The following is a 113,221-nucleotide window of genomic DNA, read 5'->3' as shown; positions in this document are numbered from 1 at the left end:
GCTGCGGACCGTCACCGGCGGGGCCGGTGCGGCCCGGGATCGGACGGCAAAATGAGCGGCACCCGCGCGCCGTACCTGCGCTGGGCAGCCATCGGGCTGGTCTTCGTTGGCGGCGGAGCCGGCGCAGCAAGCCGCGAGGGCCTGTCGCTCGTCATCCCGAACCTCGGCGAAGTCCCGATCGCGATCCCGATCATCAACGTGATCGGCGCCTTCCTGCTCGGCTACCTCTACGAAGCCGTTACGCGCCTGGACAAGGCGCGGCCCACCGGCGCGAACCTCAAGCTCCTGCTGGGCACCGGGTTCTGCGGCGGCTTCACCACCTACAGCTCGCTGGCCACCGACACCGCCGTGCTTTTCCGCGACGGGCTCCCGGGATCCGCGGTGGTTTACGCGCTGGCCACGGTGATTGTGGGTGCCTGCGCCACCTGGGCGGGCATCGCGATTGCGACCGCCGTCAACAACCGTGCCCCTGGCCCGCGCAGGGATGAACAGGAGGATGCGACATGACCCCCGGAATCTTCCTGTTGCTGGCCCTGGCCGGCGGCGTGGGCGCCACTGTGCGGTTTATGCTGGACGGATTCATCCGTGCCCACTCCAAGACGCAGTTTGCCTGGGCGACGACGATCATCAACGTCTCCGGTTCCCTCGTGCTTGGTTTTCTCACCGGCCTCACCGTCGAGCATTTTGTACCCACCGACGTCAGCATCGTCATCGGTACCGGATTCCTTGGCGGTTATACGACCTTCAGCACGGCGAGCTACGAGACCGTGCAGCTCATCAAAAAGGGCCGCTACGGGGCTTCGTTCATCAGCGGCGTCGTGATGCTGCTGCTCTCAGTGGTAGCAGCGGTCCTTGGGCTGTGGATCGGCGCTTCCATCTAGCTCTTCCCTGTCCGGACGACCCGCTGCTAGGGACGCTTCGCTGCGGGAATGTAGTGGGCGATTATCAGGAACACCCAGGTGGTGAGGATGTACGGCCATGTGTAGGTGGGCGCGGCGATCTCATGCATCAGCAGGGTCACCACCGCTGTCACCGCCGTTCCAATGGTTGCAAGCACCCATGAGATCGTGCTGCTGCGGAGGAACACGACGGCCAGTGCGATGGCGGTCAGCACGCCGGAGTAACCGGCCAGGCCGTTGGCCGTCTCGGTCAGTGCTTCACCGAGCGCCAGTGCGCACAGGCTGCCAACCACACTGCCGAGCAGGCCGGCCAGGCCAACCTTCCAGCTCGCCACGAACAGGCCCAGCAGAATCAGCGCGCCGGACCATTCGTTGTTGATGAGGACTACCTCGGACACATTCGTCAGCAGTGAGCGGACGAAGGCCAACGGCGCCGAATCGATGGTGGCCGACGTCGGCGCGCTTACATGCAGCGCCTCGGTACTGAACAGGATGATCGTGGCCACGATGCAGAACGGCGCTGTGGTCGAGGGCAGTCCGTAGATCCTCAGCGGGGTCTTCGTGAAGAGCGCGTTCACCAGCCAGATCACGGGAGCGCAGAGAGCACCGCCGATCAGGGCGATCGGGTAGGCCGCCCACTGGCCTCCGATGGCCGCAAAGGTTGCCGCTCCGACCAGGGCCCCGCAGAAACCCTGCATGCCCGCCGTGACCGAGGAGGAGTCAGCTCCGATCAGCCGTCCGGTCACCGTGTTGCCTGCAGCGCCAATGAGGACCAGCAACGCCATGCGCCAGTCCGCGACGGCAAAGGCGGCCAGTATCAGCAGCGCTGTGAAGACGTTGCTCTGGAAGAAGATCTGTGAGAGCCCCTGGCACCAGCCTTTGAGCCAGCCTGCGGCTGGGATGGCAGGATGCGGGGCGGTTGCGCCTACGCTGCTCATATCCTGTCCTCTCCCGCGGGTGTGTTCGGCGGCCGGCCCTGCCCGGGTGTTTTTCCGGGTCTGGCTGCCGGTGATGCACCCTCACCGGGCACGGCGCCCCCGGGCCCGGGGCCCGGCAGGGCCCACCGCTCCTCCACCCTCCCAAACTTCCAGTAGGCGGTGGAGATTAGCCAGACCAGGACCAGGGTGCCCACGATGATGTACCCCACGTTCTCCAGGTCGATGCCGGCCACCCACCCGGTGAGGGGATCCTGGAGGCCAAGCTTCTCGTTCAGCAGGCCTACGAGCTCAATGCCGCCGATGATGACCGCAATCATCACGGAGAGCCCGGTGATGGTCAGGTTGTAGTAAACCTTGCGGATCGCGTTGACGCTGGCCCAGCCGTAGGCACGGACCATCACGGCCGAGTCGAGTGTGTCGAACAGGCTCATGCCGGCCGCGAAGATGAGCGGCAGGCAGAGGATGGCGTACCAGGGCAGCCCGGTCGCGGCTCCGGTTCCGGCGAGCACCAGCAGTGCAATCTCACTGGCGGTGTCAAAACCCAGCCCGAATAGGAACCCGACCGCGTACATCTTGCCCGGCCGGTCGATCGTCTTCAGCAGCGGCCGCAGGATCCGGGTGATGAACCCGCGACCCTGAAGGTGGCGTTCCAGCTCCACCTGGTCCAGCTCTCCGTTGCGTGAAGCCCGCCAGACCTTCAGGATTCCGAGAAAGGCGACGGCGTTGATGAGCCCGATCAGCAGCAGGAAGACTCCGGACACGAGCGTGCCGAAAACGCCCAGGCCATTGCGGACCTCGTTGCCGTCATCGCTCAGGCCCACCGCCCAGCTCACTCCGAGTGCCAGCAGTGCCGCCATGAGAAAGACGATCGTGGAGTGCCCCAGTGAAAAGAACAGGCCGACGCCGGCGGCGGGCCGGCGCAGGTCAACGAGCTTGCGGGTCGTGTTGTCAATGGCGGCAATGTGGTCGGCGTCGAAGGCGTGCCTCACGCCAAGCACATAGGCCACCACGGCAATGCCGACACCAAAGACGGAGGATCCAAGCTGCAGGTGCAGCGGTTCCACCAGGAAGAAGAACAGTCCGAACCCCGCGACGTGCAGGAGCACGACGGGTATGAAGGCGAGAACTACCTGCGCCCGGTAGGAGTGCTGCGGCCTTGCCGTCGCCGTCTGCGTAACGCTTTGTCCACGCACGGTCAGACCCCTTCCTAGTTCTTCCGAATAAGGGGAGCCTGCTTCCCGGTCAGCAGCTCATGCATGGCGGATGCAGCTGCTGTGTTCGCGGCCGCCACGGCCACAGTGTCGTTGCCAAGCAGCCGCATCCACACGCCGGTATCGCCGGGCAGGGTGCTCACCCCGAAGATCAGGTCACCCCCGCTTTCGCGAACTGCCCGGGACAGCGAGTCTGCCAGTTGCGCCGGGGGAACGAGGGGAGTGAAGACGTAGAGCATAGCGAGCACATCGTGGCCCGCCAGCACACCCAATCCGTTTACGCCGCGGCCGTCTTCCCCGTCCCCGGGACAGAGCCGCACCCTGTCCAGGGCTACCAGCCGGCCGTCGGGACGACGTACCTCAAAGTCTGAGGCATATACGTCATAGGCGTGCCGCTCACCCCGCGCCAGCCGGCCGGCGTAGACGGTCTCGCCCAGCAGCAGCGTCGCGGACTCGTCCAGCACCACCGACGTCTGCTGGTAGAAACGCGAATCCGCGAAGGGCACAACCGGGTCCGGCAGGTACTCCACATAGGCATCTTCTTCAGCCGCGATGTTGACGACGGCGGTCGCGTACCCATAGTCCATGCGGTAGATCCGGGTATGGGCCTGGGTGGTCACGTGCGCCGACGTTCCGGCACTGAACCGCAGGTCGGTGCGCTGCCGGTCTCCCTGCAGGATGCCTCCGCCGGACGACATCAGGTAGGTGTAGGGCATGTCGGGGCGCAGCAGATTGAAGTACAGCGGATGCATGATCTGCAGCGGGGACTTCTGGTAATGCTCCACCAGTTCGGTCCGGCCGCGGTTGCGGTCGAAGCCAAGCTGCAGCACGCCGACCTTGCCCGGGCTGCCGACGGGCAGGCTGCGCGGTGAGCCCGCGTGGCGCAGCACTTCCTCCGGCACCCGGACCGCTTCGTAGTACGCCGGTTCGAGCCGGTAACCGCCCGTGCTCGGGGGCCGGCCTCCGGCCTGGGGAGCCGGCTTCTGAGGGGCCGGACTCAGCCGGGGGCCAGCGGTGCTTTCCGGTTCCGCGGCTTTGACCGTCATCCGATGAGCTCGGTTCTGGCACCGTTCCACTGCGTCATGATCTGCTGGTACAGCTCATCGACCCCCTGCCCGGTCAGTGAGTTGGTCAGCACCACCGGCCTGTCTTCGCGTACCCGGTGCGCATCGGCCTCCATGACGCCCAGGTCCGTGCGTACGTACTGCGCTATATCGATCTTGTTGATCACCAGGATGTCGCTGTCCGTAATGCCCGGTCCGCGTTTGCGGGGCATTTTCTCGCCCTCGGCAGTGTCCAGCACGAACACGAACACATCTGCCAGGGCCGGGGAAAAGGTCAGGGTCAGGTTGTCGCCGCCCGATTCGTAGATGAGGGTATCGATGTCCGGGAACCGTTCCAGCATCTCGGCGCCGACGGCCAGGTTCATGGTCGGATCATCCCGCACGGCCGTATGCGGGCAGGAACCGGTCTCGACCCCCATGACACGCTCAGGGTCCAGGATGCCGTCCAGCTCCCGGCGGACATGGTGGGCGTCCTCCTGGGTGTAGATATCGTTAGTGATGACGCCCGGGGTTCGGCCGGCCGCGATGAGCCGGGGGACGAGGGCCTCCGTCAGCGCAGTCTTGCCGCTGCCTACCGGTCCGCCGATACCGATCCTCAACACGTTCTCGCTCATAACTTCCTCATTTCCGGTGTTCTGCATCTTTGGGTCTGTACACCTTCCGGTGCCGTCCCGAACTTCCTTCGTTTGCCCGCGTCAGCTGGCGAAGAGCCGTGCCTCCGCTTTTTCGTGCTGCGCGGACATAACATCGGCCAGCGGCACGCAGCCGCCAAGGTCAGCGAGGCCGCGTTCAAGCGCGGCATCTGTGGCCTGCTCCATCACTCCAGCCGTCTCCAGCAGGACGGCCTGGGCATGCCGGTGGTCAGTCAGCCGCAGGCGGAGTGCGGCACCAACGAAGCTTGCCGAAAAGGCGAACAGGTCCGAGGCCACGGCCTGCCGGGTCTGCACGCCGTTGGCCGCATAAATCACGGCCGAGGCGACCGGCTGGCAACCGGGGGTGGCCCGGCTCCGTACCCGGGCGCCGTATTCAGCGAGCAGTGGCTGCTCAATCAGCTCGGCACCGAGATCGATCAGCTGGTGACCGCTGCGCACGGAGGTCGTGCGCATTTCCGCGTTCAGCTTGGAAGCGAAGAGAAGCTGGTCGATTTCCTGAACGAGTTCGATGTCGCCGTCGGACGCCGCGCGGTGTGCCGCGGCGAGTGCCGTTGCATCCCCGGGTCCAACGGAGTGCAGCAGCAGATCCGCCAGCAGGGGCTGCACATCCCCGCGCGAGACGAGGCGGGCCTGGCTGTAGCCCTCGAGTCCGTGTGACATTGTGTAGAACCCGCTGGGAAAGGCCGAGTCCGCGAACTGCAGGCTGGTGAGCAGCTGCCTTACGTCCGACATCCTGTGTTCCTACGCCAGGAAGAACAGCTGGGTCAGCGGCAGGGACTGCGCCGGGGGTATCTTCGCCAGCGTGCCGTTATAGGTCACGTCATAGGTCTCCGGATCCACCGTGATATCCGGCGTGGCATTGTTGCGGACCATATGTTCCTTCCCGATGCCGCGGCAGCGGTGCACCGGCAGGACCTGGCTCTCCAGGCCAAGCGTTTCCGGCACGCCCTTGTCAATGGCTGCCTTGGACATAAAGGTCGCCCTGGTGCTCTGCAGCGCCTTGCCCTGGGCACCGAACATAGGCCGGTAGAACACCGGCTGCGGGGTGGGCAGCGAAGCGTTCGGGTCTCCCATCAGCGCCCAGTTGATCAGGCCGCCCTTAACGATCAGCCTCGGCTTGGCGGCGAAGGACTGAATCGGCCAGAGCACGATGTCGGCCATTTTGCCCTCTTCCAGTGACCCGATGTAATCGGAGACACCCTGGGTGATGGCCGGGTTGATGGTGATCTTGGCAAGGAACCGCAGCACGCGGAAGTTGTCATTGTCCGCGCTGTCTTCCGGCAGCTTGCCGCGCTGGTCCTTGCAGTGGTGCGCAATTTGGAAGGTGCGCATAAAGGATTCACCGATGCGCCCCATGGCCTGGGAATCGGAGGACACCATCGAGATGATGCCCTCGTCGTGGAAAACGGTCTCCGCCGAGATCGTTTCGGCGCGGACGCGCGAGTCCGCAAAGGCGACGTCCTCGGGGATGTCGTGGGAGAGGTGGTGGCAGACCATCACCATGTCCAGCAGCTCATCCACGGAGTTGGCCGTGTAAGGCAATGTGGGGTTCGTTGACGACGGAAGCACGTTGGGGTAGCCGGCCACCTTGATGATGTCCGGGGCGTGCCCGCCGCCGGCGCCCTCGGTGTGGAAGGTGTGGATGGTGCGGCCGTCGATGGCGTCCAGCGTGTTCTCTACATATCCGGCCTCGTTGAGGCTGTCTGTGTGCACCGAGATCTGGACGTCGTAATCGTCCGCAACGGAGAGCGCCCTGCTTAGTGCCGCCGGGGTGGCACCGTAGTCTTCATGGACCTTGAGTCCCGCCGCTCCGCCCTCGATCTGCTCGATCAATGCATCCGGCAGTGATCCGTTGCCCTTTCCAAGAATGCCCATGTTGACCGGCATCGCCTCGATGGACCTAAGCATCGTGGCTATATTCCAGACGCCTGGGGTGGTTGTAACGCCGTTAGTACCGTCCGTCGGCCCCGTGCCGCCCCCAAAAAGCGTGGTGATGCCGTTTGAAAGCGCTGCCAGGGCCTGCTCGGGGGAGATGTAGTGCACGTGGGAGTCGATGCCTCCGGCTGTGGCGATGAAGTGTTCACCGGCGAGGAGTTCGGTGCCTGGGCCAACGATCAGGCGCGGGTCGACTCCGCTCTGGGTGTGCGGGTTCCCGGATTTGCCGACCCCGGCTATCTTTCCGTCGCGAATGCCGATGTCGCCTTTAACGACTCCGAGAATCGGGTCCAGGATGATGGCGTTCGTTATGACCAGGTCCAGGACTCCCTCAGCGGAAGTCGCCTGGGGATCTGCGGCCATGCCGTCGCGGGCTGTCTTGCCGCCGCCGTAGACAACTTCATCGCCGTAATGGCCTTCGTTGAAGTCCTTCTCGATCTCGATTACCAGATTGGTGTCCGCCAGGCGCACCCGGTCGCCGGTAGTCGGGCCAAAGAGGTCGGTGTACTGTTTGCGCGGGATCCTTGCCATCACTTCTTCCCCTCTTTTGCGGCGCCGGTTTTGCCTGCGCCGCCCTTATTACCGGCAGTTGGTTTGGTGGTGGGCTTCCCGTCCTGGAACCCGAGTTCCCGCATCCGTTCCATGGCGCGGATTTTGGTGTCCGCTGCGTCGAGTCCGCCGTCAACGAGATTGTTGAAGCCGATCACGCGCCGGTTTCCGGCGTAGGCGGTGAGGGTTACCTCCCTGGTATCACCCGCCTCGATCCGGACGCCGGTGCCTGCGGGAAGATCCAGATGCATTCCGTAGGCGCGTTCACGTTCGAACAGCAGGGCCTTGTTGGTTTCGAAGAAGTGGAAGTGCGAGCCTATTTGCACCGCGCGGTCTCCGGTGTTGCTTACCAGCAGGGTGACACTTGGCCGGCCGGCGTTTATCTCAATGTCCTCTTGCTTATGGTCATAACTTGGGGTGCCCAGCATGATCTGTCCTTCCCTAGCGGTGCAGGGTCGCTGCATGTGGTGTTTGGTGGGGGACCCGGTCAATTCCTGCCGATCGGGGCGGGGTGGCTGTGCGGATGGCTTGCGCCCGTGCCGTGACTGTGCGGATGGGAGTGGCCGACGGACTCCTCAAATGCGTGGGAATGGGCGTAGCCGTGGCCGTGGTCAGCCTGCAGCCCTGCTTCTACGCCGGTACGGCCGTGGCTGAGGGCGTGAAGGGCGTCGCGGACACGCTCGCCGATGACCCGCAGCACAGCCCTCTCACTGAGCAGTCCGCCGTAGAACTCAGTGTCGGAGAAATCGCCTGAGCCGTACGGCACCAGTTCTGAGGAAACGACCGGAGTACGGCGAAAGCCCGCCGGAACGACGATTGTGTGTTTGCTTCCAAGCAGACGGAGCCGCCGGACCGCTTCCAGGAGCCCGGCCGCGCTGCCCGCAGCTGCCGTCTCGACGGGGACGCCTGCTCCGTGCGTCCGCACCAGGTGGGTGATGCGGTAGAGTTCGGCGTCGTCGAACGGGTTCGCGGCGTCGGCAGTAATCAGCATTGCCGCTTCCGCTGACCGCCTGCGCACTTCGACGGCTGCTGTCCTTAGCCAGGCTGTGAGGTGGTCGCCCGTTCCAAAGGCATCGGCCAGCGCCAGCGGTGCTGCGGCATCTCCGTTGCTGTCCCCGGTGCCGAGCCATCGAAGCGTCTTGGCTGTGTCGGCAACAAGAGTGGGATTGCGCCCGAAAGTCATCGGAAGCACCACTACCGGCTGTGGAACTGAGCCGTCGGCATCCCTGCTGCGGCCAAGCAGCCGCGTGAGCAGATTGTGAAGGGGGCGACCGGCGGGGGTGACAAGGGACCCGGGCAGGAAATCCGGCACGAAACACAGATCCTCGCCGTTTCCGCTCTCGTGTCCTCCGACCAGCACTACCGTCGCATCCGGCTCCGTGGGCCGGGTCAAGTCACACCCCGATCGGATCGTGGCAGGAGACCAGCTTGCTGCCGTCGACGAACGTTGCTTCGACCTGCAGCAGGGGCAGCCGCTCGCGGACGCCGTCCATGCACTGGCTCTCGGAAACGATGTGCTTTCCAAGCTCCATCACTTCAGCGACCGTTTTGCCGTCCCTAGCGCCTTCCAGGATTGCCTCGCAGATCAGGGCGATGGCTTCGCTGACGTTGAGTTTGGTTCCCCGGTCCCGCCGCCTGCGGGCCAGCTCGGCCACTTGGTAGACATAGAGTTTGTCGATTTCTTTTGGCGTGAGGTTCATATCTTCACCTTCAGACGCAGTTGCGGTCGTTTCGAAACCGCTCCCTTGGCCCCCGGGCCAAGCTCGCTTGTAAGGGAGAGTACGCGCCCGCATTGGCGGGCAATACCCCAAAGGACCTCTCCCGGCGGGGGAGAGGTCCTTTTTGTCCTGGCGGCGTGGGGAACCTAGGTTTCCAGCGTCGCATCCATGGTGATGGTGATACCGGATAGTGCCTGGGATACCGGACAGCCGGTCTTCGCGGACTCGGCAATATCGGTAAATTCCTCGGCGGTCAGATCCGGCACCACGGCGTTGACCCGCAAATGGCTGCCGGTGATTCCGGTGCCGGGAACGAAGGAGACCTCGGCGGCAGTTTCGATGCGTTCTGCCGTCTTTCCTGCCTCCGCGAGGGCATTGCTGAAGGCCATGGAGAAGCAGGCCGAGTGTGCTGCAGCGATCAGTTCCTCCGGGCTGGTCCGCCCTTCGGCTTCTTCCGCGCGTGCCTTCCATGTGACATCGAATGTGCCGAGGTCGGAGGAGTCCAGGGTGACTTCACCCTTGCCGTGGAACAGGTCCCCGTTCCAGACGGTGTGTGCTGAACGGACAGTAGCCATGGAAGCTCTCCTTATTCACAGGTGGCGCCGGGGCGGCTGCCCGGGCTGCTGACGCAATCCTTGCAGGCCCGGAGCCCTGCTGCCAGACCTGCTGCGTTCCGGTGGCTCCCTGGGCAGAGGCACAAAAAAGTTCCTCCCCTCCGAAACGAAGGGGAGGAACCGGGCGGCTGAACCGCTTGCCGCTCTTAGGGGTTGGTTACCACATGGTGGCCAGGGCCACATTCACCACGGTAAGGATGCCCACGCCGTTTGCCAGGACACCGGAAACAGGCTGGTCCTTCTTGTACTTGCGCTGGCCGATGAAGGCCATGACGGCGATGACCAGTGCGATGGCGAGCTTGACCGCAATCTTGATGTGGTTGACATCGCCGTCGCCCATCTCGTTGACGCCCACCAGCAGGATGCCGGTCACCAGCTGCAGCAGTGCGGCGTGGAACTGGCCGGGCATCACGGTGGGGTTCTTGATCTTGGCAACCCAGATGCCGACGATGATGCCGGCTCCGAGGATGTGGAGGAAGACAAGGAAGCTGTGAAGGAAGTCCATGCTTTCGATCTTACCGACACTATGTCAGGGTGCGTAATTATTCCGGTAACTATTCTACAACGGGTAGAAATTCCCATGCCGGGGGCCACATAATGCGAAGGCGGACGCCCCCTGAGGGGACGCCCGCCTGTCCGCGTGCTTTAGCGCTTAGAGGCCCAGATCGGCTTCGAAGCTGCCTTCTTCCAGTCGTGCCTTCAGGGTCTGAAGGAAACGGCCGGCATCGGCGCCGTCCACCAGGCGGTGGTCGTACGTCAGCGAGAGGTACATCATGGACCGGATGGCAATGGTGTCATTGCCGTCCTCATCCGTACGGACCACGGGGCGCTTCACGATCGCACCGGTGCCCAGGATTCCAACCTGGGGCTGGTTGATGATCGGGGTGTCGAAGAGTGCTCCGACGCTGCCGATGTTCGTGATCGTGAAGGTGCCGCCGGAGAGCTCATCCGGACCGATCTTGCCGCTGCGGGTACGTGCTCCGACATCGGCAATGCGCTTGGCCAGACCGGCGAGGTTAAGGTCGCCGGCGTCGTTGATGACCGGAACGAGCAGGCCCTTTTCAGTATCAACGGCGATCGCCAGGTGCTCGGCGTCGTGGTAAGTGATCTCCTGCGATTCGCTGTCGTAGGAGGCGTTCAGCTTCGGGTGCGCCTTGAGTGCCTCAACCACTGCCTTGGCGATGAAGGGCAGGAACGTCAGGTTTGCACCGTTCTGCTCCTTGAAGCCTGCCTTGGCCTTCTGCCGCATCGTGGCGATGCGGGTCATGTCCACTTCCTGGACCTGCGTCAGCTGTGCCGAGGTGTCCAGGGACTCCTTCATGCGGCGGGCAATGGTCTGGCGGATCCGCGGTGCCTTGACCGTGGTGCCGCGCAGCTTGGCGCTTTCCTCGCTGATCTTGGCCGGAGCAGCCTTGTCAGACGACGACGGCGCTGCTGCTGCCGGTTCCTCTGCCTTGGCCGATTCGGCTGCTGCCAGGACGTCCTGCTTGCGGATGCGTCCGGCAACTCCGGTGCCCTTGACCGTGGAGAGGTCCACGCCGTGCTCGTTGGCCAGCTTGCGGACCAGCGGAGTGACGTAAGTGCCGGAGCCGGACTCTTCCTTGTCGGCTTCCTGCTTGGGGGCTTCCTGCTTCGGAGCCTCTTCCTTCGGAGCCTCTTCCTTCGGAGCCTCCTGCTTGGGCTCGGCTACGGGCTCTTCACGCTCGGTCGACGGCGCGGCAGCGACAGGCTCGGCTTCCTTCGGTTCTGCCTTTGAGGGGGCAGCGGAGCCGGAACCGATGACGGCCAGGACGGATCCGACCTCTGCGGTCTCGTCTTCGTTGACCTTGATCTCCAGGAGCTTGCCGGCCACGGGGGACGGGATCTCAGTGTCTACCTTGTCAGTGGAGACCTCAAGCAGGGGCTCGTCAACGGCTACGTCGTCGCCCACGGACTTCAGCCAGCGGGTGACGGTGCCTTCGGTGACGCTTTCGCCCAGTGCCGGAAGTGTGACCTCGGTGCTGTCACCGGAATCGCCGGAGCCGGAGTCCTCAGCGGGGGCTTCCTCGGCAGCGGGTGCTTCCTCCTTGGCTTCGGGTTCCGGAGCTTCTTCGGCGGCTGCTTCTTCCTGCGCCGGTTCCGGGGAATCGGAATCGGAGGAGGAACCGGAGCCGTCGCCGATGCGCACCAGCGCTTCGCCAACTTCAGCGGTCTCATCTTCAGCTACGAGGATTTCCTCGATGACGCCGGCTACCGGCGAAGGAATTTCAGTGTCGACCTTGTCGGTGGACACTTCGAGCAGGGGCTCGTCAACGGCGACGGTATCGCCTACCTGCTTCAGCCAGCGGGTAACGGTGCCTTCGGTGACGCTCTCACCAAGGGCGGGTAAGTTCACGGTTTCAGACATATTGTCCCCGTTTCTCCTTGTTAGTTCTCTGACCAGCCGTACCGCTGGTGCTGGTTGGTTTGAAGCCTAGTGCACCCGGCAGCTATGGCGCCGGGTGCACCAGGGAAAAACTGTTGCTGTGGGCCTCTTAGCCGTGCAGCGGCTTGCCGGCCAGGGCCATGGCAGCCTCGCCGAGGGCTTCGTTCTGCGTGGGGTGCGCGTGCAGCAGGCCGGCCAGGTCTTCGGGGTAGGCCTCCCAGTTGACGATCAGCTGTGCTTCACCGATCTGCTCGCCGATGCGGCCGCCGATCATGTGGACGCCAATGATGGGGCCGTCCTTCTCACGCACCATCTTGATCAGGCCGGAGCTGCCCAGGATGGAGGTCTTGCCGTTGCCGGCAAGGTTGTATTCCTGGACCTGGACGTTCTCTGCGCCGAGCTTTTCCTTGGCCTTGGCCTCGGTCAGGCCAACGGAGGCGATCTCAGGTTCGCAGTAGGTGACCTTCGGGATGTTGACGTCCTCGACGACAACGGGCTTCAGGCCGGCGATTTCCTCGGCGACGAAGATGCCCTGCTGGAAGCCGCGGTGGGCCAGCTGCAGGCCGGGAACAATGTCGCCGACGGCGTAAACGTTGCCGACGCCGGTGTGCAGGCGCTCATTGGTGATGACGAAGCCGCGGTCCATGGTCAGGCCCGCTTCCTCGTAGCCGAGGTTCGCCGTGACCGGTCCGCGGCCGACTGCTACGAGCAGCAGTTCAGCTTCGAAGGTCTTGCCGTCAGCGAGGGTGACAACAACGCCGTCGTCATTCTGTTCCACCTTCTCGAAGAAGATGCCGGTGCTGAACTTGATGCCGCGCTTCTTGTAGGCGCGTTCCAGGTTCTTGATGATGGAAGCGTCTTCGTTGGGAACCAGCGAGGGCAGGCCCTCCACGATCGTGACGTCCACGCCAAAGGAGTTCCACACGGATGCGAACTCGACGCCGATCACGCCGCCGCCGAGGATCACGGCGCTCTTGGGAACGTAGTCCAGGGTCAGCGCCTGGTCGGAGGTGATGACGCGTCCGCCGATTTCCAGGCCCGGGAGTGACCGGGAGTAGGAGCCGGTGGCCAGGATGATGTTGGATCCGGTGTACGTGCGGCCGTTGACCTCAATGGTCTTCTCGCTGGTCAGCCGGCCTTCGCCCTCGATCACGGTGATGCCCTTGGACTTGATCAGGCCCTGGAGGCCGCGGAACTTGCCCGCAATGATGTTGTCCTTGTAGGAGTTGACCGCGTTCATGTCCACGGAGTCGAAGGTGGCCTTGATGCCGTACTTCTCCGCCGTCTTGGCGTTTTCGGCGATTTCAGCCGAGTGCAGCAGTGCCTTGGTGGGGATGCAGCCGTTGTGCAGGCAGGTGCCGCCCAGCTTCCCCTTTTCGATCAGCCCAACGGAAAAGCCCAGTTCCACGGAGCGGAGTGCTGCGGCGTAGCCGCCGCTTCCTCCACCGAGGATCAGGATGTCGAACTCTTGCGCAGTTGCCTCTTCGGCCACGTGGACGCTCCCTCGCGTAATCTGTTGACGCACTGATGGCGCGTCGGTTAGTGATTCGGGCGGTTGTGAATAGGTTTCACACTATCGCCCAGTTTCCCCGGCATCCACTCGGTGAAGTGGGCCGGAAGGCGAATGTAACCAGAAACACGCGCAACAATTGCCCTTCTAAGTTGCACGCGAAACATGAGGCGGTGCTATACCGCCCGGGCGAGGACGTCCTCGGCGTAGGAGACCAGGGTCCGCACTGCGACGCCCGTTCCTTCCTTGGGCGTGTAGCCGTACGGGGCGCCTTCGTTGAATGCGGGCCCGGCGATGTCCAGGTGGGCCCACGGGATCTTCACGCCGTCGACCTCTCCAACGAACTCGCGCAGGAACACCGCTGCGGTCATCATGCCGCCGAAGCGCTCACCGATGTTGGCAAGGTCCGCGGTGGGCGAATCCAGGCTGGCACGCAGTTCTTCGGGCAGCGGCATGGGCCAGAACAGTTCTCCGGCGCGGTCTGCGGCTGCCTTAACGGCGTCGCGGACCCCGTCTTCGCCCATGACGGCGGAAACACGGTTGCCCAGTGCGACCATCTGGGCGCCGGTGAGGGTGGCGACGTCGATGATCACGTCTGGTTCCTCTTCGCTGGCGATCGCCAGGCCGTCAGCCATCACCAGGCGGCCTTCGGCGTCGGTGTTCAGCACCTCCACCGTGCGGCCGCCGTAGGTGGTCAGCACGTCTGAAGGCCGCTGGGCGGATCCCGAGGGCATGTTTTCCGCCAGGCACAGCCACGCGGTCACCTTTACGGGCAGGCCCAGCTCGGCGATGGCCAGGAGGGCATTGAGAACGACGGCGGCGCCGCCCATGTCAGACTTCATGGCCTGCATGCCGGCAGCGGGCTTCAGGGAGATTCCGCCGGAATCGAAGGTGATTCCCTTGCCCACCAGGGCCAGTTTGGCCTTGGCGCGGGCGGGGGAGTACTCCACCTTCACCAGGCGGGGCGGGCGGGCTGAGCCCTTGCCGACGCCTAGGATGCCGCCAAACCCTTCACGCTCAAGCTTCTTTTCGTCCCAGACCGTGACTTTGACCGGCAGCGGCCGTGCGGCCTCCCGGGCTGCGGCAGCGAAGGTTTCCGGGTACAGGTGGCTGGGGGGCTGGTTGACCAGGGTCCGGGTGGCGTTCACGGCCCGGGCAACTACCTGCGCCCGTTCCATGGCGGACTTCAATTCCGCTTCACCGGCGGTGCTGGTGATTACCGTGATCCTGGAAACCGCAGCCGGTGCCTTCGCTGAATGGGCGCTGCGGAATTCGGTAAAGCTGTAGGCACCAAGCAGGGCGCCTTCGGCGACGGCAGCGGCGTCCTCCACTGTGGCAGCGGGCAGGGCCAGGGCCACGGTTTCTGTCCCGGCCAGCTGGCGGACAGCGGATCCCGCGGCACGGCGCAGGGCTTCAGTGCTCAGCGGTTCACCCGCAGCAACCGGTCCCAGTCCTGCCAGAACCAGCATTTCGGCGTCCAGTTCCGGGAGGCCGGGAAGGCGGACAACCTGGTCCGCGGCACCCGTGACACCCAGCAGGGCAAAGGATCCGGCAACAGCCGAGGAAGACTTCTGAGAGAGCGGGCTGTCCACCAGTACCGGTCCGTCCGGGCTCTGCCCGACGCCGACCACGAGGGCCTGCGCTTGGACCTTGCGTACGTCCCGGGAGATTACCTGCAGGTCTGGCTCACTGGCTTTGCTCACGAAGCTTCATCCTCACGTTTGTGTGTTCTCGGTGCTTTGCTCTATCGATCGTAGTCTCTTCCGCCGTCCGGGGTGCCGACGTCATGCGCGCTGCACGGAATGAATCGGCCCCGTCCCGGCGTTTACCCTTGAGTAAGGGATTGACAACTTCGCGCTTTGTTTTCCAGGCGCACCCGCAAACCAACGGGACGAGTGGCAGGAAGGTACAACATGCTTGATCCGCTGACCCTGTTTAACCTGGATCCGGAACTGGCCGCCTCCTCCGAACTTCACGGGCTGCGGCTGCTTGCCGGCTTCACGGGTTTCGGCGAGGCAGGCCATGTGGTGTCCCAGGTCCGCGACGAACTTTTTGAGAACCTTGAACATGATCTGGTAGCCACATTCGATGCCGACCAGCTCATCGACTACCGTGCCCGCCGTCCGCAGCTGACGTTCGTTGAAGACCACTTCACCGGATACGAGCCGCCCCGGATCGAGCTGCACCGCTTCTATGACGGGCTGGGGGAGCCGTTCCTGTTCCTGACGGGCTTCGAACCTGATTTCCAGTGGGAACGGTTCACCGCCGCCGTGCTGCGGCTTGTCCAGGCGCTGGATGTTTCGCTGGTTGCCTGGGTGCATTCGGTACCGATGCCGGTTCCGCATACGCGGCCAATTGGCGTCACCGCCCACGGCAACAGGCCGGACCTTATTGAAGGCATCAGCTCCTGGAAGCCGACTGCCCAGATCCAGGCGGCCGTGGGCCATCTGCTTGAACTGCGGCTCTCCGAGGCGGGAGTCGACGTCGTAGGCCATGTGGTCCACGTGCCGCATTACCTTTCCGACGCTGAATTCCCTCCGGCTGCCGTGGCGGCACTTGAATACCTTGGTGCTGCGGCTAATCTGGTCCTGCCGACCGACCGTCTGCGGGAAGCAGGACGGGAAGTCGAGAAGCAGATTGCCGAACAGGTTGAAGCTTCCGCGGAAGTCCGCGGCGTGGTTGCGACGCTGGAAACCCGGTACGACGAATTCACCGGCAGCACGGCCCGCCGGTCGCTGCTGGTCAAGGACAATGACGAGCTGCCCGACGCCGAGGAGCTCGGTGCCGCCGTCGAGGCGTACCTGGCCAGCCCGCAGGCTGAAGAAGAGACCGAGGCACTGCTTGTTGGAAACGGCGGCCGGGAACCGGAAGGTGAAACCCCGGACGCAGACGAGGATGAGGACAGCGTTGAACCGAATGGCCCCGACAGCCTTCCCGGCACGGACGACCGTCCGGGAACCCAAGGGGGCAGCGGCACTTCGTAAACCTGCCGCCGCTTCTCCCGACGGAGGTTGCCGGTGAAGCACAGGGGAGCATGGCTTGTCTGGGGCGCAGGAGTCTTCGCCTACATGGTGGCCGTTACCCAGCGGACGGCCTTCGGCGTCGCCGGCGTCGAAGCCACTGAACGGTTCGACGCAACTGCATCGGTTCTTTCCGTCTTCACGGTTGTGCAGCTGCTGGTCTACGCCGGCCTCCAGATTCCGGTGGGCATGCTGGTGGACCGTTTCGGTCCGAGGCTGCTCATTGCTGCCGGGGCTGCGCTGATGTGTGCCGGGCAGTTCCAGCTGGCCATGGCGGACAGCGTTGCTGCCGGTATCGCCGGGCGTTCGCTGGTTGGTGCCGGAGATGCCCTGACCTTCATTTCCGTACTTCGCCTGCTTCCTGCGTGGTTCCCGCCGCACCGGGTTCCGGTACTGACCCAGTGGACGGGCATCATTGGCCAGCTGGGCCAGATCGCCAGTGCCATCCCCTTCGCGCTGGCTCTGCACGCCCTGGGCTGGAACACCGCCTTCCTCAGTGCCGCCGCGCTGTCCGTGGTGGCCTTTGTCCTGTCGCTGGCCCTGATCCGCAACCAGCCCGGAGGGGTGGTCCGCGCCCCGAAGGCCGGACTGCAGGGCGGCTCCCTGGCTGCTGCATGGCGGCATCCCGGCACGCGGCTGGGTATGTGGACCCACTTCACCATCCAGTTCCCCGGAACCGTGTTCGTGCTGATGTGGGGCTACCCATACCTGGTCAGCGGGGAACAGGTTTCCCCGGGCACTGCCTCTTTCCTGATGACCTTCTTCGTGGCCGTTGCCATCCTCTGCGGTCCGTGGCTGGGTTCCTGGGTTGGCCGGCATCCGCTGAGACGGTCAACCATGGTCCTGCTCATCGCTGCCGCAATGGCCGGCGCCTGGCTGACCGTGATGCTTTGGCCGGGCCAGGCTCCTGTCTGGGTGCTGGCCGGCCTTGTGGCCGTGCTTGCCATCGGCGGACCGGGATCCATGATCGGCTTTGATTTCGCCAGGACGTACAACCCCAGCAGCCGGCTGGGCACCGCAACCGGAATCGTGAACATAGGCGGGTTCGTTGCCTCGCTGGTCTCGATGTACCTGGTTGGCCTGGTACTCGATGTGCTCTTCAATACCGGGTTCTCTGACGGCAACCTGTACAGCCTCATGTCCTTCCGCATTGCCCTCGCGGTGCAGTTCCTGGTCATGGCGCTGGGCGTGGCCGGCATCCTGCGGAACCGGCGGAAGGTCCGCGCAGCGATGGCGACCGAAGGCCTTCACCTGCCTCCTCTCCGCGAAGCCCTCGCGCGCGACCGCCGCCGCCGCAGGGAAGAGCGTGAGGGTGCGGAGCCTAACCGCAGCAATGCGGATGAAACCGGAACCGAACCCGCGGATGATTCAGAAACCGCTCCCGACACCGGATCCGAACCGGACCGGGCCTCCGACGGCGGTTCAGGCCCAGGCGCGAAGTAGCAACAGCTTCCTGCCGGTTCCCTGCACCCTTTCTGCACCTCCGCTGGCAGCACCGTCCTGTCCTGTCCTCCACATGAGCCCCCGCCAGGGTAGTTGTCCGGATCCGGAGCCGCAGCCGCTTCATCGCCGAAGCAGCAGGGGCAGTCTTGCCCCATGAACGATTCCCAAGGAACCGGACCTGACGCCAGCGGCCCGCGATCAGCAGCCGGCAAGATCCCGACCCGCGGCCCGGAAGGTCCACCAGGCCCTGAGCCGTCGGCGGCGGGCCGCGGGGCGCCGGAAACCCTGCGGGTGGGTTCGCCGCAGGACATTCTTGCCTTCGTACCGCACTGCCTGGGCTTCGGGCCGCAGGAATCGCTGGTGCTGCTGGGACTGCGCGGCTCCCGGCTCGGAGCCACCCTCAGGCTGGACCTTCCGGATGCCTCATATGCGGCGGAGGATGGCGGGAGCGGGGATTTCGGCCTGGTCTGCGCCTACACGGCCCGGATCAGCTCCCTCCTTGCCGGGGATGACGAGACAGACGGGGTGCTGATGGTGATGTACACGGACCTGCCCTGGCAAGAGGGGACACCGCCGCCCTACAGCGGCGTGGTGGAACTCCTGACGGAAGACCTCGCGGAGAACGGCATCCGGCTGCGAGACGGGTGGCTGGTGGGACAGGGGATCTGGCGTGACTATTTCTGCGGTGACAGCGGATGCTGCCCCTGGCCCGGGAATCCGCTGGGCGACGTCATGGAAAGCCGGCTCAACGCCGAGCTCGTGTACCGCGGCAGTGCCTACGCGTCCTCGCTCCAGGACACGGTGGGCGGTGCCGGCCGTTTTCGGAATGATGACCTGGACGCCGCCGTTGACTCTGTTTCACAGCGGATGCTGGGGTTGTGGACCAGGCCAGGGAAGTTCGGCCCGGTTTTGGAAGCCTGGGATAGGCGGATCAGGTCCATGCCGCAGCCCAATTCACCGGGTTCGCCGGTGCGCGGCAGCTCCGGAACCCTCCGGGCTGACCGGCAGGCTGAAGACGACGCACTGCTGCTCGCCAGCCTGGCAGTGAAGCCGGTTCGGGACACAGTCCTGGTCCTGGCCGCCCTGGGCATGGAAACGGCGTTGGAGGGTTCAGGCCTTTGGCTGGGGGGTGAGGCCGGCCCCGTATCGGGGCGTTCTGCCCAGGCAGGTGTCCTGTTCCGCGCCGTGCTGATAGGAAACAGCCGGCTGTCTCCGGACTGGGACCGGCTGGACCGCGCGTACGGGGCGTTCAGCGAGCTGGCGCTGATGGCGGGCGGTGAACAGGCCGCGGCGCTGCTGACTCTGCTGGGCTGGATCGAGTGGGCGCGGGGGCGCAGTTCACGTGCCGAGCTTTACCTCTCCGGCGCCTTGGGGGAAGAACCCGGCTACCGTTTGGCAGTGCTGCTGCGGGAGCTGCTCCGCCGCGGGGAGCTGCCGAAGTGGTCGCAGTCGCCGGAGACTGCCTGGCGGGGTGCGCCCGTGTTGTAAGGATGTGCGCATGCCGCGGCCGGTTTGAGCCGGGCTCCGGTTCCCGAACCGCCTCCTCCGGTGGTGACGTTGCCCTAAAGCATGCGACAATGGGAACCGAGACCCGGTTGGGTTCGTGTACCAAGTGTCGTTCCGCGCTTCCGTCTTAGGCGGGAATAGGAACAGTGCGTGGTGTGTTTTCTGATGAAGAGCACCGCGTATGGACCACTTGGGTTAGAGCACGGACTTGACAGGGTCATAGTGGTGTTGCCCCCATGGTGATATCGCAGCCCGCCGTATTGAAAGGTTTTCTGTGTCCGCGAGAAAGACAACTGCTGTCAAAGAGACTGACACTGTGACTGCCGCAGCCGAGGTTGCCGAGGCGGCTCCTGCCGCAGGCACCAAAACGGCGGCCAAGCCCGCCCGCAAGCCTGCCACTCGGAAGACCCCGGCCAAGACCGCCGCGGCAAAGGCCAAGAAGGCTGCGGAGCCGGCTGAGGACACCGACGTCCACACCGATGACGCCGATGCCGAGCCCGCTGACGTTGAAGTAGCCGAAGCAGACGCTCCGGAAGCGGCTCCCACCGGCTCCGGCTTCGTCTACTCCGACGCTGACGACGACGACGCACCTGCCCAGCAGGTTGTTTCCGCCGGTGCTACCGCCGACCCGGTCAAGGACTACCTGAAGCAGATCGGCAAGGTAGCCCTGCTGAATGCCGAGCAGGAAGTGGACCTGGCGCTGCGTATCGAGGCGGGTCTCTACGCCGAAGAGAAGATCGCCGCTGACCCGGACATGGATCCCAAGCTGAAGCGCGACCTGCAGCAGATCATCCATGACGGCAAGCGCGCCAAGAACCACCTCCTCGAAGCGAACCTTCGTCTGGTGGTGTCGCTTGCCAAGCGCTACACCGGCCGCGGCATGCTTTTCCTCGACCTGATCCAGGAAGGCAACCTGGGCCTGATCCGTGCAGTTGAGAAGTTCGACTACACCAAGGGCTTCAAGTTCTCGACCTACGCCACCTGGTGGATCCGGCAGGCTATTACCCGCGCCATGGCCGACCAGGCCCGCACCATCCGTATCCCGGTCCACATGGTTGAGGTCATCAACAAGCTGGCCCGTGTCCAGCGCCAGATGCTTCAGGACCTGGGCCGCGAGCCCGCTCCTGAAGAGCTGGCCCTGGAACTGGACATGACCCCGGAGAAGGTTGTCGAGGTCCAGAAGTACGGCCGCGAACCGATCTCGCTGCACACGCCGCTGGGCGAGGACGGCGACTCCGAATTCGGCGACCTGATTGAGGACTCCGAGGCTGTTGTTCCGGCCGACGCCGTCAGCTTTACCCTGCTCCAGGAGCAGCTGCACTCTGTGCTGGACACCCTGTCCGAGCGTGAGGCAGGCGTGGTGGCCATGCGCTTCGGCCTGACCGACGGCCAGCCCAAGACGCTGGATGAGATTGGCAAGGTCTACGGTGTGACCCGCGAGCGGATCCGCCAGATCGAGTCCAAAACCATGTCCAAGCTGCGCCACCCGTCGCGTTCCCAGGTCCTCCGGGATTACCTGGACTAGGAACCGGCGACAGCCAAAAGGCAGGGCCCCGCACCAGGTGCGGGGGCCCTGCCTTTTGGCTGAGGTGTTCGCTGTTTCACTGCCCGGGGCGTGAGACGAATACCCGCTGTCTTAAGCATGTCCGCGAACACAACGTCCATTCGGAACAGAACGTCCCCTTAGAACAGAACGACGGCCCCTCCAGCAGGAGGGGCCGTCGCCAAGTCTGAACAGCTGGTCCGCGGAATTAGTCCTCCGGGGAACCGGCCTTCTGGTGCAGGCGTGCACTTTCGTCCTGCCATTCGGACGTCAGGGGCCGAAGATTGGCCTCCACCGCCCGGGCATGGTGAGCGCAGAAAAGCAGTTCCCCACCGGAGGATTCGAGTACCGCGCGCACATAGGCCTGAGCGCCGCAGCGGTCACAGCGGTCCAGCGTGTTTAGTTGACGTGTAGCAACTGCTGCTGTCATGAGTGCCTCCTTAAGGGTGTTGATACTTCATATAACCACCTTTGTGGGACTGGGCTTTCCATTAGGGCGTGTCTTTCGCTCTGCGCGTACCAATGAGTACGTCACACCCGCGGATTCAACCGTTGCCCGCGGTCCTGTGGAAGGCAGGAACGGTGCCCCCGGCTGAGTCGCTGCCATCCTCTGTCACCGGAGGGCATTAACCTTATAGGAGGCCGGTTTTCCGCCGGCTGGCCAGCCGCAAGGCTTCCCAACGCATAACAAGGCCGTTCGACGGCCCTAGGAGTTCAGCACCGTGGTCCCCCTGGATACTGAGTACAACGCCCGACACCTTTCAGTGCTCGAGGGCCTTGAAGCTGTCCGAAAGCGTCCGGGCATGTACATCGGTTCCACGGATTCGCGCGGGCTTATGCACTGTCTGTGGGAAATCATCGACAACTCCGTGGACGAAGCCCTGGCTGGCTACGGACAGAGCATCAGGATCATCCTGCATGCGGACAACTCCGTGGAAATCCATGACGACGGCCGCGGCATACCCGTGGACATTGAACCCAAGACCGGCCTGTCCGGTGTGGAGGTGGTGTTCACCAAGCTCCACGCGGGCGGCAAGTTCGGCGGCGGTTCCTACGCCGCGTCCGGTGGCCTGCACGGTGTGGGCGCCTCAGTGGTCAACGCACTCTCATCCCGCCTTGACGTCCAGGTGGACCGTGCCGGGAAGACCTACCAGATGAACTTCCGCCGGGGCGAGCCCGGTGTCTTTGCAGACTCCGGGTCCAAACCCTCACCGGATGCCAAATTCACCCCGTTCCTGGAGAGCAGCAAGCTTGAGGTGGTCGGCAAGGCCAAGCGCGGCGTTACCGGAACACGCATCCGTTACTGGGCTGACCGGCAGATTTTCACTCCGGATGCCAAGTTCTCCTACGCCGAGCTTGAAGCCCGTGCCCGCCAGACCTCGTTCCTGGTGCCGGGACTGCGCATCACCCTCCGTGATGAACGCCGACTGCCCGGTACCCCCGGCGAAGACGGGCCGGTCGAAGAGGTGTTCCACCACGACGGCGGTATTTCGGAGTTCGTCGAGTTCCTCGCCGCAGACGCACCCGTTACGGATATCTGGCGCCTGCACGGAGCCGGCAAGTTCAAGGAATCCGTGCCCGTGCTTGATGAGCGCGGCCACAGCAAGATCACTGAGGTCGAGCGCGAGTGCGAGGTGGACATCGCCCTGCGCTGGGGAATCGGCTACGAAACGAGCATCCGCAGCTTCGTCAACATCATTGCCACGCCGAAGGGCGGCACACATCAGGCCGGGTTCGAGCAGGCCCTGCTGAAGACCTTCCGCAAGGTCATCGAAGCCAACTCACGCAAGCTCAAGGCAGGCAACGACAAGATCGAGAAAGACGACGTCTTTGCGGGCCTGACGGCCGTGCTCACCGTTCGGCTGGCGGAGCCGCAGTTCGAGGGCCAGACCAAGGAAATCCTCGGCACCTCAGCCGTCCGCGCCATTGTCGCAAAGGTCGTTGAGAAGGAGATCACCGCCAGGCTGAACTCCACGGCGCGCGGGGACAAGGCACAGACTGCCCTGCTTCTCGAAAAAGTCGTCTCGGAGATGAAGTCCCGGATCTCGGCCCGGGTGCACAAGGAAACCCAGCGGCGCAAGAACGCGCTGGAAACCTCGTCCATGCCCGTCAAGCTTGCGGACTGCCGGATCGACGACAACGAGCGTTCCGAGCTGTTCATCGTGGAGGGCGACTCCGCTCTAGGCACGGCCAAGCTGGCCCGTTCGTCCGACTTCCAGGCGCTGCTTCCCATCCGGGGAAAAATCCTGAACGTCCAGAAGGCCTCCGTCTCGGACATGCTCTCCAACGCCGAGTGCGCCGCCCTAATCCAGGTGGTGGGCGCAGGGTCCGGCCGCAGCTTCCAGCTGGATGCGGCACGGTACGGCAAGGTGATCTTCATGACGGATGCCGACGTCGACGGGGCCCACATCCGCACTCTCCTGCTGACGCTGTTCTTCCGGTACATGCGTCCGCTGGTAGAGGCCGGGCGGGTGTACGCCGCTGTTCCGCCCCTGCACCGGGTCGAAGTCATCAACCACGGCTCCAAGGCCAATGAAATGGTCTATACGTACAGCGAGAAGGAGCTGCATCAGCTGCTGGACCGCCTGGAGAAGGAAGGCAAGCGCTACAAGGAACCGATCCAGCGCTACAAGGGTCTGGGTGAGATGGACGCCGACCAGCTTGCGGAAACCACCATGGACCCCCGCCACCGGACACTGCGCCGGATCCGCCTGAGCGAAGCCGAAGAGGCCGAGCGGCACGTTGATGAGTCGACCTTCGAACTGCTTATGGGCAGTGACGTTGCGCCGCGCAAGGAATTCATCATCGCCGGTGCTGCGATGCTGGACCGCGACCGGATCGACGCCTAGCAGCCCGGCCCGGGTCCGGCCTGGTCAGTGGATTAGGCCCGGCTCAGTGGATCAGGCCCGGCGCGAACAGCAGCACGGTGGGAACCGCCAGCAGCAGCACGGCCGCAGCCTGAATGAGGGCTTTTACCCAGCCGGAAAGCGGGGGCCGCGGCGTGAGGAGACGGCTAAGGCGTGCCGCCATGTCGATTTCGTCGTCGGAGCCGCCGCCCGTGACTGCAGTACCTGAGGAACCGGGGAGGCTTGCAGCGGTTTCCGCACCGGATCCAGTGGCCGAGCCCACTATTGCCACGGCGCGGATCAGCGTTGGCCTGTCCACCCGCTTGAGCGCTTCGTCGTCAGCGAGCATTTCGATCAGTTCATTGACGGCATGCTGCGCGAGCTGCGAGGTGGGAAGCCACGGCAGCGCCGCCCGCCAGGCTGCGAAGGCCCAGAGCAGCAGATGATGATGCTGGCTGAGGTGGGCTTTCTCATGGGTCAGGACGGCTGAGAGTTCCGATTCCGTCAGGATGTCCATCAGCCCGTCCGAGAGCACGGTGACGGACTTGGCTCCGCCCGGGAGGCAGTACGCCACGGGGGAGGGGTGCGGGATTACCACGGTGGCAGGCGTATCAACTGACGGGGAACTGAGCAGATTGAGCATGTCCCTGTGGCGCCGGCGCCCGGTGACAATGCGGTAGTAGGTCAGCAGCAGGGTGAAGACAAGATGCACGCTCAGCAGAACGGCTGCGCTGATGGCGAACACGTGGACCAGGCCCAGCGATGCAACTGACCGCCGCTGCATGAGGATGTCCCAGAGTCCGCTGAGTCCCTGGGCCAGGTTGTCGCCGATAGGCTCCAGACCCCAGGTGAGCATTGCACCGATCATCGACAAACCGCCGGCGAGCGCTATCGACTGCCACAGCACCATCGCGGTGAACGGGGAGCGTGCGGGCCATTTGGCCCGTGACAGAAAGACGGGGACGGGCCACGCGAGAATTACTGCCAGCGCGGCCAGGAAATAGGAGGCCCAGAACATCGGGCGGGCCGGCCGGCGGGCCTAGGCGCCGTCGAGCAGCCTGCGCAGTGTCTGCGCTTCGGTTGCCGAGACGGAACCAACAAACCGGGCCAGGACAGCCTCGCGGTCGTTGGCAGATCCGAGGACTTCATGCATAAGTTCGGCTGTGTGCTCCGCGCGTGTTGTCACTGCCCGGTAGCGGTGCGGACGGATGTCGCGTTCCCGCGCCACCAGGGCCTTTTTCTCGAGCCGGGAGAGAACAGTGAGGACCGTGGTCACGGCCAGGCCCTTTGCCTCGGCGCGTCCCGCGTCATTCTGCGCCAGGCGTTCGCGGAGTTCATTGGCGGTCAACGCCTCGGCGGACTCCCAGAGGAGGTCCATCATCGCACGCTCGAGCTCTCCAAGAGTCGCCATAGTCCGCATCTTCCTTTGTCTCTTCTGGTTCCTGGTCCGGGAGTTCGCCCCGGGCTGGTTGTCCCTCACAGCGGACCCTGCCGGGTCCTGCCGAGGAGCTTAACAATACCGACTTTTTCGGAAGTTCTCTACGTCACGTAGAAATGTGTCGCCTGGTGTTCTACGATTCGTAGAAGAAGGGTTTTCTACCGCTTGTAGAACATGACATAACTAAGGACCTGCACGTGGAAGCATTGGACATTGCCCGCTGGCAATTCGGCATTACGACGGTGTATCACTTCCTGATGGTCCCGCTGACCATCGGCCTGGGGCTGGTGGTTGCCGCCCTGCAGACCGCATGGGTTCGCACGGGCAAGGAAGAGTATCTGCGCCTCACCAAGTTCTGGGGCAAGCTCTTCCTGATTAACTTCATCATGGGTGTGGCCACCGGCCTGGTGCAGGAATTCCAGTTCGGCATGGCCTGGAGTGAATACAGCCGCTTCGTTGGCGACGTCTTCGGCGCCCCGCTGGCGCTGGAATCCCTCCTGGCCTTCTTCACCGAATCGGTGTTCCTGGGCCTGTGGATCTTTGGCTGGAACCGGCTGCCCAAGAAGCTGCACCTGGCCACTATCTGGCTGGCAACGGGAGCCTCTGCGCTCTCCGCCTACTTCATCCTTGCCGCCAACTCCTGGATGCAGCATCCGGTAGGCGTGGAGCTGGTGGACGGCCGTGCCGTCATGACGGACATCTGGGCTGTCCTTACGAACAACACGCTCCTTGTGGCCTTCCCGCACACGATCACCGGCGCCTTCGCCGTAGCCGGCGGGTTCCTGCTGGGCATTTCCTGGTACCACCTGTGGAAGCGGCGCCGCGACGGCATCGACACGGTGGATGAGAACGGCCGCGTGATCGTGGGCGAGGACGCCGCTATCGGCCGTGACACGACGGACCACGCCGTCTGGATCAAGGCGCTGCGCATCGGTGCCGCCGTTGCCGTTGTCGCCTTTGCCGGCACCGCCATCACCGGCGACCTGCAGGGCAAGCTGATGTTCGAGCAGCAGCCAATGAAGATGGCTGCCGCGGAAGCTGCCTGCCACAACGGCACCTCGTTCTCCATCCTGTCCGTCGGGGACGTGGGTGCCCGTGACTGCGACGACGTTAAGACGCTGATCGAGGTTCCCGGCGTCCTGTCCTTCCTGGCAAACGGCGACTTCAACACGCCCGTGGACGGCGTGAACACGCTGATCCCGGAGTACCAGGAAAACTACGGCACCCACCTGCCTGATGACCCGATGTACGGCGAGCAGGCCGGCCAGGAGATCGACTACCTGCCGGTCATGGCCGTGACCTACTGGGGCTTCCGCATCATGATCGGCTTCGGCGGTGTTGCGGCAGTGGCTGCCGCGGTGGCGCTGTGGGTCACCCGCAAGGGCACCGTGCCGCAGTCCAAGGGCCTTATGCGCCTGGCTGTGTTCGGCATCCTCGCTCCGTTCGGCGCCAACAGCGCCGGCTGGATCTTCACGGAAATGGGCCGCCAGCCCTTCGTCGTGGTGCCCAACCCCAGCTTCACCGGCATAGACAACGTGTTTATGTTCACGGCGGCAGCGGTCTCCCCGGGAGTCAGCAAGGCCGAACTGCTCTTCTCAGTCATCTCCTTCACGGTGATCTACCTGGCCCTGCTTGTGGTCGAGGTCGGACTGCTGGCGAAGTATGTCCGCGGCGGCGTTCCGTCTGCCATGCCTGAGGTGCTGCCCGGAAACGGGCACGACGGCGACGGAGCGGGCGGACCGGATGGTGCCGATAGCGACGGCGACGGCGGGCCCGGCAAGCCCGGCGGGCGCAAGTCCGACGACGTCCTAGATTTCGCCTACTAGCAGGAAGGGAAGAACATGACGCTTCCAACATTCTGGTTCATTGTTATTGCGTTCCTGTGGGTTGGCTACCTCTTCCTGGAAGGGTTCGACCTGGGCGTGGGCATGCTGATGAAGCTCTTCGCCCGCAATGAGCGCGAGCGGCGCGTACTGCTCAACACCATCGGCCCTGTCTGGGACGGCAACGAGGTCTGGCTCATCACCGCAGGCGCGATGACCTTCGCAGCCTTCCCCTTCTGGTACGCGGCACTGTTCTCCGCGCTCTACCTGCCGCTGACCCTGGTGCTCCTCGGCTTGATCTTCCGCGCCGTTTCCATCGAATACCGCGGCAAGCGGGACTCCGACCGCTGGCGCAACCGCTGGGACTGGGCCATGGCCCTCGGCTCCTTTGTGAGCGCCTTCGGCGTCGGCGCGGCACTGGCCCTTACCTCCACGGGCCTGCCGCTGAATGAGAACGGCGACCGCGTGGGCGGCGCCTTCGCGTGGCTGACCCCCTGGGCCGTCCTGGGCGGCCTCGCCGTGGTTGGTTTTGCCCTGGTGCACGCGTGCGCCTTCCTGATGCTCAAGACCGACGGCGAGATCCGCGCCCGGGCCCGCCGCGCCGTCGTGCGCTGGCTGCCTGTTGGTGTGCTGCCTCTGGCTGTCTGGGCCATCGGCGTGCAGTTCACCAGCGGCGAGCTGATGTCCCTGATCCCGCTGGCCGTTGCCGTGGTTGCCCTGGTGGTTGCCTGGCTCATGGCCTTCAGGGGCAGGGAAGCGCTGTCCTTCGCAGCACTGGGCGCATTCCTTCTCTTTGGCGCGGTTTCAATCTTCGCGGCCATGTACCCCGTGGTCCTTCCGTCCTCGCTTGACGCAGCGTGGAACCTGACGGTGGACAACGCTTCCTCCAGCCCGTACACGCTCAAGGTGATGACCTGGGTATCCGTATTCGGCCTGCCCATTGTGCTGCTCTACCAGGGCTGGACCTACTGGGTATTCCGCAAGCGCGTCACCGCTGAGTCCATCCCCGCCGTGCACAAGGTGAAGGTCCAGTGAAGCCGGTCCTTCCTGTCAGTGCCACCAGCCGCCGGGCACTGTACCTGCTGGGGCTCATCGCCGCAGTGAAGGCACTGGCGCTCGTGCTTCTGGCCTCCGGAGTGGCCGCCGGCATTGCCGGGCTGGCTGCGGACGGACCGGACTGGGGCTACGTGGCAGCCACGGGCATCACCGGTGCTCTCCTGCGCTCCCTTGCCATCTGGGCGCAGGACACCGTTGCCCAGCGTGCCGCGGCGGGTGTCAAGGATGAGCTGCGCGGCCAGTTGACTGACCGGGTGCTGGCCGACGGCGGGAGTGTGCCCGGGATGGGCAGCGGAGCGCTGAGCGTCCTGCTGACCCGTGGACTCGACGGCCTGGACAACTACTACGCCAAGTACCTGCCGGCCCTTGTCACCTGTGCCGTGCTGCCCCTGCTGATCGGCGTCCGCATCCTTGCCGCCGACTGGGTCAGTGCCGTCGTTATTGTCCTGACCGTGCCGCTGGTACCTGTGTTCATGGTGCTCATTGGGCTCCACACCGGCGACAAAACGGCCAAGGCCATCGATGCCCTGAACCGGTTGTCGGACAACATGCTGGAACTGGCAAAGGGCCTGCCCGTGCTGGTGGGGCTGGGACGTGCCCGTGCACAGACCCGTGCGCTGCGCGACGTAGCCGACCGCTACCGCACTACCACGCTCCAAACCCTGCGTGTGGCGTTTATGTCCTCGCTGGCACTGGAACTCATCGCAACCATCTCCGTGGCAGTGGTGGCAGTGTTCATCGGCGTCCGGCTGGTTCACGGGGACATGTCACTCGAGGTCGGCCTGCTGGCGCTGATCCTGGCGCCGGAGTGCTACCAGCCGCTCAGGGATCTGGGCACCGCCCACCACTCCAGCGAGGATGGACTGGAAGCCCTGAAACGGACGAACAGCGTCCTGGAGGCGCCGGCGGCCCGTCCGCTGGCGGAAACCGGCACCGGAGAACCCGGCCGGCAGGAGGACGGCAGTGTTGCAGTGCGCGGCCTGACCGTGCATTACCCCGGGCGGCCCGAGGCCGTCCTGCAGGACCTGTCCTTCGCACTCCCGGCCGGAAGCATCGCCGCGCTGACCGGGCCGAGCGGCTGCGGCAAGACCACGGTGCTGGAAGTGCTGGCAGGTCTGCGGCGCGACGGCGATGAAGCACAGGTCAGCGGTGAAGCCAGGGGAGTGGACCGGGACCGAATCGCCTGGATTCCGCAGCACCCCGTATTGGTGGAAGACACTGTCGCCGCCGAAATCGGGCTTTACTCCGGTCTTTCCGATCCAGGGGCCCAGCGTGCTGCAGCAGAGCAGGCACTGGCAGACATCAACTCGCTGCACCTGCTCGACGCCCACACCGCAGACCTCAGCCCCGGTGAACAGCGCCGCGTCGCCGTGGCCCGGGCCCTTGCCCGGATATACAACGTTCCCGGCGTCCGGGTCCTGCTCGCCGACGAGCCCACGGCGCACCTTGATGAATCAAGTGCCGCAGCAGTCCGGACGGCACTTGCCCGGCTGCGCTCCCGGTGCACCGTCCTGCTGGTGGCACACGACCGCCGCACAGCGGCCATCGCCGATACGGTGATTGCCGTGGGCGGCTCCGGCCGCGACCTGGATCCAGTACCTCCGCAGGAGGAATACGTCCCTGCCGAACAGGTGCTGCCCGTGGATTTCGCCGGGTCCGCACCGCAGGAGGCGCCAGGGCACCAGCCGCTGTGGAAGAACCTCCTGGTGCTTCGGCCCTGGAGCCCGCAGTTCCTGAAGGCACTGGCCTACGGGACCGGGGCGACGGTGTTTGCCGTTGCCCTCAGCGCCCTCTCCGGCTGGCTGATTGTCCGTGCCGCAGAGCAGCCCCCTATCCTTTACCTGCTCACGGCCATTGTGGGAGTGCGGTTCTTCGGCATTGGCCGCGCCGTCCTGCGTTACCGGGAGCGGCTGCACCTGCATGACGCGGTCTTCCGCGCCACCAACTCCATCCGCATCCGGCTCTGGAACGGGCTCCTAAACCGTCCCGAAGGCTGGCGCCGGCTGGCGCGCGGCGGGGGAGCGCTGGAACGCCTGGTGGGCGACGTCGATGAACTGCGCGACATTGCGCCGCGCGTCGTCTTCGCACCGCTTACTGCCTTCGTCACATCGATCGCGGCCTGCGTCGCCACCGGGCTGCTGATACCGGAAGCGCTCTGGATCCAGGTTGGGCTTTGCCTGGTGGGTCTTATCGCCGCACCGGCCGTAGCGCTGTGGGCGGACTCCGCAGCACGCGCCCGGACTGTGACACTGCAGTCAAAGGCGATGGCATCCATGGCTAAACTGCTGACAGCCGCACGGGACCTGGAGGCAAATTCCTCCTCCACACCAGTGGTCACCCGGCAGCGGCTCCTGGATGCTGCCGCTGCCGATGCCGCACGCCGCAGCGCCTGGGCCCAGGGGCTGGCCAACGCCCTCACCGCACTCGCGTGCGCCGGATCGGCCCTCTGGATCCTCACCGTGGCGCAGAACGTTCCCGCCACGGTCGCCGCGGTGATCGTCCTTATGCAGCTTGCCCTGCTTGAATGCTTCGCCGCCGTCAACGGCTCCATCCAGCAGTTCACGGCCTGGCAGGTGCTGGGAGACAAGGTGCTCCCGGATCTTGGCTCGGACTCCGTTGACCCCGGGGCGGACCCCGGGGCGCAGGCCCGCCCGCCGCGCCCGGGTGCCATCGAGCTCTCCGGCATCCGCTACCGGTATCCGGGCGGATCCCGCGACGTTCTTTCCGGGGTCGACCTGCACCTGGAGCCCGGGGACTGGCTGGCCGTTACGGGCCCCTCCGGCAGCGGCAAGTCCACCCTGCTCGGTGTGCTTCTCGGTTTCCTGGAGCCCCAGGCCGGAACCTTCAGCATCGGCGGGCAGCCGGCATCGAGCTTCAGCCGTGAAAACCGCGGGATGGCGTGGTGCCCGCAGGAAGCGCACCTCTTCGATTCGACCCTGCGCGGAAACCTGCTTCTGGCCCGCGACCGTTCAAAGGCCCCCAGTGAGGCCGAAATGCTCGCGGCGCTCGATGCCGTGGGACTGGGCAGCTTGACCGCGGAACTCGAGGACGGCATCAACACCCGCATCGGCAACGGGGGGCACCTGCTCTCCGGCGGGCAGCGCCAGCGGCTGGCCGTCGCGCGCGCGCTCCTGACGGAGGCTGACGTGGTGCTCCTGGATGAGCCCACGGCGCACCTTGATCCGCCGGCGGGGCGGCAGCTGATGGCCGACCTCAGTGTAGGCCTGGCCGGCAAGACGGTGGTCGTGGTGACCCATAACCCGGCCGACGCCGCCTGGTGCAGCCGGCGGCTTGAGCTGGGTGCAGCGGAAAGCAGCCTTGCCCTACGCTAGGGGCCATGGCCTTTTCAAGCACAGTGCAGCTGCCCGGACCGCAGACACGGCTGGCATGGCGTCCCATCACGCACGCCGACCTGGATGACTGGTATGCCCTGACCCGCCGGATTGCTGAGGCAGACAAACCCGGCTGGTCAGAGGAACGCGCAGACCTGGAGCACGCGCTGGACCGCGCCAATAACGATCCGGGGCAGGACTCGCTGCTGGGAGTCGATTCCGACGGCGTTCCGAGGGCTTTCGGACTGGTCAACCTGAACCCGGACTCAGTCCGCGTCATCGGGTTTGGCGGGGTGGATCCTGCGTGGCGCCGCCGCGGCATCGGCACGGCCGTGTACCGCTGGCAGGCGGACCGCGCCCGGGCACGGGTCCAGGACAGGAAGAGCGACGAGCAGCCGCTGCTGCGGAGCTATGCGGAGGCGGACAACCCCTCCCACGTTGCCATGCTCGAGTCGGCCGGGGCCCGGGTTTCCCGGTACTTCACCGAAATGACCAGGCCGCTCTCCGACGGGTTGCCGGATGCGCGGCTGCCCGAGGGAATGGAGTTCCAGACCTTTTCTGATGAGATCTCCGAGCGCCTGCGCGTGGCGCACAACGAGGCCTTCCTGGACCACTGGGGCAGCGAGCCCCGGGATGAGCAGAGCTGGCGCTTCACGGTGGGCCATCCCCAGTTCCGCCGCGACTGGAGTTTCGTAGTGATTGAGAAGTCCTCCGGCGGAATCGCTGCATACCAGCTGGCCAGCTACGACCCCGAGTCGCCGGAGATATTCGGCTACTCGGAGGGTTACACCGAGCTGCTCGGGGTGCTGCGGGACTGGCGGGGCATGGGAATTGCCCCTGCCATGCTGGCCGAAGCCATGCGGCGTTTCCGTGCTTCGGGGATGCAGAACGCCGGTCTGGGCGTGGATACGGAGAACCCCTCCGGGGCGCTGCGGATCTACGAGCAGCTGGGATATACGCCCGTCAGCCGGCAGATCGTCTATGACCTCCCGCTAGATGCTGAGCCGGCCTAGGCCTGCACTACCCAGATCGCCTCTGCGGCCGGGAGGCCGAGCTCCACCCGGTCTCCCGAGCGCTCCAACGTAAGGGTGCCCGCATAGGCCTGCCGTTCAAGGACGCTGATCTCTGTGTCCAGTCCAAGACCCATGCCGCCCAGATACCGGAGCAGCTCCGGATTGTTGTCTGACACCCGGGCAATCCGCAGCATGGTACCCGGTTCGCTATGGCTAAGACGGGACGCGTCCAGGGCCGGCAGGCTGCCGTCGCGGGCGGGAATTGGATCCCCGTGCGGGTCGCGGACCGGATGGCCCAACCTGACGGCGAGGGCTTCCACCATCTTGTCTGAGACGGCGTGTTCGAGGTTCTCTGCCTCATCATGCACCTCGTCCCAGCCGTAACCGAGATATTCCACCAGGAAGGTTTCGATCAGCCGGTGGCGCCGCACCATGTTGACGGCGGCCTGCTCGCCGGCCGGGGTGAGGGAAACGGAACCATAGCGTGCGTGGGTCAGGAACCCCTGCGCAGCCAGTTTCTTGACCGCCTCCGAGACCGAAGAAGCGGAGAATCCAAGATGGGCGGAGAGCGCCGATACCGTGACCGGCGCATCGGTCCACTCCTGGGCCGTCCAGATGACTTTCAAATAGTCTTCCGCGGCGCTGGTCAGCTCTTTCTTTCCCACGGGTCCCACCTTACGCCAGCGGCCGGATCCCGGTCAGGTTGATACCCCTAGGGGGTACTTGACTGATACCTACAGGGGGTATAGCTTGGGGATGTTGCCAGAGATTACCGGGAGGTCGAATCGTGGATGCCAGTTCAGTTGATGCTGTTGAAGAACGCGGCTATGCCAGTGACAAGGAGGCGTACCTGCGGCGGCTGAAACGCATTGAGGGACAGGTTCGGGGAATCGCCCGGATGGTTGATGAAGACAAGTACTGCATCGATGTCCTGACGCAGGTTTCAGCCGTGACCAAGGCGCTGCATGCGGTGAGCCTGGGCCTGGTCCAGGACCATATTTCGCACTGCGTGGTTTCGGCTGCGCGGGAAGCCGAAGCAGCAGGAGATCCCGCAATCGTGGATGTGAAGGTCCAGGAAGCAGCAGACGCAATCGGACGGCTGCTTCGCTGAACCCCTGTCCGACCACCAAGCACAAACCAGGGCTTATGCCCGGGAACAAGGAGAGCCAAGAATGGAAACCCAGCTAAACATTTCCGGAATGACCTGCGGGCACTGTGTTGCCTCGGTGACTGAGGAACTAAAGGAGGTCAGCGGGGTACAGGATGTCCGGGTGGACCTGGTGGCCGGAGGAGTTTCAACCGCCGTCGTTACCTCAGCCGAGCCGATCGAACCGAAGCTGCTCGGGGAAGCCGTGGCAGAAGCCGGCTACACCGTGGTGGGCTGAAAGGAGAATCATGGAAACCCGTGAACAGCAGCACCTGGGCGCTGAGCGCGAGGTGTCGCTGGACATTCAGGGCATGACCTGTGCCTCCTGCGTCAACAGGGTTGAGCGCAAGCTCGCCAAGATTGACGGTGTGCAGGCCAGCGTCAACCTTCCGCTCAACTCAGCCACGGTGAAGGTTCCGGCCGGCGTCAGCGACCAGCAGCTGGTGGAAACCGTCGAAGCAGCCGGTTACCGGGCAAGCGTGGCTACTCCGGCACACAACGGCCATGAGGACCACATGGCCCACGGCGGCACTGCCGGCGAACTGCGGCCCCGCCTGATAACGGCAGCCGTGCTGACAGTTCCCGTGCTGCTCATTTCCATGGTCCCGGCGTTCGCGTTCCCCAACTGGGGATGGGCAGCAGCGCTATTGTCCCTTCCCGTGGTGCTGTGGTCTGCGTGGCCGTTCCACCGGGCGGCGGCGGTCAACGCGCGGCACCTTGCCTCCACCATGGACACACTGGTCTCCATTGGTGTCTCCGCGGCCTACCTCTTCTCCCTGGGGCAGCTGATCGCCGATCCCGCGCTGACCGCGGATCCGGGGATGAGCGAGGCGCACCTCTACTTCGAAGTGGCCGCCGTGGTCACTACCTTCCTGCTGCTTGGCCGGTTCCTGGAAGCGCGCGCCAAAACGAGCGCGGCGGACGCCCTCACCTCGCTCCTTTCACTCGGCGCGAAGGAGGCAGTAGTCCTTCGGGACGGCCGGGAAGAGAAGATACCGGCAGGCGATTTGGTTCCCGGGGACGTGTTCGTTGTCCGTCCGGGGGAGAAGGTCGCCACTGACGGAATAGTGGTCGACGGCGAATCCGCCATTGACGCTGCCCTTATCACCGGAGAATCCCTGCCGGTGGAAGTCCATGCAGGGGATCCCGTGACAGGGGCGACCGTCAACACTTCGGGACGGCTGCTGGTCCGCGCTACCCGCGTGGGCAGTGAAACAACGCTGGCCCAGATGGGCGCACTGGTGAGTGCTGCCCAGTCCGGCAAGGCTCCGATCGCAAGGCTGGCAGACCGGATCAGTTCCGTGTTCGTGCCCGTGGTCCTGGCCATTGCCGTACTGACCTTTGTGCTGTGGCTGGTACTCACCGGCGACCTGCAGGGTGCCTTCACCTCTGCCGTTGCCGTGCTGGTCATTGCGTGCCCCTGCGCGCTCGGGCTGGCCACTCCGGTGGGCCTGCTGACCGGTACCGGCCGCGGAGCCCAGCTTGGCATCCTCATCAAGGGCCCGCAGGTCCTTGAGGACACCCGCATGGTGGACACCATCCTGCTGGACAAGACCGGGACGGTCACCAGCGGAAAGCTCTCCGTTGCCCGCACGGTCCTGCTGCCGGGCAGCCGCACCGAAGATGAAACTGAACTGCTCCGCCTTGCCGGATCGCTTGAGAATGCCGGTGAGCATCCGATCGCACGTGCAATAGCCGCAGCTGCCGAACAGGGACCGGGGCTGGCACCGGTCAGCGGCTTCCAGTCCTCACCGGGCGGCGGAGTACGCGGCATGGTCGAGGGACGAAGCGTCGTCGCAGGCCGTCCCGGCTGGCTGCAGGAAAACGGGATTTTGCTCGACGCTGCTGCGCAGGACGTGCTCCTGCACGAACAGGAAACCGGAGCCACCGCCGTCGTTGTGGCTGTGGACGGGGTTCCCGCTGGCGTGATCAGCCTGCAGGACACCATCAAGGAAGGTTCGCGGGAAGCTGTTGCCCGGCTCTCCGCACTCGGTCTGAGGCCTGTTCTCCTCACGGGGGACAACGCCGTGGTGGCTGCAGCAGTAGCCAGGGAAGTCGGCATTCCCGCTGGGGACGTGCTCGCAGACGTCCGGCCGGAGGGCAAAGTCGAAGCAGTCCGCCGGTTCCAGTCGGAGGGCGCCACGGTGGCAATGGCCGGTGACGGCGTGAACGACGCCGCGGCACTGGCCCAGGCCGACCTTGGCATCGCAATGGGTTCGGGTACTGACGCTGCCATGGCCGCTGCAGACCTGACCGTCATGGGCAGTTCGCTGGGACAGGTGGCGACGGCAATTGAGCTCTCCCGCCGGACGCTGCGGACCATCAAGGTCAACCTGTTCTGGGCCTTCTTCTACAACGCTGTAGGCATCCCGGTTGCGGCTTTCGGGCTCCTGAACCCCATGATCGCCGGCGCAGCCATGGCAGCCAGCTCTGTGCTCGTTGTGCTGAACTCGCTGCGGCTGCGCAGCTTCGGCAAGTAGCACGAACAACCTGCCACAGGACAAAAGTCCGGCCGGGCCTGGTTAGCCAGGCCCGGCCGGACTGCGTTAACGCGGCTAGAAGCTGGGACCCACGTGGTCGACCGGGCTCGCCAGGGGCACACCCGATCCATCCCGCCGGCCGTGCTCGGTGGGCAGGGCACGGGCAACACCGTTGGCAGCGGCAGCCTTCGCCGGACCGTGCCCGGCCCAGGCCACCACGAGCGCATCTTCGCCCTTGAGGAACCGGTGCGCCCGGACACCCGCCGTTGCACGTCCCTTCGCCGGGTACTCGGAGAAATCGGTGACCTTAACCGACCCGCCGGGCGTTCCGGGAATGGTTTCGGTGCCGGAGGCAACGGTGACCACGACGGCGTCCGGGTCGCCGGCCGGGACCACGCCGAAGAAGATGACCTGGTCACCATCGCTGAGCTTCATGCCGGCCACACCGCCGGCGGTCCGTCCCTGCGGACGGACGACGGAAGCAGGGAAGCGCAGCAGCTGGGCGCCCCGGGTGGCGAAGACGAGTTCGTCGTCCTCGTTCGCAGCGACGGCGGCACCCACCACTTCGTCCTTGGGCTTCAGGGTGATGGCTTCCCAGTCGTCCCGGTTCAGCGGGTAGTCGGGATTGACCCGCTTGACCACGCCGTTGCGGGTACCGAGGGCCAGCACGGCGTTCAGCGGCACCATGCCGATCAGTTTCTCGCCCTTGGCCAGGGTCATGAAGTCCTTGGCAGGCACACCGCCGGCGAGATTCGGCAGCCCGTTGGTCGGGGGCAGCGCCGGCATGTCCATCACCTGCACCCGGATCATGCGGCCGGATGAGGTGACCGCGCCGATTTCACCGCGGGCGGTGGTGGCGACCACGGAACGGAACACATCATGCCGGGTCCGCTGGCCGCCCTCGGCGAGCGGCTCCTGGTTGGCGGTCCGGGCCAGCTGCCCGGAGGCAGAGAGAATCACCCAGCAGGGATCGTCAGGGATCTGCAGGGGCAGAACGGCCTTGGCACCCTTGCCTGCCTTCACGGCCACGGCTTCGGAAGCCATCGGCGCCACGGCTTCGGACTCCAGCAGCACGGTCCGGCGCGGAGTCGCGTACCGGGCAGCGACTTCGCCCAGCTCGTCACAGACAAGTCCGCGGAGGCGATCTTCGGAATCGAGGATCGCCTGGAGCTCCTCGATGGCAGCGCGGAGTTCTTCCTGTTCCTTCTCCAGCTCGAGGCGGGAGTACTTGGTCAGCTGGCGCAGGCGCAGTTCCAGGATGTGGTTCGCCTGGATTTCAGTGAGGTCGTAGATGGACATCAGGCGGGTCCGGGCCTCGGCCGTTTCCTCCGAGGAGCGGATCACCTGAATGACCTCGTCAATATCGACGATCGCGATCAGCAGGCCCTCAACGAGGTGCAGCCGGTCCTTCTTGCGCCCAAGCCGGTAGGCAGTGCGGCGCCGGACCACGCCGAGGCGGTGCGAGGCATAAACCTGCAGCAGCTCCACCAGGCCCAGGGTCCGGGGCTGGCCGTCCACCAGGGAGACGTTGTTGATGCCGAACGAATCTTCCATCGGCGTGTACCGGTAGAGCTGGGCCAGGACAGCCTTGGGATTGAACCCGTTCTTCAGCTCAATGACCAGGCGGAGACCGTGCTGGCGGTCGGTCAGGTCAACGACGTCGGAAATGCCCTGGAGTTTCTTGGACGTCACCGCGTCCTTGATCTTCTCGATCACCTTTTCCGGACCCACCATGTACGGAAGCTCGGTGACCACCAGGCCTGTGCGGCGGGCGGTGAGCTGTTCAACTTCCACCTTGGCCCGGGTCTTGAACGAACCGCGCCCGGTGGCATACGCGTCGCGGATTCCATCCAGGCCGACGATCCGGCCGCCGGAGGGCAGGTCAGGTCCCGGCACGAACCGCATGATGTCTTCGAGGGTTGCCTCGGGGTGGCGGATGAGGTGCTGGGTGGCGGCAATGACTTCACCCAGGTTGTGCGGTGCCATGTTGGTCGCCATGCCAACGGCAATACCGCTGGCGCCGTTGACCAGCAGGTTCGGGAACGCAGCCGGCAGCACCTCCGGCTGGGTCAGCTGGTTGTCGTAGTTCGGGACGAAGTCCACCACGTCTTCATCGAGGTGGTCGGTGAGCGTCAGCGCCGCAGCGGCAAGGCGGGCCTCGGTGTACCGCGAGGCAGCCGGGCCGTCGTCGAGCGAACCGAAGTTGCCGTGCCCGTCGATCAGCGGGAGGCGTAGTGCCCAGTCCTGGGCCATCCGGACCATGGCGTCGTAGATGGCTGAATCGCCGTGCGGGTGGAGCTTGCCCATTACCTCGCCCACCACGCGGGCACTCTTGACGTGGCCACGGTCGGGCCGCAGCCCCATCTCGGACATCATGTACAGGATGCGGCGCTGCACCGGCTTCAATCCGTCACGCGCATCCGGCAGGGCACGTGAATAGATCACCGAGTAGGCGTACTCGAGGAAGGACCCTTCCATCTCGGTGGTGACGTCTATATCGATGATGTTCTCGGCGATTGGTTCACCGGGAGTGGGTGCGGAGGCGGAGCGCCGGGCCATGTATTTCTTGCGTCCTTGAGGTTGTGGGTTTTGGTGCCTTATGGCGGTTCGGTGGCGGGTTCTAAAAAATGCCCACTAGGCTGAGTCTATGGCGGAGCAGGGACAATACCCCGAATATTGGGAAGCTGATGTCGTGTTGCGGGACGGCGGTACGGGCCATCTCCGCCCGGTTTCCCCGGCCGATGCCGAGGCGTTGCAGGCATTCCACATGCGGCAGTCCCAGAGCTCCATCTATCTTCGTTTCTTCACTTACAAGGCTAAACTGAGCGGCCGCGAGCTGAAGCGCTTTACCAACGTCGATTACCGGGATCGCGTTGCGTTTGTCATCACACTCGGCACCGAGATCGTGGGCATTGGCCGGTATGACCGCCTGGACGACCCCACCGAGGCCGAGGTCGCCTTCAACATTTCCGACGAGCACCAGGGCCGCGGAATCGGCTCGATCCTCCTTGAACACCTGGCCGCGGCGGCCCGCGAAAACGGGATCCGCCGCTTCAGTGCCGAGGTGCTTCCGGAGAACCGCAAAATGCTCAGCGTCTTTGCCGATGCGGGCTATGAAGTCCGCAGGGCTTTCGACGACGGCGTGATCGCCCTTGACTTCGACATTGACCCCACCGAGAAATCCCGTGCAGTGATGGAAGCCCGGGAACACCGGGCCGAGGCGCGCAGCGTCGCGAACCTGCTCTCGCCGTCGTCCATTGCAGTGATTGGTGCCAGCCGTGAGTGGGGGAGCGTTGGCTACCAGCTCATGGAACACATCGTCGAGGGCGGATTCACCGGCAGCGTCTACGCGGTAAACCCCGAGGCCTTTGAACTGGCCGGCATGGTTTCCTACGGGAAGATCTCTGAGATCCCCGAGCCCGTCTCGCTGGCAGTCATCGCCGTGCCGTATGACCAGGTGCAGCGCGTGGCTGAGGAATGCGCTGCCGCCGGAGTGAAGCACCTGCTGGTGGTCAGTGCAGGGTTCGACGACGGCGAGGCAGGACTGGCACGCCAGCGCCGGCTGGTGCGCTACGCCCGGGCCAACGGCATGCGGGTGGTCGGCCCGGCGTCCCTGGGCCTGATCAACACGCGTCCTGAAATCTCCCTCAACGCCTCGATGGCTCCGGCCCTGCCGCGCCGCGGGGGACTGGGCCTGTTCAGCCAGTCGGCTGCAATCGGCGTGCTGCTGTACGCGGCGGCGCAGCGTCGCAGGCTGGGCCTTTCCTCAACGATTTCCGCCGGTAACCGGGCAGATGTCTCCGGCAACGACGTGATGCAGTACTGGGAAGACGACGCGGACACGAAAGTGGTGGGCCTCTACCTCGAGTCAGTGGGAAACCCGCGTAAGTTCTCCCGAATTGCACGCCGGCTGGCCACCAGCAAGCCGGTGATCGTGGCGAAGTCGGACGTCACCGGGCTGCAGCTGCCCCCGGGGCACTCTGTCCGGCTGACCCAGGCGCCCCGCGGCGCACTGGACGCAATGCTGCGCCAGTCCGGAGTCATCCGCGTCCCCACCAATGAACAGCTCATGGATGTTGCGCAGATTGCCTGCAGCCAGCCGCTGCCGCGCGGCCGGGGACTGGCCGTCCTCAGCAACTCCGCAGCGCTGGGCCGGGTGCTGGCGGACGCCGCGGTCGCGCTGGACCTGGATACCGTACACCTTCGCACCGACCTGGAACTGGACCGGGGCCAAAGCGCAGCCCTGCCCGCACTGCGTGAAGCCGTGGCGAAGGCTCTCTCTGACGAAGCAGTGCATTCCGCCGTCGTGACCCTGCTTCCCTCAGCGGGGCTGAGCAATGACGCGGTGGCGGAGACGCTGCTGGACTGCGCACTGGAGGCTTCGAAGCCGGTTGTGGCCGTGTTTACCGGAATCATGGATCCGAACCAGCACACCGAAGGTGTCCTGGCCTTGCGTGCTGCCCTCCAGCCGGCCGCGGCGGACGAAGACGGTGCTGAACCGGGAACCGATGCGCAGCTGCCTGCCGGGCTGCCGTGCTTCGCCAGCCCGGGTGCCGCGGTCACTGCCCTGGCCGCGCTGGTCCGCTACACCGAGTGGTCCGGACGGGAACACGGCCATTTCACCTCGCCCGCCGGCGTGGACACTGAGGCCGCGCACGCCTTCATTGAGGAACAGATGGCCCGTGTGGCCAACACCGAGCTGCTGCGCCTTGGGCCTGCCGAGACTGCGCGGCTGCTGGGTTTCTACGGTATTGACGTCCTCCCTTCGCTGCCGTTCCGCAGCGAGGATGAGGCAGTGGAAGCAGCCAACCGGCTGGGCTGGCCCGTGGTGCTCAAGACCATGGATGAGCACCTGCGGCATCGCCTGGACCTCGGCGGTGTGCGGCTGAACATCTCCTCTGAACAGTCGCTTCGCAGCAACATTTCCGAGATGCGGACGGCGCTGGAGCCCTATGGGCGGTTTGAGCTTGAGGTGCAGTCCATGGCCCCGTCCGGCCAGGGCTGCGTACTGCGGGCCATTGAGGATCCGCTGCTGGGCCCGGTCCTGTCCTTTGGCATTGCGGGGGACGCGGTGAACCTCCTCGACGACTGGGCGCACGGCATCCCGCCGCTCACGGACGTGGACATCGCCGACCTGGTACGGACACCGCGGACCTCCCGGCGGCTTTTCGGCTACCAGGGGCTGCCCAAGGTGGACGTTGCTGCCCTGGAGGAGCTGATTTCGAAGGTGGCGCTGCTGAAGGACGAGCACCCGGAAATTGCGCTCCTGGAAATCAATCCCGTGCTCGTCTCGGTGCAGGGAGTCACCGTCCTGAGCGCTGATATCCGGCTGGGCAACCCGCAGCAGCGGACAGACAGCGCCCGCCGGGCCCTGCGTGACTAACCCCGCGCTGCCTGAAGTTATGCACTGTCAGCGCGCCTTTTTAGGTGCTCAGGGCAAATCTGGGGGAAACTGGATGCATGTCGCCGCTACTTTCAGCTGAACGCCGCAGCCTTGACGCCTCCATGGAGCGCGCAGGCTTCTATCCCACGCTTCTGGCAGACGTTGTGCATGACGCCCTGGACGGGCGTGAACCGCTCTCTCACCTGATCCATCTTGAGACGCACTTTGACCGGACGGAAGTGCACCGGCATATCACCGTCCTGGTCCTCACCGAGGACATGCTGGTGATCACCCACGTGGACGACCAGCAGCTGGACGAAGCCGGCGAACAGATGATGGCCCAGGTCTCCACCGAGTCCGTGCCCGTCACACAGATCCGTTCGGTTGTGCTCGGCTATATGTACTCACAGCCGCAGAACTATAAGCCGTCCGACCAGGCCCGGGAACTGACCCTGGCAATCGCCTGGTCCGGGGGACAGCGGCTGGACATGGGGCCGGCAGGCTGCGCAGATCCCCAGTGCGAAGCCGACCATGGCTACACCGGAACCATTGCGCAGGAAGACATCGTGCTGCGCGTCTCGGCTGAAGCCGACGGGATCCAGGCTGTCCAGAACGCCAAGGCCTTTGCCCGCGCCCTGCGCAAGGTCAACACTGACACCATGAACGTGCGTGCCGTGGACCCCGCCCTTGACCGGCAGCGGATGCCCGGCATCGGCAGCCGGTTCAACCGCGGCCACCACCAGCGGTAAGGGGCATGGACTCTCCCGCCGCTCCCGAACCGCTTCCGAAAGCGCCCGGCTACGGACGCAGTTCCGTAGCCGAAGTCCTCAGCAGCGCAGCAGCAGCACTGCAGGTTCCAGGCTTCACGAACACCCTTGAGCTGCCCGCCGCACGCCGGGTCTGTGTGGTTATGGTTGACGGCCTGGGCCGCAGCCTGCTGAAACAGCGGGCCGGACACGCGCCCTACCTGCGTTCGCTGCTGGACAGCGGACGGACACTTTCCGCTGCCTTCCCGACGACGACTGCGGCCTCACTTGCCTCGCTGGGCACCGGCCTCCCGCCGGGCCAGCACGGCATGGTGGGCTATGACGTACTGGACCCGGCACAGGACAAGGTAGTCAACATGCTGGGGAACTGGGATCCGGGCGTGAATCCCCGGCTGTGGCAGCCGTTCCCCACCGTCCTGGAACAGGCAGCCGAGCACGTGCCGGTCACAACTGTCAGCCTGCCGAGGTTTGCCGACTCCGCGATGACCAAGGCGGCCCTGCGCGGCGGATCCCACGCCTCCGGCATAGGAATACATGCCCGGATCCAGGCGGCCTCCGAGTCCCTCGCCTCGGAAAAGCGCATGCTGATGTACTTCTACTTCAACGAGCTGGACAAGATCGGGCACCGGCACGGAGCACAGTCCTCCGAGTGGGGCGGGGCGCTGGAAGAGCTCGACTCCGCCCTGAAGCGCTTCACCGCCAAGCTGCCGCAGGACACCCTGGTGCTGCTCACGGCCGACCACGGGATGGTGGACACTGCCCCAGCGGACAGGATCGATTTCTCCGCCGACCCGGCGCTGGTGGACGGGGTCCGGCATACAGCCGGCGACCCGCGGCTGGTGCAGCTGCACCTTGAGCCGGATGCGCCGTCGGGCACGCTCGAGCGGCTGGCCGCCGCATGGCGCCGGGCGCTTGGTTCCAAGACCTGGATCATGACCCGGGACGAAGCCGTGGCCGCCGGGCTCTTCGGCCCGGTCCGGCCCGAAGTGCTCCCGCGCATCGGTGACCTGCTGGTCGCCGCACGCGAACCGATTGCCCTCTATGACACCCGGAGGGCCAGCCCGTCCGCACTGCAGATGGTGGGCCAGCACGGCTCCCTGACCCGTGCCGAGCGCGAAGTCCCGCTCCTGACGCTGGCGCGGCCGGCAAAGAGCGGGCGGAAGTAGGTTATGGCAGAGCTCGTTTTCTTCTCCGGGACCATGGACTGCGGCAAGTCCACCCTGGCGCTGCAAATGGATTACAACCACAGTGCCCGGGGGCGCGGAGGGATCCTCTTCAGCCGCAACGACCGTGCCGGCAACGCCATGATTTCAAGCCGGCTGGGCCTGAAAACCCGCGCGGCGGAGGTCCGGGACACCACCGACTTTTGGGACGAAGTAATCCGCAGCCGCAGCGCGGGTGACCGGGTGGACTACCTGATCTGCGATGAGGCACAGTTCTACAGCGAAGGACAGATTGAGCAGCTTGCCCGGATAGTGGATGAGATGGACATCGACGTCTTCGCCTTCGGCATCACCACGGACTTCCGCACCAGGCTGTTTCCCGGTTCCCGGCGGCTGATCGAGCTCGCGGACCGGATCGAAGTACTGCAGGTGCGGGCGCTGTGCTGGTGCGGCCGCCGGGCTACGCACAACGCCCGCACGGTGGACGGCGTAATGGTCGTGACCGGTGACCAGGTGGTTGTGGGAGACGTGGACAAGCGTTCAGCGGACCCCGCACCGGAAGCACTGTTTGAGCCGGAGGAAGCCGGAGCCGCACCGGTCGTGGGCTACGAGACTCTTTGCCGCCGCCACTACATGCGCCGGATGGGCGCCCAGCAGGCTGCCCGTTTCGCCGGCATGGGAGAGGACCCGGACGTCTGCGCCCTCGAGAGGCCGCGCAGCTAGTCCGCAGAGACCGGCAATGCCCCGCTAATCGCCCTTGGTGCCGAAGACGATCTCGTCCCAGCTGGGCACGGAAGAGCGTTTCGGCTTGATCCGGCGTTCGGTGACCGGTTCCTTGACCGCCTGTTCCGGGGTTTCCCCACGGTCTTCGTCGGGCTTCTCCGGGGCGGACTGGCTGTCCGGCCGGGAGCCGCGCAGCGGCTTGGCCAGGATGCTGATCTCCTTGGTTGAGGTACTGATTCCTTCGTCAAGGCGCAGCGGATCGGCAACCGGCTCAGGGTCTGGCGCGTCCGTCGCGTCCTCTTCCCCGCCCGGGGGTACCGGGGCAAGGCTCAGCCTGCCGGTGCGCGGCCGGTGTGCGGACTCGTCTTCGAGTTCGGCCTGGCCTTCGCGCGGGTGGGCGGCCGGGATGCTGCCTTTTGCGAGCAGGGCGGCCAATGCGTCGTCGCCCTCTTCATCGGTACCAAGCCGCTGTCCACGGCGGGAGCGCAGTACGTTCAGCAGCTCGTCGGTTTCCTCCTCGCTTACGGTAACGGGCTCTTCGGGAGCCGTATCCGTTTCGAAGTCGAAGACGCGGTCGGCCACCGCGGAAAGCCTCCGGGCCGGCACAGGGGAGTCAACGGGCGCGAGTTCACTGAGCAGCTGGGCCCACCGGTTTGAATTGGTGACCTGACGGCGCAGCGGACTGTAGGTCCAGCGGGCAGGAGGTTCTTCGCCGACGGAAACGCGGGAGTTCTCAGCCAGGCTGAAGCGGGCAACGACGTCCCAGGAGCCTTCCGGGCGGCGCCACGAGTCCCACACCACGGTTTCGGGATCAACACCGAAGGCACGCAGGCGGTGGCTGACCATTTCGCCGAGGCTCACAGGGGAGTCGCCAAACGCTGAACGGTGGCTGTCCTGCGCTGCGGACATGGGAGCTGCAACCTCTACGGACTGTGCCTGGCGGGCAATGTACTCACGCTCAGCAAGCACTGGACCTTCATAACGGCGGATGTGCGCGAGGTCGTGTCCGGAGAGCTCAGCGACGTCCTCTGCGCTGGCTCCGGCACGGATGCGGGCCTGGATATCACGGGGGGTCATGGTTGGTCCGGCGTCCGGCTCAGCCGGCTGCCCGGCCCGCCGTGCCGGACGGGCAGCGGCAACGCGCAGGGCTTCGTCGATGCGGAGCCGGAAGGTTTCGCCGCCCCGACCGCTCAGCAGCAGATGTTCGCCGCCCTCATGGACACCCACGAGCCGTAGATCCTGCATGAAAAAATCCTCGCTATCGATGCCAACTCCTCCTTGAAACAATGCCACCCGGGCCTTGAAAATCCTACCGTTTAGGCCGGTGTGGCGCGGATCCGCAGCCGCGGGCGGCGCCATTCTTTGCCCGTACGGACGCTCCAGGACGCGCGGGCGTGGCTATTTCGTTCCCAGCGGACAAAAATCTCTCTTCTGCGGGCACAAACATGCGGTCCGCGGCGTTGAGTACTCCGAGCCGCTCTGCGGTTCCGGGCCGAAGCCCGGTACCGCAGCAACGTGCCGGAAATACCCGTGCAGTACCGACACCGGATGGTGGGATGAGAAATATGGCGACAGACTACGACGCGCCGCGGAAGGCCGACGAGGACGCCAGCGAAGAATCAATTGAAGAACTCAAGACACGGCGGACGAACACCCAGTCCGCAGTAGTGGATGAAGACGAAGCCGAAACCGCAGACAGCTTTGAACTGCCGGGAGCAGATCTTTCGGGTGAAGAGCTGATGGTTAGGGTCCTGCCGGCCCAGCAGGACGAATTCACCTGTGCATCATGCTTCCTGGTTCGGCACAGGTCCCAGATCGCGGAGGAAAAAGACGGGCTCTACTACTGCATCGACTGCGTAGGCTGAGCGCAGTCCGGGAAGGTTACGCCGCAGCCTGAAGCGCTGCGGCCAGCTTCTCCGGATGGCGGGTGGACGTGAGCCAGTAGGGGGTACGGTCAGCGGGATCAGTAATCTCGATCTTTACGACCGGACTGATCCAGCCCCGGATACACAGGTAAGCGGTGGCATTCAGGGCCGGGCCCCGCTGCTGGGTGGCATCCTCGCCGCGGAAGGCCTGGACTTCCCCCACCCATTTGCGCTCAATCTGGGCCCGCCCCACCTGCAGGACCTGGGGTGTTACCCGGATTACCGGTGTGGACATCAGCAGCAGGACCGTGAGCGCCACGGCCGCAACCACGGCGACGATAATGCCGGTGAGCAGACTGATGGGGATAAAGGCCAGGACGAAAGTCCCCGCGATGCCGGCGACCACCAGCCAGATCCAGAATGCCGGCAGCAGCCGCTCGGAATAAAGGACGGTCTGGGCAGGGCTTTGGGCAGCGGGGGTCGACATACTCCCAGCTTTCCACCTTTGCGCCGGGTTTTCATCTTGCGGGCCTGCCGGCCGGGACCCCGCGCGGCGGGCGGGCTGACGGGAGTTGTACGCGCTAAAGTGGTCAAGGCGCTGCCGGACACCCCCTTTGCGGGTCCGCGTGCCCCGAAAACCCGTTCCAGAAAGATCCCGGAGACAGCTGTGCAGCAAGCAGGACCCAGTGTGAAAGTCCAGCTGAAAATGCTCGACGACGGCCTCGAAGCGCCGTCCTACGCCCATCCCGGGGATGCCGGTGCGGATCTCCGTGCACGGGTCGACGTCGAACTGGCCCCCGGCGAGCGTGCCCTGGTTCCCACCGGCGTCGCCATTGCCCTTCCCTTTGGCTACGTGGCGCTTATCCACCCGCGTTCAGGGCTCGCTGCGAAGCACGGGCTCACGGTAGTTAACGCACCCGGTACCGTTGACGCGGGTTACCGGGGTGAAATCTCCGTCACACTGTTAAATACGGACAAGGCTGAACCGATCAGGCTGAAGCGCGGAGACCGAATCGCGCAGATGGTCATCCAGCGGGTTGAAACCGCAGAATTCGAGCCGGTGGCGGAGCTTTCCGATTCCGTCCGCGGCGCAGGCGGCTTTGGTTCCACCGGCGGATTCGGTACGGCGACGGCTTAGGCCGCTATATTCCGGGTTCAACTGCCCGGAACAGACGAGGAAAGAGGATCAGGCGATGGCATTTGGACGCCGCAGGAAAGACCGGGCGGAATCCGGCTACGTGCCCGGGGCAGAGGAAGCAGACGGCGGAAGCGCCGCTGACGGCGGTCCCGAGCACGGACCCTTCGACGTCGCCGACCGTCCCTCCGAGGACGGCTACGTGGACCTCGGCGCGCTCCGCATCGCCGCGACGCAGGGACTTGCCCTCCGGCTTGAAGTCGAGGAGAAGACCAAGCGCGTTGTCGCCGTGACCCTGGACATGGACGGGTCCAGCCTCCAGCTGCAGGCCTTCGCTGCGCCGAAGTCGGAAACACTCTGGGATGAGATCCGCGGGCAGATCGTGAAGTCCGTTTCTTCCCAGGGCGGCACAGCTGATGAACTCGAGGGCAGGCTCGGGACCGAGCTGCTGGCCCGTGTGCCGGCCCAGGCCCAGGACGGGTCCAAGGGCTACCGGGTGGCACGCTTCGTGGGGGTCGACGGTCCGCGCTGGTTCCTGCGCGGTGTCTTCGGCGGCCCGGCAGCGATGAACCCGGACGCAGCCGCCCCGCTGGAAGATGTCTTCCGCAACGTTGTGGTGGTCCGCGGCGACGCCCCGCTGCCGCCACGGGACCTGCTGCAGCTGACGCTGCCGCGCGATGCCTCTCCGCTGCCGAAGCGCGGCGAGGAAGCATCGAAGCCGGAGCCGCCGCAGCGCGGACCGGAAATCACCACCATTGGCTAAGCGCATGCCGCCGGTGGCCGGAGCATCCGCCCGGCTGCGGATCGCCGATCTCCCCGAACGCGGGCGGGCACACAGCAGCGGCTACGTGGAGTCAGTCACTCTGGTGCCCGCTGATGCCGCTCCGCGCTTTACGGCCGTGCTGGGCGACCTGCAGGGCGCTTACCGGGATCCGGCTGCGGCGCAGGCGCGTCGCCGGGTCCGTCTGGTCTGGATCGGCCAGCGGCGCATCCCCGGCATCGTCGCCGGGACTCAGGTAGCGTTCGAAGGGATGGTGTGCAGTGTCGGCGGGCAGCCCACCGTCTTCAACCCCCGTTACGAAATCATTGGACGTCCGGAAGGCCAGCTATGAACACCAGCCCAGAGTCTGAAGGAAAGGGCCGTCCCGACGGCCAGCCTTCGATGAGTGAGCTGGCGGGCCAGTACGCCGCACGCTCCGGCGTCGAGCGTGGAGATGACGGACAGATTGATGTCCTGAAGTCGGTAGGGGGAGTCCGCGGACTGGCGGAGGCGATTCTTCCCGGCCTGCTGTTCACGCTGCTCTACACCATTACGTCCGGCCTGTATCTCTCGCTGGGTGCCGCCGTGGTCGCCGCAGGCGCCTTCGCCGCCGCCAACCTTGTGCAGAAGCGGCCGCTGGTGCAGTCGCTCACCGGAGTCATCGGCGTCGCCATCTGTGCAGTGTTTGCCCTGCGCAGCGGAAGCGGAACCACGTTCTTTCTGCCCGGTTTCTACCTCAACGGCGCGTACATCCTGGCGTTCATCATTTCCGTGGCGGTCAAGTGGCCAGTGGCCGGACTGCTGTTCGGGTTTATCCGCGGGGAAAACGTGTCCTGGCGCAACGAGCCAAAGCGGCTGCGGTCCTACACCCTGGCCACCTGGATCATCATCTCCGTTTTCGCGCTGCGCCTTGCCGTGCAGCTGCCGCTCTACCTTGCGGACAACGTTGCGGCCCTTGGCACCATGCGCCTGGCAATGGGAGTGCCTCTCTACGCACTGGGCCTTTGGCTGGCCTGGGTCATTTCCCGGCCGGTTGCGGTCCGCGAACCCTAGTCCTTCGGGGCCAGCAGGTCACGCAGTTCATCTTCCGCGGCGATGGTGGTGACGAAGAAGAGCTCGTCGCCGCCTTCAACCACGTCGTCGGCACTGGGCGTGATCGGAGCGTCGTCCCGCAGGATCGCCACCAGCGTTGAGTCCTGCGGCCACGGTACGGAGCCCACCCGGGCACCGACCATCGGCGAAGCGCCCGGCACGGTGAACTCCACCATCGAGGAGACACCGGTCTGCAGGGTCAGCAGGCGCACCAGGTCGCCGACCTCCACGGCCTCTTCCACCAGCGCGGTCATCAGCCGAGGAGTGTTGACGGCAACATCCACGCCCCAGGAATCGTCGAACATCCAGTCGTTCTTGGGATTGTTGACCCGTCCCACGGTCCTGGCCACGCCGAACTCGGTCTTTGCCAGCAGCGAGACGACGAGGTTCACCTTGTCATCACCGGTGGCGGAGACAACTACGTCAGCCAGATCCAGCTTTGCGTCCTTCAAGGTGGAGAGTTCGCAGGCGTCGCCGATCAGCCAGGAAGCGCCGTCGAGCTCGCTGCGCCCCTCGGTGCCCGGCTTCTCATCGATCAGCAGGACATCGTGCCCGTGGGAGAGCAGTTCCTTGGCGATCGAGGATCCAACGCTGCCTGCGCCGGCAATCACAACCTTCACGGATTCTCCTTTGCCGGCGGAGCCGAGAGCACCCGGCTGATCTCCGCGGTTCGTTCAACGTGCATCATGGCGTGCAGGACGTCGCCCTGCTGGTAACTGGTATCCGGGCGGGGGAGCACCCCTTCGCCGAAGCGGGTCAGGTAGGCAATGCGGACCCCTGCTGCGGCTTCCACCTCATGAAGGGGCCGGCCCAGCCAGGACGGATCCAGCGACAGTTCGCCCAGGATGAGCCTGCCTGAGGACTCACGGAAATCCCCGTTGATGCTCTGTTCGGGCAGGATCCGCCGCAGCACCTGGTCTGCGCTCCAGCGCACGGCTGCGACCGTAGGAATACCCAGGCGCTGGTAGATCTCGGCGCGGCCGGGATCGTAGATCCGTGCAACCACGTGCGGAACATGGAACGTCTCACGTGCCACCCGGGTGGAGAGGATGTTCGAATTGTCGCCGCTCGAAACCGCCGCGAACGCGTACGCCTCCTCGATTCCCGCCTGTTCAAGTGTGGTGCGGTCAAATCCGACGCCGGTGACGCGGCTTCCGGTGAAGGCCGGGCGCAGGCGCCGGAAAGCCTGGGGATCCTGGTCGATGACCGCCACCGAGTGCCCGGCATTGTCCAGGGTGTGCGCCAGCATGGCGCCAACCCTGCCGCACCCCATGATCACGTAATGGGCCACCGTGTCCTACCTCATGTTCAAGCGGGATTCCCCGCATACTGCCGTATCCCGCTCCGGGCCAAAGGAAAGCATAGTCCGGCAGCGGCCCGAAATCGTGGTGTGATGGTGTTTTAGCACCAACACGGAAGTTCGAACGCACAATGACCCGCGAAAACCTGCCCGAAATGAATCCGCCCCGCGAGCTTGAACTGACTGTCGGCCCTGCCGCACACGGCGGGCACTTCGTTGCCCGGCACGAAGGCCGCGTGGTGTTTGTCCGCCACGCGCTGCCCGGGGAGCGAGTGCGTGCACGGCTGACGGACGCCGGTCCAAAGGCTAAGTTCTGGCGTGCCGACACTGTGGAGGTCCTGGAAGCCTCGCCTTCGCGCGTGGCGCACTTCTGGGCGCCCGCCGATGCGCTCAAAGCCGGATCCCGCGGCCGGCTGCCCGTAGGCGGCGCCGAGTTCGGCCACATCGAGCTCGGCGAGCAGCGCCGGCTTAAGGCCGGGATCTTCGCTGAACAGCTCAAGCGGCTGGGGGGCGTTGAGCGGGAAATATCCGTAGAGGTGCCTGCGGATGAGAACCCGGACGGCCTCGGCTGGCGTACCCGGGCGAGCTTCTCCGTGGCTCCCGGCGGCCGGCTGGCGATGCACCCGCACCGGTCCGATGACCTTGTTCCGGTCCAGGAAATGCCCCTGGCCACTGCCGCCATCAATGCCCTTAGCCTCTGGGAAGTGGATTTCACCGGTGCGGACCGCGTTGAGGTTGCAGCTCCTGCGGCCGGCGGGCCTCCGCTGGTCCTTCTCATCCCGTCAGCCGGAACCCATCCCAGGACGCTGGCGCGGATTGCATCCGAGGTGGGAGCGGCGGCTGACGCCGGTGCAGGAGAAACCGTCTCCGTGGCAGCGTGGGATCCCGAAAACCATGAACTGACCCGCCTGCGGGGACGGACGTGGGTGCGTGAGCATGCAGCCGGACACGAATACCGGGTCACCGGTGCAGGTTTCTGGCAGATCCACCGCAGTGCCCCCGAAGTCCTGACCGCGGCCGTTCTGTCCGGACTGCAGGTCCAGGAAGGCGAACGGGTTGCCGACCTCTTTGCCGGTGCAGGCCTCTTCACCGCTCCGCTGGCCGACGCCGCGGGCCCCTCAGGGCATGTGCTCTCCGTTGAGGGCTCACCCGGGACAAGCCGGGATGCTCGCAAGAACCTTTTCGCCGCCGGTCAGGTCGAAGTGGTGCAGGGCAGGGTGGACCGTGTCCTGCGGACCCGCGAAGGAGGGCTCGACGTCGTACTTCTGGATCCGCCGCGCACCGGCGCGGGCCGGACTGTAGTCGACCAGGTATCGGCTGCCGGTCCGCGTGCCATCGGGTACGTCTCCTGCGATCCCGCATCCTTCGCCCGTGACCTTGCCTGGTTCCGCGAAGCGGGCTGGGAACTGGACACCCTGCGCGTCTTCGACCTGTACCCGCACACCCATCACATGGAGTCCTTCGCCGTACTTAACCGGCCGTAGCGCGGCGCCCGCGGCTGCCGGCCAGGGACACCGCGGCGGGATGTGGCGAGCGTTATGCTTCCACCCCGGCGCGGTGATCAGGTCCGGCAGGCGCGTATCCGGCTAGGATGGGAGCAGTTGTCCGGCTCCGTGCCGTAGGGATTCCCGCTGGAACGTTTGCACGGCAGGGGGGACTAGCCAGCCCGGGAAATCACCCACCATTTCCCGGCCGGGCCCAACAGCTGTGCCGGTTAGGAAATCCTAACTAGCGTGCGGCGGATCACTGGACAAAGATAAAACGGTGGCGAGAGGAGTCCTGTTATGAGTAATGTGGACAGCTTCGGTTCCAAAGGCGTCTTGAACGTCGGCGGGAACGAGTATGAAATTTTCCGGCTGAATTCCGTCGAGGGCGCCCAGAGCCTTCCGTTCAGCCTCAAGGTTCTGCTGGAGAACCTGCTGCGCACCGAAGACGGTGCCAACATCACTGCGGACCACGTCCGTGCACTGGCCAAGTGGGATGCCAACGCAGAGCCCAGCACCGAAATCCAGTTCACGCCTGCCCGCGTGATCATGCAGGACTTCACCGGTGTTCCCTGCATCGTTGACCTGGCAACCATGCGTGAAGCCGTTGCCGATCTCGGCGGCGATCCCAAGCGCGTGAACCCGCTGGCACCGGCCGAAATGGTCATCGACCACTCCGTGCAGATCGATGCTTTCGGCAACGCCGGCGCTCTCGAGCGCAACATGGAGATCGAATACCAGCGCAACGGCGAGCGTTACCAGTTCCTGCGCTGGGGCCAGACCGCATTCGACGACTTCAAGGTTGTCCCCCCGGGAATGGGCATTGTCCACCAGGTCAACATCGAGTACCTGGCCCGTACGGTTATGACACGCGAAGTTGACGGCGTCCTGCGGGCCTACCCGGATACCTGTGTCGGTACCGACTCCCACACCACCATGGTCAACGGCCTGGGCGTGCTCGGCTGGGGCGTTGGCGGCATCGAAGCCGAAGCAGCAATGCTCGGCCAGCCTGTCTCCATGCTCATCCCGCGTGTTGTCGGCTTCAAACTCACCGGTGAAATCCCGGCCGGCGCCACCGCCACCGACGTCGTCCTCACCATCACCGAGATGCTGCGCAAGCACGGCGTCGTCGGCAAGTTCGTTGAGTTCTACGGCGAAGGCGTAGCCTCCGTGCCGCTGGCCAACCGCGCCACCATCGGCAACATGAGCCCCGAGTTCGGTTCCACCGCCGCGATCTTCCCGATCGACGACGTGACCCTGGACTACCTGCGCCTCACCGGCCGCTCCGAGGAGAACGTAGCCCTCGTTGAGGCCTACGCCAAGGAGCAGGGCCTCTGGCACGATCCGTCGAACGAGGTCAAGTACTCCGAGTACCTCGAGCTGGACCTCTCCACTGTTGTTCCCTCGATCGCCGGCCCGAAGCGTCCGCAGGACCGCGTCGAGCTCACGAACGCCAAGCAGCAGTTCCGTGCCGACCTCAAGAACTACGTGCACGAGAGCGTTGAGGCCGAGAACGGCACCGTTGACGAGGCACTGGAAGAGACCTTCCCGGCCTCGGACGCCCCGTCCTTCGCCGAGGGCAGCACCAAGATCCAGGACAAGGAACACGACCTGGTCAAGGAATCCGATGCCCCCGCCGAGCGCTCGGTGAACAAGGTTCCCGTCACCATGCCCGACGGCCGCAGCTTCGAGCTGGACCACGGTGCCGTGACGATCGCCTCGATCACTTCCTGCACCAACACGTCCAACCCGTCGGTGATGATGGCCGCTGCCGTACTGGCACGCAACGCCGTCGAAAAGGGCCTCGTTGCCCAGCCGTGGGTCAAGACCTCGATCGCACCGGGCTCCAAGGTAGTCACCGACTACTACGAGAAGTCCGGCCTGATCCCGTACCTGGAGAAGCTCGGCTTCTTCGTGGTCGGCTACGGCTGCGCCACCTGCATCGGCAACTCCGGTCCGCTGGAAGACGAAATCTCCACCGCGATCAACGAAGCCGACCTCGCAGTTACCGCAGTGCTCTCCGGCAACCGCAACTTCGAAGGCCGCATCAACCCGGACGTGAAGATGAACTACCTGGCTTCCCCGCCGCTGGTAGTGGCCTACGCACTGGCCGGTTCCATGGACTTCGACTTCGAGAACGACGCCCTGGGCCAGGATGCCGAAGGCAACGACATCTTCCTGAAGGACATCTGGCCGAACCCGGTCGAGGTCCAGGAGATCATCGATGCTTCCATCGACAAGAAGATGTTCACCGACAGCTACGGCACCATCTTCGAAGGCGACGACCGCTGGAAGTCCCTGCCCACACCCGAAGGTGCAACTTTCGAATGGGATTCGGAGTCCACGTACGTCCGGAAGCCCCCGTACTTCGAGGGCATGAAGGCACAGCCGGAGCCGGTCACCAACATCGACGGTGCACGCGTGCTGCTGAAGCTGGGCGACTCGGTCACCACCGACCACATCTCCCCGGCCGGTTCCTTCAAGTCCGACACCCCTGCAGGCAAGTACCTGCTGGAGCACGGAGTGGCCCGCAAGGACTTCAACTCCTACGGTTCACGCCGTGGAAACCACGAAGTCATGATCCGCGGCACCTTCGCCAACATCCGCATCAAGAACCAGCTGCTCGACGGCGTTGAAGGCGGCTTCACCCGCGACTTCACCCAGGCCGACGCACCGCAGGCTGCTGTTTACGATGCCGCGATGAACTACCAGGCTGCCGGCACTCCGCTGGTTGTCCTGGCCGGCAAGGAATACGGTTCGGGCTCCTCGCGTGACTGGGCTGCCAAGGGCACCGCACTGCTGGGCGTCAAGGCAGTCATCGCCGAGAGCTACGAGCGTATCCACCGCTCCAACCTCATCGGCATGGGCGTCCTTCCGCTGCAGTACCCGGCCGGCGTAAACGCCGAGTCCCTGGGCCTGACCGGTACCGAGACCTTCTCCGTTGAGGGCGTTACCGAGCTCAACAACGGCACCACCCCGAAGACCGTCAAGGTCACCGCGGTGCCGGAGAACGGTGAAGCCATCACCTTCGATGCCGTGCTGCGCATCGATACCCCGGGTGAGGCTGACTACTACCGCAACGGCGGCATCCTGCAGTACGTCCTGCGCCAGATTTCGGCAAAGTAGGCCTGCGGCCACCTGAGCACAACGCCCCGTTTCCCCGCTTTCCGAGAAATCGGATCGGGGGAAACGGGGCGTTTTGCGTGCGGGAGGAAACGTCCGGTGCTGCGCAGGCGTTAGAGTTAAAAGTTGTGACGGTGCGTTTGCCCGTTGCCCAAAACGCAAGGGAGGCGCCCCTTTGGGACTTCTGGAAACCATCCGTGACCCCCGGGACCTCAGCAGGCTGAGCTCATCACAGCTCACTGCGCTGGCAGGGGAGATCCGCTCCTTCCTCATCACGAATGTGGCCCAGACCGGCGGTCATCTTGGACCCAACCTCGGTGTAGTTGAACTGACCATGGGCATTCACCGGGTCTTTGACTCGCCCCGGGACAGCATCGTGTTCGACACGGGACACCAGTCCTACGTGCACAAGATCCTCACCGGGCGGCAGGACTTCTCCACCCTCCGCCAGCAGGGCGGACTCTCCGGCTACCCGTCCCGGGCCGAATCCGTGCACGACATCGTTGAAAGCTCCCACGCTTCCTCCTCACTGTCCTGGGCCGACGGAATTTCCCGTGCCCGGCAGCTCAACGGGGAAGGCGACCGCTACACCGTGGTCATGGTGGGTGACGGCGCCCTGACGGGCGGCATGGCCTGGGAAGCCCTGAACAACATTGCTGCGGACCAGAAACGGCGCGTGGTGATCGTCGTCAACGACAATGGCCGGTCCTACGCGCCGACCATCGGCGGCGTAGCCGACTACCTGGCGTCCCTGCGCCCGACCATCGACGCTGTCCGCACCCACCACATGTATGAGAACACCATGGACTGGTGGAAGGGCCGCCTGCAAAGCGGGGGACCGGTGGGCCGGTTCGCGTACCACAGCCTGCACGCCGCCAAGAAGGGCATCAAGGACTGGTGGGCGCCCCAGGGACTCTTCGAAGACCTGGGCATGAAGTACGTCGGCCCGATCGACGGACACGACCTCGAAGCCGTTGAGCAGGCGCTGGAGAAGGCGAAGAACTACGGCGGGCCGGTGATCGTCCACGCGATCACCGAGAAGGGCCACGGCTACGCGCCGGCGCGGGCCCACGTTGAAGACCAGTTCCACGCCGTGGGCGTGATCGATCCGGAGACCGGCGCACCGGTCTCCTCGGGCGCGAAGCAGTCCTGGACGTCCGTCTTCGCCACCGAGATCGCGGACATCGCAGACGAACGCAAGGACATCGTCGGAATTACCGGTGCCATGCTGATCCCGGTGGGCCTGCACCGGTTTGCCGAACGGCACCCCGAGCGGGTCATCGACGTCGGCATTGCCGAGCAGCACGCCCTGACCTCCGCCGCGGGCATGGCTTTCGGCGGCCTGCATCCGGTGGTCGCCCTCTACGCCACGTTCCTGAACCGGGCCTTCGACCAGCTGCTTATGGACGTAGCGCTGCACAAGGCCGGAGTGACCATTGTCCTGGACCGCGCCGGCGTGACGGGACCGGACGGTGCCAGCCACCACGGCATGTGGGACATGTCCATGCTGCAGATCGTGCCGGGCCTGCATCTCTCCGCTCCCCGGGACGCTACCCGGCTGCGGGAAGAGCTGCGGGAAGCCGTTGCCATCAACGACGCGCCCAGCGTGGTGCGTTTCTCCAAGGGAACCGTGGGCCCCGACGTGGACGCAGAGGACCGCACTGGGGACGGCGTCGACATCCTTGCCCGCCGGCCGTCCGGTGACGCCAGCAACGACGTGCTGATTGTCAGCGTCGGCGCGATGGCGGAAATGGCGCTTGAGGTTGCTGACCGGCTTGGCGACCAGGGCATCAGTTCCACCGTTGTGGACCCCAGATGGGTGCTGCCCGTGCCGCGCTCAATCGTGCGCATGGCAGCCGAGCACCGGATCGTGATCGTGATCGAGGACGGCGTGCGGGCCGGGGGAGTAGGTTCCCGGATCCGTCAGGAGATGCGTGCCGCCGGGGTGGACACCGCATTGAACGAGGTTGGCCTGCCGGTCGAATTCCTCGACCACGGCACGCGGGCCGAAGTCCTGGAGCGGGTGGGCCTCACAGCCCGCCAGGTAGCCAACGACGTCGTAGCGCAGGTGCTGGGAACCAAGGTTCCCTTCGCCAGGCCCCTCCCGGGGCAGCAGGCGCCAACCGGCCAGATTCCAAAGATCAAGTAAGCTCCGCGGCCCGGCGGGGCAAGGAAAGAAGGTGGCGGCAATGCCAAACAACCTCCCTCCCCTCGCCGTTACGGGAGCCACCGGAGCGCTCGGCAGCATGGTGGCCCGGCTCCTGACAGATGCCGGGGTTCCCGTGCGGCTCCTAGCCCGTCACACGGCGAAGATCCCGCAGCTGCCGGACACTGCGACATTCGCCGTGTCCTACGCGGACAAGGAACACGCTGCGCGGGCCCTGCAGGGCACAACCACCCTGTTTATGGTGTCTGCGGCGGAAAACCCCTACCGGGCCCAGGACCAGCGCACGTTCGTTGACGCGGCGAAGGAAGCCGGGGTCCAGCACATTGTGTACACGTCCTTCATGGGTGCTGCTCCCAATGACGTGTTCACGTTTGGCCGCGACCACTGGGACACCGAGGAATACATCAAGGCCGGCGGGTTCGGGTACACCTTCCTCCGGGACAGCTTCTATCAGGACATCCTGCCCTCCTTCGTGGGGCGCGACGGCGTCATCCGCGGCCCCGCGGGTGACGGCAGGTTCGCGCCGGTGGCCCGCAGCGACGTCGCCCGCTCAGCCGCCCGGATACTCATGGCACCGCAGGAGCACGCCGGCCGCACCTACACCCTCACCGGGCCGCAGGCACTGACCATGGCCGAGGTGGCGGAGATCCTCTCCCGGGTCACGGGCCAGGACATCACGTACCATGCCGAGACGCTGAAAGAGGCAGTGGAATCGCGCCGGGCCGCGGGTGCCCTGGACTGGCAGGCAGTCGGCTGGGCTACCAGCTATGCCGTGATCGCCACCGGGGAACTGGCCCAGGTCAGCGATGACGTTGCCCTGCTCACCGGAGCAGCTCCGCTGAGCTTCGAGGACCATTTGCGCAGCGAAGACTAGTGTTCATCTTCTGAACCCTTTTCAAAGGGTCCGGGCCGTGGCTAGGGTCGGGTTTATGGAACAGGTATGCGAGGGTCCCGTTGCGGACTTCCTGCGTGAATGCACTATTACCGGACTCGATGAATCCGAAGCCACCCCGGCTGCCGACCTGTACGGGATGTACATCATCTGGTGCGAGCAGGCCGGATTGACGCCTGTTTCGACGACGTTCTTCTCACGGCGGGCGAAGGAGAGCGGAATCGAACCCCGGCGGCGGAACCGCGAGAACATCTACACGGGGCTGCTGCCCACCGGACCAATACCGGTCCAGTACATCCTTGAGACGGACAAGCCGCCCAGCCCCAACGGTGCGCTGAGCGTGTTCGGTTCCTAGCCTGTCATTCGGGCGTGCCGCCCCAGGCAGTTGATAGCGTGGCAGGATGACCACCTACAACAGACTTGGCAATTCCGGCCTGACCGTTTCCACGGTTGGCCTCGGCTGCAACAACCTGGGCCGTTCGGGCACCGTGACTGAGTCCCAGGAGGGGACCGACGCCGTTGTACACGCCGCGATCGACGCCGGCATCACGCTTTTCGACACCGCTGACATCTACGGCGCCGAGCCGGGCCTGAGCGAAATCCGTCTTGGCAAAGCACTCGGATCCCGCCGGGGCGACGTTGTTCTGGCCACTAAGTTCGGCATGGACATGCACGGTGCCAACGGCCCCGATTTCGGTGCCCGGGGCTCACGCAAATACATCGTCACGGCGGTGGAGGCGTCACTGCGGCGGCTGGGTACTGACTGGATCGACCTCTACCAGTTCCACACCCCGGACCCGCTGACGCCGATCGATGAGACTCTGGCGGCGCTGGACGACCTCGTCTCCAGCGGCAAGGTCCGCTACATCGGGCACTCGAACCGTACCGGCTGGCAGATTGCCGAGGCCGAGTTCACGGCACGGATGAACGGCACCACACGGTTCATCTCCGCGCAGAACCACTACAACCTGCTGGACCGCCGCGCGGAACTGGAAGTCACTCCGGCAGCTGAAGCATATGGTCTTGGGGTGCTGCCGTACTTCCCGCTGGCTAACGGCCTGCTCACCGGCAAGTACAGCTCCGGACAGGCACCCGAAGGCAGCCGCCTGACGCACTCACGGACCAACCTGCTGGAGAACGCCGACTACGACCAGCTGCGCGAGTTCGGGGACTTCGCCAAGGACCGAGGTCTGACTGAGGTGCAGGTGGCATTCTCCTGGCTGGCTTCGCGTCCTTCCGTTGCCTCTGTGATCGCCGGTGCGACGAAGCCGGAGCAGGTGCAGCAGAACGCCGAAGCCGCTTCGTGGGTGCCTTCAGAGAAGGATCTGGAGGAGCTGGACCGGATCTTCCCGCAGACGCCGCAGGTTGCTCTGTTCTAGATTCTTGTCCCTCACTTGGGACAGCCGGTGGGTGCGGAACTGCGGCAACGAAAACTCCTGTGCTCGCAGGGAGTATTAGAGCGGCCCAACCCGGACCCTCCGGCCCAGCAGGGGGTTATAGCCCAGGCTCACGTGCGAAACGAGGAGAGGCACGATGGAACAGTCAATGACACTGAGTCCGGCGGCAGCCGAGGTGATGGGCCAGCTTGCCGCTTTGGAAGACCCGAAGGCGCGGGCCGTGAACGAGAAACACGGTGACGACCACGGTGTGAACCTCAGCAAGCTGCGCGCCGTTGCCAAGTCGCTGAAGACCCGGCACGGGCTGGCCCTCGAACTCTGGGGGACCGGGGACACCGCTGCCCGGCTGGTGGCCCTGCTGATCTGCCGGCCCAAGGCGTTCGACGCCGGTGGGCTGGACACAATGCTTCGCCAGGCCCGCGTGCCCAAAGTCCATGACTGGTTGGTGAACTATGTGGTGAAGAAGAGCCCGCACGCGGAAGAGGTCCGCGCAGCCTGGTTCGTCGACCCGGACCCGGTGGTCGCCAGTGCCGGCTGGGCGCTGACCAGTGAGCGGATCGTAAAGAATCCTGAAGGGCTGGATGTGGCCGAACTTCTTGGCATCATCGAGTCGGACATGAAGGACGCCCCCGGCCGCCTGCAGTGGGCCATGAACACCTGCCTGGCGCAGATCGGGATCACCCACCCGGAGTACCGTTCCCGCGCCGTCGGAATCGGTGAACGCCTGGAAGTGCTCAAGGACTATCCGACACCGCCGAACTGCACCTCGCCGTACGCTCCCGCGTGGATCAACGAAATGGTGAGCCGGCAGCAGGGCGCCTAAACTCTCTGGCCCAAGCACCGTTCGGATTTCCCCAAAGCAGTTGCGCAGGGCAGGCAAAGGGAATCCAATAGCCCAATGACGAAGGACCCCGGCGGGACCACATCAGAAAAGCAAACCGGGCTGAAGCGCGCAATTGGGGTGCCGCTGCTGTTCGCGTTTATCGTTGGCGACACTCTCGGCGCCGGCATTTATACGCTGGTGGGCACCATGGCGGCAGATGTGGGCGGTGCCATCTGGATTCCCCTGCTGATCGCACTTGTGGTTGCACTGCTTACTGCCGCGACATACGCGGAGCTGATCACCAAATACCCGCACGCCGGGGGAGCTGCGCGTTACGCAGACCGCGCGTTCGGCATCCCTTATGTCTCATTCATCGTTGGTTTCCTCATGATGGCATCAGGAATCACCACTGCCGCCGCCCTCGCAAACGCCTTTGCCGGAGATTACCTCACAGCACTCATCGACGTTCCGGCTGTCCCGGCAGCGATCGTTTTCATCATCCTGCTAACGCTGATCAACCTGCGCGGAGTCCGTGAATCCCTCGCAGCGAACCTCATAGCTTCCATCATCGAGGTCAGCGGCCTGGTCATCGTCATCGTGGTCGCCGCCGTCGTACTTGCTTCCGGGAACGGGGAACCGTCCCGGCTCCTTGAATTCGCACCCGACGTACCGCCCCTCCAGGGCGCCTTTGCCGCGTCGATCGTTGCCTTTTTCTCCTTCCTCGGGTTCGAGGCGGCAGCAAACATGGCCGAGGAAGTGCGCAACCCATCCAAGGCGTACCCCCGGGCACTGTTCGGGGCTATTTGCACAGCCGGGGTTGTCTACCTGCTTATCGCCCTCGGTGCGGTCATCGTCCTGCCCCCGGCCGACCTGGCCGAGTCCACCGGACCGCTGCTTGAGGTTGTCTCCGCCAGCGGCGTCGGAATCCCGCCCGGACTATTCAGCATCATCGCGCTGATCGCCATTGCCAACGGCGCGCTGCTGTTCATGGTCATGGCCAGCCGTGTCGGCTACGGACTGGCAGAAGCGGAACTGCTCCCTCGGGCCTTCGCCCGTGTGCTGCCCGGGCGCCGCACCCCATGGGTCTCGATTGTTGTTGTCTCCGGATTGACGATCGTGCTTAGCCTCGTGGGAAATGTCGCCACACTGGCCGAAACCACCGTGCTGCTTCTGCTCCTGGTGTTCCTGTCTGCCAACATCAGTGTCCTGGTCCTCAAAAAGGACAAAGTCGACCACGACCACTTCAGCGCACCTCGATTCGTGCCGATCCTCGCGATCATTGCGAGCATCGCACTCCTTACGCAGCAATCCGGCATCACGTGGCTCGGCGCCGCCGGCTACGCAGTGGTCGGGTCCTTGTTGTTCCTCGCGGCCCGGGCCGGACGGAATCACCAGAAGCGGGTGAATGCCAGCTAGCCCTGCGACAGCGGGCAGGCCGACTAACGGTCCTTATGCTCGGCGCTGAAACCCTCGTTATCCGCGTTCAGGCCCTGCGCGAGGTTTGAGTGGACCTCGGTGCGCGGATCCGACTGGTCCTGGCTTCCGCTGCCGTCCGGAACTTCTTCCCCCAGGTTCTGCATGAGGTTGTCTGCGGCATTCTCAATCGGATTTGAAGGTTCGGTCTTGGGATCCTTCTCATTCTTGTCTTCCACCGTGCCCTCCTCAGGCTTTGATTATCAGCAAACTTATGATTGTCATGTTAGTGATCCCGTGAGGCAGCTGGCCAGCCCCGCACGGCCCGCGGGAAATGGGCCGTCTCGTCAGCCGGTGGCAGTGATGAAGATGAGCTGCCTAATAGGCGGCGCTCCGCTCCTGTAGCTGTGCTGCACCGCTGCCCTGGAGTTCCGTGTCCCGAACATGCCTTCCCGACACCGCGAGCAGCAGTGCCACGGCGGGTCCGCGGACCTCTTCGCCGGTGCCATGTTCAAAGGCTGCGTCGGTGGCAATCAGCCGCAGCCCGTCTGCCAGCTCCCTGCCGCCGCCGACTTTCACCGACGTTTTCAGCTGATGCCGCATCGCAGTGAGCACCGGTTCAAGGGGATACCTGCGGACAATGCCAAGCGGACGCCGAATGTCCTCCCCATGCACCACCGCCTCCACCAGGCGGGTTGCGGACGGCACCGGAGGGCCGGAGGTCCGCGGCTGGACAGACCGGAACGCCGCGAGTGTTATCTCCGGGTCCCGGGCACGTTCACGGAAGATGCCGACGGCGTTGTCCCGGTCGAAATCCATCCGTGCGGCAACCATCCGCCGAAGAAAACCCAGGCGTGTTGTCTTGGCGGTATCAACCAGGTGAGCCAGGACATCGTGCACGTCCCAGCCCGGACACAGCGACGGCGTCACCCATTGTGAGGCAGGGAGGTTTTCCAGGTCCCGGATCAGCGCGCTGCGTTCCTCATGCACGGCGGGCCAGACGGACGTAGCCGGTCGGAGTGTCATGCCGGTACTCAACCAGTGGGGAGGGCAGCTGTCCAGCGGTGAAGTGGCTGTTGCCGCAGGCCCTGCGGCAACAGCGCGGGGCCGGCAGCTAAAGGGTTGAAGCCACGAAGATCTGGGACGGGCCGGTGACCGTGGCGGTCACCGGCTCCCCGGCGTAGAGAATTTTGGCCTCAGGCTCAAGCTCCGCGGTGACCTCATCGACAGTGATCCCGGCGGGATCCAGTGCGGCCAGGACTACGCTGAAGGGTCCAACGCGAACAGGCTTTGGATCGTGGCCGACGACGACGCGCCGCAGGTCCAGATCGCTGCTCCAGAGCGGAATGCGCTGCTCCCCGCCGCCGGCGTCGACCGTGGGCAGGGGAGAGGGCTGTGGCTGTCCGCAGCACGTCAGCTGCTGCAGCTCGCAGAGGTCTACGAAATCTTCGGTCAGGCCGGCGTGCAACGCATTGTCGGAGATGCCCGTGACCAGCACCGTCTGGCCGGAGAGATAGGTATGCAGGCACCCGGGAGGTATCACTGCCGCCTGGCCGGGTTCCAGCCGGAGGAGCTTCATGCAGACGGCGAGCAGGATGCCCCTGTCATGGGGGAAAAGCTGCTGGAGCCTGTGGACCACCGAAACCACCTCGGCGGCCGGCCCTTCGGCGTCAGGAAACCTGTCCACCGCGTCCGCTGTTTCCCGCAGAGCCGCTGCAGTTTCCTCCGGCGACATGCGCAGGATGGAGTGGATTGCTGTCTCATGGTGGAAGGAAAGATAGGAGTGCAGCCAGGGCAGCCCCAGCCCGGCAGCTATGGCCTGGAGTTCTTCAAGGGTCCGCTCCCCGGCCAGCACCCGCAAAGGCGTTAGGGCTACGGCGACCTCGCACTTCGGGTTGCGGTCCTTATAGTTGCGGTTCCCGGCCCCCCGCGGCACGCCACGGGCCTCCTCCCGGACAAATCCTGCAAGGGCCTGCTCCCAGTGCGGGTGCAGCATGATCGGTGGGGGAACATCTGCGTCCAGAACCCTTAGCCGGAAGGGGAACGGGGTGCCGGATTCGGCTGCCGGATCAGGGACAGCCATTTGCCGGCCCCCGGCGAAACGGTCCAGCGTCTGCCGGTAGGTTGCAGGATCCCAGTCAACGAGCAGGCCACGGCAGGACGGCGGCGATGGCCGGTGGGCGGACGCGGGTGAAGGCCGGCGCTCGGACGCTGCCGACCTCGGGGAATGAGAGTCAGCACGCACGGGCGTCAACTTGCATCACCAGGGAGGACGAAACGTAACTATTGCGGAACCTGCCCGGCGCACAAACAACCGGGTCATTTAATTCTAGGTCTTCCCGGACGCAGGGCTGTCCGGTAGCCGAGGGCAGGCAGCGGTGATTTTCACCACCGGACCAGCACCCCGCGGCAGCCGGCGGAACAGCCATTGCCCGATCACGCCGATGGTGAAACCCCCTGCCGGCCAGGCAAATAGCAATGGGCGCCCTGTTAGCGTCGAAGGGTGAGTATCGAACCTGTTGCAGCAGACCAGTCCGCTCCGAAGACCGCCGGCACCACCGGCACGGCCGGCACCGGCATGGTTCGGGTCCGGGGTGCGGAGGAAAACAACCTGCGCAGGGTCGACGTCGACATTCCCCGTGACGCCATTGTGGCCTTCACCGGGATCTCCGGTTCCGGCAAGTCTTCCCTCGCCTTTGGCACCATCTACGCCGAAGCACAGAAACGGTACTTCGAATCCGTGGCCCCATACGCCCGGCGGCTCATCTCCCAGGGCCACAATCCCAAGGTGGAGCAGATCACGGGACTGCCTCCCGCCGTCGCGCTCCAGCAGCGGCGCGGTACGGCGAGTTCACGATCGACGGTGGGCACGCTCACTACGCTCTCCAACTCCATGCGCATGCTCTTCTCCCGCGGCGGGACCTACCCCGCTGATGCCGAGCCGGGAAGCCTGGACTCCGACGCGTTCTCACCGAACACCGCTGCCGGCGCGTGCCGGGAATGCTCCGGCCTGGGGATCGCGCACACTGTCACTGAGGAATCGCTGGTTCCTGATCCGAACCTGACCATCCGCCAGGGCGCCATTGCGGCGTGGCCCGGTGCCTGGCAGGGCAAGAACCTGCGGGACATCCTCATTCACCTGGGCTACGACGTCGACGTTCCCTGGCGCAAGCTGCCCAGGAAGGACCGTGACTGGATCCTGTTCACTGAGGAACAGCCGGTTGTCACCATTACCCCGCAGCGGGACCGCGTGGCCAAACCCTACAAGGGCCGCTTCTGGAGTGCCCGCAGCTACGTCCTGCACACCCTCGCCGATTCAGGCAGCGCCAAGATGCGCGAGCGTGTCCTGGAATACATGGTCTCCGGACCCTGCCCGGTCTGCGGCGGAGCGGGACTGCGTCCCGAGGCCCTGGCTGTCACATTCGCGGGGCGGAACATCGCTGAACTGAACGGAGCCACGCTCGGCGAACTCGCAGACATCATCCGTCCGACGGCGGAGCTGAAGGCGGCCGGCACCGCGTCCCGGTCAGCGGCATCCAATGAAGACACCGAAGTGGCCGTCACCATCACCCGTGACCTCCTGTCCCGCCTTGAGGTGCTGATCTCCCTGGGCCTTGGCTACCTGAGCCTGTCGCGGGCCACCCCGACGCTGTCGCCGGGGGAGATGCAGCGCCTGCGGATCGCGACCCAGCTGCGCTCGGGCCTCTTCGGAGTGGTCTACGTGCTGGACGAGCCCTCAGCCGGCCTGCATCCCGCAGACGCTGAACCGCTCCTGGCCGTGCTGCAGGAACTCAAGGACGCAGGGAACTCGGTCTTCGTCGTCGAACACAACATGGACGTGGTGCGCAGCGCCGAATGGATTGTCGACGTCGGTCCCCAGGCGGGCGACGGCGGCGGCACCGTGCTATACAGCGGCCCGGTCCAGGGCCTGGCCAACGTGGCGGAAAGCGCAACGCGTCCCTTCCTCTTCGGCGAGGCAGAAGAAACCGTTCCGGCCCGCCGCCGTGCCGAGCGCTGGCTGTCCCTGAAGGGGATCAGCCGGCACAACCTCAAGGACCTCGACGCCGATGTTCCGCTCGGGGTGCTCACCGCGGTTACGGGGGTGTCCGGTTCGGGCAAGTCCACCCTGGTCAGCCAGGTGCTGGCTGAGGCCGTGGGTACCCAGGTTAACGGGGTTCCGCCGGATGCCTTGGACGACGAGGAAACTGCGGAGAGCGCCGATCCCGGTGTCCAGGTGCGGCGTATTCAGGGTCTTGAACACCTGGACCGTCTGGTGAAAGTGGACCAGCGCCCCATTGGCCGGACACCGCGTTCCAATCTGGCTACCTACACGGGCCTGTTCGACGCGGTCCGCAAGGTGTATGCCGGCACGGATGAGGCGCGCGCCCGCGGTTACAACGCCGGACGGTTCTCCTTCAACGTTGCCGGCGGACGCTGCGAGACCTGCCAGGGCGAAGGGTTCCTCGCGGTCGAGCTGCTGTTCCTTCCCGGCACCTACGGTCCGTGCCCCGTCTGCCACGGCGCCCGCTACAACGAGGAAACCCTCGAGGTCACCTACCGGGGCAAGTCCATCGCTGACGTTCTGGGCATGCGCGTGGAGACGGCCGCGGAGTTCCTGGCGGACGTTCCGGCCGCAGCCCGCAGCCTGAGCACCCTGCTCGACGTCGGGCTCGGATACCTGCGTCTTGGCCAGCCCGCCACTGAACTCTCCGGCGGCGAAGCTCAGCGCATCAAGCTGGCCACCGAGCTGCAGCGTGCCCGCCGGGGACACACGCTTTACCTGCTGGACGAACCGACCACCGGCCTGCACCCGCAGGACGTGCAGCTTCTGCTGGCACAGCTGAACCGTCTGGTAGACGCCGGCAACACCGTTGTGGTGGTGGAGCACTCGATGAACGTGGTGGCGTCTGCGGACTGGGTGATCGACATGGGCCCGGCCGGCGGCGACGACGGCGGACGAATCATCTGCGCCGGGACCGCTGAGGAAGTCGCAGCCTGCGAAGCGAGCCGGACGGCGCCGTATCTGGCTGCTGCGCTGAAGCGGATCAACTGAGTCCTGCGGAGCATATAAAGCCATCATTCAGGCCAGAATCAGCAGAACCGAGTACGGCAGGCCCGGGCGATAAGCCCGGACCTGCCGTCTTTGTTTCGAGGAATGTCAGTTAACGCGGACGGTCATCATTCCCTTGGGATTGCTTTGAACGACCTGGATCGTGGTTCCGGTTCCGCCCACAATGACGCTGTTCTGCGGATTGGCCGGATCGTAGTACGCATTGGGATTCGTGTCGTCGAAGGTGGGGATCCCCGGACGCGAGGGCACCTGAAGCGTGGTCATTCCGGCCGGAGTTTCCCGGTGCAGGGTGATCGCATCGGTGGATTCCTTGCCAAAGGACGCGTCAAAGCCCTGGATGCGGTTGCGGACCAGGGTGCCGTCCGACCAGGTCAAAGCCTGCGGCCGGGCATCGACGGGAAGCGCCAGCCCGGTCCCGGGATGCTGACGGGTGTTGTTGTTGCGCTGGCCGGCGTTCCAGTACGTGACCAGCAGGCCGTTCTGGTACGGGTAATGCTCAACTGTATCCGGGGCGGTCAGTGGCCAGCCGAAGTTGTACGGGCCGGTCTGCAGTGTGGCGTCATAGCCTATGTACTGGCGGTTCTCGGCGAGATAGTAGCGGCCGTTCCCCTGCGAGTCCTTGGGGAGCGTGACAACCAGGGCCTGCTGCTTCTTCGTGGCGTGGAAGGCCGGGCCCAGCATGTGTGTGGATTTCTTACCGGCCGTTGCAACGTCGTAGTCGAGCCAGCCGAGCTGCAGCTTTTCCCACGCACCCATGTGGTTCGGGGTGGTGCCGATGTCTCCCCTCCCGTGTCCCAGCCAGGAACCTGAGCTCATCAGGGTCCAGAAACCGGTGCCGTTCTCGCCGCCGCTGGTGTCATAGAGATCGGGCAGCCCGAGGTCATGGGCGTATTCGTGGGCGAATACGCCCAGGCCGCCGTTTTCGGGTTCAGTGGTGTAGTCCCGGATCCAGTGCTGGGACCCGCCGATCCGTACGCCGCCAAACGGATTGGCAGCGGGGCCGTCGGTGCCGCGGCCGCCCTGTCCCACGGACCAGCGGTGGGACCAGATAGCCGACGACGGCGCGCCGGCTTCCTCGCCCTCGCCGGCGTGGATGGCCTGGAAGTGGTCGATATATCCGTCGGGTTCGTCGAAGTTTCCGTTGTTGTTGTAGTCGTACCGGTCCCACTGGTCGAAGCCCGCGAGATACTCATCAATTTCGGCGGGTGTTTTTCCGCCGGCAATCTGCGCGTCGTACCAGGCGTCGGCTGCGTCCTGGACAAAGCGGGTCATGTCCGTCTGGCTCTCGGTCTCGCCGTAGCTGGCGGAGCTGTAAGGGATGGTGACCCATTCGCTGACATCGCCGTCGACCGTGTACCGCCCGCTCGAAAGCTCCTCATAGACGGTCTTCAGAGATTCGTCCTGCGGGCTGAAGAAGAGGTCCATGTAATGCTCCCGGTCGAACTCTTCCTCCCAATAGGTGGAGTTGTCCACACTGCGGTCCGGCTCCGGGATCCGGTTATGCAACGGTCCCGGTTCACTGTTCGGGAAACGGGGATCCACCTGGTCGCCGAATTCGATCAGGAAGGACAGGATCTGGTCGCTGTCCTCCAGCCCGTATTCTGCCCACTGTCCCGGCGCCACCTGCACCGCCTGGGATCCTCCGCGCTTCTGGACCGGCGCTTCGCCGCGGATGACCTTCTCCACGGCCCTCTGGTTGGCGGCCCGCCGCTCGTCAGCAGCCGGATCGGAGCGGTCGTCGATCCTGGCCGCGGTCCCGTCAGGTGCCGGCGTGCCGGTGCTGCCATTGGAGGGGGCCGCAATTGCCGGGACGGGTGACAGGATGACTGCGGAACCCAGAGCGATTGCCAGGGCACATCGATAAGTGCGGTGCATTTTTTCGTGTTTCACATGATCCCCTTTGGTGCACGAGTGAGTGAGGTGCATTTACGCTACGACGGCGGGCGCGGGCCGCGGGGGCGCCGGCGCGTGTCGGGGGCATTCGGTGAAAAGGACGCTCGATTGTGTTCCGAAGCCTTGTGCCTTCGTGCAGGATGGCTGTAAAGGTCCGGCACTGCCAACCTCATCCCCGTTTCTCCACGTTGAAGAAGGAGCAAAGCATTGGGAACCATCTCACTGGATCTGTTCATGACCCTGGACGGGGTCTACCAGGGCCCCGGCAGTGCCGAAGAGGACCCCTCAGGCGGTTTCGAGTACGGAGGGTGGCAGGCGGACTTCGCCGACGCCGAATCGGGCAGCGCCATCCTTGAAGGCATCCGGGCCATGGATGCCTTGCTGCTGGGCCGCAGGACCTACGACATTTTTGCGTCGTACTGGCCGGAGCGGGGCAGCTCCAACCCAATCGCTGAGAAGTTCAATTCGATGGACAAGTTCGTGGTCTCCGGCACTATGGACGATGCCGGATGGGACGGGACAACGGTGCTGGCAGACACCGCCGGCGCCGCGGCCCTGAAGGAAAGGTACGGGGACATCCACATCGTAGGCAGCGGCTCCCTGGCCCGGTCACTGCTGGAAGCAGGCATCCTGGACCGGCTGAACCTGTTCGTTTATCCGGTGACCCTGGGGAAGGGAAAACGCTTCTTCCCGGAAGGCAGCGGTATACCCGCCGCCTTCCGGCTGGCTGCTTCACCGCAGGGTTTCCCCCAGGGCACTGTCCGACTTGTCTACGAACGGGCAGGGGACCCGGTGACGGGAATCAACGCTGGAGCGGACTAGCGGCGCCCGGGGCGTCGGATGCAGCCGCCCGGTAGTAACGGTTCCGGACCGTCAGGATCACGGCGCCGATCGTCGCAGAAATCATCGACCCCACAATCACGCCCACCTTCATGTGGTCCGAGGCCGCGCCGGAGGGATCGTAGGAAAGTTCGCCAACCAGCAGGGACACGGTGAAGCCGATGCCGGCGATGAAGGACATCCCCACGATGTCGATCCAGGCCAGGGACTTGTCTATGGTGATTCCGCGCAGTCTCGTGATCAGGAACGTCCCGCCCGTAATGCCGATCGCCTTGCCGAGGACCAGCCCGCCGATGATCCCCAGGGCGATGCTGTCTCCGAGGGACTCGAGCAGTCCGCTGAAGCCGCCCACCGTAACCCCGGCGGAGAAGAATGCGAATACGGGCACAGCGATGGCGCTGGAGAACACGGACCACCTGTCCGCAAAATGGGCCGCCAGGCCCTCGAAGAGCGGGGTGCCGTCTTCCCGGGTGCCGGCCGGGACCTTGGCACGGCCCTTCGCAACAACGGGAACCATAAAGCCAAGCAGGACGCCGGCCACCGTAGCGTGGATGCCGGAGGCATGGATCAGGGCCCAGACACACACACCCAGGGGAATCAGCACCCACCAGGTCCGGACGCCGCGCTGGACCAGCACAGCGAAGACCGCCAGCGGCAGCAGGGCGGCCAGCAGCGGAAGGAACGCGATGTCATCGGTATAGAAGACGGCGATGATGGAGATGGCCAGCAGGTCGTCCACGACGGCCAGGGTCAGCAGGAAGGTCCGCAGTGCCGGCGGCAGCATCCTGCCCACCACTGCGATGACGGCTACAGCGAAGGCGATGTCGGTGGCGGCCGGAATCGCCCACCCGTTGAGGGCGTCTCCGCCGGCATTGAGGTTGATCAGCGTGAAGATCAGCGCCGGGACGGCGACTCCGCCCATGGCGGCGACAATAGGCACGACGGCGGTGCGCGGGTCGCGGAGCTTGCCGGCGACGAACTCCTCCTTCAGCTCAAGGCCTACAACAAAGAAGAAGACGGCCAGCAGGCCATCCGCCGCCCAGGCAGCAACGCTGAGATTCAGGTGCAGGGCTTCGGGGCCGAAGGAAAACTCCCGTACTGACTCGTAAAAGTCAGCCAGGGGCGAGTTGGCCAGGATAAGGGCAATCACGGTGGCGCCCAGCAGCAGGGCACCTCCTGTTGTGTCCTTGCCGAGGGTCTGATGGACACCGCGCCAAATTGAGTGCGGCTGCTGGTTTTCGGGTAGGGCAGGGGAAGAGTGGGACATGGCTGGTTCTTTCACGCGGGGTACCGGGGGCAGGGCAGAGTGCACCTGTCCGTCCTCAGATCAGAACGCAGGTGCTTAGCAGGTGCGTGGCGGCGGGCAGCCGGCGATCTCGCCGTGCGCGTTGGTGCCCCAGGAACTCATCCAGCCGTTGGTTCCGCTGGCCCGCTTGGCCAGCAGCAGCCGCTTCAGGTACGCCGTCAGCACCTGTGCGGACGCACGGGTAAACAGGAGGCGGCGGGCAGTCATGGCGTCCAGTCTAGCAAGGATGCTGATAAATCCGGCCCGTGTGACGCCGGCTGCCGGGCTCAGGAAGCAGGGGACAGGACAGCTGCAGCCCTCTCCAGGGCGCCCGGGATGATGGCGTAATACGCCCACACTCCACGCTTCTCGCGGCGCAGGATTCCGGCATCCACGAGGATCTTCAGGTGGTGGGAGACAGTGGGCTGTCCCAGGCCAACGGGCTCCGTGAGGTCGCAGACGCAGGCCTCCCTGTTCTCCTGCGCGGCGATGATGGACACGAGGCGCAGCCGAGTCGGCTCCGCCACAGCCTTGAGCAGCTGGGCGAACCGCTGGGCGTCTTCGGTGCTGAGTATTTCCTGGGTCACGGACGGGCAGCAGGCATCGGCAAGGGGTTCGGGAGCTCTCTGGGCAGTGTCCACCGAACCATTATGCCTGAGATTGACATCCTTCGATATAAGGCGGGATAGTCGACATTGACGGATATCGATATAGGTTCCGGCCGCGTCCCGGCCGCGCCAAACCCCTTCCCGCTGAGGAGCACTGTGCCCAACCCCGCCGCCGCACCAGCAGCCGCCCAGGCCGCCGCACGGCTTTCCACCCTTGACCGGTTCCTGCCGGTCTGGATCGTCGCTGCCATGGCGGCAGGTCTGCTTCTGGGCCGCTTCATTCCAGGTATTGGAGCCGCCCTGGACTCAGTGAAGGTCGCGGACGTGTCCCTGCCCATCGCCGTCGGGCTCCTGGTGATGATGTATCCGGTGCTGGCGAAGGTTCGTTACAGCGAGACCGGGAAGGTGGTGGCTGACCGCAAACTCATGGTCACGTCCCTGATCCTGAACTGGGTGGCGGCGCCTGGGTTTATGTTTGCCCTCGCGTGGATCTTCCTTCCGGACCTGCCCGAATACCGCACCGGGCTGATCATTGTGGGGCTGGCCCGCTGCATTGCCATGGTGATGATCTGGAACGACCTCGCCTGCGGAGACCGTGAAGCCGCGGCGGTGCTTGTGGCCATCAACTCGGTTTTCCAGGTCCTCGCCTTCGGAGCGCTGGGCTGGTTCTACCTGCAGGTCCTGCCCGGCTGGCTGGGCCTGGAAACAACCAGCACGGACTTCTCCTTCTGGGTCATCACGCTCAGTGTGCTCATATTCCTCGGCATTCCGCTCCTGGCCGGATTCCTCACCCGTACGTTCGGTGAACGGGCCCGGGGGCGCGCCTGGTATGAGGGGCGGTTCCTGCCGAAGATCGGCCCGTGGGCACTCTACGGGCTGCTGTTCACCATCGTGGTGCTGTTCGCGATGCAGGGCGACGAGATTGCCGCGAACCCGCTCGACGTCGCACGCATCGCCCTGCCGCTGCTGGTCTACTTCGTAGTGGTGTTCGGTGCCGGGATGCTGCTCGGCCGGATCCTGAAGATGGGCTACCCGCGCACCACCACGCTGGCCTTCACTGCCGCCGGAAACAACTTCGAACTCGCCATCGCCGTGGCGATCGGAACCTACGGTGCGACCTCCGGCCAGGCACTGGCCGGCGTCGTAGGGCCGCTGATCGAAGTTCCCGTCCTCGTAGCCCTTGTCTACGTCGCCCTGTGGGCACAGAAGAAATACTGGCCTGCTGCTACACCAACCCCCGCAGCTCCGGCAGAAGAGGCACGCCGATGACCTCCGCAGCCAAACCATCCGTCCTGTTCGTCTGCGTCCACAACGCCGGCCGCTCGCAGATGGCCGCCGCCTACCTCCGGGTCCTTGGCGCAGGGCGCATCGACGTCCGGTCTGCCGGATCCGAGCCCGCGGACCGGATCAACCCGGCCGCCGTTGCAGCGATGGCCGAAGACGGCATCAACATGTCCGCCGAGCTGCCGAAGGTCCTGACCACCGACGCGGTGCGGGAGTCCGACGTCGTCATCACCATGGGCTGCGGGGACACCTGTCCGGTCTTCCCTGGGAAACGCTACGAAGACTGGGAACTCGACGATCCCGCCGGACAGGGCCTCGACGCCGTCCGCCCGATCCGCGACAGCATCCGGTCCCGCATCGAAGCCCTGGTCGCCGACCTGCTGCCCGGCGATTCATCCCGACCCACCCCTTTGGCCTAAGGAATCCCATGTCGCAGTCCGACACCGCACTGTCCCAGCTTCCCGTCGCCGTCATCGGCTCCGGCCCGGTAGGGCTGGCTGCCGCCGCGCACCTGCTCGAACGCGGACTGACTCCCGTCATCTTCGAGGCCGGCAGTTCACCAGCCGCCGCCGTCAGCGCCTGGGGGCACGTCCGGCTGTTCTCACCGTGGCAGTACGACGTCGACGCCGCCGCCCGCCGCCTGCTCGCCGGTACCGGCTGGCAGGAACCCGATGCGCAGGCGCTGCCCACCGGGAACGAACTCGTGGAGCAGTACCTGCGCCCGCTGGCCGCTGTTCCTGCACTCAGGGCCGCTCTGCGGTTGAACAGTGAAGTCCTGGCCGTCACCCGGGAAGGACTGGACAAGACCCGAACCGGCGGACGGGAAAGTGCTCCGTTCCTGCTCCGGGTCCGGGATGAATCCGGCAGTGTGGCTGACCACCGGGTCCGCGCAGTCATCGATGCCTCCGGTACGTGGAACACACCTAACCCGCTCGGTCAGGCGGGACTCCCTGCCGCCGGCGAAGCGGAGGCCTATGCTGCTGGCGTCATCACTGCCCCGCTTCCTGATGTAGCTGGCCGTGAGCGTGACCGGTTTGCAGGGCGTCACGTCCTGGTGGTGGGGGCCGGGCACTCCGCAGCGAATACGCTGCTGGCCCTGGGGGAGCTGGCTGAACTGGAGCCGGCTACCCGGATCAGCTGGGCAATCCGGAGCAGCTCGCCCGCCGGGGTCTACGGTGGCGGCGACTTGGACGGCCTGCCCGCCCGCGGTGCCCTGGGAACCCGGCTGCGTGCCCTCGTCGATGCGGGCCGAATTGAGCTGCACACTTCATTCCGGATCACCGGGTTCAAGACGTCGGACAGCCTCACCGTTGTGGGAAGTACCCCGGCCGGGGAAGCGCAGCTGAACGTGGACCTGCTGGTGCCCGCCACCGGCTTCCGTCCCAACCTGGACATGCTGCGCGAAGTGAGGCTGGACCTTGATCCGGCGGTGGAAGCTCCGCGGCAGCTCGGGCCGCTCATCGACCCCGAGTTCCACAGCTGCGGCACCGTGGAACCGCACGGTGCCAGGCTGCTGAGCCATCCCGAAAAGGACTTCTACATAGTGGGCATGAAGTCCTACGGCCGGGCGCCCACGTTCCTGATGGCCACCGGCTACGAGCAGGTCCGCTCCATTGCCGCAGCCTTGGCGGGAGACCGGGAAGCTGCGGAGAGGGTGGAGCTTGTCCTGCCGGAAACCGGTGTCTGCTCTACGGACCTCGGCGGCAGCTGCTGTGATGCGCCTGCGGCTGAGGAGGAAGCCGAGTCATCCTGCTGTGCTGCACCGGAGCCGGCTTTCCTGGGTATACCCACTGGTTTGGCCCACGGGCGCTCCGCCCGTGAGGAGGGCTAAAGGCACCACGCTGACGACGCTTCCGGCACACAGTCCTGTCCATGTGTGGAGTCAGCGCGTTCGGGACCAAAGGTCGTCGTTTGGCCTGCGGGACCATGTTTGCCGCGGCGTCTCTGCTTCACGGACGACGTCGGTCAGCCACAGTGTGCTGTCGGGATCCCACCCGGCGAGCACTGTGGCAGTGTCAGCGTCCACATCAAGCGCCCGGCCAGCCGTGTTCAGGTAGCCCATGGTCGTCAGATGTACTGCGTCCCATTCATTGGCAACCCGCTGCCAATCCGGGATCACCCAGGGGCCGTCCCGTCGGGTGGTGCGGAACCAGTCATGGCGGCGGGAAGCAGTGACGTCCAGGGGAAAGCGCCGGCAGAGTGCACTCCAGTCAGTGGCGGTGCGGATTTCGAAAGTCCGGCCGACCGTGTAGACCGGAATGGTTGTTGCTTCCTGCCAGCCCATCGAGTCCTCCACAAGGTTCAGGGCGGCGGGGATGGCACCGGTTGCCCGGAGGAGGCCGAGGGGGAAAGACCACCAGTTGCCGGAGACGTTGGCATAAACACTGTCAGGGCGGTCCTGTGCGGCCTGCGCTTCGTCGGCGCGGATTTCTTCCGCCCACCTGTTCAGTACCTCCTGCGGATTCCGGGGCAGCGGTGCCGGATCCTCTGCGGAACGCCAGTCGATGGCCCATTGCCCTGCCTGATGCTCCTGCGACCATGTTTGCCCGGCATGGGTGGCAAGGACCTGCCCGGCGATCGGACGGAGCGCGTCGGCGATGGCTGGAATCCCGGCGAGCACATCCTCACCGTCAGGCTCCTGCCAGTAGCGTGCCGTACCGACAGCTCGTTCCAGGGCCCGCGCGACGTTCTCGTCCGTGATGCTGGACGTATCGATCGATAGAAGTGTTGTTGCCAGGCCCTCCACGGACGGGTCCTCGCTGGGTGTACCGCCGTCTGAACTGGAGCTGGACAAGGCGAACATGACTGTGGAGGTTCCTTTGCCGGGGTCCAGGTCATACCCAAGATGGAAGACTGCGCTTCGAACGCCGGAATCAAGTTCCGTCGCGAGTTCAAGACACAGGCGCCGCCCGCGGGGACCCTCGAGCAGCAGGCCAGGCTCTGTTTTCATCCGCTCATCCTTGCATATCGCCGGCTCCACCGGCCGCCGCGTGCCGTCGATCGGGCTGCCCGGTTCGAGCCGAGGCAAACACCTCAGGGGATCCGAGGGATTCCCCCATCCTCTGGGGAGATAACGGCCTTTAGGGACGCTTCGGCGCAACCTTCGGGGAGGTACCGCCCTTATGGGAGCCGTATTCCGGCGTCAACTCCCCGAAGGTTGGGCGCGAAAGACCCATAGCAGCGTTATCTCCCCGAAGGTTCGTCGGCGGCGGGAGAACCTCGGCGGCCGTGAATGGCGCGACCCATGCATACTGGGTCTCATGGCCAGCGACTCAGCAGGAAATGACAGCGAGCACGGTGCATCAACGGGGAATGACGCCGAGCCACCGCAGGCCGCCTCCAGGTTTATGTGGTGGCCAATAGCGGCATTCCTCGGCGTATTCACCGCTCTGAACATCATTCTTATCGTGGCGGATGCCCCGACGGGGATGCGGCTCATCCCCACCGGTCTCCTGCTGGCCGCCGCGCTCGGCGCCGCCGTCGCCGTCCTGCTTCACCGCGCACGCAACTGAGACAAGCAGGGAGCAGCACACGCAAAAGCGCCGGACGGACCGGGTTAGGCGGCTTTAATACTCCTTGCGAGCTCTGCGAGCAAAGGAGTTTCGTTGCCGCCGTTCCGGTCCGCCCGGCGCGTGCCAAGCGTGCCAAGCGTGCCAAGCGGGCCAAGCGGGCCAAGCAGGCCAAGCAGGCCAAGCGGGTAAAGAACTAGCCAGCAGCCACCGGAACAGCACCGGCGTTGAACAGCTTCCCGTTCACGCGGTCCGACGCGCCAACCCGGTCCAGGTACGGCGTGATGCCGCCCAGATGCATCGGCCAGCCGGCGCCGAGGATGACGCAGAGGTCAATGTCCTCCGGACCAGCCACAACGCCTTCATCCAGCATCATGCCGATCTCCTCAGCCAGGGCGTCCTGCGTGCGGCCCAGGACTTCCTCGGAAGTGGACGGCGAGTCACCGAACGTCAGCATGTCCAGGGTTTCCTGCGGCACGTACGGCTTGCCGTCCCCGTCCTTCTGCCACAGCGACTTGATGCCGGCGTCGATGAGCTTCTGCGAGTTCTCCGAGACGTAGAACCGGTCACCGAAGGCAGTGTGCAGGGATTCCTGCACGTGCTGGCCAACCGGCAGGCCTACCAGGGCCAGCAGGCTGAACGGTGTCATCGGCAGGCCCATGGGGCGCAGCGCGTTGTCCGCCGTGGCGGGATCGGTGCCCTCGTCAAAGACCTTGGTGATCTCGCCGAACATACGCCCCAGGATCCGGTTCACCACAAACGCAGCAGCATCCTTGACCAGTACGGCGGTCTTCTTCAGCTGCTTGGCGAGGACAAAAGCGGTAGCCAGTACCGCGTCGTCGGTCTTCGGCGCGCGCACGATCTCCAGCAGCGGCATAACGGCAACCGGGTTGAAGAAGTGGAAACCTACAACGCGCTCGGGGTGCTGCAGGTCAGCAGCCATTTCCGTCACCGACAGCGAGGAGGTGTTCGTGGCCAGGATGCACTCGGGGGAGACGACGGCCTCCACCTCGGCGAAGACCTGCTTCTTGACAGACATTTCCTCGAAGACAGCTTCAATGACGAAGTCCGCGTCAGCGAAGGCTTCCTTCGACACCGATCCGGTGACCAGGGCCTTGGTGCGGTTCGCGGCGTCGGGGGAGATGCGTCCCTTGCCCAGCAGTTTGTCCACCTCGGCATGTACGTAGCCCACGCCCTTGTCCACACGCTCCTGGTCGATGTCCGTCATGACCACCGGCACCTTGAGCTGCTTGGCGAACAGCAGGGCGAGCTGGCTGGCCATCAGGCCTGCGCCGACGACGCCGACCTTGGTGACCGGACGGGCCAGCTTCTTGTCCGGGGCTCCGGCGGGGCGCTTGCCCCGCTTCTGCACCAGATCCAGGAACGCGTACACGGTGGACTGGAACTGCGGGGTCTGCATCAGTTCTGCCAGGGCATCGCATTCGGCTTCCCGGGACTGCTCACGGGTCCAGTCCTTGCCCGCTTCGAGCAGGTCCAGCACCTTGGCCGGAGCCGGTGCGGCGTTGGAGGTGCGCGCTTCAACGAAGGCACGCCCGGCGGCAACGGCGGCGTCCCAGCGGTCAGCAACTTCGGAAGGCTCGACGGCGTTGGGGCGGTTCACGCTCTCAGCACCGGTGATCACCCGGGAGGCCCAGGCGAGGGACTGCTCCAGGAAGTCGGCCGGTTCGAACAGAGCATCGGCGACGCCGAGCTTGTAGGCAGCCGGGCCGGAAAGGGTCCGGTTGTTGCTCAGCGGGTTCTCGATCATCACCTTGACGGCGTTCTCCGGACCGATCAGGCGCGGGAGCAGGTAGACGCCGCCCCAGCCCGGAACCAGGCCGATGAATGCCTCGGGTAGGGCGAGGGCCCCGGCACCGGTGGAGACCGTCCGGTAGTCGGACTGCAGGGCAATCTCGAGTCCGCCGCCCAGTGCAACACCGTTGATGAAGGCGAAGCTGGGGACCCCAAGGTTGCCGAGCTTGGCGTAGACCTCGTGGCCCAGTGCCGCCATGGCTACCCCGTCCTCGTACTCACCGAGGGTCTTCACTGCGGACAGGTCCGCGCCGGCCACCAGGTAGTGCGGCTTGCCGGTGACGCCGACGCCGACGATCTCGCCCTTGTCTGCTCGCTCCTTGAGGGTATCCAGCACGCCGCCGAGTTCCAGCAGTGTGTTCGGGCCCAGCGTGGTGGGACGGGAGTGGTCGACGTCGTTGTCCAGCGTGATCAGCGCGAAGGTGCCGGCACCACCGGGCAGTTCAACGTCGGAGACGTAGGAGTGGGTGACAACCTCGTTGGGGAAGAGCCCGGCGAGGCGCTGGAAATCAGTGGCAGTCATTTACTTCGAAGCCTCCGTGGACTCGGTGTTGTAGTCGGGGTGGTTGGGGTTTTCCCAAATGACGGTGGCGCCCATGCCCAGGCCAATGCACATGGTGGTCATGCCGTAGCGGACGGACGGGTCCTCCTCGAACTGGCGGGCCAGCTGGGTCATCAGGCGCACGCCCGAGGATGCCAGGGGGTGCCCGACGGCGATTGCACCGCCGTAGCGGTTCACCCGGGGATCGTCGTCCGCAATACCGAAGTGGTCCAGGAAGGAGAGCACCTGCACGGCGAAGGCCTCATTGATTTCGAACAGGCCGATGTCCCCGATGGACAGGCCAGTCTGCTTCAGTGCCTTTTCCGTGGCCGGCACGGGCCCAATGCCCATGACCTCAGGCTCGACTCCGGCGAAGGCGTAGCCGACCATGCGCATCTTGACCGGCAGCCCGAGTTCCTCGGCTGCCTCGGCGGAGGCGAGCAGCGCGGTGGTGGCGCCGTCGTTCAACCCGGAGGCGTTGCCTGCGGTGACCCGGCCGTGCGGGCGGAAGGGGGTGCGCAGGGTCGCGAGATCCTCGACTGTGGTTCCCGGACGGGGCCCTTCATCAACGGTGCTGAGGGTCCACCCGGCACCGGCCTTCTTGGTGGCAACGGGAACCAGGTCCGGCTGGATCTGGTTGCCGGCGTAGGCCTTGGCCAGTTTCTCCTGGCTGGCGGCCGCGTAGGCATCGGTGCGCTCCTTGGTGATGTCCGGGAAGCGGTCGTGCAGGTTCTCGGCGGTGTTGCCCATGTTCAGGGCGGCGGGGTCCACCAGGCGTTCGGTGACGAAGCGCGGGTTGGGATCTGCGTCCGCCCCCATCGGGTGGTGGCCCATGTGCTCTACGCCGCCTGCAATCACGACGTCGTACGCACCGAAGCCGATGCCCGAAGCCGTAGTGGTCACGGCAGTCATGGCGCCCGCGCACATGCGGTCAATGGCGAAGCCGGGAACAGTGCGGGGCAGGCCCGCAAGAAGGGCAGCCGTGCGGCCGATGGTCAGCCCCTGGTCGCCGGTCTGGGTTGTGGCTGCGATGGCCACCTCATCAACGCGCTCGGGCGGCAGCGAAGGGTTGCGGCGCAGGAGTTCGCGGATGCACTTGACCACCAGGTCATCGGCACGGGTGTCGGCGTACATGCCCTTCTCGCCGGCGCGTCCGAAAGGCGTGCGGACGCCGTCGACGAAAACTACGTCCCTGATCTGCCGTGCTCGGCTCTGTGGGCTCACGTACTGCTCCTCTTTGAGATGTGGATTAGCTCACGCTCAATGTTACTAGCGAGTAACTTAGGCTGCAAGGGTTGCCGCCGCGTGGCGCACGCCGCCTCCAGCCCAGCAAATTCCGGCAGATACGGCAAGACCCGGAACCCGCGAGTCGCGGATTCCGGGTCTTGTGACCGGACGGAGGAGCTAGACGCTGGTGGCGTCCTGAACTTCGCCGACCAATTCCTCGATGATGTCCTCCAGGAAGAGCACACCGGTGGTGTTGCCCTCGGAGTCAAACACGCGGGCAACGTGCGCTCCGGTCCGCCGCATGGTATCCAGGGCGTCCTCAAGCTCGCTGCCGCGGAACGCGGAGGCGAGGCGGCGGATCCGCTTGGCCGGAACCGGAGCATTGAACTTCTCCGCAGTATTCAGGTCCATGACGTCCTTCAGGTGAAGGTAGCCGGTCAGCCCGCCGTCCGCATCGGCCAGAATGTACCGGGAGAAGCCGTGGCTGCCTACCGCCGCCTGAATATCCGCGGGGGTGGGCTCAGCAGGCACAAGCACCATCTCGGCCAGGGGAACTTCAACATCGGCAACGGTCTTGGACGTGAACTGGAAGGCATTGGTCAGGGCACCGGTTGTATCGTCCAGGACGCCTTCGCGGGTTGACTGCTCCACAATCGTCGCCACTTCATCCAGGGTGTAGGCGCTGGTGGCTTCGTCCTTGGGTTCCACCTTGAACAGGCGCAGCACGCCGTTCGCGATGGAGTTCAGGCTCCAGATCACGGGCTTGAAGATCCTTGCCACGAGCACCAGCGGGGGAGCCAGCAGCAGCGCCGCACGGGTCGGCACCGAGAAGGAGATGTTCTTCGGGATCATCTCGCCTACCACCACGTGCAGGAAGGTCACCAGCAGCAGCGCCACGACGAAGGCGGTGATGCTGATTGCCTCCGGAGACAGTGGAGTGCCGGCCAGGGGGATTTCCAGCAGGTGGTGGATGGCCGGTTCGGAGACGTTCAGGATCAGCAGCGAACATACGGTGATGCCCAGCTGGCTGGTTGCCAGCATCAAAGTGGCATGTTCCATGGCCCACAGCGTGGTCTTGGCGGCCTTGCTGCCCTGGGCGGCCTTGGGCTCAATCTGGGACCGGCGGGCAGAGATGACGGCGAATTCGGCACCCACAAAGAAGGCGTTGACGGCAAGCAGCACAAACAGCCAGATAATGCCGGGCAGGTACTCACTCATGGATGGCTTCCTTCGTCAGGGTGTCGACCAGGCGGTCGTGCGCGCTGCGCGGTGATTCCGAACCGGGGTTGGGGGTGAAGCGCAGGCGCTCGACATGCGTGCCCACCACGCGCTCGACGCGCAGGACGCCGTCGTCAACCTCCACTTCGTCGCCGAGTTCAGGCATTCGGTCCAGGCAGTGCGTGACGAAGCCGGCGAGGGTTTCATAGTCCTCGCCTTCCGGCACGGTAATGCCGGCACGGTCAAGCAGTTCATCCGGGCGCAGGGAAGCGTCGAAGGTGACCGCGCGTCCGGTGCGGACGACGCCGACGCGCGCGCGGTCATGTTCATCTTCCAGCTCGCCGACGATTTCCTCTACCAGGTCTTCGAGGGTGACGACGCCGGCAGTTCCGCCGTGTTCGTCGGTCACCACAGCGATCTGCAGCCCCTGGGAACGCAGGATGGCCAGCAGGGAGTCAACGCCCATGGATTCGGGGACCCGCAGCGGCGGGACCATGACGTCTGCCGCGGTTGTGGTGGCACGCTGGTCCAGCGGCAGGGCGAACGCCTGCTTCACGTGCAGCACACCAAGGATGTCATCGGAGTCCCTGCCGAGGACAGGGAAGCGGGAGTAGCCGGTGGAGACGGCAATGGTGATGATGTCCTCAGCAGTGTCCGTGGCCTGGACGCCGACCATCCGCACGCGCGGGGTCATGACGTCTTCGGCCGTGTGGTCGGAGAACCGCAGGGTTCGGTGCAGCAGCTCGGCATGGTCCTGGTCCAGCACGCCTTCCAGGGCGGACCGGCGGACCAGGAAGCTTAGTTCCTCGGCACTGCGGGCGCCGGAGAGTTCTTCCTTCGGTTCGATGCCGAAGGAGCGGATCACCTTGTTGGCGGTGTTGTTGCACAGCAGGATGACGGGCTTGAAAACGGTGGTGAACAGGGCCTGGAAAGGCACAACGACCTTTGCGGTGGCCTTCGGGAGGGCCAAGGCGAAGTTCTTCGGGACAAGTTCACCGATGATCATCGAGAGGAGGGTTGCCACCGCGATGGCGATGACCGCTCCGGTGCCGCCGACGACAGCTTCGGGCACTCCCGCCGACGTGAGCGGGCCGCGCAGCAGGGAGCTGATGGCCGGTTCAAAGGTGTAACCGGAAAGCAGGGTGGTCAGGGTGATGCCCAGCTGGGCACCTGAGAGATGGGTGGAAGTGATCTTCAGGGCCTTGATCGTGGGACCAAGACGCTTCTCCCCGGCGGCCTGGCGGGCCTCGAGGTCACTGCGGTCGAGGTTGACCAGGGCGAATTCAGAAGCAACGAACAGGCCGGTACCGACCGTCAGCACAAGGCCGACGCCGATCATCAGCCATTCATACCAGTCGTTCAATTGGGGTGCCCTCCTCGAACCAAATCATCCAGAACTTCATCTGGGTCAGGGGAGGGCATGGGTTTATGAGAAGGGTCGTCCATAGTAGCCAAGAGCTTACGGTTATTTCCTAGGAAAATCCTGATAAGCCCTAGCCAGAGCGCTGATCCTGAAAACCGCGTGTGCCTGCTGTCACAAAACGGCTGCCGGCGGTGTCTTATGTGCAACCGCAAATACGGTGCGGCACCCAAGAGCAGGAGGAAGATCCGTGGACACGACAGCAGTAATTCTTGGCGCCGGCTACGCCGGCGTCATGGCAGCGAACAGGCTGGCAGGACAGGGCGTGCGGGTGCGTCTGGTCAGTCCCGAACGGCGCTTTACGGAGCGTATCCGGCTCCATGAGTTCACCGCCGGCACCAGGGCTGACCCGACAGTTCCCTTCAGCAGCCTGCTGCATCCGGACATTGAGATGGTGTACGGCGTTGCGGAGGACATCGACGCAGCTTCGCGCCGCGTCGCGCTTTCCAATGAGGCGGTGCTGGACTACGACTGGCTGGTCTACGCCGTGGGAAGCGGAAACAGCTCCGTGCCCGCCGGAGCGGAAGCACCGAGCTGTCTCTCCGGTGCCGGTCCAGCGCGGGACAAACTGCGAAGCTTAAAGCCCGGGGACCCGGTAGCGGTGGTGGGAGGCGGACTGACCGCCGTCGAAGTTGCTGCGGAAACGGCGCACGCCTATCCGCATAACCCCGTGACGATCTACGCCGCCGGGCCGGTGATCCAACACTTTTCGGACAGTACCAGGCATGGTGTGCTCCGCAGCCTGGAGCGCGCCGGAATTTCCGTGCGGCAGGAGATGGTGGAGGCGGACCGCCTGCCCGAAGCAGCAGCAGTGCTGTGGTGCACCGGTTTTGGGGTCCCGGACCTGGCAGCACGAAGCGGACTAGCGGTTGACGCCGCAGGCCGGCTGGCGGTTGATTCACGCCTGCGGGCGGTGGGCCGGGAACGGATCTTCGGCGCCGGCGACGCCGCGGTCATTACCGACCCCGGTTACTCATACCTGCCGCAGACCTGTGCCACCGCCATGCCGATGGGCGCCGAAGCGGCGTCGAACATCCTGCGCACGCTGGCAGGGGAACCGCTCCCGCCTCACAACAGCGGCTTCCAGGGGCAGTGTGTCTCACTCGGACGGCAGGACGGCGCTTTGCAATTCCTGCACGCCGGCTACACCCCACGCAGAATCCACCTGCACGGGAGGGCCGCCGCAATGCTAAAAGAAGTACTGTGCCGCATGACTCTGAAGTGGATCCGCGGCGAAGCCAAGAGAAGCGGAGCGTACACATGGCCGGCCGGACCCCGGATGACCCCAGCACCGGCACTGGCGGAAGCCTGAGGGCAGACCGCGGGAAGGAGTTCCTCGCGCACCGCCGGATGGTGTTCACCATCGCGTACAACGTCACCGGTTCGGTAGCCGACGCCGAGGACGTGGTTCAGGAAACGTACCTGCGGTATGCCGCCGTTGCCCAGGCTCCGGCGCATCCGCGGGCATACCTGGCGCGGGCAGCGTCCAGGCAGGCCCTCAATGCAGTCCGCGCCGCGTCACGGCGGCGCGAGGACTATCAGGGTGAATGGCTGCCCGAGCCGCTGCCAACCGGACCGGACGCCGGCGGGAGGCTGAACCCCGAGGCGGCAGCACTGACCGAGGCGGAAGTATCCACTGCCATGCTGGTGCTGCTGCAGCAGCTCAGCGGACCTGAACGCGTGGCCCTGGTGCTGCGGGACGTTTTCGGATTCGCGTATTCGGAGGTCGCAGCGGCCCTGGAGTCCTCCGAGCCCGCTGTCCGGCAGCTGCTCCACCGCGCCAGGGACCGGGTGCGCACACCACAGCCGCGCAGCCTGCCGGACAAGGATGAGCACCGTGCCGCCGTCGAGCGTTTCCTGGAAGCGGCGCTGACCGGGCAGACCCAGGCACTGCTGGACGTGCTGGCTCCTGACGTGGTGCTGCATTCCGACGGCGGAGGGAAGGTCAGTGCTGCCCGCCGGGCGGTGTACGGGCCGGAACGGGTGGCAGCCCTGCTGCTTGGGCTGGGCGCCAAGTTCGGGCAGGCAGCAGCGCCGGAGTTCGTCGAGCTGAACGGGCTGCCCGCCGTCGCGTTCCGGGAGAACGGAACGGTTACTACCGTTTTCCAGATCGCCCGTGAGAACGGGCTGATCACAGGGGTCTATGCCATGCGGAACCCGGACAAACTCGACCGGGTGCAGTAGCTGGCTAGTCCTTTTCGGTTTCCTTTTCCGGCAGGGGATCAGGATCCAGGAACGCGACGGTAAGCACCGCGGCGGTCTGCTGGATCTGCCACTCGCGTGCACCAAGCCCGCGCAGTGCAGCCGTGATCGTATCCAGGTCGATAACAGCCGGGGGCCGCCAGGCCACCCTGCGGAGATGGTCCGGGGTCAGCAGGTTCTCAACCGGCATGTTCAGCCGCTCCGCCAGTGCGGCCAGCCGGGGCTTGGCAGTGTGCAGCCGCGCTGCTGCCGCAGGATCGTTGCGCGCCCAGACCCGCGGCGGCGGCGGGGAGTTGGTGGGAATGTGCAGGGGAGGCAGGTCCTGCGTCTCGCGGGCGGCAGCGATGCAGCGCAGCCAGCGGGGAGCTTCCTTATGGGCGGCACGGCCGTGGAACCCGGGGGTGGAAAGCAGCTGCGGAACGGTGGACGGCATGGCCCTGGCAGCGGCAACAATGGCAGCGTCCGGGATCAGCCTGCCCGGCGCGGTGTCCCGGCGTTCGGCAAGCTGTTCGCGTTCCTGCCAGAGTTCCCGGACGGCAGCGAGCTGACGCCGGTCGCGGAGCTGGTGCATGCCGGAGGTACGCCGCCACGGGTCGGTGCGCGGCGGGGCCGGATCAGCGGTGCGGATCGCCTCAAACTCTTCCTCGGCGTAGGCAAGCTTGCCGTCAGCCTCGAGCAGCTTGATCAGTTCCACGCGGAGTTCGGCCAGCACCTCAACGTCCAGCGCCGCATAGCGGAGCCAGGGTTCGGGCAGGGGCCGGGTTGACCAGTCCGCTGCTGAGTGTTCCTTGGCCAGGCTGAAGCCGAGCAGGTTCTCAATAACGGCGGCCAGGCCCACGCGCGGAAGGCCCGCCAGCCGTGCGGCCAGCTCCGTGTCGAAGAGTTTGTCCGGCCACATGCCCAGTTCGGAAAGGCACGGCAGGTCCTGGGTGGAGGCGTGCAGGATCCACTCCACGCCCTGCAGCGCCTCATTGATGATGCTGAGGTCACGCAGCGGTTCGGGGTCGATCAGCCAGGTGCCTGCGCCTTCGCGGCGGATCTGCACAAGGAAGGCGCGCTGGCCGTAACGGAAACCCGAGGCGCGCTCAGCGTCAATGCCTGCGGGACCGGTGCCGGCCGCCAGCGCCCGGGCGGCGCGTCCCAGGCCGCTCACCGAGTCGATCACAAGCGGAACGCCCTCACGCGGAGCATCAAGGACGGGGAGAGGAGCGGCGTCTGGTTCGTCTGCGGACAGCTCTGAAGCGGATTTGCCGGAAGTTTGCGCGGTCATAAGAACTTCAGTCTATCGAGTGCTGCGGGTATTCCCGTTTTCCTGGCGGGTTGGGGCTAGTTCAGGCGCCGGCGCGGCAGCGGGGAAACGCCGTCCGGCAGCGGCGGAAGCCCGGCGAAAGTGCACACCATGTCAGACCACGCTTCCAGGTGCGCCTGGACATCGGCGTCCGCCGGCGTCCAGGAAGCCCGCAGCTCAATGTCGATGGCGTCGCTCCGCCCGGCCAGCGTTCCGTAGCTCTCGGAGAGGATCCTGGTGGCGGTTCCGCCCGCTGCACAATAACGGGCACCGTGTTCCTGCAGGGCATCAACCAGCCAGGTCCACGCGACGGAGCCCAGCATCTGGTCGTTGCCCATGTCCGGTTCGAGTTCGGCGCGGATATAAGTAACGATCCGGAAGGTGCCGTTCCAGACGTCGCTGCCGTCCGGGTCATGCAGAAGGATAAAACGGCCGGTGGCCAGTTCCCGGCTTTCCGGAAGTACCGGACCCACCGGTCCGTGGAAGGTTCCATTGACGGGCTGGGGGCCCGAGGCCGTGACGTCGGCGGCAAGGGAAACAGCAAATGGCGCCAACCGGGTAGGGGCAGGTATCTCCTCCAGCCGCAGTTCCGGCCGGCACTTCGCGCGGCGCAGAGCCCCCAGGGCTGTTAGGAATTCGGGGGGCACCTGTGACAGGTCACCAATCGCACTCACCCTCGAAGGTTACGGCGGAGCCTGCACACTGGGTGTGCAGGCTCGCCGGTGTGTCCTATTCGTTATGAGCTACAGCTTACGCGCGGGTGTGTTTCTGCCGACAGGGCAGCAGGGTCAGCGGACAGCCGCAACCTCTGAGGCGATGGCCGCTGCGAAAGCATCGACGTCCGCTTCGGAGGTGTCAAAGGTGCACATCCAGCGCACCTCACCGGTGGCCTGGTCCCAGTCGTAGAACCGGAACTTGTCCCGCAGCTTGTCCGCGACGCCGGCAGGCAGGGTCGCGAAGACTGCATTGGACTGGGTGGGCTGGGTGAGGGAAACGCCGTCGATTTTCTCCACTGCGGCACGCAGCCGGGAGGCCATGGCGTTGGCCGTGGAGGCCGAGCGCTCCCAGAGGTCCGTGCCGTAAAGCGCGATGAACTGGGCAGAAACGAACCGCATCTTGGATGCCAGCTGCATGTTCATCTTGCGCAGGTAGTCCAGGCCGGGGGCGGCGTCGGGATCCAGGGCCACGATGCATTCCCCGTACATCATGCCGTTCTTGGTGCCGCCCAGGGAGAGGATGTCCACGCCGGCGTCGGTGGTGATGGCCCGCAGCGGCACGCCAAGGGCAGCCGCCGCGTTGCCCAGCCGGGCACCGTCCATGTGCAGCTTCATGCCTCGGGCGTGGATGTGCTCCGAGATGGCCTGGATTTCCTCCACCGTGTACAGGGTGCCGAGTTCAGTGGACTGTGTGATCGACACGGCCAGCGGCTGGGCGCGGTGTTCGTCGCCCCAGCCCCAGGCTTCACGGTCAATGAGTTCGGGCGTGAGCTTGCCGTCCGGAGTCGGTACGGTGAGCAGCTTCATTCCGCCCACACGTTCGGGGGCACCGTTTTCGTCCACGTTGATGTGGGCAGTTGAGGCACAGATGACAGCTCCCCAGCGGGGAAGCAGGGACTGGAGGCTGATGACGTTCGCCCCGGTGCCGTTGAAGACCGGGAAGGCCCTCATCCGGTTTCCGAAGTGTTCGGTGAAGACGTCGCGGAGCTTGGCGGTGTAGACATCTTCGCCGTAGGCCACCTGGTGGCCGAGGTTCGCTGCTGTCAGCGCATCCAGGATTTCGGGGTGGACGCCGGAGTAGTTGTCCGAAGCGAAGGCGCGCAGGGCGGGGTCATGCAGGGAGGTAGTTTCAGTCACGGGTGTCAGTATTCCTCAAGATGGGACTAGGGGAAAAACGGCTCAGGTGCGGGGCACCAGATTGATCCGTTTTCCGTTGATCTGCGCGGCGTCAGTGGTGAACAGCCTGACCGCTGCCGCTGCGAGTTCGGAAACGTCGGTGTAGCCGGGGAACCTGCGTTCCGGAGCTGCAGCCCGCATCGCGTCATCCACGAGGGCCTTCACCACGAAGATCACGGCCGCGGCGCCGGTGCCGCTGAGATCGGAGGCTATGGCCTGGACCCATGCTTCAGCGGCGGCCTTGGCGGCGGCGTATCCGGCGTTGCCGGACGTGGGGGTTTCAACGGCGGTGGAAGAGACGATCGCCAGCCGGCCGTGCGGCGAAGCAGTGAGCTGGCCAATAAAGCTGCGGCTGACGTTGCGCAGTGTGGTCAGGATGTTCTGCTGCAGGAAATCCCAGTCCGCATCGCTCTGGTCGGTCAGGGTTCCGCCCCCGCGCCAGCCGCCCACCAGATGGATCAGACCGTCAATCCCGCCTTCGGCCTGCAGGTCGGACGCGAGTGCGTCGACGTCGCCCTGCCGGCTCAGGTCGCAGGTGCGCAGTTCAACGCCGGGAACATTCTCCAGCGACTCGGCCAGCCGCCCGGCACTTGAACCGACGGCCACCACGCGGGCACCGGCGGCGGCCAGTGCCGTGCAGACAGCTGTTCCGGAGGCAGAGGATGCTCCGGCTACCAGGACCGTCAGGCCCGGCAGTGCTGATGCTTCCCCTGCTCCGGCTGTGCTCATGAAGTGCTGCTCCCTGTGATTCCGGCGGTGGATTCGATGACCGGGGCCATCTTCTTCGACAGTGCCTCGTAGAACATGGACAGCGGGAATTCGTCGTCGAGCACCTGGTCAGTCAGTGCCCGCGGCGGGCCGTCCAGCGGCAGGGCATCCGGTCCCTTGGCCCAGCGGGAGGCCGGGTGCGGGGTCAGGGTGCTTGAAATGAGAGTGTACGCAGCGAGCCAGTGGGCTGTCTTGGGGCGGTCGATGGAACGCCAGTACAGATCCTCGATTTCCTGGCCAAGCTTGATGACGACGGCGGGAGCTTCGTCCCAGTCGATGCTCAGGCGGCCGTCGGTCCAGTGCAGCACCCGGTGCTGGTGCATCCAGGCGAAGAGCAGCTGGCCGCCCAGCCCGTCGTAGTTCCGGACGCGGGAGCCGGTGATTGCGAAGCGGAAAATCCGGTCGAAGATCACGGCGTACTGGACCAGCTGGGCGGTGCTGCGCGCCTTGGGGTCCGCGTCGTCGTCGTTCTGGATTTTGACCGATTCGCGGAAAGCGGTGAGGTCGCAGCGCAGTTCTTCGAGGGAGTAGAGGAAGAAGGGCATGCGCTGCTTGATCATGAACGGATCGAAGGGAAGGTCACCGCGCATGTGGGTGCGGTCATGGATGAGGTCCCACATCACGAAGGTTTCTTCGGTCAGTTCCTGGTTGTCCAGCAGCTCAGCCGCGCCCTCGGGAAGCTCCAGGGAGGTGATCTCCGCAGCGGCGCGGAGCACGCGGCGGAACCGTGCGGCCTCACGGTCGGCGAAGATGGCGCCCCAGGTGAAGGACGGGGTTTCACGGACTGCAACAGTTTCCGGAAACAGGACTGCGGAGTTGGTGTCGTATCCCGGGGTGAAGTCGCGGAAGCGGATGGGCACGAAGAGCTTGTTTGAATACTCGCCGGCTTCCAGGTTTGCGATGAACTCCGGCCAGATCACTTCCACCAGGACGGCTTCGAGCAGCCGGGAGCGGGAGCCGTTCTGCGTGTACATGGGGAAGACCACCAGGTGCAGCAGGCCGTCGGTGCGGTCCAGCTGCGGCTGGAAGGCCAGCAGCGAGTCGAGGAAGTCCGGCACGCCCAGTCCGTCCTGGAGCCATCGGTTCAGGTCGCGGACCACCAGGTCCAGGTACTCTGCGTCATGTCCGAACGCGGGTGCCAGTTCGGCTACGGCGTCGCGGACGGTCTCCACCAGCGGAGCAGCGGTCTCCCTGTGCTCTGCGGGTACGGAGCCGTCCTGCTCCTGGAACTGCGCGAACGCGGTTGCAGCGTCCTTCAGCCGCAGCCAGGCAGCGGAATCTTCGGGTGCGGCGAGCTGGTCCGCAGGGGAGGAGAAAGCGGTGGATGACATAGCCGAGACCTTCCGGTTGCACGAACTCCCGGGCCGGGAAGAGTGTTGGCCCCAGCGTAGCCATAAATCATGTGTTCTTAGCCTCGAAGCCGGTTTAAGTAAGTAAGGCTTATGCTTCTTGTTCGCGGCGGCGGCGTTTGGCCAAGCGGTGCTTCGGGTATTCGTCCGCTGCCCAGGAGGCCCCGGCATAGAAGGGTGACCAGGCCCGGGCGGCTCCGGAGGCCTGGTAGTAAATGTTTGCCGTCACGACCAGGCCCACCGTAGTCACCGTGGTCAGCACCGTCGTCAGGGCCGGAACGGCGTCTGCCGGAAGGGTCCAGGCCATAAAGATGCGAAGCGCTGCGTCAGCACACAGGCCAGCACCCCAGAGGATGCTTGTGACGCGCCAGACCCGGCGGAAGCGCGGGAGCTGCACCCATAGCCGGTCCCATTGACCCGGCCAGCCGAAGCGGCCCTGGAGTATCGGGCGGGTCATTACGTAGACCAGCGGCCTGCGCGTCGCTGCACTGATGAAAAACCAGAGTCCGGACACTCCCACGACCAGGGCGCCGCGGGCCAGGAGAAACCGCTCGTCTCCCGGAATCAGGGAAACCACTGTACTGAGAACCATCAGCGTCAGGGCGTAGAGCCCGAAGGGCGAAACCCGCCGTGACCGCAGCAGGTCCACGACTGAGCCCGCCAACGAGACGGCGGTGCCCGCCAGCAGTGCGGCGTAGGCACTGACGCCTGCTGCCCGGAGTATGTAGAACAGTGCGACGGGTACGAGGAACTCGATGCCCGCGCGGAGCACGCGCGCCGCGGCGTGCCTTTTGCCGGCGCCCGTTCCCTGAACCTGGTGAACCTGGTTTGTGTTCATACTGCCCGTGTCCTGCCTCCCGGCATGGAGGTTCCCTTGTTGTCTTCAGCTGGAAAGGATGTTCGCTGCGTCGATGCGTGTAGCGAGGTCGAACAATGCGGCAAGCTCGCGTCCGTAGGCCGCACAGTCCGTCCCGGGCGCCCGCTCAAGGACAAACGGGAGTCCGTCGATGCTGCGCTGGACGGCGTGGGCCATCACCACGGGGTCGAAGGAGCGGAGCTCCCCGCTCTTTTGGCCCCGTCGCAGCAGGTCCTCGAGCGGCGCGGCTGCCTGGGCATCGTCCGCCGTTGTGTACTCCAGCGCTCCGGCCAGCACAATGCGGGTCAGGGCAGCCATGGCGGCCCGGTTGCGGTCTATGAAACCCACCGTCGCCGTGATGTACGCGCGGAGTGCACCGGCCGCCGTTCTTTCTGCGTGCACCGCTGAACCGGTCCATGCACCGATCCGCCCTATCACGTGCGAAGCGCACGCACTGATGAGATCCGCCTTGCCGGAGAAGTGATAGGAGATCAGCCGGGTACTGGAGAGCTGCGCCTGCTCGGCTATGCGGGCATAGGAAGCGCGGTCATAGCCCTGTTCGGCAATGACTGTGAGCGTGGCGTCGATGATCTGGGCACGGCGCGCAGCACCCGTGAAGGACAGCTCTTTTACCTGCATGGGTAAAAAGTACGCGGCTCAGGTAAGCAGGAACAGAGTCTCCGGTAACTTTTTCGCGCGAGGAAAGGCGCCTAGTACCCGCGGCTGTTCGGCGATTCGGTGCCGATCACGGACAGCGGGACCTCGGGGTGGTTCTTTTCCACCCGGCGAAGTGCCCAGATGTCGTTGAACACCGCAACGTGCGCGCCGTCCGTGCGCAGCAGCACCTCGGCGCCGTGGACGTTGCTCAGGATCTCGGCGGCGGAAGCGTCGGTGAGCCGGGCCAGGGAATAGGAGAGCTGTTCCATGCGCATCGGGGCATTGAAGTCCTGGTTCATCCGGTCCTCGACCACCTCGAACTGCATGGGGCCGACGGCGGCAAGCACCGGTGCCTGGTCTCCGCGGCGGTCCGAGCGGAGCACCTGGATGATGCCTTCGTGCTCCAGCTGGTCGATTCCGCGGCGGAACTGCTTGTAGCGGCTGGGGTCCTGGGAGCGGGCCACCCGGAAGTGCTCGGGGCTGAAGAACGGGATCGGCGGGTACTGGACCGGCTCTTCCACGTAAAGGCTGTCACCCACACGGAGCGCCGAGGCGTTGACCAGCCCGACGACGTCGCCCGGGTAGGCCTGGTCAATCACTTCGCGTTCACGGCCGAACAGGTGCTGGGCGTACTTGGTGGCGAAGGTCTTGCCGGTGTTGGAGTGGGTGACCACCATGCCGCGTTCGAAGATGCCGGAGCAGACCCGGATGAACGCCACGTGGTCGCGGTGGGCTTTGTTCATTCCAGCCTGCACCTTGAAGACGAAGCCGGAGAACGGTGCGTCCACCGGCCGCTGGCCGCCGTCACTGTCTACCCGCGGGCCGGCAGAGGGTGCCAGGTCCACCAGTGCGTCAAGGATCTGCCGGACACCGTAGTTCAGGGCAGCTGAGGAGAAGAGAATGGGAGTGGCCTTGGCATCCAGGAAAGCCTGGCGGTCAAACTCGCGTCCGTCGATCACCAGTTCGGCTTCGCCGATGGAGTCTTCCCAGGCATCACCTTCTGCCGCCGCTGCTTCCTCGGGGCTGAAGTGCTCCTCCAGTGCCAGCGAGGCGCCGGAGTTCTGCCGGGTGAACCGGACGAACTCATCCTTCTGCAGGTCCCAAACTCCGCGGAAGTCGCCGGCAATGCCCACGGCCCAGGTCAGCGGCATGGGCGCCAGGCCAGTGCGCTCGGTGATCTCGTCCATCAGGGCCAGCGGGTCCAGGCCGGGGCGGTCCCACTTGTTGATCACTGTGATGATGGGCAGGTTCCGGGAACGGCAGACCTCGAAGAGCTTCATGGTCTGGGTTTCCAGGCCCTTGGCGGCATCCACCAGCATGACGGCACAGTCGACGGCAGCCAGCACCCGGTAGGTGTCTTCGGAGAAGTCGGCGTGGCCCGGGGTGTCCAGCAGGTTGATCACGGTGTCCCGGTAGGCAAACTGCAGGGCGGTGGAGCTGATGGAGATGCCGCGGTCCTTCTCCATCTGCATCCAGTCAGACACCGTCTCGCGGCGGTTGTCCTTGCCGTTGGTGGCACCGGCAGTACCGATCACGCGGGCGTGCAGGGCCAGCGCTTCAGTCAGCGTGGACTTGCCGGCGTCGGGGTGGGAGATGACGGCGAAGGTGCGCCGGCGTGCGGCTTCCTTGCCGATCGCCGGGTTGGCGCTCGCACGGACGGGAGTCTGGGCCTGTGAGGACACTGCCGCTGCTTTCAGGTGTGGGGAATCTGGGGGCTGCCTAAATGGCAGCCTTTCCAGTTTAGCCGCCCGGCGCAAACCCGGTTTCCGTGCGGGGTGTGGCCGCGGCACTTCCGGCGGTTACTGTGATGGCGGGCACAGTTCACCAATGGCAAGGGAGCCAGTCATGGCTGAAGCATTCATTATCGACGCTGTACGGACTCCGGTGGGGCGGCGCGCAGGCGGACTCAGCGGTGTGCATCCCGCAGATCTGGCGGCTTCCGTGATTGGCGAGGCTGTCCGGCGCACCGGGATCGGCTCTGAAGAGTTTGACGAGGTGATCCTCGGTTCGATCGACCAGGTAGGGCCGCAGGCCATGGACATTGCCCGGACAGCCTGGCTGGCAGCCGGCCTTTCCGAACGGGTCCCCGGAACCACCGTGGAGCGGCAGTGCGGTTCAGGGCAGCAGGCCGTGTCCTACGCCGCGCAGGCCGTGATGAGCGGCACCTCCGACCTGGTGGTGGCCGGGGGAGTGCAGAACATGTCCGCCATCCCCATTGGATACTCCAATACAGCGGCAGCCGACCGGGGATTTCCTGACCCGTTCACCGGATCCACTGGCTGGGAAGCGCGGTACGGCACCCAGCCGATCTCCCAGTTCATCGGCGCGGAAATGATGGCCGAGCGCTGGGAGCTCAGCCGCAGTGAGATGGAGGACTTCGCAGTCGGGTCCCATGAGCGTGCGCTCGCAGCCCAGGCTGAAGGACGCTTTGACCGCGAGATCCTTCCGGTCGCAGGTATCCACGCCGACGAAGGGCCGCGGACTCCGGACCGGGCAAAGATCGAATCCCTGGCGCCGCTGCGGGACGGCGGAAAGCTAACCGCGGCTACGGCGTCGCAGATTTCCGACGCTGCTGCGGTGCTGCTGATCGCTTCCTCAGACGCCGTCCGGCGCTACGGACTGCGGCCCCGCGCCCGGATCCACCACATCTCCGCACGCGGTGATGATCCGGTAATGATGCTCAGCGCGCCCATCGAAGCGACGCGGCACGCGCTCAAGCGAACCGGGATGTCCCTGGCGGACATGGACCTGATCGAAATCAACGAAGCCTTCGCCTCGGTGGTGCTGGCCTGGCAGCGCGAGCTGGATCCGGACATGGACCGGGTCAACGTCAACGGAGGCGGGATTTCCCTGGGACATCCCATCGGCGCCACCGGTGCCCGGATCATGACCACGCTGCTGCACGAACTCGAACGCACCGGCGGCCGCTACGGGCTGCAGACCATGTGCGAGGGCGGCGGCCAGGCCAACGTCACAATCATCGAGCGGCTCGGCTGAAGGCTGCAGCTTTCCCTAGACTCCGGACATGGCTATTAGTTTCCTGCCCCTGGTGGAGTCCGTCTCCGAGTCCCAGGCCGTAGTGCAGTTCCTCACCTCGAACCGCTTTCCCTTCCATGTTCGGGCGGAACATTCGGCGGAGTCCGCCCGCAAGCTCGTGGATGAAGGACGTTTCTGGAGTGATGAGTCAATTGGGTTCTGGATCCAGGACGGTCCGGAACGCATCGGGCTGGTGGTCCTGGATGACCTGGAGGAAGACACCCCGATGTTCGACCTGCGGCTGGCGGAAGAGTTTCGCGGCCGCGGGCTCGGGGTGCCGGTGCTGAAAGCGCTGTGTGCCCTGGTCTTTGACCGCTTCCCGGAGATTGTCCGGTTTGAAGGCCAGACCCGCGAGGACAACATCGCCATGCGAAAGACGTTCCTGCGTGCCGGGTTCCTGAAGGAGGCGCACTACCGCCTTGGATGGCCGACGGCGGATGGCGGCCGTGTGGCATCAGTCGCCTACGCGATTCTCCGGCAGGACTGGGTGAACCAGGAGATCACGCCGTTCGAATGGGAGGACGTGCCTGCCTAGACGGCTCCGGCGGCCCAGCGCAAGCGGAGGCTCTCCTCCAGTTCCTGTTCGGCCAGGCTGCGCAGGATGCGGTCCAGCTCTGCCTCCAGCCTGGGGATCCAGCGGTGTTCGACGGCGCGCTGCCGGGTCCGCGTCGCTGCGAGTTCCCGGCTGACCAGCAGCAGGGCCCGTGCATCCGCTGCATGCTCGACGGCGGCGGCGAGCGCCTCGCGGTGCGCTGCGGCAGCGTACAGCAGGGCGGAGGAGCCCGAGGAAGGTATCTGCTCCGGCAGCTTCACGGAGGCACCTTCGGGATAGGCGATGCCCATGGCACCGCCCCAGCGGATCTCCGCTTCCGCGAAGGAGTCCGGAACAGCTTCATGGATGCGTCCCAGACCGTCCAATGCCAGGGACCGGCCCAGCCAGGGCGCAGCCCGGGCCGCTGCCGCTTCGAACCGGCGGCGGCTTTCCTCTGCCTGCTCTGCCCGGTTGCTGATGGCGATGCGAAGGATCTGCTGTTTGCGGTCCAGCAGTTCGGCACCCCGCCGGGCCGTTTCGAGCCGGCGTTCCGTCTCCGCCCGGGCGGCCCGGCCGGAGCCGCTCACAGCAGTCCCTTCGCCGGAACGGCCCTCACAGCCGTGCCCCGCCGATCGGGCCGGGCAGGTACCTGTCCAGCAGTTCGGGTGAAAGCATGCTCAGTTCACGCCGCGGCAGCACACCCAGTGCTTCCCAGGCCAGGCCGAGGGACTGTTCAAGGGACCGGTATTCATCCACACTCTGGTTCAGCAGTTTCTCCTCCACCACGGACCGGAACCGGATGTAGGCGCGGTCTGCCTCGCCCAGCGCGGCATCGCCAACGAGTTCAGCGAGCTCGGAGGCCTGCCGCGCCCGGGCCATGGCAGCCAGCACCTGCGCTGCGACATCGAGGTGGTCTTCCCGGGTCCGTCCCTTTCCGGCACCGCTGCGCATGAGCCGGGACAGGGAGGACAGGACGTCTACGGGCGGGTAAATGCCCCGCGCATCGATCTCCGGCGAGAGCACTATCTGCCCCTCGGTGATGTAACCCGTCAGGTCCGGCACGGGATGGGTCATGTCTCCTGACGGCATGGTCAGCACCGGCACGATCGTGACGGAGCCTTCCCGCCCCTGTACCCGGCCGCAGCGTTCGTACAGGGTGGCCAGGTCGCTGTAGAGGTAACCCGGATACCCGCGCCGGGCCGGAATCTCCTTGCGTGCAGCGGAGACCTCGCGGACGGCTTCGGCGTAGCTGGTCATATCGCTCATCACCACCAGCACGTCGCTGCCTTCCTCATAGGCGAGGTGCTCAGCGATGGTCAGTGCGATGCGCGGGGTCAGGATGCGTTCAATCACCGGATCATCTGCGGCGTTGAGCAGCAGCACCAGTTCACCGGCGGCCGAACGTTCTTCCAGCCGGTCACGGATATAGGCGATGTCGGCGTGGGTCATTCCCATGGCCGCGAAGACCACACGGAAGTTCCGTCCTCCGGTCCGTGACTGCGCGGCGATCTGGGTTGCCAGCGTCAGATGGGGCAGGCCGGCTACCGAAAAGACGGGCAGCTTTTGTCCCCGCACCAGTGTGGTGAGCGCATCAATGGCGGAAATGCCGGTGATCACCGCTTCTTTAGGGGGAATGCGGTAGACGGGGTTCAGCGGCCACCCGCTCACCGGCTCCACGGTATCCGAGGTCACCGGCGGCCCGCCGTCCAGCGGTTCTCCGCGTCCGTTGCAGACCCTGCCCAGCCAGCCGGAGCCCACCGGAATGTGCAGCGGCCGGCCCTGGAACCTGACTGAGATGCCTCCCAGCCGCATTCCCTCGGTACCCTCAAGGACCTGCAGCACGGCCTGCCCGCCGTCAACCTCCAGCACCAGGGCGTGGCGTTCGGTCCCGCCCTCAACATCCACGCTGGCAAACTCGTCCCAACCCACGCCATCGGTCTCTCCCACCACCATCAGCGGACCGCGGAGCTCGCGCACGTCCCGGTAGGAAACCAGGTTCCGGTTGGGGGAGGTCATCGCAGCTCCTTCAGTTCGGCCAGGAAGGCGGCGGCCCGCTCGGCAACACCAGCGGCGTCGGACGGTCCGGCCGCCTCGCGCAGGCGCAGCAGCGGAGAAAAGTCGAACGAATCCACGGCGGCGGCGGAAACCCCGTGGGCCACCAGGTCCTGGCAGGTGTCGATGGTGTCCAGCACTGCCTGGAGCAGCGCCGATCCCTTGGCGGCGGAGGAGTAGCCGTCATTGGCGCTCAGGGCGTTCTGGACCAGGACGCCGTCTCGCAGGAGCCGGCCGCCAAGGAGAACCACCTGTTCGTGGGCTGGCAGGGATGCAGAGCCAATGATTTCCGCCAGGGCTGTGAGACGGTCTGCTTCGGCCAGCACCAGCCCGGCCCGGGCACGGCGGGTGGCCCATTCCGGGTCGCCGTTGGCTGCGTGCCACCGGCCCAGTGCATCGGCGTCCCGGGAGAAGGACCCCCGCCAGCTCACTGCCGGGTAATGCCGGGAGTAGGCCAGGTCCCGGTCAAGCTGCCACAGCGAACGCACGAACCGCTGGGTTCCCGTGGTCACCGGTTCGCTCATGTCCCCTCCCGGAGGGGAGACGGCGCCAATGACGGTTACCGAGGACGTTGAACCGCCCAGAGTGACGGCAAGCGAGGCACGCTCGTAGAGCGCGGCGAGTTCAGAGGCGAGCGACGCGGGATAGCCTTCTTCCGCTGGCAGGTCGCCGTTGCGGTTCGCGAACTCCCTCAGGGCCTCGGCCCAGCGGGAGGTTGAATCGGCGATCACGACGGCGTGGTAGCCCATGTCTCGGAAGAACTCCGCCACCGTGACTCCGGTGTTGATGCTCGCTTCACGCGCCATCATGGGCATGTTGGAGGTGTTGGCGATGATTACGGTGCGGTCCAGCAGCGCGCCGCCGGTCCGCGGATCCTCCAGGCCGCTCAGCCCGTCCAGGACGTCAGCCATCTCGTTGCCGCGCTCGCCGCAGCCCACGTAAACGATCACATCGGCGTCGGACCATTTGGCAATCTGCTGCAGCAGCAGTGTCTTGCCCGTACCAAACCCGCCCGGCACGGCCGCCGCCGCACCCCGGGGCAGCGGGAACATCAAATCCAGCACCCGCTGGCCCGTATGCATGGGTACCGCATCCGAGAGCCGGGAGGCGACGGGCCGGGGCCGGTGCACCGGCCATTGCTGGGCCAGGGTGACTTCCGTTCCGCCCACCACGGCGGCTCTCTCCAGCGGCCGCAGCAGCCCGCTGCCCAGCCACGTGAGTTCACCGGCGACGCCCGGCGGAACCGTTACCAGGAAAGGGACGCTGCCCGCATCGGGGACAACACCCAGGACCTGCCCCGGCCCCACGGCCTTTCCCACCGGCGCCTGGGGCTCAAAGTTCCACTGCCGGTCAAGGACCAGGCGGTCCTCTGCGGAGTCCTCCCGGTCAGCGCTGAGCCACATGGGGGCCGAGGAGAGAGGCCGGAGCAGTCCGTCGAAGACCTGCCCCAGCAAATGCGGTCCCAGCAGGGCAGAGAGCTGGTGACCCGTACCTTCCGCCGTATCCCCGGCCTTGAGCCCCCCGGTGTACTCATAGGCCTGGAGGGTTGCTTCAGATCCGTTGACGGCAATCGTCTCCGCCGAAATGCGTTCAGGTCCCAGCGCTACCAGTTCCAGCATGGACACGTCCGGGAGGCCGGTGACTTCCACCAGCGGGCCGCTGACCCGCCGAATGCGTCCAGCAGGACCGCCCTGCTGCGTCTGCGGGGGCGTCTGGTTTGCCTCTATTCCTGCCACAGGCTGCGCACCTCCCCGGCATGGCGTTCCAGGGCTGCGTCGGCGAGCGCCGGAAGTGAAAGGTCCACACTGCGCGAACCCAGGGTTGCCGTGACCCCGCCCGCCGGCGCCTCAACCACGTGCGCGTCCGGGCCAAGGAGCTCGCGGGCCTGGTCGCGGAGCGCGTCCAGGAGTGCCGGGTAGCGCGGACCGGACCTGAGGGCGGCTGCCTGGGCAAGGACCTCCCTGCGCAGTTCCCCGCGGAGTTCTTCCTCAGCGGCCAGGACGGTGCCGCCGGCAGCCCTACGTGCACGGGCGGAGCGCAGCTGCGCTTCGGCACGGGCGGCCTCCCGGCCGTCAGCTTCGGCCCGGCTGCGGATCTGCTCCGCCTCGCTCCGTCCACGCTGACGGATCTCCGCCGCCTGGCGTTCGGCTGTGTCCAGGATCCGCCCGGACTGCGCTGCGGCGTCCGCCCGGATTGCCTCCCGAATGGGTTCCAGGGCGGGTCCGGCGCTGCGGGGAAGGCTGCTCATGCGGGCAGCGTCACTGTCAGTGGTGCAGCGGGATCATCCAGTCTGCCGGTCAGGGCGGCCGCGGCATCCGCGGTGAGGATAACGACGGCGGTGTCTGTCGGCAGCTGCTCGAACGCTGCCTGTACCTCTTCCTCGGACCAGGCCGGGATGAGCCGTGCTCCTGCCAGTTCATAGCCGGCCAGAAGCCCGGGCGCGCCCAGAGCTGCGACGGTTGCCGGGGCGTTCATGCCTGGCCGATCAGGATGATGGAGATAATCAGCCCGTAGATGGCGATGCCTTCCGCGAGGCCCACCACCACCATGGCGCGGCCGAAGATCTCCGGGCGTTCACTCATGGCCGCGAGCGCAGCAGAGCCGGTGTAGGCCACGGCAATTGCCGCCCCGATCGAGGAACCGGCGACGGCGATCGCGGCGCCAATCAATGCGGCGCTGGAGCTGTCACTCCCGTCAGTGGCCATGGACACCGCCGTCTCCGCTGCTCCGCCTGAGGCAGTGGCCGGAGCGGCGGCGAACGCCGCGGCCAGCAGAGCCAGGGCGCCGGCCATGATCAGGCCGTTTACGCCGAGCATTACCTTGATGCCGGCCCCGCGCCGCCGGCGCAGCAGCCACAGCGCGCCTCCGGCCAGCAGGACGGTGATGATCAGTGCCAGGGGTATGCCGGCAAACCAGGGGTTCATGGCGTTTGCCTTTCGGTGGTGGGCGAACCGGATGCCAGGGACTCCGGCAGCTGGGGACTCCAGGGTTTGAACGGACGGCCTTCGTCGGTGAAGATGCGGGAAAACAGCTCGTAGTACTCCAGCCGGAGAGCCTGGATGGCCGCGACGAGTCCTTCGAGTGCGAACGTGATGACGTTGCCGACCAGGAACACGAGTACGGCCAGTACGGCCCGCCAGTCCGGGTGCCACAAGGCGGTGGTGCCCTGCCAGACGATTGAGAGCAGGGCTGCGTGGGTGAGGCCGAAGGCGGCCAGACGGGTGAAGGAGACAAGGTTGGACGCCAGCTGGATCACGGTGTCCACCAGCTCAACCGACGCCTGCATGGTGCCGGTGCCACCGCCCCCGGCTTCGACGAACAGCCCCGTGAAGATCAGGACCAGCGCCACTGCGGCCAGTACGGCCGCGGCGATGACCATGGCGCTCCAGCCTGCCACCAGCCCTCCGGCCAGCATTCCGACGGCGAGGAAGAGCAGCGCTCCGGCCAGTCCGGTCCGGGCATAAAGGGCATAGCCCCAGCCGCCCTCACGGACACGGTTGATCGTGCCGATCGTGAAGGCGAAGGCCAGCAGCACGGCCCCGAAGATCACCGCTGCGATCAGCAGGGGTATGGGGTTCTCCAGCGGTTCCAGCCAGAGCACCGGGATGACGCCGGTCGGTCCAAAGAACTCGCCGTACAGCACACCGAAAAACACGGCAGCCAGCCCGGCACCAAAAATGAACAGCCAGGTCTTCTGGAACCGGCGGATCCTGGCTATCCGCCCGGACCGGACGATCAGTCCGGCCAGTACCAGCAGCAGTCCCTGCCCGGCGTCGCCGAACATAATGCCGAACATCACCACATAGGCGAGTCCGGCGAGGCGGGCCGGGTCAACGTCGGCATACGGGACGGTGGTGTAGGTGTCCACCAGCAGGCGGGAGAGCCGCGGCGCCTGCCGGGTCCTGCGTTCGTTGCCGGTCAGCAGGGTAGGCGGCTGGACGCCGCGGGGAGCCTTCAGGGGCACGACGCCGCCGCCCAGGGGCTTCAGCGCCGTCTGGAGTTCATGAACCCTGCGGGAGGGAGCCCACCCGACGAGTCCGGAAACCGGCCCGTTCTCCACGGCAGCCTCGGAAGCCCGGTCCAGCTCCTCCGGTCCGTCCCCGGGGGTGTAGGGCAGATCCAGTTCGACGGCGGAGCTGCGGGCTACCCGGGCGAGTGCTTCACGGGACCGGTTGGCCGGAAGGATAACGGCTACACGATCCATCCGGATCGGGCTGAGGGTCTCACGCCACTGCATCCAGTACCTCGCTTCCGCCGCCGGAAGCTGCAGCAGCCAGGGCCGCGCGGACCCGCCAGGCATCCACGGCCAGCACAGCTGCTGCTCCAACCGCCACATCCGGACCCGGCAGGCCCGAGCGCAGCAGCCGGAACCCGTCTTCTTCAACCCGTGCCCGCAGTGACGCTTCGGCACGCCAGAGACCGGAGGGATCCTCGACGCCCTCCAGTACCGGCGCGGCAGCGGCCGGCAGTGCTGCCCTGAAGGACGCGACGTCGTCCGCCTCCGCCCAGGTGCCGCCCAGCAGCGGCTGAAGCAGCATATGCAGCCGGTTTCCGGTGTCCTGGGCGCCGTGGCGTCCGGGTCCCGGAGCCAGCAGCACCCTGCGCGCTGCGATCAGAACAGCTCCGGCCACCATCCAGCTGCGTGTCTGCGGGGCGGCCGCAGCGAGCCGGCGGATCCAGACCACTGTCAGCGTGTCGGCAAAGTCCTGGGCAGGCCCGGGGTCTCCCCAGGGGCTGGTGCGCAGCAGATCGGTGAGTTCAGTGCTGCTGCCTGCCTGCGAGAGGCGGGGCCAGGCTGTGGCGAGCCCGCCGAGTTCAAAGTACTCCGGCAGCGGAACACTGCGGTGCAGGGATCCTTCCGCACCGGCGTCTGCAGCCTCCTGCAGCCTGCGGGCAAGGACTGAGATGTTTGCGAGTTCAAACGCGGCGCCCGCTGCCCGGACCATCCGTGCTCCGGCAACGGGCAGCCACCCGGCCAGGACCCGCAGCTGCCACAGAACGCTGCGCCGGGTGGCGTGCTGTGCTTCCGCCAGGTTCCTGCTTCCGGCAAGCTCGGATGCGTAGGCCGTCTGCTCCAGGAGCTCCAGTGCCTGCGGAAGTGAGGTAAGGGCAGCGGCTTCACGGCACAGACCGGCCCCGGCACGCCTGCGCGCCATGGCCTTGGCGCGCACAGTTGCTGCCACCCAGTCGGACCTCACAGATTCTCCGTCCGATGTTCGGGGTTTCCTGCGTGGCTGCCCGGCCCGTCCAGGTATTCGGAAACGATGGAACCGGCGATTTCCGCGGCCAGCCGGGGGATCCGGCCCCGGGCGGCGCCGCGGATCTGTTCTGCCCGGTTTTGGGCCTGTGTCAGCAGCTCCTTTTCCCGGGCTGCTGCCTGCTGGGTGACTTCTTCGGCGGCTTTGGCGCGGACGGCTCCGGAGTCCAGCCGTGCCTGGGATACCTCAGCGTCGGCCTGCCGCCGTGCCTCGGCCAGCTGGCGGCGTGCCTGTCCGGCTGCGTCTTCTGTCTGTTGCCGGGCTGCGTCGACATCGGGTTTGAGGGCGGCAAAGACAGGAAGCAGTTCCGCGTCCGTGCCCTCATGGTCAGCAGACGGAACGCCCGCAGGGCCGGAGGGACCCGGAGCACCCACGGGCCGGAACCGGTCCAGAATGGTAGGCCGTGCCAAACTCATGCACCTCCCGGGTATCGGCGTGGTGGAAGCTACAGCTGCTATTCGTCCTGGGTTGCTGCAGCCTCGGAGGCCTCACCGTGGGCGACAATGTCCCCGTCGGTAAAGAGAATCCCGCGGGCCATTTCCCGCCATTCGGGGGTCTTCCGGAGCAGGAATTCAAGCTCCATTGAAAAATGCTTGAACTCCTCGCCGAGGGAGTCCTCCATGATGGCCCGGGAATCGGCGTCGGGCTCCACGGAGATGCGCTGCACGTACCAGCCGATCGCTTCAGCCTCTTCGCTCAGGCTGGCGCACATCCGGGCGAAAGTGCGTGTTTCGGCGGAAAGTTCGGAGGGTGGTTCGTGGTATTGGTCTGTTCCCATTGCAGCTCCCTGGCTGTTCGGACAGCGGCACGCAAAAAGCCCGCCATACGTCTGTCCGATAACGTGTTTGACCGTTATTCGAGCGTACGGCGGGCTTCCGGGGGGCACAATGGCCGGTGGCCAGATGCCCTGCGGGGGCTCAGTTCCCGTCGGTCTTGGGGACCAGCTTTATTGAAACCGAGTTGATGCAGTAGCGCTGGTCGGTGGGGGTGTCGAAGCCCTCACCTTCAAAGAGGTGCCCCATGTGGGAGTCGCAGTTGGCGCAGCGGACTTCGATCCGGTCCATTCCCATGCTGCGGTCGTGCAGGTAGCGGACCTTGCCTTCGGCCAGGGGCGCGAAGAAGGACGGCCATCCGCAGTGCGAATCGAACTTCTCACTGCTGGTGAACAGTTCAGCTCCGCATGCCCGGCAGGCGTAGACGCCTTCGGTCTTGGTGTCCCAGTATTCCCCGGTGTAGGGGCGCTCCGTGCCCGCCTGGCGGAGTACCTGGTACTCAGCCGGGGTCAGTTCGCGGCGCCACTCGTCGTCGGACTTCTGGACCGGAACCTGCGTGCCGGTGTCCTTGCTGTTCATAGCCGCCTCACTGTTAGTTCCTGTAGTGCTCATGCTGGCCACAACGTCCGCGGCCGGTTAATAAATCCCGGTGCCGGGATTCCGGGTTTTACGAGTCGCCAATGAAGGTGGAACCGGAGTACAGGTGCAGCACCGGAACTCCCAGCCGGTCCTGGGCTTCGTTGGCCCAGTCAGTGCCGAACGTGTCTTCGACTGCATGCGGGGTGGTTATGACCACCACCTGCTGCGCCTGCGAGCTCCTGGCTTCCTCAACCACGGCTTCAACCGGATTCTCCCCGGTAACCCGGCCGTCGGCGTCGAACCCCAGGCCGCGGAGCAGGTCCAGTGATTCCGCCAGTTCCTGCTCAGCGGCCTTGACCTCCTGCTTCGCGGTCAGGTGCGGTCCGGCAATGTTCCGGTACGCAGCCGCGAAGTCCAGCAGGCTCAGGTTGTCCAGCACATCCACCAGCATGTGCCGTCCCGGGTCGGCCGGCACAAGGATCTCGAACCGCACCGCATTGTCCTCCGCCAGATAACCCAGGTTGCGGGCGTCGGCCTCGTTGAGCGTTTCTTCGGTCAGCACCACGATCGTTGCGTTCATCCCGCCAGCCTAGCTTTTGTTCCCGGCTCCGGAAAAGGAACGCTCCGGTCCCGCCGTTTACCGGCCCGGAGGGAAAGTCGGTAAGAATGAATACATGCTTCTTTCTGAGTCTGAGGTACCCGGTTCCGCCTCTTCGCTGACCGCACCGTGGGTCAAGTGGACGGCATTCGGCGCCGGGATGGGCGTTGCTGCCTCGACCGCGGTTCTGGCGGCGACGTCGGGCCTCGCTGTGTACTTCGCCCGGCAGATCGTCACCCCGCGCAGGGAGCGGGACGAGAACCTGGAGATCCTCGCCGTCATTGACTCCCCCCATGGGCTGCAGGTCATCCTGCCCGCGAACGAGGACACCACGGTCCCCGGCACGTACGGCCTGTACTGGGACCGCGGTGCCGGACACGCCCGGATCGGCCAGATCCGTTCCTACGTGCCCCGCGAAGGAACCGTGCAGCGCGACGTCGAACACGTGTACTCCGGTGACCTCGCCACCGCAGTGCGGGGCTGGTGGTCCGGGGCCATGCACCCCACCCCGTCCGCCGCAGGATTCCCGCAGGAAGACGTGGAGATCGACGTCGAAAACGGGAAGGCACCGGCCTGGCTGGTGCGCTCGCTGGATGACAACGGAACGTGGGCCATCATGGTGCACGGCCGCGGCGCCCAGCGCACCGAAACCATCCGCGGACTCGGAGCAGCCCGGCGGGCGGGCCTGACGAGCCTGCTGATTTCCTACCGCAACGACGGCGAAGCTCCCTACGCCTCGGACGGCCGCTACGGTCTGGGGCTCACGGAGTGGCACGACGTCGAGGCAGCGATCCGCTACGCACTTGAGAACGGTGCACGCGACGTCGTGCTTTTCGGCTGGTCCATGGGCGGGGCGATTGCCCTGCAGGCCGCTGACCGCTCGCCGCTGAGCCGGCACATCCGCGCCCTGGTGCTCGACGGGCCGGTGGTGAACTGGGTGGAGGTCCTCGCCCACCACGCGCGGCTGAACCGGATTCCGGCACAGGTTGGGCGGCTGGGACAGTGGCTGATCTCCAACGCTGCCGGGCGCACGCTGACCGGCCTTGCCGCGCCGCTGGATTTGCGGAGCATGGACTGGGTCTCGCGGGCAGAGGAAATCCGGACGCCGGTGCTGATCGTGCACAGTGAGCGGGACGAGTTCGTTCCGGTGGGGCCGTCTGCCGACCTGGCAGAGAAGAACCCGGACCTGGTGACGTTCGCACGGTTCCCGCAGGGCGGGCATACCCGTGAATACAACGTTGACCCTGCCAGGTGGGAGGACACCGTGGCCGGATGGCTGCACTCGGCCCTTGGTCGCACCCGCAGGCCGTCTGAGCACCGGTAACTGAGCTGGGGCTGTGTGGTCGTTTACGGGGGTGACCCTGCCGCGGCCTTCGGCGCTGCCGGCGAAGGGCGTTCCATTGTAGGGCTGGTCCGTTGTAGGGGAGGGGAAGCGGTGCCAGCATGGGAGGAGCCACTGCCGGTGGCGGCCTAGGGAGGAACCATGCTTGCAGTTGCCTCGGTCTTCGCTCTCATAGCGGCGGCTATCCACGTGTACATCTTTGTCCTGGAGTCGATCCGCTGGACAGCTCCGGCGACAATGGTTCTTTTCCGGATCCCGAACAACGAACAGGCCGCCCACACGCAGGCGCTCGCCTACAACCAGGGTTTCTACAACCTGTTCCTTGCTGTGGGCGCGGTGATCGGCGTCGTCCTGCTTGGAATGGGCAGCGTTCCGGTCGGGGCCACGCTCGTGGGGTTTGCCACGGCATCCATGGTGCTTGCCGGTGCGGTCCTGCTGCTGAAGGACTCCCGGATGCTGCGGCCGGCGATGATCCAGGCGGTCCCGGCCCTGCTGGCGCTGGTGTTCCTTGTTGCAGGTCTTTGAGGGCAGAAGCCTTTTCGTGTTCTGGTAAGCGGTGTCAGGGTGGCCGGGGTCCTTGTTGGCGCGGTGCCCGGGTGCCTCGGTTCCCGGCGTTTCGGTTCCCCGGAGCCGGTTATCCGGGGGTCCCGTTGTCCTCATGGGCTCGGTTGCGGTCGGGAGAGCGAAACCCGGCCCTTACCCCGTATCGATAGTGCCGCCGTCGGGCCCCTTAGTTTGGCCTGTCCTGTGTTGAGCTTGTCCTGTGTTGAGCCCGTGCTAGATTGCGCCCGTAGGCGGCTAGTGCCTGAGCGGGGTTTTCGGACTGGACCCCGGCATGAGGGATATAGGGGGAACTGGTGGGGCAGAATCCTATGGGGGAAACACAGGCCAGGGCGGAACGCAGCCCAGTAGGCGTGGACCTCGGAGACGCGGTGAGGGCAGCCGATGCTGCTGCCGGCGTATCGCTCTTGTGCGCAGTCGGCGCCGGGGCAGTTCTGGCGCTGCTCTGCGAATTGAGTGGGAACGGCGGATTCACGCCGCCGTGGGAGCCGCTTGACCTGTCCATGCTCCTGCCGGGGGAGCTGTACACGCTCAGCATTCTCGTACCGTTCCTTGTGCCTGCAGCTCTGATCTTCTGCGCATACTTCTTTGTCGCCCGCACTGAAAGCCGGTTGAAACTGCGCCGCCAGCGGGGTGCGCTTGCATTGTTGGGTTTTGCTGCGGTTCTCCTGGGGCCCCCGCTGGGAGGCAGCAGTTTCAGCGGAGTCTATGGCGTGGCTCTGTTGGCGCTGGCCGTTCGTACTAGGGAGACTCTCACCGTGGCCACTGGCGTGATGGCTCTCGCCGCGTATGTGGGGACGTTTTCCTTTCTTTCTGCCGGATGGAGCGTGCTGCCGGTGCTTGGCTTCATGGCCGCCGCCGCGCTTACGGCAGCGGCCCGGGTGGGGAAGTCGGGATAGGACGAACGGGTTGCGGCCGCTGGGCCCCGACCCACGCCCCTGCGGTCACCGTCTAAGCCCCGCGCTGGTCCACGACGAGGCCCGCTCTAGTCCTGCACAACTCCAAAGCACGCCAAAGATCCGATGAGTAATCCCCAACTCCGTCAGGTTCTCTTCCCCATGCCGGAGGGTTGGCAACCGCGGGACTTTGCGAGTTTCAGGCTGGGTGAAGCGCGTATTGGAACCAGTAGATTCGCTCTAGTCGACATTCCGGCGGATGCGTAGACTCGAACACATGTTCGAATCTACGAGGGTGGATGTAGGCGGTTCAAGCGATACGCTTGACCGCTCAGCCGCCGTGGCTGAACCAGACGAGTGTGCCTGGGACGTATTGGGCCGGTTTGGTGACAGTCGAGACCTCTCCTGTCCTGGGAATGCCCACGACAAGCTTTCCCGGACAGGACGCACACACCACGAGACCGCGCGCTGTGGATGTACCCTTGATGAGCCCACGGACCGGCGTACCCTCCACGACCTGACAGATCCTTTTGACGTTCCTCGCCTCCGGTCAGTCTCGGCAGGAAGCATTCGAGCCTTCTCCGCAGCGCTCGCAGAAGCCGGCATTCCCCAGGGTGCCGATTCAGAGCTGATTGATTTGATGCGCGTGTTGGAGGAACTGAAGTCTGCTGCTGCGGCGGTGCAGGCGCGGGCTGCGGCTGCGTTTGATGCTTCGCAGAGACGCGCGCAGTCCCGTGCCGGCGTGCCGGCGGATGAGCTGGGCCGTGGGATCGGGGCGCAGGTCGCGCTGGCACGGCGGGATTCCCCGCACCGCGGTAGCCGGTTACTGGGACTGGGCAAGGCTCTGGTCCACGAAATGCCCTACACCCTGGCAGCGCTCTCGGCCGGGGTGCTCAGTGAATGGCGGGCAACCCTGCTGGTCCGGGAAACTGCGTGCCTGGATGTCGAGGACCGGCACCGGGTCGATGAGCTGATCTGCAAGGACCCGGCCAAGCTCGAAGGGCTGGGTGACCGGCGGTTGATCGCCCGGATCCGGACCATCACCCAGGCCCTGGATCAGGCTTCCCAGGTGGCGCGCAACGCCAAGGCTGTGGCAGACCGGTACGTGTCCTGCCGTCCGGCCCCTGACACTATGTCCTACCTGAGCGCGCTGCTCCCGGTTGCGCAAGGAGTGGCCGTGTATGCGGCGTTATCCCGGGCAGCGGATGGGTTGCGGGCTGCCGGTGATGAGCGCGGGCGCGGGCAGATCATGGCCGACACCCTGGTTGAACGCGTCACCGGGCAGGCCAGTGCAGACCGGGTGCCGGTGGAGGTGCAGCTGGTTCTCACGGACCGGTCGCTGTTCCGCCAGTCGGGACCGGACGAGCCGGCATACTTCCCCGGCTACGGGACCGTCCCGGGCCGCTGGGCCAGGGAACTGATCAGCAGAGCCCTGACCAACCCGCCAGGACACAGCAACATCCCTCGCGGCCCGTTCGGAAATGCCAGGAGTCCTCAGGGAAGTAGCAGCAGCCCTCGCAGCCCTCGCAGTCCGCTCGGAAGCGGCAGTCCCCAGACCCCACTCGAAAACAGCAGCAGTCCTCAGGCCCCACCCAGAAACAGCAACAGTTCGCACCAGACCGCAGCAGGGCACGGCAACGGCCCCCAGACAGGCGAGCCCAGTGGTCCGGAACAGGCGGATTTGGTGACGCTGCGGCGGCTGTACCTGGATCCGGTCTCGGGCGAACTGGCCGCGATGGAATCCCGGGCCCGGGCGTTCCCGCCGGGGCTGGCCAGACTCATCCGGACCCGGGACCAAACCTGCCGCACACCCTGGTGCGATGCACCGATCCGCCACATCGACCACATCCAGCCTCATGCGGACGGCGGCCCCACCACCTACACCAACGGGCAGGGACTCTGCGAAGCATGCAACCACGCCAAACAAGCACCCGCCTGGAACTCCACCACCCTCCATCGGCAACAGCCGCTCCAGCCGCTCCAGCCGCAACAGCGGCCCGAAGCTGTACCCGAGCCAGCCCAGCCCCGGCACGCGGTGAGTATCACCACACCCACCGGCCACACCTATATCTCGGTTTCACCCCCGTTGCCGGGGGCGGCGGTTTGTGGGCACTAACGGGGGAGCTGTTACGCTTTTCCGCATGATCGTTTCGGTATCCAGCCGCGTTAGTGCGGCGGAGGGGTTGGTGGGCCTCAGGCCCTGCTGTGCGCCTCGCGCCTAGCGCGCACCCACGCTGCCCCTGGACTATCCGCGGGAACCACTGAAAGCCACGAACGTGCCCGTCAGGCTGCGATAAAACATGTCGCCTTGCCGTTGAACGGCATTCAAACCGGCTTTCAGCCCCGAGCTCCAGAACTGCCGCCAGCACTGCGACCAACTTGCAGTCCCGTGGCGTCTCGCAGTCCCGTGGCGTCGCGCCCCGGACCCGAAGACCAGCGCCCCGTGCCGAGCTCTCATGCTCGTCGGGCCGAATCGAAACGAAAGCTCTGAAACATGAAAGCCCTGACCCAAGCTGCCATCCGCAAATCCTTCATCAACGCCAGCAAGTCGCAGACCGCTGCCGTGAACTTCCCCGCTGACTTCGACGAGATCGACTGGGAGAATATCGACCAGTTCGGCTGGCGCGACCACAAGATGCCGCAGCGCTCCTACCTCGTCACGGAATCCGCAGGGAAACCCGTGACCATTCTCCTCCGTGCGCCGGAACTCGTGTCCGCAGGGCGGAAGGCGATGTGTGCGCTGTGCGAGGACCTCGAAGACAACGACGACGTCTATCTATTCGTGGCGCCGAAGGCCGGATCCGCAGGAAAGAACGGCAACTCGGTGGGAACCCTGATCCACAGTGCCTTCAGCTGCTCCCGCAACGTCCGGATGGACGTTCTTCCCAATCCGATTCATCCGGACCCGGAACTGGTCAAGGCTGAGCGCATCCGCAAACTCCGGGAACGCACCGAGCAGTTCATCCGAAAAGTACGCGGCTAATGGCAGTGCGGCCGGTGCAGCACGCCGCACCGGCCGCACCAGCATTGCAGTGCCGTCCGGAAGTCCGGAAAGTCCGGAAAGTCCGGAAAGTCCGGCTAGTCCTTGTAGACCGCGATCGGCCCGGTCTGCGCTTCAGTCAGGCGGATGAGATCGAACGGAGAGAGCTCAATCTCGAACCCTCGCCGTCCGCCGGACACATAAATCAGGTCCAGCAGCTCGGCGCTGGAATCGATGACCGCAGGGGAGTGGTGCCGCTGCCCCAGCGGAGAGATTCCGCCGACGACGTAGCCGGTGCGCCTCTCCGCCTCGGCGCGGTCCGCCATGGACGCCTTCCGCATCCCAAACATGGACGCGACTTTCTTCAGGTCCAGCGTCGCAGCAACGGGCACCATGGCAACTGCCAGCCGGTGTTCCAGCGCCACCATGAGGGTCTTGTAAACGGCCTCGGGCGGAACACCCAGCTTCTCCGCGGCCTCCAGACCGTACGACGGCGTTGACGCGTCGTGTTGGTAACTCAGGGTCCGGTAGGTGACGCCGGCGGCATCCAGGGCAGCCGTAGCCGGAGTTGCACCGTGCCCGCCCTTCCTGCGGCCGCCGGCCATGGCCTAGTTCCCCGAACCCGTGGCGGCGGTCAGGGTGCCGGCCGGAACCTGCTCGGCGACCTTCCGCTTGATCCGGCCGAGCATCGCCGACATCCCCCGCATCCGCAGCGGGGTAATGGCACGGGTCAGGCCCAGCCGGTCCGGTACGTCCGCGGGAACTGCCAGGATTTCAGCAGCGGGGAGCCCGTTGAGTCCCTCATGCAGAACGCCCGCAAACCCCCGGGTGGTCGGAGCCTCAGGGGGTGCCGAGAAGAACAGTTCCACCGGCTGGTCCTGGGAGCTGCCCACCTCGACGGTCAGGAACAGGGGCGACTGGCACTCTACGACCTGTTCGAGCAGTTCCGGATGATCAGCCAGGCGGGCAGGCAGATCGGGCAGCGAGCGGGAGAACTCCAGCAGCAGTTCAAGCCGCTCGGGTTCGGTCATCGCCTGGAAATCGTCAACAATTTCCTGAAGCTGGGCCGGTACGGCTGCGGATGGGGAAGTGGTGCTCATTGATTCTCTGTGCTTTCGCTTGGGATGACGGGAGGACTTAGCGCTTGGCCGGGGCCGCACCGGGCTCGGAGCCGCGGACGATCGGTACCCGCACAGCGTTGCCCCATTCGGTCCAGGAGCCGTCGTAGTTTCGTACTGACTCAAAGCCGAGAAGGTGCTTGAGGACAAACCAAGTATGGCTGGAACGCTCCCCGATCCGACAGTAGGCAACGACGTCGTCGCCGGTTTTCAGGCCTGCTTCTCCGCCGTACAGCGAGTCCAGTTCGCTGCGGCTGCGGAATGTACCGTCTTCAGCGGCGGCTTTGCCCCAGGGAACGGACACGGCGGTGGGAATGTGCCCGCCCTTCATGGCGCCCTCATCGACGTAGTCGGGCATGTGGGTCCGTTCGCCGGTGTACTCGGCGGGGGAGCGGACGTCGATCAGCGGGCCGTTGCCAAGGTGCGCGAGGACATCGGGAAGGTAGGCGCGCACGGGCTCGTCCCGGCGTTCGACGACGGGATAGTCGGTAGCGGTGACTACAGGCTTGTCCGTGGTCATCTCCCGGCCCTCGGCGATCCACTTGTCCCGGCCGCCGTCGAGCAGGCGGACGTCCTCGTGGCCGAAGAGGGTGAAGACCCAGAGGGCATAAGCTGCCCACCAGTTGCTCTTGTCGCCGTAAATCACCACGGTGGATTCACGGCTGACACCCTTCTCGCCCATAAGCTTCGCGAACGCCGATCCGTCAACGAAGTCACGCGTGTCGGCGTCGTTGAGGTCGGTGTGCCAGTCGATCTTGCGGGAGCCGGGAATGTGGCCCGTCTCGTAGAGCAGGATGTCCTCGTTTGACTCCAGCACCACCAGTCCGGGCGTGCCCAGGTTCTCGGCCAGCCATTCGGTGGACACAAGCCTCTCGGGATGGGCATAGTCGGCGAACTTCGGATTCGGATCTGCGGGCAGCGGCATGGGTGGTCCCCTTTGGGTACGACGTCGGGTTTACTACCAAGCCTAACGATGTGCGCGTCCTAAAACTTCCTTGGGCACTGCTCACCCGCCGCAGTGGCGTATCGTTGCTACGGCAGCAAATGCCGGTACCCCTAGCAGAATCGGATGGATGGTTTGGGCGCAGCAGGACAAGTGGAGCAGCTGACAAAGCGGACTCCCCAGGTTTCCACGGACGAACTCCTGCAGGGATTCTTCCCCTCGCCGAGGTTCGGGGAAGTCTCCTTCGACAGCTACATTCCCGATCCGTCCCAGCCTTCGCAGGCCGAGGCCGTCGCAGCGATGCGCGACTTCGCCGCAAGCGTGGACACACCTGCTCCCAGCGGCTTCCGCAAGCTTTTCGGTGCCAAGAAGCCCGAAACCAAGGCCGGTTTCTATCTGGACGGTGGCTTTGGCGTGGGCAAGACCCACCTCCTCGCCTCGCTCTTCCACGCGGTGGAGGGCCCCAAGGCCTTCGGCACCTTCGTGGAGTACACCAACCTGGTTGGAGCGCTGTCCTTCCGCAAGACAGTTGACGCGCTCTCGCAGTACAAGCTGGTCTGCATCGACGAGTTCGAACTCGACGATCCCGGAGACACGGTCCTGATGTCCCGTCTTATGCGGGAACTGGCCGACGCCGGCGTCAAGCTTGCCGCCACGTCCAATACCCTGCCTGGTTCCCTGGGCGAGGGCCGCTTTGCGGCCGTGGACTTCCAGCGGGAGATCCAGGTGCTGGCGGACCAGTTCGACGTCGTGAGGATCGACGGCGAGGATTACCGCCACCGTGGCCTGCCGGAGTCACCGCCGCCGCTGGACGAGGCCGGCCTGGCCGAGCGGATTGCCGCGGAGTTCGACGGCAAGACCGTGGGCGAAGATGACTTTGCCGACCTGGTCAACCACCTCAGCAATGTGCATCCCAGCCGCTACCGCCAGCTGATTGACGGAATCGACGCCGTTGCCTGGCACAACGTGCACACCATCACCGAGCAGTCGGTGGCCCTGCGCTTTGTGGTCCTCGCTGACCGGTTGTACGACAAGGACGTGCCGATCCTGGCCAGCGGCGTGCCTTTCGACCAGCTGTTCACGAAGGAAATGATGGCCGGCGGATACATGAAGAAGTACTTCCGCGCCGTCTCCCGGCTCACTGCACTGGCCCGCGAAGGCCAGACGGGCGAAGCTTCCTAGCGGGAACTTCCCCCCCGTTACT

The 113,221-nt window shown here is 65.4% G+C and carries 103 protein-coding genes and 2 pseudogenes; 47 read left to right on the top strand and 58 right to left on the bottom strand.

Features of this window, described 5'->3' with window-relative positions:
* The first annotated feature begins 51 nt into the window (after nt 1-51).
* Both AO716_RS14010 and crcB read left to right on the top strand, forming a co-directional pair.
* Nucleotides 52-507 carry a fluoride efflux transporter FluC gene (locus AO716_RS14010; protein WP_055241729.1) on the top strand — a complete coding sequence of 152 codons (456 nt, stop codon included), beginning with the start codon at nt 52-54 and terminating at the stop codon, nt 505-507.
* Complete coding sequence (gene crcB, locus AO716_RS14005; protein ID WP_055241727.1) at nt 504-881, top strand: fluoride efflux transporter CrcB; 378 nt, start codon at nt 504-506, stop codon at nt 879-881. The genes AO716_RS14010 and crcB overlap by 4 nt, the downstream gene beginning before the upstream one ends.
* Nucleotides 882-907: 26 nt before the next feature.
* Here crcB and AO716_RS14000 read toward each other — a convergent pair whose 3' ends face one another.
* The 14 genes and pseudogenes from AO716_RS14000 to AO716_RS13935 form a co-directional block, all read right to left on the bottom strand.
* Nucleotides 908-1,837: an urea transporter gene (locus AO716_RS14000; RefSeq protein WP_055241725.1), complete on the bottom strand. Its 930-nt coding sequence runs from the start codon at nt 1,835-1,837 to the stop codon at nt 908-910.
* Nucleotides 1,834-3,030: a HoxN/HupN/NixA family nickel/cobalt transporter gene (locus AO716_RS13995; protein ID WP_200907629.1), complete on the bottom strand. Its 1,197-nt coding sequence runs from the start codon at nt 3,028-3,030 to the stop codon at nt 1,834-1,836. Before AO716_RS13995 ends, AO716_RS14000 begins: the two co-directional genes overlap by 4 nt.
* A 14-nt stretch (nt 3,031-3,044) precedes the next feature.
* Nucleotides 3,045-4,094 (bottom strand): urease accessory protein UreD, encoded by a 1,050-nt coding sequence (locus AO716_RS13990; protein WP_082413567.1) that lies wholly within the window; start codon nt 4,092-4,094, stop codon nt 3,045-3,047.
* Nucleotides 4,091-4,726 (bottom strand): urease accessory protein UreG, encoded by a 636-nt coding sequence (gene ureG, locus AO716_RS13985; protein ID WP_055242287.1) that lies wholly within the window; start codon nt 4,724-4,726, stop codon nt 4,091-4,093. The genes AO716_RS13990 and ureG overlap by 4 nt, the downstream gene beginning before the upstream one ends.
* Before the next feature lie 81 nt (nt 4,727-4,807).
* Entirely contained in the window at nt 4,808-5,497 is a 690-nt protein-coding gene (locus AO716_RS13980; RefSeq protein WP_055241723.1) for an urease accessory protein UreF, read from the bottom strand.
* A 9-nt stretch (nt 5,498-5,506) separates the two neighbouring features.
* Nucleotides 5,507-7,231, bottom strand: a complete 1,725-nt coding sequence (gene ureC, locus AO716_RS13975) for an urease subunit alpha (protein WP_055241721.1) — start codon at nt 7,229-7,231, stop codon at nt 5,507-5,509.
* 137 nt (nt 7,232-7,368) lie between these two features.
* Nucleotides 7,369-7,677, bottom strand: a pseudogene (locus tag AO716_RS13970) (urease subunit beta); the annotation flags it as partial.
* A 59-nt stretch (nt 7,678-7,736) separates the two neighbouring features.
* Nucleotides 7,737-8,642 carry a cobalamin biosynthesis protein CbiX gene (locus AO716_RS13965; RefSeq protein WP_152969968.1) on the bottom strand — a complete coding sequence of 302 codons (906 nt, stop codon included), beginning with the start codon at nt 8,640-8,642 and terminating at the stop codon, nt 7,737-7,739.
* Between the two features lies 1 nt (nt 8,643).
* Nucleotides 8,644-8,949, bottom strand: a complete 306-nt coding sequence (locus AO716_RS13960; RefSeq protein WP_055241715.1) for an urease subunit gamma — start codon at nt 8,947-8,949, stop codon at nt 8,644-8,646.
* 164 nt (nt 8,950-9,113) lie between these two features.
* On the bottom strand, nt 9,114-9,542 hold the full coding sequence (locus tag AO716_RS13955; protein ID WP_055241713.1) for an OsmC family peroxiredoxin: 429 nt from the start codon (nt 9,540-9,542) through the stop codon (nt 9,114-9,116).
* Between the two features lie 196 nt (nt 9,543-9,738).
* A complete protein-coding gene (locus tag AO716_RS13950; RefSeq protein WP_055241710.1) occupies nt 9,739-10,086 on the bottom strand; it encodes a hypothetical protein in 348 nt (115 codons plus the stop codon).
* Between the two features lie 147 nt (nt 10,087-10,233).
* Nucleotides 10,234-11,967: a 2-oxoglutarate dehydrogenase, E2 component, dihydrolipoamide succinyltransferase gene (gene sucB / locus AO716_RS13945; protein ID WP_055241708.1), complete on the bottom strand. Its 1,734-nt coding sequence runs from the start codon at nt 11,965-11,967 to the stop codon at nt 10,234-10,236.
* A 127-nt stretch (nt 11,968-12,094) separates the two neighbouring features.
* The gene (gene lpdA, locus AO716_RS13940; RefSeq protein WP_055241706.1) at nt 12,095-13,477 is read right to left on the bottom strand and encodes a dihydrolipoyl dehydrogenase; all 1,383 of its coding nucleotides are present in this window, start codon (nt 13,475-13,477) and stop codon (nt 12,095-12,097) included.
* A gap of 194 nt (nt 13,478-13,671) precedes the next feature.
* The gene (locus AO716_RS13935) at nt 13,672-15,198 is read right to left on the bottom strand and encodes a leucyl aminopeptidase (protein ID WP_055241703.1); all 1,527 of its coding nucleotides are present in this window, start codon (nt 15,196-15,198) and stop codon (nt 13,672-13,674) included.
* A 210-nt stretch (nt 15,199-15,408) separates the two neighbouring features.
* Between AO716_RS13935 and AO716_RS13930 the strand changes: the two are divergent.
* The 4 genes and pseudogenes from AO716_RS13930 to AO716_RS13915 form a co-directional block, all read left to right on the top strand.
* Nucleotides 15,409-16,302 (top strand): annotated as a pseudogene (locus AO716_RS13930) (proteasome assembly chaperone family protein); the annotation flags it as partial.
* A 261-nt stretch (nt 16,303-16,563) separates the two neighbouring features.
* A complete protein-coding gene (locus AO716_RS13925) occupies nt 16,564-17,958 on the top strand; it encodes an MFS transporter (protein WP_082413625.1) in 1,395 nt (464 codons plus the stop codon).
* Nucleotides 17,959-18,111: 153 nt separating this feature from the next.
* Nucleotides 18,112-19,446 (top strand): DUF4192 domain-containing protein, encoded by a 1,335-nt coding sequence (locus AO716_RS13920; protein ID WP_055241701.1) that lies wholly within the window; start codon nt 18,112-18,114, stop codon nt 19,444-19,446.
* A 334-nt stretch (nt 19,447-19,780) separates the two neighbouring features.
* Nucleotides 19,781-20,989, top strand: a complete 1,209-nt coding sequence (locus tag AO716_RS13915) for an RNA polymerase sigma factor (protein WP_235472088.1) — start codon at nt 19,781-19,783, stop codon at nt 20,987-20,989.
* A gap of 226 nt (nt 20,990-21,215) precedes the next feature.
* Here AO716_RS13915 and AO716_RS13910 read toward each other — a convergent pair whose 3' ends face one another.
* Entirely contained in the window at nt 21,216-21,437 is a 222-nt protein-coding gene (locus AO716_RS13910; RefSeq protein ID WP_055241697.1) for a hypothetical protein, read from the bottom strand.
* A gap of 292 nt (nt 21,438-21,729) precedes the next feature.
* Here AO716_RS13910 and AO716_RS13905 point away from each other — a divergent pair, with 292 nt between their 5' ends.
* A complete protein-coding gene (locus tag AO716_RS13905; RefSeq protein WP_055241694.1) occupies nt 21,730-23,856 on the top strand; it encodes a DNA gyrase/topoisomerase IV subunit B in 2,127 nt (708 codons plus the stop codon).
* A gap of 43 nt (nt 23,857-23,899) precedes the next feature.
* Here the strand turns inward: AO716_RS13905 and AO716_RS13900 are convergent, their stop codons facing one another.
* Complete coding sequence (locus AO716_RS13900) at nt 23,900-24,871, bottom strand: M56 family metallopeptidase (RefSeq protein ID WP_055241692.1); 972 nt, start codon at nt 24,869-24,871, stop codon at nt 23,900-23,902.
* Between the two features lie 21 nt (nt 24,872-24,892).
* The gene (locus tag AO716_RS13895) at nt 24,893-25,264 is read right to left on the bottom strand and encodes a BlaI/MecI/CopY family transcriptional regulator (RefSeq protein ID WP_055241689.1); all 372 of its coding nucleotides are present in this window, start codon (nt 25,262-25,264) and stop codon (nt 24,893-24,895) included.
* A gap of 224 nt (nt 25,265-25,488) precedes the next feature.
* Between AO716_RS13895 and AO716_RS13890 the strand changes: the two genes are divergently transcribed.
* From AO716_RS13890 to AO716_RS13875, 4 genes are read left to right on the top strand one after another with little or no spacing between them, the layout of a single operon-like run.
* Nucleotides 25,489-27,117: a cytochrome ubiquinol oxidase subunit I gene (locus AO716_RS13890; protein ID WP_055241686.1), complete on the top strand. Its 1,629-nt coding sequence runs from the start codon at nt 25,489-25,491 to the stop codon at nt 27,115-27,117.
* Nucleotides 27,118-27,132: 15 nt separating this feature from the next.
* Complete coding sequence (cydB, locus tag AO716_RS13885) at nt 27,133-28,149, top strand: cytochrome d ubiquinol oxidase subunit II (RefSeq protein WP_055241683.1); 1,017 nt, start codon at nt 27,133-27,135, stop codon at nt 28,147-28,149.
* Nucleotides 28,146-31,502 (top strand): thiol reductant ABC exporter subunit CydD, encoded by a 3,357-nt coding sequence (cydD, locus tag AO716_RS13880; RefSeq protein ID WP_055241681.1) that lies wholly within the window; start codon nt 28,146-28,148, stop codon nt 31,500-31,502. The genes cydB and cydD overlap by 4 nt, the downstream gene beginning before the upstream one ends.
* A 5-nt stretch (nt 31,503-31,507) precedes the next feature.
* On the top strand, nt 31,508-32,515 hold the full coding sequence (locus AO716_RS13875) for a GNAT family N-acetyltransferase (protein WP_082413565.1): 1,008 nt from the start codon (nt 31,508-31,510) through the stop codon (nt 32,513-32,515).
* Here the strand turns inward: AO716_RS13875 and AO716_RS13870 are convergent.
* Entirely contained in the window at nt 32,512-33,180 is a 669-nt protein-coding gene (locus tag AO716_RS13870; protein ID WP_200907627.1) for a metal-dependent transcriptional regulator, read from the bottom strand. The two genes, AO716_RS13875 and AO716_RS13870, sit on opposite strands and share 4 nt — an antisense overlap.
* Nucleotides 33,181-33,302: 122 nt before the next feature.
* Between AO716_RS13870 and AO716_RS13865 the strand changes: the two genes are divergently transcribed.
* The 3 genes from AO716_RS13865 (at nt 33,303) to AO716_RS13855 (ending at nt 36,142) form a co-directional block, all read left to right on the top strand.
* On the top strand, nt 33,303-33,626 hold the full coding sequence (locus AO716_RS13865; protein ID WP_152969967.1) for a metal-sensitive transcriptional regulator: 324 nt from the start codon (nt 33,303-33,305) through the stop codon (nt 33,624-33,626).
* Between the two features lie 61 nt (nt 33,627-33,687).
* Nucleotides 33,688-33,900, top strand: a complete 213-nt coding sequence (locus tag AO716_RS13860) for a heavy-metal-associated domain-containing protein (protein ID WP_055241674.1) — start codon at nt 33,688-33,690, stop codon at nt 33,898-33,900.
* A 10-nt stretch (nt 33,901-33,910) separates the two neighbouring features.
* Nucleotides 33,911-36,142: a heavy metal translocating P-type ATPase gene (locus tag AO716_RS13855; RefSeq protein ID WP_055241672.1), complete on the top strand. Its 2,232-nt coding sequence runs from the start codon at nt 33,911-33,913 to the stop codon at nt 36,140-36,142.
* A 75-nt stretch (nt 36,143-36,217) separates the two neighbouring features.
* On the opposite strand, the gene AO716_RS13850 is transcribed toward AO716_RS13855, so the two are convergent.
* Nucleotides 36,218-38,701 carry a DNA topoisomerase (ATP-hydrolyzing) subunit A gene (locus AO716_RS13850; protein ID WP_055241670.1) on the bottom strand — a complete coding sequence of 828 codons (2,484 nt, stop codon included), beginning with the start codon at nt 38,699-38,701 and terminating at the stop codon, nt 36,218-36,220.
* Nucleotides 38,702-38,789: 88 nt separating this feature from the next.
* Between AO716_RS13850 and AO716_RS13845 the strand changes: the two genes are divergently transcribed.
* From AO716_RS13845 to AO716_RS13830, 4 genes are all read left to right on the top strand, one after another.
* Nucleotides 38,790-41,525, top strand: a complete 2,736-nt coding sequence (locus tag AO716_RS13845) for a bifunctional GNAT family N-acetyltransferase/acetate--CoA ligase family protein (RefSeq protein WP_055241667.1) — start codon at nt 38,790-38,792, stop codon at nt 41,523-41,525.
* A gap of 77 nt (nt 41,526-41,602) precedes the next feature.
* Complete coding sequence (locus AO716_RS13840) at nt 41,603-42,274, top strand: DUF5998 family protein (RefSeq protein WP_055241665.1); 672 nt, start codon at nt 41,603-41,605, stop codon at nt 42,272-42,274.
* 5 nt (nt 42,275-42,279) lie between these two features.
* The gene (locus AO716_RS13835) at nt 42,280-43,458 is read left to right on the top strand and encodes an alkaline phosphatase family protein (protein WP_055241663.1); all 1,179 of its coding nucleotides are present in this window, start codon (nt 42,280-42,282) and stop codon (nt 43,456-43,458) included.
* A 3-nt stretch (nt 43,459-43,461) separates the two neighbouring features.
* Nucleotides 43,462-44,178: a thymidine kinase gene (locus tag AO716_RS13830; RefSeq protein ID WP_055241661.1), complete on the top strand. Its 717-nt coding sequence runs from the start codon at nt 43,462-43,464 to the stop codon at nt 44,176-44,178.
* 24 nt (nt 44,179-44,202) lie between these two features.
* Here AO716_RS13830 and sepH read toward each other — a convergent pair whose 3' ends face one another.
* Nucleotides 44,203-45,423: a septation protein SepH gene (gene sepH / locus AO716_RS13825; RefSeq protein WP_055241659.1), complete on the bottom strand. Its 1,221-nt coding sequence runs from the start codon at nt 45,421-45,423 to the stop codon at nt 44,203-44,205.
* A 320-nt stretch (nt 45,424-45,743) separates the two neighbouring features.
* Between sepH and AO716_RS13820 the strand changes: the two genes are divergently transcribed.
* Nucleotides 45,744-46,043, top strand: coding sequence for a DUF4193 domain-containing protein (locus tag AO716_RS13820; RefSeq protein WP_055241657.1), 300 nt, complete (start codon nt 45,744-45,746; stop codon nt 46,041-46,043).
* Between the two features lie 16 nt (nt 46,044-46,059).
* Here AO716_RS13820 and AO716_RS13815 read toward each other — a convergent pair whose 3' ends face one another.
* Nucleotides 46,060-46,530, bottom strand: coding sequence for a DUF3093 domain-containing protein (locus AO716_RS13815; RefSeq protein ID WP_055241655.1), 471 nt, complete (start codon nt 46,528-46,530; stop codon nt 46,060-46,062).
* Nucleotides 46,531-46,695: 165 nt separating this feature from the next.
* Between AO716_RS13815 and dut the strand changes: the two genes are divergently transcribed.
* The 4 genes from dut to AO716_RS13795 are packed head-to-tail and all read left to right on the top strand — an operon-like array spanning nt 46,696 to nt 48,991.
* Nucleotides 46,696-47,181, top strand: coding sequence for a dUTP diphosphatase (gene dut, locus AO716_RS13810; RefSeq protein WP_235472114.1), 486 nt, complete (start codon nt 46,696-46,698; stop codon nt 47,179-47,181).
* Nucleotides 47,182-47,236: 55 nt separating this feature from the next.
* Entirely contained in the window at nt 47,237-47,941 is a 705-nt protein-coding gene (locus tag AO716_RS13805; protein ID WP_055241652.1) for a DUF3710 domain-containing protein, read from the top strand.
* Nucleotides 47,934-48,290 carry a hypothetical protein gene (locus tag AO716_RS13800; RefSeq protein WP_229780067.1) on the top strand — a complete coding sequence of 119 codons (357 nt, stop codon included), beginning with the start codon at nt 47,934-47,936 and terminating at the stop codon, nt 48,288-48,290. Before AO716_RS13805 ends, AO716_RS13800 begins: the two co-directional genes overlap by 8 nt.
* Complete coding sequence (locus tag AO716_RS13795; RefSeq protein WP_055241648.1) at nt 48,287-48,991, top strand: DUF3159 domain-containing protein; 705 nt, start codon at nt 48,287-48,289, stop codon at nt 48,989-48,991. Before AO716_RS13800 ends, AO716_RS13795 begins: the two co-directional genes overlap by 4 nt.
* On the opposite strand, the gene AO716_RS13790 is transcribed toward AO716_RS13795, so the two are convergent.
* Both AO716_RS13790 and AO716_RS13785 read right to left on the bottom strand, forming a co-directional pair.
* The gene (locus AO716_RS13790; RefSeq protein WP_055241646.1) at nt 48,988-49,650 is read right to left on the bottom strand and encodes a potassium channel family protein; all 663 of its coding nucleotides are present in this window, start codon (nt 49,648-49,650) and stop codon (nt 48,988-48,990) included. The two genes, AO716_RS13795 and AO716_RS13790, sit on opposite strands and share 4 nt — an antisense overlap.
* Complete coding sequence (locus AO716_RS13785; protein ID WP_055241643.1) at nt 49,647-50,321, bottom strand: potassium channel family protein; 675 nt, start codon at nt 50,319-50,321, stop codon at nt 49,647-49,649. Before AO716_RS13785 ends, AO716_RS13790 begins: the two co-directional genes overlap by 4 nt.
* A 140-nt stretch (nt 50,322-50,461) precedes the next feature.
* On the opposite strand from AO716_RS13785, the gene AO716_RS13780 reads away from it, so the two are divergent.
* The 8 genes from AO716_RS13780 (at nt 50,462) to AO716_RS13745 (ending at nt 61,632) form a co-directional block, all read left to right on the top strand.
* On the top strand, nt 50,462-51,814 hold the full coding sequence (locus tag AO716_RS13780; protein WP_055241641.1) for a class I SAM-dependent RNA methyltransferase: 1,353 nt from the start codon (nt 50,462-50,464) through the stop codon (nt 51,812-51,814).
* A 300-nt stretch (nt 51,815-52,114) separates the two neighbouring features.
* Nucleotides 52,115-54,940, top strand: coding sequence for an aconitate hydratase (locus AO716_RS13775; protein ID WP_055241639.1), 2,826 nt, complete (start codon nt 52,115-52,117; stop codon nt 54,938-54,940).
* A 172-nt stretch (nt 54,941-55,112) separates the two neighbouring features.
* Nucleotides 55,113-57,086, top strand: coding sequence for a 1-deoxy-D-xylulose-5-phosphate synthase (gene dxs, locus AO716_RS13770; RefSeq protein WP_055241637.1), 1,974 nt, complete (start codon nt 55,113-55,115; stop codon nt 57,084-57,086).
* A gap of 40 nt (nt 57,087-57,126) precedes the next feature.
* Nucleotides 57,127-57,978: an SDR family oxidoreductase gene (locus tag AO716_RS13765; RefSeq protein ID WP_055242281.1), complete on the top strand. Its 852-nt coding sequence runs from the start codon at nt 57,127-57,129 to the stop codon at nt 57,976-57,978.
* A 55-nt stretch (nt 57,979-58,033) separates the two neighbouring features.
* The gene (locus tag AO716_RS13760) at nt 58,034-58,351 is read left to right on the top strand and encodes a primase-like DNA-binding domain-containing protein (protein WP_055241635.1); all 318 of its coding nucleotides are present in this window, start codon (nt 58,034-58,036) and stop codon (nt 58,349-58,351) included.
* Between the two features lie 46 nt (nt 58,352-58,397).
* Nucleotides 58,398-59,375: an aldo/keto reductase gene (locus tag AO716_RS13755; protein WP_055241633.1), complete on the top strand. Its 978-nt coding sequence runs from the start codon at nt 58,398-58,400 to the stop codon at nt 59,373-59,375.
* Between the two features lie 166 nt (nt 59,376-59,541).
* Nucleotides 59,542-60,216: a DNA alkylation repair protein gene (locus AO716_RS13750; protein ID WP_200907626.1), complete on the top strand. Its 675-nt coding sequence runs from the start codon at nt 59,542-59,544 to the stop codon at nt 60,214-60,216.
* A gap of 75 nt (nt 60,217-60,291) precedes the next feature.
* Complete coding sequence (locus AO716_RS13745; RefSeq protein WP_055241629.1) at nt 60,292-61,632, top strand: APC family permease; 1,341 nt, start codon at nt 60,292-60,294, stop codon at nt 61,630-61,632.
* A gap of 23 nt (nt 61,633-61,655) precedes the next feature.
* Here AO716_RS13745 and AO716_RS13740 read toward each other — a convergent pair whose 3' ends face one another.
* The 3 genes from AO716_RS13740 to AO716_RS13730 all read right to left on the bottom strand — a co-directional run bounded on the left by AO716_RS13740 (nt 61,656) and on the right by AO716_RS13730 (nt 63,874).
* Nucleotides 61,656-61,868, bottom strand: a complete 213-nt coding sequence (locus AO716_RS13740) for a hypothetical protein (RefSeq protein WP_055241627.1) — start codon at nt 61,866-61,868, stop codon at nt 61,656-61,658.
* Nucleotides 61,869-62,007: 139 nt separating this feature from the next.
* Nucleotides 62,008-62,655: a maleylpyruvate isomerase family mycothiol-dependent enzyme gene (locus AO716_RS13735; RefSeq protein ID WP_055241625.1), complete on the bottom strand. Its 648-nt coding sequence runs from the start codon at nt 62,653-62,655 to the stop codon at nt 62,008-62,010.
* Between the two features lie 88 nt (nt 62,656-62,743).
* Nucleotides 62,744-63,874, bottom strand: coding sequence for a type I phosphomannose isomerase catalytic subunit (locus AO716_RS13730; RefSeq protein WP_160317935.1), 1,131 nt, complete (start codon nt 63,872-63,874; stop codon nt 62,744-62,746).
* Nucleotides 63,875-64,207: 333 nt separating this feature from the next.
* On the opposite strand from AO716_RS13730, the gene uvrA reads away from it, so the two are divergent.
* The gene (gene uvrA / locus AO716_RS13725; protein WP_082413624.1) at nt 64,208-66,682 is read left to right on the top strand and encodes an excinuclease ABC subunit UvrA; all 2,475 of its coding nucleotides are present in this window, start codon (nt 64,208-64,210) and stop codon (nt 66,680-66,682) included.
* A 105-nt stretch (nt 66,683-66,787) separates the two neighbouring features.
* Here the strand turns inward: uvrA and AO716_RS13720 are convergent, their stop codons facing one another.
* Entirely contained in the window at nt 66,788-68,590 is a 1,803-nt protein-coding gene (locus tag AO716_RS13720; RefSeq protein ID WP_235472087.1) for an immune inhibitor A domain-containing protein, read from the bottom strand.
* Nucleotides 68,591-68,800: 210 nt separating this feature from the next.
* Here AO716_RS13720 and AO716_RS13715 point away from each other — a divergent pair, with 210 nt between their 5' ends.
* Complete coding sequence (locus AO716_RS13715; RefSeq protein ID WP_055241618.1) at nt 68,801-69,415, top strand: dihydrofolate reductase family protein; 615 nt, start codon at nt 68,801-68,803, stop codon at nt 69,413-69,415.
* Here AO716_RS13715 and nhaA read toward each other — a convergent pair.
* The 3 genes from nhaA to AO716_RS13705 all read right to left on the bottom strand — a co-directional run bounded on the left by nhaA (nt 69,396) and on the right by AO716_RS13705 (nt 71,359).
* Nucleotides 69,396-70,700 carry a Na+/H+ antiporter NhaA gene (nhaA, locus tag AO716_RS13710; protein WP_055241617.1) on the bottom strand — a complete coding sequence of 435 codons (1,305 nt, stop codon included), beginning with the start codon at nt 70,698-70,700 and terminating at the stop codon, nt 69,396-69,398. The two genes, AO716_RS13715 and nhaA, sit on opposite strands and share 20 nt — an antisense overlap.
* Before the next feature lie 75 nt (nt 70,701-70,775).
* Entirely contained in the window at nt 70,776-70,946 is a 171-nt protein-coding gene (locus AO716_RS17475; RefSeq protein WP_154577943.1) for a hypothetical protein, read from the bottom strand.
* A gap of 59 nt (nt 70,947-71,005) precedes the next feature.
* On the bottom strand, nt 71,006-71,359 hold the full coding sequence (locus tag AO716_RS13705; RefSeq protein WP_055241614.1) for an ArsR/SmtB family transcription factor: 354 nt from the start codon (nt 71,357-71,359) through the stop codon (nt 71,006-71,008).
* A gap of 123 nt (nt 71,360-71,482) precedes the next feature.
* Here AO716_RS13705 and arsB point away from each other — a divergent pair, with 123 nt between their 5' ends.
* The 3 genes from arsB to AO716_RS13690 are packed head-to-tail and all read left to right on the top strand — an operon-like array spanning nt 71,483 to nt 74,441.
* Nucleotides 71,483-72,595 (top strand): ACR3 family arsenite efflux transporter, encoded by a 1,113-nt coding sequence (gene arsB, locus AO716_RS13700; RefSeq protein ID WP_200907625.1) that lies wholly within the window; start codon nt 71,483-71,485, stop codon nt 72,593-72,595.
* Nucleotides 72,592-73,029, top strand: a complete 438-nt coding sequence (locus AO716_RS13695; protein ID WP_055241611.1) for an arsenate reductase ArsC — start codon at nt 72,592-72,594, stop codon at nt 73,027-73,029. Before arsB ends, AO716_RS13695 begins: the two co-directional genes overlap by 4 nt.
* Before the next feature lie 8 nt (nt 73,030-73,037).
* Nucleotides 73,038-74,441, top strand: coding sequence for an NAD(P)-binding protein (locus AO716_RS13690; protein ID WP_055241609.1), 1,404 nt, complete (start codon nt 73,038-73,040; stop codon nt 74,439-74,441).
* Between the two features lie 51 nt (nt 74,442-74,492).
* Here the strand turns inward: AO716_RS13690 and AO716_RS13685 are convergent, their stop codons facing one another.
* Nucleotides 74,493-75,560, bottom strand: a complete 1,068-nt coding sequence (locus tag AO716_RS13685; protein WP_055241607.1) for a hypothetical protein — start codon at nt 75,558-75,560, stop codon at nt 74,493-74,495.
* A gap of 310 nt (nt 75,561-75,870) precedes the next feature.
* On the opposite strand from AO716_RS13685, the gene AO716_RS13680 reads away from it, so the two are divergent.
* On the top strand, nt 75,871-76,122 hold the full coding sequence (locus AO716_RS13680; protein WP_055241605.1) for a hypothetical protein: 252 nt from the start codon (nt 75,871-75,873) through the stop codon (nt 76,120-76,122).
* Between the two features lie 193 nt (nt 76,123-76,315).
* Here the strand turns inward: AO716_RS13680 and AO716_RS13675 are convergent, their stop codons facing one another.
* The 4 genes from AO716_RS13675 to AO716_RS13660 form a co-directional block, all read right to left on the bottom strand.
* Nucleotides 76,316-78,454 carry a 3-hydroxyacyl-CoA dehydrogenase NAD-binding domain-containing protein gene (locus AO716_RS13675; protein ID WP_055241602.1) on the bottom strand — a complete coding sequence of 713 codons (2,139 nt, stop codon included), beginning with the start codon at nt 78,452-78,454 and terminating at the stop codon, nt 76,316-76,318.
* A complete protein-coding gene (locus AO716_RS13670) occupies nt 78,455-79,696 on the bottom strand; it encodes a thiolase family protein (protein ID WP_055241600.1) in 1,242 nt (413 codons plus the stop codon).
* Nucleotides 79,697-79,876: 180 nt separating this feature from the next.
* Entirely contained in the window at nt 79,877-80,917 is a 1,041-nt protein-coding gene (locus AO716_RS13665) for a hemolysin family protein (RefSeq protein WP_055241598.1), read from the bottom strand.
* Nucleotides 80,910-82,256 carry a hemolysin family protein gene (locus AO716_RS13660; protein WP_055242276.1) on the bottom strand — a complete coding sequence of 449 codons (1,347 nt, stop codon included), beginning with the start codon at nt 82,254-82,256 and terminating at the stop codon, nt 80,910-80,912. The genes AO716_RS13665 and AO716_RS13660 overlap by 8 nt, the downstream gene beginning before the upstream one ends.
* A 271-nt stretch (nt 82,257-82,527) precedes the next feature.
* Here AO716_RS13660 and AO716_RS13655 point away from each other — a divergent pair, with 271 nt between their 5' ends.
* Nucleotides 82,528-83,649 carry an NAD(P)/FAD-dependent oxidoreductase gene (locus tag AO716_RS13655; protein ID WP_055241596.1) on the top strand — a complete coding sequence of 374 codons (1,122 nt, stop codon included), beginning with the start codon at nt 82,528-82,530 and terminating at the stop codon, nt 83,647-83,649.
* Nucleotides 83,598-84,521 carry an RNA polymerase sigma factor SigJ gene (gene sigJ / locus AO716_RS13650; RefSeq protein WP_082413564.1) on the top strand — a complete coding sequence of 308 codons (924 nt, stop codon included), beginning with the start codon at nt 83,598-83,600 and terminating at the stop codon, nt 84,519-84,521. Before AO716_RS13655 ends, sigJ begins: the two co-directional genes overlap by 52 nt.
* A gap of 4 nt (nt 84,522-84,525) precedes the next feature.
* Here sigJ and AO716_RS13645 read toward each other — a convergent pair whose 3' ends face one another.
* From AO716_RS13645 to AO716_RS13610, 8 genes are all read right to left on the bottom strand, one after another.
* The gene (locus AO716_RS13645; RefSeq protein ID WP_055241594.1) at nt 84,526-85,809 is read right to left on the bottom strand and encodes an HRDC domain-containing protein; all 1,284 of its coding nucleotides are present in this window, start codon (nt 85,807-85,809) and stop codon (nt 84,526-84,528) included.
* A gap of 56 nt (nt 85,810-85,865) precedes the next feature.
* Nucleotides 85,866-86,492, bottom strand: a complete 627-nt coding sequence (locus AO716_RS13640) for a DUF3000 domain-containing protein (RefSeq protein WP_055242274.1) — start codon at nt 86,490-86,492, stop codon at nt 85,866-85,868.
* 123 nt (nt 86,493-86,615) lie between these two features.
* Entirely contained in the window at nt 86,616-87,680 is a 1,065-nt protein-coding gene (locus AO716_RS13635; RefSeq protein ID WP_235472086.1) for a threonine aldolase family protein, read from the bottom strand.
* 42 nt (nt 87,681-87,722) lie between these two features.
* Nucleotides 87,723-88,448 (bottom strand): SDR family NAD(P)-dependent oxidoreductase, encoded by a 726-nt coding sequence (locus AO716_RS13630; protein WP_055241590.1) that lies wholly within the window; start codon nt 88,446-88,448, stop codon nt 87,723-87,725.
* Nucleotides 88,445-89,818 (bottom strand): DUF6421 family protein, encoded by a 1,374-nt coding sequence (locus AO716_RS13625; RefSeq protein WP_055241587.1) that lies wholly within the window; start codon nt 89,816-89,818, stop codon nt 88,445-88,447. Before AO716_RS13625 ends, AO716_RS13630 begins: the two co-directional genes overlap by 4 nt.
* Before the next feature lie 109 nt (nt 89,819-89,927).
* On the bottom strand, nt 89,928-90,674 hold the full coding sequence (locus AO716_RS13620) for a VC0807 family protein (protein ID WP_055241585.1): 747 nt from the start codon (nt 90,672-90,674) through the stop codon (nt 89,928-89,930).
* A 45-nt stretch (nt 90,675-90,719) separates the two neighbouring features.
* Complete coding sequence (locus AO716_RS13615; protein ID WP_055241583.1) at nt 90,720-91,331, bottom strand: TetR/AcrR family transcriptional regulator; 612 nt, start codon at nt 91,329-91,331, stop codon at nt 90,720-90,722.
* Nucleotides 91,332-91,402: 71 nt separating this feature from the next.
* Nucleotides 91,403-93,031 (bottom strand): peptide chain release factor 3, encoded by a 1,629-nt coding sequence (locus tag AO716_RS13610; protein WP_055241582.1) that lies wholly within the window; start codon nt 93,029-93,031, stop codon nt 91,403-91,405.
* 163 nt (nt 93,032-93,194) lie between these two features.
* Here AO716_RS13610 and AO716_RS13605 point away from each other — a divergent pair, with 163 nt between their 5' ends.
* Nucleotides 93,195-94,346, top strand: coding sequence for an acetyl-CoA C-acetyltransferase (locus AO716_RS13605; RefSeq protein ID WP_055241580.1), 1,152 nt, complete (start codon nt 93,195-93,197; stop codon nt 94,344-94,346).
* Between the two features lie 28 nt (nt 94,347-94,374).
* Nucleotides 94,375-94,920 carry a GNAT family N-acetyltransferase gene (locus AO716_RS13600; RefSeq protein WP_055241579.1) on the top strand — a complete coding sequence of 182 codons (546 nt, stop codon included), beginning with the start codon at nt 94,375-94,377 and terminating at the stop codon, nt 94,918-94,920.
* Here the strand turns inward: AO716_RS13600 and AO716_RS13595 are convergent.
* From AO716_RS13595 to AO716_RS13540, 12 genes are all read right to left on the bottom strand, one after another.
* Nucleotides 94,917-95,504: a V-type ATP synthase subunit D gene (locus AO716_RS13595; protein ID WP_055241577.1), complete on the bottom strand. Its 588-nt coding sequence runs from the start codon at nt 95,502-95,504 to the stop codon at nt 94,917-94,919. The genes AO716_RS13600 and AO716_RS13595 overlap by 4 nt on opposite strands.
* 25 nt (nt 95,505-95,529) lie before the next feature.
* Entirely contained in the window at nt 95,530-96,933 is a 1,404-nt protein-coding gene (locus AO716_RS13590) for a V-type ATP synthase subunit B (protein WP_055241575.1), read from the bottom strand.
* A complete protein-coding gene (locus tag AO716_RS13585; RefSeq protein ID WP_055241573.1) occupies nt 96,930-98,705 on the bottom strand; it encodes a V-type ATP synthase subunit A in 1,776 nt (591 codons plus the stop codon). The genes AO716_RS13590 and AO716_RS13585 overlap by 4 nt, the downstream gene beginning before the upstream one ends.
* Nucleotides 98,693-99,217, bottom strand: a complete 525-nt coding sequence (locus AO716_RS17600) for a flagellar assembly protein FliH (RefSeq protein WP_055241571.1) — start codon at nt 99,215-99,217, stop codon at nt 98,693-98,695. The genes AO716_RS13585 and AO716_RS17600 overlap by 13 nt, the downstream gene beginning before the upstream one ends.
* Nucleotides 99,214-99,444 carry a hypothetical protein gene (locus AO716_RS13575; protein WP_055241569.1) on the bottom strand — a complete coding sequence of 77 codons (231 nt, stop codon included), beginning with the start codon at nt 99,442-99,444 and terminating at the stop codon, nt 99,214-99,216. The genes AO716_RS17600 and AO716_RS13575 overlap by 4 nt, the downstream gene beginning before the upstream one ends.
* Nucleotides 99,441-99,893, bottom strand: a complete 453-nt coding sequence (locus AO716_RS13570) for an ATP synthase subunit C (protein ID WP_055241567.1) — start codon at nt 99,891-99,893, stop codon at nt 99,441-99,443. Before AO716_RS13570 ends, AO716_RS13575 begins: the two co-directional genes overlap by 4 nt.
* On the bottom strand, nt 99,890-101,206 hold the full coding sequence (locus AO716_RS13565) for a V-type ATPase 116kDa subunit family protein (RefSeq protein ID WP_200907624.1): 1,317 nt from the start codon (nt 101,204-101,206) through the stop codon (nt 99,890-99,892). The genes AO716_RS13570 and AO716_RS13565 overlap by 4 nt, the downstream gene beginning before the upstream one ends.
* Nucleotides 101,193-102,167 (bottom strand): V-type ATPase subunit, encoded by a 975-nt coding sequence (locus tag AO716_RS13560; RefSeq protein WP_055241566.1) that lies wholly within the window; start codon nt 102,165-102,167, stop codon nt 101,193-101,195. The genes AO716_RS13565 and AO716_RS13560 overlap by 14 nt, the downstream gene beginning before the upstream one ends.
* A complete protein-coding gene (locus AO716_RS13555) occupies nt 102,164-102,637 on the bottom strand; it encodes a hypothetical protein (protein WP_055241564.1) in 474 nt (157 codons plus the stop codon). The genes AO716_RS13560 and AO716_RS13555 overlap by 4 nt, the downstream gene beginning before the upstream one ends.
* A 44-nt stretch (nt 102,638-102,681) precedes the next feature.
* The gene (locus AO716_RS13550) at nt 102,682-103,005 is read right to left on the bottom strand and encodes a hypothetical protein (protein WP_055241561.1); all 324 of its coding nucleotides are present in this window, start codon (nt 103,003-103,005) and stop codon (nt 102,682-102,684) included.
* 139 nt (nt 103,006-103,144) lie between these two features.
* Nucleotides 103,145-103,579, bottom strand: a complete 435-nt coding sequence (gene msrB, locus AO716_RS13545) for a peptide-methionine (R)-S-oxide reductase MsrB (RefSeq protein WP_055241559.1) — start codon at nt 103,577-103,579, stop codon at nt 103,145-103,147.
* An 88-nt stretch (nt 103,580-103,667) separates the two neighbouring features.
* Complete coding sequence (locus AO716_RS13540; RefSeq protein WP_055241557.1) at nt 103,668-104,159, bottom strand: hypothetical protein; 492 nt, start codon at nt 104,157-104,159, stop codon at nt 103,668-103,670.
* Nucleotides 104,160-104,253: 94 nt separating this feature from the next.
* Between AO716_RS13540 and AO716_RS13535 the strand changes: the two genes are divergently transcribed.
* From AO716_RS13535 to AO716_RS13515, 5 genes are all read left to right on the top strand, one after another.
* Entirely contained in the window at nt 104,254-105,501 is a 1,248-nt protein-coding gene (locus AO716_RS13535; protein WP_055241555.1) for an alpha/beta hydrolase, read from the top strand.
* Nucleotides 105,502-105,660: 159 nt separating this feature from the next.
* On the top strand, nt 105,661-106,044 hold the full coding sequence (locus AO716_RS13530) for a DUF1304 domain-containing protein (RefSeq protein WP_055241553.1): 384 nt from the start codon (nt 105,661-105,663) through the stop codon (nt 106,042-106,044).
* Nucleotides 106,045-106,391: 347 nt separating this feature from the next.
* Nucleotides 106,392-106,979 carry a hypothetical protein gene (locus AO716_RS13525; RefSeq protein ID WP_055241552.1) on the top strand — a complete coding sequence of 196 codons (588 nt, stop codon included), beginning with the start codon at nt 106,392-106,394 and terminating at the stop codon, nt 106,977-106,979.
* Nucleotides 106,980-107,253: 274 nt separating this feature from the next.
* Nucleotides 107,254-109,092 (top strand): HNH endonuclease, encoded by a 1,839-nt coding sequence (locus AO716_RS17750; protein ID WP_235472085.1) that lies wholly within the window; start codon nt 107,254-107,256, stop codon nt 109,090-109,092.
* Nucleotides 109,093-109,470: 378 nt separating this feature from the next.
* Nucleotides 109,471-109,959, top strand: coding sequence for an FBP domain-containing protein (locus AO716_RS13515; RefSeq protein ID WP_055241548.1), 489 nt, complete (start codon nt 109,471-109,473; stop codon nt 109,957-109,959).
* A 95-nt stretch (nt 109,960-110,054) separates the two neighbouring features.
* On the opposite strand, the gene ybaK is transcribed toward AO716_RS13515, so the two are convergent.
* Genes ybaK through AO716_RS13500 form a run of 3 tightly spaced genes read right to left on the bottom strand, consistent with a single transcriptional unit; the run spans nt 110,055 to nt 111,999 of the window.
* Nucleotides 110,055-110,561, bottom strand: coding sequence for a Cys-tRNA(Pro) deacylase (gene ybaK / locus AO716_RS13510; protein WP_055241546.1), 507 nt, complete (start codon nt 110,559-110,561; stop codon nt 110,055-110,057).
* A 3-nt stretch (nt 110,562-110,564) separates the two neighbouring features.
* A complete protein-coding gene (locus AO716_RS13505) occupies nt 110,565-111,056 on the bottom strand; it encodes a SufE family protein (protein ID WP_055241544.1) in 492 nt (163 codons plus the stop codon).
* A gap of 37 nt (nt 111,057-111,093) precedes the next feature.
* Nucleotides 111,094-111,999, bottom strand: a complete 906-nt coding sequence (locus tag AO716_RS13500; RefSeq protein WP_055241542.1) for a sulfurtransferase — start codon at nt 111,997-111,999, stop codon at nt 111,094-111,096.
* A gap of 144 nt (nt 112,000-112,143) precedes the next feature.
* Here AO716_RS13500 and zapE point away from each other — a divergent pair, with 144 nt between their 5' ends.
* Entirely contained in the window at nt 112,144-113,199 is a 1,056-nt protein-coding gene (gene zapE / locus AO716_RS13495; RefSeq protein ID WP_055241540.1) for a cell division protein ZapE, read from the top strand.
* Nucleotides 113,200-113,221 lie beyond the last annotated feature (22 nt).

It is taken from the genome of Arthrobacter sp. Edens01, assembly GCF_001307035.1.
Classification (GTDB): Bacteria; Actinomycetota; Actinomycetes; order Actinomycetales; family Micrococcaceae; genus Arthrobacter_B.
Note: the sequence above shows the minus strand (reverse complement) of the source record. Positions and strands in the feature narration are given on the sequence as shown.

What these genes read in the sequence shown, in the direction of transcription:
- AO716_RS14010 (WP_055241729.1), top strand. Translation starts at nt 52, where the DNA reads ATGAGCGGCACCCGCGCGCCGTACCTGCGCTGGGCAGCCATCGGGCTG.
- crcB (WP_055241727.1), top strand. Translation starts at nt 504, where the DNA reads ATGACCCCCGGAATCTTCCTGTTGCTGGCCCTGGCCGGCGGCGTGGGC.
- AO716_RS14000 (WP_055241725.1), bottom strand. Translation starts at nt 1,837, where the DNA reads ATGAGCAGCGTAGGCGCAACCGCCCCGCATCCTGCCATCCCAGCCGCA.
- AO716_RS13990 (WP_082413567.1), bottom strand. Translation starts at nt 4,094, where the DNA reads ATGACGGTCAAAGCCGCGGAACCGGAAAGCACCGCTGGCCCCCGGCTG.
- ureG (WP_055242287.1), bottom strand. Translation starts at nt 4,726, where the DNA reads ATGAGCGAGAACGTGTTGAGGATCGGTATCGGCGGACCGGTAGGCAGC.
- AO716_RS13980 (WP_055241723.1), bottom strand. Translation starts at nt 5,497, where the DNA reads ATGTCGGACGTAAGGCAGCTGCTCACCAGCCTGCAGTTCGCGGACTCG.
- ureC (WP_055241721.1), bottom strand. Translation starts at nt 7,231, where the DNA reads ATGGCAAGGATCCCGCGCAAACAGTACACCGACCTCTTTGGCCCGACT.
- AO716_RS13960 (WP_055241715.1), bottom strand. Translation starts at nt 8,949, where the DNA reads ATGAACCTCACGCCAAAAGAAATCGACAAACTCTATGTCTACCAAGTG.
- AO716_RS13955 (WP_055241713.1), bottom strand. Translation starts at nt 9,542, where the DNA reads ATGGCTACTGTCCGTTCAGCACACACCGTCTGGAACGGGGACCTGTTC.
- AO716_RS13950 (WP_055241710.1), bottom strand. Translation starts at nt 10,086, where the DNA reads ATGGACTTCCTTCACAGCTTCCTTGTCTTCCTCCACATCCTCGGAGCC.
- sucB (WP_055241708.1), bottom strand. Translation starts at nt 11,967, where the DNA reads ATGTCTGAAACCGTGAACTTACCCGCCCTTGGTGAGAGCGTCACCGAA.
- AO716_RS13925 (WP_082413625.1), top strand. Translation starts at nt 16,564, where the DNA reads ATGGTGGCCGTTACCCAGCGGACGGCCTTCGGCGTCGCCGGCGTCGAA.
- AO716_RS13920 (WP_055241701.1), top strand. Translation starts at nt 18,112, where the DNA reads ATGAACGATTCCCAAGGAACCGGACCTGACGCCAGCGGCCCGCGATCA.
- AO716_RS13910 (WP_055241697.1), bottom strand. Translation starts at nt 21,437, where the DNA reads ATGACAGCAGCAGTTGCTACACGTCAACTAAACACGCTGGACCGCTGT.
- AO716_RS13900 (WP_055241692.1), bottom strand. Translation starts at nt 24,871, where the DNA reads ATGTTCTGGGCCTCCTATTTCCTGGCCGCGCTGGCAGTAATTCTCGCG.
- AO716_RS13895 (WP_055241689.1), bottom strand. Translation starts at nt 25,264, where the DNA reads ATGGCGACTCTTGGAGAGCTCGAGCGTGCGATGATGGACCTCCTCTGG.
- cydB (WP_055241683.1), top strand. Translation starts at nt 27,133, where the DNA reads ATGACGCTTCCAACATTCTGGTTCATTGTTATTGCGTTCCTGTGGGTT.
- AO716_RS13875 (WP_082413565.1), top strand. Translation starts at nt 31,508, where the DNA reads ATGGCCTTTTCAAGCACAGTGCAGCTGCCCGGACCGCAGACACGGCTG.
- AO716_RS13860 (WP_055241674.1), top strand. Translation starts at nt 33,688, where the DNA reads ATGGAAACCCAGCTAAACATTTCCGGAATGACCTGCGGGCACTGTGTT.
- AO716_RS13855 (WP_055241672.1), top strand. Translation starts at nt 33,911, where the DNA reads ATGGAAACCCGTGAACAGCAGCACCTGGGCGCTGAGCGCGAGGTGTCG.
- AO716_RS13850 (WP_055241670.1), bottom strand. Translation starts at nt 38,701, where the DNA reads ATGGCCCGGCGCTCCGCCTCCGCACCCACTCCCGGTGAACCAATCGCC.
- AO716_RS13845 (WP_055241667.1), top strand. Translation starts at nt 38,790, where the DNA reads ATGGCGGAGCAGGGACAATACCCCGAATATTGGGAAGCTGATGTCGTG.
- AO716_RS13840 (WP_055241665.1), top strand. Translation starts at nt 41,603, where the DNA reads ATGTCGCCGCTACTTTCAGCTGAACGCCGCAGCCTTGACGCCTCCATG.
- AO716_RS13835 (WP_055241663.1), top strand. Translation starts at nt 42,280, where the DNA reads ATGGACTCTCCCGCCGCTCCCGAACCGCTTCCGAAAGCGCCCGGCTAC.
- AO716_RS13830 (WP_055241661.1), top strand. Translation starts at nt 43,462, where the DNA reads ATGGCAGAGCTCGTTTTCTTCTCCGGGACCATGGACTGCGGCAAGTCC.
- sepH (WP_055241659.1), bottom strand. Translation starts at nt 45,423, where the DNA reads ATGCAGGATCTACGGCTCGTGGGTGTCCATGAGGGCGGCGAACATCTG.
- AO716_RS13820 (WP_055241657.1), top strand. Translation starts at nt 45,744, where the DNA reads ATGGCGACAGACTACGACGCGCCGCGGAAGGCCGACGAGGACGCCAGC.
- AO716_RS13815 (WP_055241655.1), bottom strand. Translation starts at nt 46,530, where the DNA reads ATGTCGACCCCCGCTGCCCAAAGCCCTGCCCAGACCGTCCTTTATTCC.
- AO716_RS13805 (WP_055241652.1), top strand. Translation starts at nt 47,237, where the DNA reads ATGGCATTTGGACGCCGCAGGAAAGACCGGGCGGAATCCGGCTACGTG.
- AO716_RS13795 (WP_055241648.1), top strand. Translation starts at nt 48,287, where the DNA reads ATGAACACCAGCCCAGAGTCTGAAGGAAAGGGCCGTCCCGACGGCCAG.
- AO716_RS13780 (WP_055241641.1), top strand. Translation starts at nt 50,462, where the DNA reads ATGACCCGCGAAAACCTGCCCGAAATGAATCCGCCCCGCGAGCTTGAA.
- AO716_RS13775 (WP_055241639.1), top strand. Translation starts at nt 52,115, where the DNA reads ATGAGTAATGTGGACAGCTTCGGTTCCAAAGGCGTCTTGAACGTCGGC.
- AO716_RS13765 (WP_055242281.1), top strand. Translation starts at nt 57,127, where the DNA reads ATGCCAAACAACCTCCCTCCCCTCGCCGTTACGGGAGCCACCGGAGCG.
- AO716_RS13760 (WP_055241635.1), top strand. Translation starts at nt 58,034, where the DNA reads ATGGAACAGGTATGCGAGGGTCCCGTTGCGGACTTCCTGCGTGAATGC.
- AO716_RS13755 (WP_055241633.1), top strand. Translation starts at nt 58,398, where the DNA reads ATGACCACCTACAACAGACTTGGCAATTCCGGCCTGACCGTTTCCACG.
- AO716_RS13750 (WP_200907626.1), top strand. Translation starts at nt 59,542, where the DNA reads ATGACACTGAGTCCGGCGGCAGCCGAGGTGATGGGCCAGCTTGCCGCT.
- AO716_RS13745 (WP_055241629.1), top strand. Translation starts at nt 60,292, where the DNA reads ATGACGAAGGACCCCGGCGGGACCACATCAGAAAAGCAAACCGGGCTG.
- AO716_RS13735 (WP_055241625.1), bottom strand. Translation starts at nt 62,655, where the DNA reads ATGACACTCCGACCGGCTACGTCCGTCTGGCCCGCCGTGCATGAGGAA.
- uvrA (WP_082413624.1), top strand. Translation starts at nt 64,208, where the DNA reads ATGGTTCGGGTCCGGGGTGCGGAGGAAAACAACCTGCGCAGGGTCGAC.
- nhaA (WP_055241617.1), bottom strand. Translation starts at nt 70,700, where the DNA reads ATGTCCCACTCTTCCCCTGCCCTACCCGAAAACCAGCAGCCGCACTCA.
- AO716_RS17475 (WP_154577943.1), bottom strand. Translation starts at nt 70,946, where the DNA reads ATGACTGCCCGCCGCCTCCTGTTTACCCGTGCGTCCGCACAGGTGCTG.
- AO716_RS13695 (WP_055241611.1), top strand. Translation starts at nt 72,592, where the DNA reads ATGACCTCCGCAGCCAAACCATCCGTCCTGTTCGTCTGCGTCCACAAC.
- AO716_RS13690 (WP_055241609.1), top strand. Translation starts at nt 73,038, where the DNA reads ATGTCGCAGTCCGACACCGCACTGTCCCAGCTTCCCGTCGCCGTCATC.
- AO716_RS13685 (WP_055241607.1), bottom strand. Translation starts at nt 75,560, where the DNA reads ATGAAAACAGAGCCTGGCCTGCTGCTCGAGGGTCCCCGCGGGCGGCGC.
- AO716_RS13680 (WP_055241605.1), top strand. Translation starts at nt 75,871, where the DNA reads ATGGCCAGCGACTCAGCAGGAAATGACAGCGAGCACGGTGCATCAACG.
- AO716_RS13675 (WP_055241602.1), bottom strand. Translation starts at nt 78,454, where the DNA reads ATGACTGCCACTGATTTCCAGCGCCTCGCCGGGCTCTTCCCCAACGAG.
- AO716_RS13665 (WP_055241598.1), bottom strand. Translation starts at nt 80,917, where the DNA reads ATGAGTGAGTACCTGCCCGGCATTATCTGGCTGTTTGTGCTGCTTGCC.
- AO716_RS13660 (WP_055242276.1), bottom strand. Translation starts at nt 82,256, where the DNA reads ATGATCGGCGTCGGCCTTGTGCTGACGGTCGGTACCGGCCTGTTCGTT.
- sigJ (WP_082413564.1), top strand. Translation starts at nt 83,598, where the DNA reads ATGGCCGGCCGGACCCCGGATGACCCCAGCACCGGCACTGGCGGAAGC.
- AO716_RS13645 (WP_055241594.1), bottom strand. Translation starts at nt 85,809, where the DNA reads ATGACCGCGCAAACTTCCGGCAAATCCGCTTCAGAGCTGTCCGCAGAC.
- AO716_RS13630 (WP_055241590.1), bottom strand. Translation starts at nt 88,448, where the DNA reads ATGAGCACAGCCGGAGCAGGGGAAGCATCAGCACTGCCGGGCCTGACG.
- AO716_RS13625 (WP_055241587.1), bottom strand. Translation starts at nt 89,818, where the DNA reads ATGTCATCCACCGCTTTCTCCTCCCCTGCGGACCAGCTCGCCGCACCC.
- AO716_RS13620 (WP_055241585.1), bottom strand. Translation starts at nt 90,674, where the DNA reads ATGAACACAAACCAGGTTCACCAGGTTCAGGGAACGGGCGCCGGCAAA.
- AO716_RS13615 (WP_055241583.1), bottom strand. Translation starts at nt 91,331, where the DNA reads ATGCAGGTAAAAGAGCTGTCCTTCACGGGTGCTGCGCGCCGTGCCCAG.
- AO716_RS13605 (WP_055241580.1), top strand. Translation starts at nt 93,195, where the DNA reads ATGGCTGAAGCATTCATTATCGACGCTGTACGGACTCCGGTGGGGCGG.
- AO716_RS13600 (WP_055241579.1), top strand. Translation starts at nt 94,375, where the DNA reads ATGGCTATTAGTTTCCTGCCCCTGGTGGAGTCCGTCTCCGAGTCCCAG.
- AO716_RS13590 (WP_055241575.1), bottom strand. Translation starts at nt 96,933, where the DNA reads ATGACCTCCCCCAACCGGAACCTGGTTTCCTACCGGGACGTGCGCGAG.
- AO716_RS17600 (WP_055241571.1), bottom strand. Translation starts at nt 99,217, where the DNA reads ATGAGCAGCCTTCCCCGCAGCGCCGGACCCGCCCTGGAACCCATTCGG.
- AO716_RS13575 (WP_055241569.1), bottom strand. Translation starts at nt 99,444, where the DNA reads ATGAACGCCCCGGCAACCGTCGCAGCTCTGGGCGCGCCCGGGCTTCTG.
- AO716_RS13570 (WP_055241567.1), bottom strand. Translation starts at nt 99,893, where the DNA reads ATGAACCCCTGGTTTGCCGGCATACCCCTGGCACTGATCATCACCGTC.
- AO716_RS13565 (WP_200907624.1), bottom strand. Translation starts at nt 101,206, where the DNA reads ATGCAGTGGCGTGAGACCCTCAGCCCGATCCGGATGGATCGTGTAGCC.
- AO716_RS13550 (WP_055241561.1), bottom strand. Translation starts at nt 103,005, where the DNA reads ATGGGAACAGACCAATACCACGAACCACCCTCCGAACTTTCCGCCGAA.
- msrB (WP_055241559.1), bottom strand. Translation starts at nt 103,579, where the DNA reads ATGAACAGCAAGGACACCGGCACGCAGGTTCCGGTCCAGAAGTCCGAC.
- AO716_RS13540 (WP_055241557.1), bottom strand. Translation starts at nt 104,159, where the DNA reads ATGAACGCAACGATCGTGGTGCTGACCGAAGAAACGCTCAACGAGGCC.
- AO716_RS13535 (WP_055241555.1), top strand. Translation starts at nt 104,254, where the DNA reads ATGCTTCTTTCTGAGTCTGAGGTACCCGGTTCCGCCTCTTCGCTGACC.
- AO716_RS13530 (WP_055241553.1), top strand. Translation starts at nt 105,661, where the DNA reads ATGCTTGCAGTTGCCTCGGTCTTCGCTCTCATAGCGGCGGCTATCCAC.
- AO716_RS13525 (WP_055241552.1), top strand. Translation starts at nt 106,392, where the DNA reads ATGGGGGAAACACAGGCCAGGGCGGAACGCAGCCCAGTAGGCGTGGAC.
- AO716_RS17750 (WP_235472085.1), top strand. Translation starts at nt 107,254, where the DNA reads ATGTTCGAATCTACGAGGGTGGATGTAGGCGGTTCAAGCGATACGCTT.
- AO716_RS13515 (WP_055241548.1), top strand. Translation starts at nt 109,471, where the DNA reads ATGAAAGCCCTGACCCAAGCTGCCATCCGCAAATCCTTCATCAACGCC.
- ybaK (WP_055241546.1), bottom strand. Translation starts at nt 110,561, where the DNA reads ATGGCCGGCGGCCGCAGGAAGGGCGGGCACGGTGCAACTCCGGCTACG.
- AO716_RS13505 (WP_055241544.1), bottom strand. Translation starts at nt 111,056, where the DNA reads ATGAGCACCACTTCCCCATCCGCAGCCGTACCGGCCCAGCTTCAGGAA.
- AO716_RS13500 (WP_055241542.1), bottom strand. Translation starts at nt 111,999, where the DNA reads ATGCCGCTGCCCGCAGATCCGAATCCGAAGTTCGCCGACTATGCCCAT.
- zapE (WP_055241540.1), top strand. Translation starts at nt 112,144, where the DNA reads ATGGATGGTTTGGGCGCAGCAGGACAAGTGGAGCAGCTGACAAAGCGG.